This window comes from Micromonospora sp. NPDC005161 (assembly GCF_053599855.1).
The window spans coordinates 1-115343 of record NZ_JBSFYQ010000005.1; the positions used below are offsets into that span (position 1 = coordinate 1).

Annotated in this window: 96 protein-coding genes, 1 tRNA gene and 2 pseudogenes (1 of these 99 running past the window's edge); 38 read left to right on the forward strand and 61 right to left on the reverse strand. The window is 73.0% G+C overall.

Annotation, left to right across the window (positions count from 1 at the left end; translation table 11 throughout):
• Nucleotides 1-886: 886 nt before the first annotated feature.
• The 4 genes from uvrC to rsgA form a co-directional block, all read right to left on the reverse strand.
• Nucleotides 887-2887, reverse strand: coding sequence for an excinuclease ABC subunit UvrC (gene uvrC / locus ACWD5O_RS06665; RefSeq protein WP_450084756.1), 2001 nt, complete (start codon nucleotides 2885-2887; stop codon nucleotides 887-889).
• Nucleotides 2888-3032: 145 nt separating this feature from the next.
• Nucleotides 3033-3515, reverse strand: a complete 483-nt coding sequence (locus ACWD5O_RS06670; RefSeq protein WP_354964890.1) for a Rieske (2Fe-2S) protein — start codon at nucleotides 3513-3515, stop codon at nucleotides 3033-3035.
• Between the two features lie 156 nt (nucleotides 3516-3671).
• Nucleotides 3672-6617, reverse strand: a complete 2946-nt coding sequence (uvrA, locus tag ACWD5O_RS06675; RefSeq protein ID WP_354964891.1) for an excinuclease ABC subunit UvrA — start codon at nucleotides 6615-6617, stop codon at nucleotides 3672-3674.
• A gap of 167 nt (nucleotides 6618-6784) precedes the next feature.
• The gene (gene rsgA, locus ACWD5O_RS06680; RefSeq protein WP_450084757.1) at nucleotides 6785-7855 is read right to left on the reverse strand and encodes a ribosome small subunit-dependent GTPase A; all 1071 of its coding nucleotides are present in this window, start codon (nucleotides 7853-7855) and stop codon (nucleotides 6785-6787) included.
• A gap of 178 nt (nucleotides 7856-8033) precedes the next feature.
• Between rsgA and ACWD5O_RS06685 the strand changes: the two genes are divergently transcribed.
• On the forward strand, nucleotides 8034-8750 hold the full coding sequence (locus tag ACWD5O_RS06685) for a maleylpyruvate isomerase family mycothiol-dependent enzyme (protein WP_450084758.1): 717 nt from the start codon (nucleotides 8034-8036) through the stop codon (nucleotides 8748-8750).
• Between the two features lie 7 nt (nucleotides 8751-8757).
• Nucleotides 8758-9411 (forward strand): MBL fold metallo-hydrolase, encoded by a 654-nt coding sequence (locus ACWD5O_RS06690; RefSeq protein WP_450084759.1) that lies wholly within the window; start codon nucleotides 8758-8760, stop codon nucleotides 9409-9411.
• A gap of 88 nt (nucleotides 9412-9499) precedes the next feature.
• Here ACWD5O_RS06690 and ACWD5O_RS06695 read toward each other — a convergent pair whose 3' ends face one another.
• A complete protein-coding gene (locus ACWD5O_RS06695) occupies nucleotides 9500-10120 on the reverse strand; it encodes a DedA family protein (RefSeq protein WP_354964895.1) in 621 nt (206 codons plus the stop codon).
• A gap of 102 nt (nucleotides 10121-10222) precedes the next feature.
• Nucleotides 10223-10906, reverse strand: coding sequence for a class I SAM-dependent methyltransferase (locus ACWD5O_RS06700; RefSeq protein WP_387323949.1), 684 nt, complete (start codon nucleotides 10904-10906; stop codon nucleotides 10223-10225).
• Nucleotides 10907-11099: 193 nt separating this feature from the next.
• Here ACWD5O_RS06700 and ACWD5O_RS06705 point away from each other — a divergent pair, with 193 nt between their 5' ends.
• Nucleotides 11100-11303, forward strand: a complete 204-nt coding sequence (locus ACWD5O_RS06705) for a cold-shock protein (protein WP_007462771.1) — start codon at nucleotides 11100-11102, stop codon at nucleotides 11301-11303.
• Nucleotides 11304-11351: 48 nt separating this feature from the next.
• Here the strand turns inward: ACWD5O_RS06705 and ACWD5O_RS06710 are convergent, their stop codons facing one another.
• The 5 genes from ACWD5O_RS06710 to ACWD5O_RS06730 form a co-directional block, all read right to left on the reverse strand.
• The gene (locus ACWD5O_RS06710) at nucleotides 11352-12632 is read right to left on the reverse strand and encodes an MFS transporter (RefSeq protein ID WP_450084760.1); all 1281 of its coding nucleotides are present in this window, start codon (nucleotides 12630-12632) and stop codon (nucleotides 11352-11354) included.
• Nucleotides 12629-13204 carry an ArsR/SmtB family transcription factor gene (locus ACWD5O_RS06715; protein ID WP_354964898.1) on the reverse strand — a complete coding sequence of 192 codons (576 nt, stop codon included), beginning with the start codon at nucleotides 13202-13204 and terminating at the stop codon, nucleotides 12629-12631. Before ACWD5O_RS06715 ends, ACWD5O_RS06710 begins: the two co-directional genes overlap by 4 nt.
• 87 nt (nucleotides 13205-13291) lie before the next feature.
• Complete coding sequence (locus ACWD5O_RS06720) at nucleotides 13292-13603, reverse strand: hypothetical protein (protein ID WP_450084761.1); 312 nt, start codon at nucleotides 13601-13603, stop codon at nucleotides 13292-13294.
• A 707-nt stretch (nucleotides 13604-14310) separates the two neighbouring features.
• Nucleotides 14311-15990: a CocE/NonD family hydrolase gene (locus ACWD5O_RS06725; RefSeq protein ID WP_450084762.1), complete on the reverse strand. Its 1680-nt coding sequence runs from the start codon at nucleotides 15988-15990 to the stop codon at nucleotides 14311-14313.
• 3 nt (nucleotides 15991-15993) lie between these two features.
• The gene (locus ACWD5O_RS06730) at nucleotides 15994-16509 is read right to left on the reverse strand and encodes a MarR family winged helix-turn-helix transcriptional regulator (RefSeq protein ID WP_354965115.1); all 516 of its coding nucleotides are present in this window, start codon (nucleotides 16507-16509) and stop codon (nucleotides 15994-15996) included.
• A gap of 125 nt (nucleotides 16510-16634) precedes the next feature.
• Here ACWD5O_RS06730 and ACWD5O_RS06735 point away from each other — a divergent pair, with 125 nt between their 5' ends.
• Nucleotides 16635-18761 (forward strand): MMPL family transporter, encoded by a 2127-nt coding sequence (locus ACWD5O_RS06735; RefSeq protein WP_450084763.1) that lies wholly within the window; start codon nucleotides 16635-16637, stop codon nucleotides 18759-18761.
• A 13-nt stretch (nucleotides 18762-18774) separates the two neighbouring features.
• Here the strand turns inward: ACWD5O_RS06735 and ACWD5O_RS06740 are convergent, their stop codons facing one another.
• The gene (locus ACWD5O_RS06740; RefSeq protein WP_354964902.1) at nucleotides 18775-19665 is read right to left on the reverse strand and encodes a lytic transglycosylase domain-containing protein; all 891 of its coding nucleotides are present in this window, start codon (nucleotides 19663-19665) and stop codon (nucleotides 18775-18777) included.
• A 33-nt stretch (nucleotides 19666-19698) separates the two neighbouring features.
• The gene (locus ACWD5O_RS06745; protein ID WP_450084764.1) at nucleotides 19699-21117 is read right to left on the reverse strand and encodes a DedA family protein; all 1419 of its coding nucleotides are present in this window, start codon (nucleotides 21115-21117) and stop codon (nucleotides 19699-19701) included.
• Nucleotides 21118-21250: 133 nt separating this feature from the next.
• Here ACWD5O_RS06745 and typA point away from each other — a divergent pair, with 133 nt between their 5' ends.
• Nucleotides 21251-23119 carry a translational GTPase TypA gene (gene typA, locus ACWD5O_RS06750; protein WP_354964904.1) on the forward strand — a complete coding sequence of 623 codons (1869 nt, stop codon included), beginning with the start codon at nucleotides 21251-21253 and terminating at the stop codon, nucleotides 23117-23119.
• Nucleotides 23120-23239: 120 nt separating this feature from the next.
• Nucleotides 23240-24100, forward strand: coding sequence for a serine hydrolase (locus ACWD5O_RS06755; RefSeq protein ID WP_450005608.1), 861 nt, complete (start codon nucleotides 23240-23242; stop codon nucleotides 24098-24100).
• 32 nt (nucleotides 24101-24132) lie between these two features.
• Here the strand turns inward: ACWD5O_RS06755 and ACWD5O_RS06760 are convergent, their stop codons facing one another.
• Complete coding sequence (locus ACWD5O_RS06760; protein ID WP_450005610.1) at nucleotides 24133-24930, reverse strand: tyrosine-protein phosphatase; 798 nt, start codon at nucleotides 24928-24930, stop codon at nucleotides 24133-24135.
• Nucleotides 24931-24974: 44 nt separating this feature from the next.
• Here ACWD5O_RS06760 and ACWD5O_RS06765 point away from each other — a divergent pair, with 44 nt between their 5' ends.
• Together ACWD5O_RS06765 and ACWD5O_RS06770 are read left to right on the forward strand one after the other, a co-directional pair.
• A complete protein-coding gene (locus tag ACWD5O_RS06765) occupies nucleotides 24975-26072 on the forward strand; it encodes a mandelate racemase/muconate lactonizing enzyme family protein (protein ID WP_450084765.1) in 1098 nt (365 codons plus the stop codon).
• A gap of 58 nt (nucleotides 26073-26130) precedes the next feature.
• Complete coding sequence (locus tag ACWD5O_RS06770) at nucleotides 26131-27048, forward strand: C40 family peptidase (protein WP_450084766.1); 918 nt, start codon at nucleotides 26131-26133, stop codon at nucleotides 27046-27048.
• A 37-nt stretch (nucleotides 27049-27085) separates the two neighbouring features.
• On the opposite strand, the gene ACWD5O_RS06775 is transcribed toward ACWD5O_RS06770, so the two are convergent.
• The 3 genes from ACWD5O_RS06775 to pnuC form a co-directional block, all read right to left on the reverse strand.
• The gene (locus ACWD5O_RS06775) at nucleotides 27086-28084 is read right to left on the reverse strand and encodes a TerC family protein (protein ID WP_354965116.1); all 999 of its coding nucleotides are present in this window, start codon (nucleotides 28082-28084) and stop codon (nucleotides 27086-27088) included.
• A 325-nt stretch (nucleotides 28085-28409) separates the two neighbouring features.
• Nucleotides 28410-29456, reverse strand: coding sequence for an AAA family ATPase (locus ACWD5O_RS06780; RefSeq protein WP_450084767.1), 1047 nt, complete (start codon nucleotides 29454-29456; stop codon nucleotides 28410-28412).
• A gap of 80 nt (nucleotides 29457-29536) precedes the next feature.
• Nucleotides 29537-30190 carry a nicotinamide riboside transporter PnuC gene (gene pnuC, locus ACWD5O_RS06785; RefSeq protein ID WP_450084768.1) on the reverse strand — a complete coding sequence of 218 codons (654 nt, stop codon included), beginning with the start codon at nucleotides 30188-30190 and terminating at the stop codon, nucleotides 29537-29539.
• Nucleotides 30191-30275: 85 nt separating this feature from the next.
• On the opposite strand from pnuC, the gene ACWD5O_RS06790 reads away from it, so the two are divergent.
• Nucleotides 30276-30569: an antibiotic biosynthesis monooxygenase family protein gene (locus ACWD5O_RS06790; protein ID WP_450084769.1), complete on the forward strand. Its 294-nt coding sequence runs from the start codon at nucleotides 30276-30278 to the stop codon at nucleotides 30567-30569.
• A gap of 100 nt (nucleotides 30570-30669) precedes the next feature.
• Here ACWD5O_RS06790 and ACWD5O_RS06795 read toward each other — a convergent pair whose 3' ends face one another.
• Both ACWD5O_RS06795 and uvrB read right to left on the reverse strand, forming a co-directional pair.
• On the reverse strand, nucleotides 30670-31527 hold the full coding sequence (locus tag ACWD5O_RS06795; RefSeq protein ID WP_450084770.1) for a helix-turn-helix domain-containing protein: 858 nt from the start codon (nucleotides 31525-31527) through the stop codon (nucleotides 30670-30672).
• A 140-nt stretch (nucleotides 31528-31667) separates the two neighbouring features.
• Entirely contained in the window at nucleotides 31668-33776 is a 2109-nt protein-coding gene (gene uvrB / locus ACWD5O_RS06800) for an excinuclease ABC subunit UvrB (protein ID WP_354964912.1), read from the reverse strand.
• A gap of 328 nt (nucleotides 33777-34104) precedes the next feature.
• Here uvrB and ACWD5O_RS06805 point away from each other — a divergent pair, with 328 nt between their 5' ends.
• Nucleotides 34105-35625, forward strand: coding sequence for a hypothetical protein (locus tag ACWD5O_RS06805; RefSeq protein WP_450084771.1), 1521 nt, complete (start codon nucleotides 34105-34107; stop codon nucleotides 35623-35625).
• 12 nt (nucleotides 35626-35637) lie between these two features.
• Here ACWD5O_RS06805 and coaE read toward each other — a convergent pair whose 3' ends face one another.
• On the reverse strand, nucleotides 35638-36819 hold the full coding sequence (gene coaE, locus ACWD5O_RS06810) for a dephospho-CoA kinase (RefSeq protein ID WP_450084772.1): 1182 nt from the start codon (nucleotides 36817-36819) through the stop codon (nucleotides 35638-35640).
• Between the two features lie 300 nt (nucleotides 36820-37119).
• A complete protein-coding gene (gene rpsA / locus ACWD5O_RS06815; RefSeq protein WP_450004974.1) occupies nucleotides 37120-38616 on the reverse strand; it encodes a 30S ribosomal protein S1 in 1497 nt (498 codons plus the stop codon).
• A gap of 394 nt (nucleotides 38617-39010) precedes the next feature.
• Between rpsA and ACWD5O_RS06820 the strand changes: the two genes are divergently transcribed.
• Genes ACWD5O_RS06820 through ACWD5O_RS06835 form a run of 4 tightly spaced genes read left to right on the forward strand, consistent with a single transcriptional unit; the run spans nucleotide 39011 to nucleotide 40794 of the window.
• Entirely contained in the window at nucleotides 39011-39817 is an 807-nt protein-coding gene (locus ACWD5O_RS06820; RefSeq protein WP_354964916.1) for a class I SAM-dependent methyltransferase, read from the forward strand.
• The gene (locus tag ACWD5O_RS06825; protein WP_450084773.1) at nucleotides 39814-40098 is read left to right on the forward strand and encodes a Uma2 family endonuclease; all 285 of its coding nucleotides are present in this window, start codon (nucleotides 39814-39816) and stop codon (nucleotides 40096-40098) included. Before ACWD5O_RS06820 ends, ACWD5O_RS06825 begins: the two co-directional genes overlap by 4 nt.
• A gap of 53 nt (nucleotides 40099-40151) precedes the next feature.
• Nucleotides 40152-40373: a DUF2945 domain-containing protein gene (locus ACWD5O_RS06830; RefSeq protein ID WP_450084774.1), complete on the forward strand. Its 222-nt coding sequence runs from the start codon at nucleotides 40152-40154 to the stop codon at nucleotides 40371-40373.
• A complete protein-coding gene (locus ACWD5O_RS06835; protein WP_450084775.1) occupies nucleotides 40360-40794 on the forward strand; it encodes a DUF3140 domain-containing protein in 435 nt (144 codons plus the stop codon). Before ACWD5O_RS06830 ends, ACWD5O_RS06835 begins: the two co-directional genes overlap by 14 nt.
• Before the next feature lie 96 nt (nucleotides 40795-40890).
• Here the strand turns inward: ACWD5O_RS06835 and polA are convergent, their stop codons facing one another.
• From polA to ACWD5O_RS06875, 8 genes are all read right to left on the reverse strand, one after another.
• Nucleotides 40891-43590, reverse strand: coding sequence for a DNA polymerase I (polA, locus tag ACWD5O_RS06840; protein WP_450084776.1), 2700 nt, complete (start codon nucleotides 43588-43590; stop codon nucleotides 40891-40893).
• Between the two features lie 133 nt (nucleotides 43591-43723).
• On the reverse strand, nucleotides 43724-44437 hold the full coding sequence (locus ACWD5O_RS06845; protein WP_354964921.1) for an ABC transporter ATP-binding protein: 714 nt from the start codon (nucleotides 44435-44437) through the stop codon (nucleotides 43724-43726).
• Nucleotides 44424-45365: an ABC transporter ATP-binding protein gene (locus tag ACWD5O_RS06850; RefSeq protein ID WP_354964922.1), complete on the reverse strand. Its 942-nt coding sequence runs from the start codon at nucleotides 45363-45365 to the stop codon at nucleotides 44424-44426. The genes ACWD5O_RS06845 and ACWD5O_RS06850 overlap by 14 nt, the downstream gene beginning before the upstream one ends.
• Nucleotides 45358-46515, reverse strand: coding sequence for a branched-chain amino acid ABC transporter permease (locus ACWD5O_RS06855; protein ID WP_354964923.1), 1158 nt, complete (start codon nucleotides 46513-46515; stop codon nucleotides 45358-45360). The genes ACWD5O_RS06850 and ACWD5O_RS06855 overlap by 8 nt, the downstream gene beginning before the upstream one ends.
• Complete coding sequence (locus ACWD5O_RS06860; protein WP_354964924.1) at nucleotides 46512-47495, reverse strand: branched-chain amino acid ABC transporter permease; 984 nt, start codon at nucleotides 47493-47495, stop codon at nucleotides 46512-46514. The genes ACWD5O_RS06855 and ACWD5O_RS06860 overlap by 4 nt, the downstream gene beginning before the upstream one ends.
• Before the next feature lie 67 nt (nucleotides 47496-47562).
• Nucleotides 47563-48714 carry a branched-chain amino acid ABC transporter substrate-binding protein gene (locus ACWD5O_RS06865; RefSeq protein WP_354964925.1) on the reverse strand — a complete coding sequence of 384 codons (1152 nt, stop codon included), beginning with the start codon at nucleotides 48712-48714 and terminating at the stop codon, nucleotides 47563-47565.
• Between the two features lie 368 nt (nucleotides 48715-49082).
• A complete protein-coding gene (locus tag ACWD5O_RS06870) occupies nucleotides 49083-50285 on the reverse strand; it encodes a hypothetical protein (protein ID WP_450084777.1) in 1203 nt (400 codons plus the stop codon).
• Nucleotides 50286-50373: 88 nt separating this feature from the next.
• Nucleotides 50374-50994 (reverse strand): ANTAR domain-containing response regulator, encoded by a 621-nt coding sequence (locus ACWD5O_RS06875; RefSeq protein WP_450084887.1) that lies wholly within the window; start codon nucleotides 50992-50994, stop codon nucleotides 50374-50376.
• A gap of 97 nt (nucleotides 50995-51091) precedes the next feature.
• Here ACWD5O_RS06875 and ACWD5O_RS06880 point away from each other — a divergent pair.
• The 3 genes from ACWD5O_RS06880 (at nucleotide 51092) to ACWD5O_RS06890 (ending at nucleotide 52872) form a co-directional block, all read left to right on the forward strand.
• Nucleotides 51092-51169 (forward strand) — tRNA-Leu (locus ACWD5O_RS06880).
• A gap of 15 nt (nucleotides 51170-51184) precedes the next feature.
• The gene (locus ACWD5O_RS06885; RefSeq protein WP_450084778.1) at nucleotides 51185-51952 is read left to right on the forward strand and encodes a terminase gpP N-terminus-related DNA-binding protein; all 768 of its coding nucleotides are present in this window, start codon (nucleotides 51185-51187) and stop codon (nucleotides 51950-51952) included.
• Nucleotides 51953-52221: 269 nt separating this feature from the next.
• Nucleotides 52222-52872: an NAD-dependent epimerase/dehydratase family protein gene (locus ACWD5O_RS06890; RefSeq protein ID WP_450084779.1), complete on the forward strand. Its 651-nt coding sequence runs from the start codon at nucleotides 52222-52224 to the stop codon at nucleotides 52870-52872.
• Nucleotides 52873-52886: 14 nt separating this feature from the next.
• On the opposite strand, the gene ACWD5O_RS06895 is transcribed toward ACWD5O_RS06890, so the two are convergent.
• Nucleotides 52887-54065: a trans-sulfuration enzyme family protein gene (locus ACWD5O_RS06895; protein ID WP_450084780.1), complete on the reverse strand. Its 1179-nt coding sequence runs from the start codon at nucleotides 54063-54065 to the stop codon at nucleotides 52887-52889.
• Nucleotides 54066-54148: 83 nt separating this feature from the next.
• Between ACWD5O_RS06895 and ACWD5O_RS06900 the strand changes: the two genes are divergently transcribed.
• Nucleotides 54149-54628, forward strand: coding sequence for an Lrp/AsnC family transcriptional regulator (locus ACWD5O_RS06900; protein WP_030334356.1), 480 nt, complete (start codon nucleotides 54149-54151; stop codon nucleotides 54626-54628).
• 82 nt (nucleotides 54629-54710) lie between these two features.
• Nucleotides 54711-55718 (forward strand): LLM class flavin-dependent oxidoreductase, encoded by a 1008-nt coding sequence (locus ACWD5O_RS06905; protein WP_450084888.1) that lies wholly within the window; start codon nucleotides 54711-54713, stop codon nucleotides 55716-55718.
• 194 nt (nucleotides 55719-55912) lie between these two features.
• Here ACWD5O_RS06905 and ACWD5O_RS06910 read toward each other — a convergent pair.
• Nucleotides 55913-58138 (reverse strand): annotated as a pseudogene (locus ACWD5O_RS06910) (rhamnogalacturonan lyase family protein).
• Between the two features lie 259 nt (nucleotides 58139-58397).
• Here ACWD5O_RS06910 and ACWD5O_RS06915 point away from each other — a divergent pair.
• Complete coding sequence (locus ACWD5O_RS06915) at nucleotides 58398-59834, forward strand: pyridoxal-dependent decarboxylase (protein WP_450084781.1); 1437 nt, start codon at nucleotides 58398-58400, stop codon at nucleotides 59832-59834.
• Between the two features lie 64 nt (nucleotides 59835-59898).
• On the opposite strand, the gene ACWD5O_RS06920 is transcribed toward ACWD5O_RS06915, so the two are convergent.
• Both ACWD5O_RS06920 and ACWD5O_RS06925 read right to left on the reverse strand, forming a co-directional pair.
• Nucleotides 59899-60879, reverse strand: a complete 981-nt coding sequence (locus tag ACWD5O_RS06920) for a sulfite exporter TauE/SafE family protein (protein WP_450084782.1) — start codon at nucleotides 60877-60879, stop codon at nucleotides 59899-59901.
• Nucleotides 60880-60979: 100 nt separating this feature from the next.
• A complete protein-coding gene (locus ACWD5O_RS06925) occupies nucleotides 60980-61444 on the reverse strand; it encodes an RrF2 family transcriptional regulator (RefSeq protein ID WP_354964933.1) in 465 nt (154 codons plus the stop codon).
• 271 nt (nucleotides 61445-61715) lie between these two features.
• Here ACWD5O_RS06925 and ACWD5O_RS06930 point away from each other — a divergent pair, with 271 nt between their 5' ends.
• A complete protein-coding gene (locus ACWD5O_RS06930; protein WP_354964934.1) occupies nucleotides 61716-62384 on the forward strand; it encodes a YceI family protein in 669 nt (222 codons plus the stop codon).
• A 105-nt stretch (nucleotides 62385-62489) separates the two neighbouring features.
• Here the strand turns inward: ACWD5O_RS06930 and ACWD5O_RS06935 are convergent, their stop codons facing one another.
• The 4 genes from ACWD5O_RS06935 to ACWD5O_RS06950 form a co-directional block, all read right to left on the reverse strand.
• The gene (locus tag ACWD5O_RS06935) at nucleotides 62490-63374 is read right to left on the reverse strand and encodes an acyl-CoA thioesterase (RefSeq protein ID WP_450084783.1); all 885 of its coding nucleotides are present in this window, start codon (nucleotides 63372-63374) and stop codon (nucleotides 62490-62492) included.
• Nucleotides 63371-64819, reverse strand: coding sequence for a pyruvate kinase (pyk, locus tag ACWD5O_RS06940; protein ID WP_354964936.1), 1449 nt, complete (start codon nucleotides 64817-64819; stop codon nucleotides 63371-63373). The genes ACWD5O_RS06935 and pyk overlap by 4 nt, the downstream gene beginning before the upstream one ends.
• 199 nt (nucleotides 64820-65018) lie before the next feature.
• Nucleotides 65019-66401: an FAD-binding oxidoreductase gene (locus ACWD5O_RS06945; protein ID WP_450084784.1), complete on the reverse strand. Its 1383-nt coding sequence runs from the start codon at nucleotides 66399-66401 to the stop codon at nucleotides 65019-65021.
• Nucleotides 66402-66526: 125 nt separating this feature from the next.
• Nucleotides 66527-66892, reverse strand: coding sequence for a YciI family protein (locus ACWD5O_RS06950; protein ID WP_089019800.1), 366 nt, complete (start codon nucleotides 66890-66892; stop codon nucleotides 66527-66529).
• A 243-nt stretch (nucleotides 66893-67135) separates the two neighbouring features.
• Here ACWD5O_RS06950 and ACWD5O_RS06955 point away from each other — a divergent pair, with 243 nt between their 5' ends.
• Nucleotides 67136-67456 (forward strand): hypothetical protein, encoded by a 321-nt coding sequence (locus ACWD5O_RS06955; RefSeq protein ID WP_450084785.1) that lies wholly within the window; start codon nucleotides 67136-67138, stop codon nucleotides 67454-67456.
• Complete coding sequence (locus ACWD5O_RS06960; protein WP_450084786.1) at nucleotides 67453-67947, forward strand: hypothetical protein; 495 nt, start codon at nucleotides 67453-67455, stop codon at nucleotides 67945-67947. The genes ACWD5O_RS06955 and ACWD5O_RS06960 overlap by 4 nt, the downstream gene beginning before the upstream one ends.
• 54 nt (nucleotides 67948-68001) lie before the next feature.
• Here the strand turns inward: ACWD5O_RS06960 and ACWD5O_RS06965 are convergent, their stop codons facing one another.
• Entirely contained in the window at nucleotides 68002-71988 is a 3987-nt protein-coding gene (locus ACWD5O_RS06965) for a CHAT domain-containing protein (RefSeq protein WP_450084787.1), read from the reverse strand.
• Between the two features lie 220 nt (nucleotides 71989-72208).
• Between ACWD5O_RS06965 and ACWD5O_RS06970 the strand changes: the two genes are divergently transcribed.
• The gene (locus tag ACWD5O_RS06970) at nucleotides 72209-73081 is read left to right on the forward strand and encodes an aldo/keto reductase (protein ID WP_450084788.1); all 873 of its coding nucleotides are present in this window, start codon (nucleotides 72209-72211) and stop codon (nucleotides 73079-73081) included.
• 56 nt (nucleotides 73082-73137) lie between these two features.
• On the opposite strand, the gene ACWD5O_RS06975 is transcribed toward ACWD5O_RS06970, so the two are convergent.
• Nucleotides 73138-73917: a lipase family alpha/beta hydrolase gene (locus ACWD5O_RS06975; RefSeq protein ID WP_450084789.1), complete on the reverse strand. Its 780-nt coding sequence runs from the start codon at nucleotides 73915-73917 to the stop codon at nucleotides 73138-73140.
• Between the two features lie 232 nt (nucleotides 73918-74149).
• Between ACWD5O_RS06975 and ACWD5O_RS06980 the strand changes: the two genes are divergently transcribed.
• The gene (locus tag ACWD5O_RS06980) at nucleotides 74150-75508 is read left to right on the forward strand and encodes a pentapeptide repeat-containing protein (protein ID WP_354964942.1); all 1359 of its coding nucleotides are present in this window, start codon (nucleotides 74150-74152) and stop codon (nucleotides 75506-75508) included.
• A 16-nt stretch (nucleotides 75509-75524) separates the two neighbouring features.
• Here ACWD5O_RS06980 and ACWD5O_RS06985 read toward each other — a convergent pair whose 3' ends face one another.
• Nucleotides 75525-76106, reverse strand: coding sequence for a TetR/AcrR family transcriptional regulator (locus ACWD5O_RS06985; protein WP_354964943.1), 582 nt, complete (start codon nucleotides 76104-76106; stop codon nucleotides 75525-75527).
• Between the two features lie 216 nt (nucleotides 76107-76322).
• Between ACWD5O_RS06985 and ACWD5O_RS06990 the strand changes: the two genes are divergently transcribed.
• The 3 genes from ACWD5O_RS06990 (at nucleotide 76323) to ACWD5O_RS07000 (ending at nucleotide 79412) form a co-directional block, all read left to right on the forward strand.
• Entirely contained in the window at nucleotides 76323-77789 is a 1467-nt protein-coding gene (locus ACWD5O_RS06990) for an MFS transporter (RefSeq protein WP_354964944.1), read from the forward strand.
• A 109-nt stretch (nucleotides 77790-77898) separates the two neighbouring features.
• A complete protein-coding gene (locus ACWD5O_RS06995) occupies nucleotides 77899-78891 on the forward strand; it encodes an SEC-C metal-binding domain-containing protein (protein ID WP_450084790.1) in 993 nt (330 codons plus the stop codon).
• Nucleotides 78892-78941: 50 nt separating this feature from the next.
• Nucleotides 78942-79412, forward strand: a complete 471-nt coding sequence (locus ACWD5O_RS07000) for a nitroreductase family deazaflavin-dependent oxidoreductase (protein WP_354964946.1) — start codon at nucleotides 78942-78944, stop codon at nucleotides 79410-79412.
• A 44-nt stretch (nucleotides 79413-79456) separates the two neighbouring features.
• Here the strand turns inward: ACWD5O_RS07000 and ACWD5O_RS07005 are convergent, their stop codons facing one another.
• Together ACWD5O_RS07005 and ACWD5O_RS07010 are read right to left on the reverse strand one after the other, a co-directional pair.
• Nucleotides 79457-79720, reverse strand: coding sequence for a DUF6244 family protein (locus ACWD5O_RS07005; RefSeq protein WP_354964947.1), 264 nt, complete (start codon nucleotides 79718-79720; stop codon nucleotides 79457-79459).
• Between the two features lie 203 nt (nucleotides 79721-79923).
• Entirely contained in the window at nucleotides 79924-80169 is a 246-nt protein-coding gene (locus tag ACWD5O_RS07010; RefSeq protein ID WP_088949319.1) for a winged helix-turn-helix domain-containing protein, read from the reverse strand.
• Nucleotides 80170-80377: 208 nt separating this feature from the next.
• On the opposite strand from ACWD5O_RS07010, the gene ACWD5O_RS07015 reads away from it, so the two are divergent.
• Entirely contained in the window at nucleotides 80378-80638 is a 261-nt protein-coding gene (locus ACWD5O_RS07015; protein WP_354964948.1) for a hypothetical protein, read from the forward strand.
• Between the two features lie 231 nt (nucleotides 80639-80869).
• On the opposite strand, the gene ACWD5O_RS07020 is transcribed toward ACWD5O_RS07015, so the two are convergent.
• The 4 genes from ACWD5O_RS07020 to ACWD5O_RS07035 form a co-directional block, all read right to left on the reverse strand.
• Nucleotides 80870-81454, reverse strand: coding sequence for a hypothetical protein (locus ACWD5O_RS07020; RefSeq protein ID WP_354964949.1), 585 nt, complete (start codon nucleotides 81452-81454; stop codon nucleotides 80870-80872).
• Between the two features lie 354 nt (nucleotides 81455-81808).
• The gene (locus ACWD5O_RS07025) at nucleotides 81809-82618 is read right to left on the reverse strand and encodes a hypothetical protein (RefSeq protein WP_354964950.1); all 810 of its coding nucleotides are present in this window, start codon (nucleotides 82616-82618) and stop codon (nucleotides 81809-81811) included.
• A gap of 2 nt (nucleotides 82619-82620) precedes the next feature.
• Nucleotides 82621-85176, reverse strand: coding sequence for an FtsK/SpoIIIE domain-containing protein (locus ACWD5O_RS07030; RefSeq protein WP_450084791.1), 2556 nt, complete (start codon nucleotides 85174-85176; stop codon nucleotides 82621-82623).
• Nucleotides 85177-85319: 143 nt separating this feature from the next.
• Complete coding sequence (locus tag ACWD5O_RS07035) at nucleotides 85320-86117, reverse strand: SGNH/GDSL hydrolase family protein (protein WP_450084792.1); 798 nt, start codon at nucleotides 86115-86117, stop codon at nucleotides 85320-85322.
• Between the two features lie 201 nt (nucleotides 86118-86318).
• On the opposite strand from ACWD5O_RS07035, the gene ACWD5O_RS07040 reads away from it, so the two are divergent.
• Nucleotides 86319-87854, forward strand: a complete 1536-nt coding sequence (locus ACWD5O_RS07040; RefSeq protein ID WP_450084793.1) for a M1 family metallopeptidase — start codon at nucleotides 86319-86321, stop codon at nucleotides 87852-87854.
• Nucleotides 87855-88149: 295 nt separating this feature from the next.
• On the opposite strand, the gene ACWD5O_RS07045 is transcribed toward ACWD5O_RS07040, so the two are convergent.
• The 3 genes from ACWD5O_RS07045 to gltB all read right to left on the reverse strand — a co-directional run bounded on the left by ACWD5O_RS07045 (nucleotide 88150) and on the right by gltB (nucleotide 95995).
• Complete coding sequence (locus ACWD5O_RS07045; protein ID WP_450084794.1) at nucleotides 88150-89589, reverse strand: MFS transporter; 1440 nt, start codon at nucleotides 89587-89589, stop codon at nucleotides 88150-88152.
• Nucleotides 89590-89772: 183 nt separating this feature from the next.
• A complete protein-coding gene (locus ACWD5O_RS07050) occupies nucleotides 89773-91296 on the reverse strand; it encodes a glutamate synthase subunit beta (RefSeq protein ID WP_450084795.1) in 1524 nt (507 codons plus the stop codon).
• Nucleotides 91289-95995: a glutamate synthase large subunit gene (gene gltB / locus ACWD5O_RS07055; protein ID WP_450084796.1), complete on the reverse strand. Its 4707-nt coding sequence runs from the start codon at nucleotides 95993-95995 to the stop codon at nucleotides 91289-91291. The genes ACWD5O_RS07050 and gltB overlap by 8 nt, the downstream gene beginning before the upstream one ends.
• A gap of 153 nt (nucleotides 95996-96148) precedes the next feature.
• On the opposite strand from gltB, the gene ACWD5O_RS07060 reads away from it, so the two are divergent.
• Entirely contained in the window at nucleotides 96149-96985 is an 837-nt protein-coding gene (locus ACWD5O_RS07060; RefSeq protein ID WP_450084889.1) for a GNAT family N-acetyltransferase, read from the forward strand.
• Nucleotides 96986-96989: 4 nt separating this feature from the next.
• Here the strand turns inward: ACWD5O_RS07060 and ACWD5O_RS07065 are convergent, their stop codons facing one another.
• Complete coding sequence (locus ACWD5O_RS07065; protein ID WP_450084797.1) at nucleotides 96990-98177, reverse strand: FAD-dependent oxidoreductase; 1188 nt, start codon at nucleotides 98175-98177, stop codon at nucleotides 96990-96992.
• A gap of 15 nt (nucleotides 98178-98192) precedes the next feature.
• Entirely contained in the window at nucleotides 98193-99380 is a 1188-nt protein-coding gene (gene lgt / locus ACWD5O_RS07070; protein WP_450084798.1) for a prolipoprotein diacylglyceryl transferase, read from the reverse strand.
• 102 nt (nucleotides 99381-99482) lie between these two features.
• On the opposite strand from lgt, the gene ACWD5O_RS07075 reads away from it, so the two are divergent.
• Complete coding sequence (locus ACWD5O_RS07075; RefSeq protein ID WP_450084799.1) at nucleotides 99483-100022, forward strand: NUDIX hydrolase; 540 nt, start codon at nucleotides 99483-99485, stop codon at nucleotides 100020-100022.
• Between the two features lie 71 nt (nucleotides 100023-100093).
• Here the strand turns inward: ACWD5O_RS07075 and trpA are convergent, their stop codons facing one another.
• From trpA to trpC, 3 genes are read right to left on the reverse strand one after another with little or no spacing between them, the layout of a single operon-like run.
• The gene (trpA, locus tag ACWD5O_RS07080) at nucleotides 100094-100897 is read right to left on the reverse strand and encodes a tryptophan synthase subunit alpha (RefSeq protein WP_450084800.1); all 804 of its coding nucleotides are present in this window, start codon (nucleotides 100895-100897) and stop codon (nucleotides 100094-100096) included.
• Nucleotide 100898: 1 nt separating this feature from the next.
• Nucleotides 100899-102137 (reverse strand): tryptophan synthase subunit beta, encoded by a 1239-nt coding sequence (trpB, locus tag ACWD5O_RS07085; protein WP_450084801.1) that lies wholly within the window; start codon nucleotides 102135-102137, stop codon nucleotides 100899-100901.
• Between the two features lie 38 nt (nucleotides 102138-102175).
• A complete protein-coding gene (gene trpC / locus ACWD5O_RS07090) occupies nucleotides 102176-102979 on the reverse strand; it encodes an indole-3-glycerol phosphate synthase TrpC (protein WP_354965120.1) in 804 nt (267 codons plus the stop codon).
• 428 nt (nucleotides 102980-103407) lie between these two features.
• Between trpC and ACWD5O_RS07095 the strand changes: the two genes are divergently transcribed.
• Entirely contained in the window at nucleotides 103408-103677 is a 270-nt protein-coding gene (locus ACWD5O_RS07095) for a hypothetical protein (RefSeq protein WP_210911902.1), read from the forward strand.
• A 25-nt stretch (nucleotides 103678-103702) separates the two neighbouring features.
• Here ACWD5O_RS07095 and ACWD5O_RS07100 read toward each other — a convergent pair whose 3' ends face one another.
• The 4 genes and pseudogenes from ACWD5O_RS07100 to ACWD5O_RS07115 all read right to left on the reverse strand — a co-directional run.
• Nucleotides 103703-104296, reverse strand: a complete 594-nt coding sequence (locus ACWD5O_RS07100) for a Trp biosynthesis-associated membrane protein (protein WP_450084802.1) — start codon at nucleotides 104294-104296, stop codon at nucleotides 103703-103705.
• 55 nt (nucleotides 104297-104351) lie between these two features.
• Nucleotides 104352-105905: an anthranilate synthase component I gene (locus tag ACWD5O_RS07105; RefSeq protein ID WP_450084803.1), complete on the reverse strand. Its 1554-nt coding sequence runs from the start codon at nucleotides 105903-105905 to the stop codon at nucleotides 104352-104354.
• Nucleotides 105902-106336: a phosphoribosyl-AMP cyclohydrolase gene (gene hisI / locus ACWD5O_RS07110; protein WP_450084890.1), complete on the reverse strand. Its 435-nt coding sequence runs from the start codon at nucleotides 106334-106336 to the stop codon at nucleotides 105902-105904. The genes ACWD5O_RS07105 and hisI overlap by 4 nt, the downstream gene beginning before the upstream one ends.
• Before the next feature lie 180 nt (nucleotides 106337-106516).
• Nucleotides 106517-107203, reverse strand: a pseudogene (locus ACWD5O_RS07115) (phosphoribosyl-AMP cyclohydrolase); the annotation flags it as partial.
• A 185-nt stretch (nucleotides 107204-107388) separates the two neighbouring features.
• Here ACWD5O_RS07115 and ACWD5O_RS07120 point away from each other — a divergent pair.
• From ACWD5O_RS07120 to ACWD5O_RS07130, 3 genes are read left to right on the forward strand one after another with little or no spacing between them, the layout of a single operon-like run.
• A complete protein-coding gene (locus tag ACWD5O_RS07120) occupies nucleotides 107389-108156 on the forward strand; it encodes an ABC transporter ATP-binding protein (protein ID WP_450084804.1) in 768 nt (255 codons plus the stop codon).
• 55 nt (nucleotides 108157-108211) lie between these two features.
• A complete protein-coding gene (locus ACWD5O_RS07125) occupies nucleotides 108212-108967 on the forward strand; it encodes an ABC transporter permease (RefSeq protein WP_450084805.1) in 756 nt (251 codons plus the stop codon).
• A gap of 24 nt (nucleotides 108968-108991) precedes the next feature.
• Nucleotides 108992-109588, forward strand: coding sequence for a TetR/AcrR family transcriptional regulator (locus ACWD5O_RS07130; RefSeq protein ID WP_354964966.1), 597 nt, complete (start codon nucleotides 108992-108994; stop codon nucleotides 109586-109588).
• 24 nt (nucleotides 109589-109612) lie between these two features.
• Here the strand turns inward: ACWD5O_RS07130 and ACWD5O_RS07135 are convergent, their stop codons facing one another.
• The 3 genes from ACWD5O_RS07135 to ACWD5O_RS07145 form a co-directional block, all read right to left on the reverse strand.
• Nucleotides 109613-110362: a DUF2470 domain-containing protein gene (locus ACWD5O_RS07135; RefSeq protein ID WP_450084806.1), complete on the reverse strand. Its 750-nt coding sequence runs from the start codon at nucleotides 110360-110362 to the stop codon at nucleotides 109613-109615.
• A gap of 98 nt (nucleotides 110363-110460) precedes the next feature.
• Nucleotides 110461-112233 carry an ABC transporter ATP-binding protein gene (locus tag ACWD5O_RS07140; protein ID WP_450084807.1) on the reverse strand — a complete coding sequence of 591 codons (1773 nt, stop codon included), beginning with the start codon at nucleotides 112231-112233 and terminating at the stop codon, nucleotides 110461-110463.
• 55 nt (nucleotides 112234-112288) lie between these two features.
• Nucleotides 112289-114172 (reverse strand): ABC transporter ATP-binding protein, encoded by a 1884-nt coding sequence (locus ACWD5O_RS07145; RefSeq protein WP_450084808.1) that lies wholly within the window; start codon nucleotides 114170-114172, stop codon nucleotides 112289-112291.
• 174 nt (nucleotides 114173-114346) lie between these two features.
• Between ACWD5O_RS07145 and ACWD5O_RS07150 the strand changes: the two genes are divergently transcribed.
• Together ACWD5O_RS07150 and ACWD5O_RS07155 are read left to right on the forward strand one after the other, a co-directional pair.
• The gene (locus ACWD5O_RS07150; RefSeq protein WP_450084809.1) at nucleotides 114347-114973 is read left to right on the forward strand and encodes a TIGR03085 family metal-binding protein; all 627 of its coding nucleotides are present in this window, start codon (nucleotides 114347-114349) and stop codon (nucleotides 114971-114973) included.
• Nucleotides 114974-115173: 200 nt separating this feature from the next.
• Nucleotides 115174-115343, forward strand: partial view of a terpene synthase family protein gene (locus ACWD5O_RS07155; RefSeq protein WP_450084810.1) — the 5' end (the start) only. The gene runs 706 nt beyond the window's last position; the window shows 170 of its 876 coding nt (coding positions 1-170); its start codon is at nucleotides 115174-115176; its stop codon lies off the right edge, out of view.

Consider the following 115343-nt stretch of genomic DNA (forward strand, 5'->3'; position numbering starts at 1 on the left):
GACCTGCTCGGGTGTCCGGGGGATGTAACCGTGCCGGCCCGGCGGGTGTTCCCGGCGGTCGGCGGCTACGGGGGATGTAACCGTGGCGGCCTGGCCGGTGTTCCCGGCGGCCTGCGGCTACGGGGGATGTAACCGTGGTGGCCTGGCGGGTGTTCCCGGCGGCCTGTGGCTACCGGGCCCGGGGGCCGCGGTGATCTGCCAGGTATAACCACCCCGACCGGCCGCCGATTCCACCCTGCGGGTGCCCCCGACCACAGGACGCCCACGGCGAAACCGGACAGCGACGCCCAACCGTGCCGGGCCTGAACCAGACATTCTGCCTTCGGGGGTCTCAATCCGGCCGGGTCCACGATCCGCGCGATCCCCGGGACGCGGCCGCCTGCCAACCCGTCGAGGCCACATCCTTTCCGAGATCGCGGACTCGACCACCCCGGCCAGGCACACGAACCGTGCCAGGGGCAGGCGATCCGACGTGGGCGGGTGAATCAGGCGCCAAGCGAGGGGGCAGGCCCGCCGGGCGGGCCGGACAGTCGGCATCGAGCCCGATACCTGTGAGGCATAAGTATGACTCTGAGGTATCACGCTCTTTGGCCGGTGTGGCTCTCGGGCACCTCGGCGACCTCCTCCGGGGGTGCCGGTGGGTGCGGATGCCGCCCGCGCCGCCCGTCCCGGTCACCGGCAGGGTGATCGACTCGATTTCACTGACATCGGGGTATCCCCGATGCCGAGACACCGCGATATCAAGGAGACGGAGTCGATCAAATGGCCTCAACCCGCTGTGGCGGTCGGACGGCGACCAGGTCGTCGCCAGCCCCCGGTCCGGCGGCGACGCGCCCCACATCTGGGGCAGCTCGACAGGGAGCGCCGGGAGGTGCGGCCGGCCGGCTCACGAACTCGGGGTGGCCTCGGCCCCCTCGTCGGCCCTCGTGGTTCCCTTGGTGAGGGCGGCCAGGATCGACTCGGCGGTGCGCCGGCCCACCCCGGGCACCTCGGTGATCTCCTCGACGGTGGCGGCGGAGAGCCGCTTGAGCGAGCCGAAATGCCTCATCAGCGCCTTGCGCCGCACCTCGCCCAGGCCGGGCACATTGTCCAGCGCCGACTCGGTCATCCGCTTGGAGCGGCGCTGCCGGTGGAAGGTGATGGCGAACCGGTGCGCCTCGTCGCGAACCCGTTGCAGCAGGTAGAGCCCTTCCGAGGTGCGCGGCAGGATGACCGGGAACTCGTCGTCGGGGAGCCAGACCTCCTCCAGCCGCTTGGCCAGCCCGCACAGGGCCACGTCGTCAATGCCGAGTTCGGCAAGGGCCTGGGCGGCCGCGGCGACCTGCGGCGCGCCGCCGTCGACGACCACCAGCTGCGGCGGGTACGCGAACTTGCGCGGCCGGCCGGTGGTCGGGTCGACCAGGACGCCGACCTGCGGCTCGTCGATTTCACCAAGGCCACCCGGGGCGGCGGGATCGTCGGCCGGCTCGACCCCCGCCTCGCCCGTCTCCGCCCGCGCGTCAAGGTAGCGGGCAAAGCGGCGGCGCAGCACCTCGGACATCGCGGAGAGGTCGTCGGTCGCGCCCCGCACGATGAACCGCCGGTACTCACTCTTGCGGGGCAGCCCGTCCTCGAAGACCACCATGCTGGCCACCACATCGGTGCCCTGGATCTGCGAGATGTCGAAGCACTCGATGCGCAGAGGCGAGGTGCGCATGTCCAGCGCCTCGCTGATCTCGTTTAGCGCCTTGCCCCGGGTAGTCAGGTCACCGGACCGCTTGAGCTTGTGCCGGGCAAGCGCGTCCTTGGCGTTGCGCTCCACCGTCTCCATCAGTGAGCGCTTGTCGCCACGCTGCGGCACCCGCAGCGAGACGCGGCTGCCACGGTGGGTGGAGAGCCAGTCGGCCAGCGCGTCCGCGTCCGCGGGCAGCTCGGGCACCAGCAGCTCGCGGGGCACGTCGGCCTCGCCGTGCTCGCCGCCGTACACCTGGGTGCAGAAGTGGTGCACCAGGTCGCCGGTGGTCAGCTCCTCGGTCTTCTCCACCACCCAACCGCGCTGGCCCCGGACCCGGCCGTCGCGGACATGGAAGACCTGCACGGCCGCCTCGAGGGGGTCGTCGGCGAACGCGACCACGTCGGCGTCGGTGCCGTCGCCCAACACCACGGTCTGCTTCTCCATCGCCCGGCGCAGGGCGGCCACGTCGTCGCGCAGCCGGGCGGCCCGCTCGAACTCCAGCTGCTCGCTCGCCTCGGTCATCTCGCGTTCGATCTTGCGGACCATGGTGTCGGTGCGCCCGGCCATGAAGTCGCAGAAGCCGTCGACGATGGCCCGGTGCTCGTCGGCGGAGACGCTGCCGACGCAGGGCGCCGAGCACTTGCCGATGTAGCCGAGCAGGCAGGGCCGGCCGACCTGGCCGGCCCGCTTGAACACCCCGGCGGAGCACGTCCGGGCCGGGAACACCCGTAGCAGCAGGTCGAGGGTCTCCCGGATCGCCCAGGCGTGCGAGTACGGCCCGAAGTAGCGCACGCCCTTGCGCTTGGCGCCGCGCATCACCTGGAGCCGCGGGTATTCCTCATCGAGGGTGACGGCCAGATAGGGGTACGACTTGTCGTCGCGGTAGCGGACGTTGAACCGGGGGTCGTACTGCTTGATCCAGGTGAACTCCTGCTGGAGCGCCTCGACCTCGGTGCCGACGGTGATCCAGTCCACCGACTCGGCGGTGGTGACCATCTGCCGGGTGCGCTCGTGCAGGTTCCAGATGTCGCCGAAGTAGGAGTTGAGCCGGCTGCGCAGGTTCTTCGCCTTGCCGACGTAGATCACCCGACCGGTGCCGTCGCGGAAGCGGTAGACCCCCGGGGACTCCGGGATGGTGCCGGGTGCGGGACGGTAGGTCGAGGGGTCAGCCACGCCAGCAAGCCTAGTCCGCGGCACCGACACGCCGCCGAAAGCGCTAGATCGACTCGGGCTCCGCGGAAGTCGGGGCGTCGGCGGGTGCCGGACACCCCGACTTCCCGAAAGGCGAGTCGATCAAGCGTCGGTCGGGGCGCGGATGTCAGGCCAGCGAGATCTGGTCGCCGGTGACCTTGATGTCCTTCGCCGGCAACGGCCGGGTGGCCGGACCGGCCTTCACCGAGCCGTCCTCGATCGAGAACTTGCTGCCGTGGCAGGTGCAGTTGATGGTGCCGCCGTCGACGTTCGTCACCGGGCAGTTCTGGTGCGTGCAGATCGGGCTGAAGCCCTTGAACTGGCCGGCGGTGGGCTGGGTGATGACCACGCCCTCGGCGGCGAGGACCTTGCCGCCGCCGACCGGGATGTCGGCGGTGGTGGCCAGCGACTGGGCGCCCTGCCGATCGCCGCCGCCGGCGTCACCGGTGCTGGGCACCGCCGGGCCGCCGCTGGTCGGGGCGGCTCCGCCGCCGGTGTCGTCACTGCCGCAGGCAGCCAGGACGACGGCCGCGCCCACCGCCCCGACGCCGGTGAGCAGAGCCCGACGGGTCTGCGTACCCGGACCGGTCAGCGCCTGATCGTCACTCATGCCTCGCCTCTCTCTCGGCTGCTGCGCCGGTCCCGATCTCCCGGCCACACAGGTCAACACGGGCAACTGTGCCGGATGGTTCACGGTGACACGGCCTCGACCCAGGAAATGGGAACGCCGGCGATGCCCGATGGGCACCGCCGGCGTCGGGTCGACTCAGCGCGCGGCGGCGGTCGCCTTACGCGGGGCCCGGGTCTTGGCGGTGCCGTTGGCCTTGGCGGCCCGGGTGGTGGCGGCCGCCGCGCCCTTGGCCTCGCCGTCGAGCTTGAGCACCTGACGCAGGAACTGGCCGGTGTGGCTCTCGGGCACCTCGGCGACCTCCTCCGGGGTGCCGGTGGCGAGCACGCTGCCGCCCCGGTGCCCGCCCTCCGGGCCCATGTCGATCAGCCAGTCGGCCGTCTTGATCACGTCGAGGTTGTGCTCGATGGTGATCACCGTGTTGCCCTTGTCGACCAGCCCTTCCAGCACCATCAGCAGCTTGCGGATGTCCTCGAAGTGCAGGCCGGTGGTCGGCTCGTCGAGCACGTAGACCGTCCGCCCCGTGGAGCGCTTCTGCAGCTCGGAGGCGAGCTTGACCCGCTGGGCCTCGCCACCGGAGAGGGTCGGCGCGGGCTGGCCGAGGCGGACGTAACCGAGGCCGACGTCGACCAGCGTCTTGAGGTGACGGTGGATGGCCGGGATGGCGGAGAAGAACTCCGCGGCCTCCTCGATCGGCATCTCCAGCACGTCCGAGACGGTCTTGCCCTTGTAGTGCACCTCGAGGGTCTCCCGGTTGTACCGGGCGCCCTTGCAGACCTCGCAGGGGACGTACACGTCGGGCAGGAAGTTCATCTCGATCTTGATGGTGCCGTCGCCGGAGCACGCCTCGCAGCGCCCGCCCTTGACGTTGAACGAGAACCGGCCCGGACCGTACCCGCGCACCTTGGCTTCCGTGGTCTCGGCGAAGAGCTTGCGGACGTGGTCCCAGACCCCGGTGTAGGTGGCCGGGTTGGAGCGCGGCGTCCGGCCGATCGGCGACTGGTCCACGCCGACGACCTTGTCCACGTGCTCCAGGCCGCCGACCCGGGTGTGCCGGCCGGGCACCAGCCGGGCGCCGTTGATCTGGTTGGCGAGCACCGCGTACAGGATGTCGTTGACCAGCGTCGACTTGCCCGAGCCGCTGACCCCGGTGACCGCGATCAGCTGGCCCAGCGGGAAGGAGACGGTCAGGTTGCGCAGGTTGTGCTCGCGCGCGCCGTGCACCACCAGCTCCCGGTCCCGGTCCTGCGGGCGGCGCTTCGTCGGTGTCGGGATCGACCGGCGGCCGGACAGGTACGCCCCGGTGACCGAGTCCGGGTTCTCCAGCAGCGCCGGCACCGAACCGCTGTGCACGATCTTGCCGCCGTGCTCACCGGCGCCGGGCCCGATGTCGACGATCCAGTCCGCGGTGCGGATGGTGTCCTCGTCGTGCTCCACCACGATCAGCGTGTTGCCCAGGCCACGCAGCCGGATCAGGGTCTCGATCAGCCGGTGGTTGTCGCGCTGGTGCAGCCCGATCGACGGCTCGTCGAGCACGTACAGCACGCCCACGAGCCCGGAGCCGATCTGGGTGGCCAGCCGGATGCGCTGCGCCTCGCCGCCGGAGAGGGTGCCGGCCGGCCGGTCCAGGGAGAGGTAGTCCAGGCCGACGTCGAGCAGGAACCGCAGCCGGGCGTTGATCTCCTTGAGCACCCGCTCGGCGATCATCTTCTGCCGGTCGGTGAGCTCGATGCCCACGAGCAGGTCGGCGCACTCCCCCACGGACAGGTTGCACACCTCGGCGATGCTCTTGCCGGCAAGCGTGACCGCGAGCACCTCGGGCTTGAGCCGGGCGCCGCCGCACGCCGCGCACGGCACATCGCGCATGTAGCCCTCGTACTTGTCGCGGGACCACTCGGACTCGGTGTCGGAGTGCCGGCGCTCGATCCACTGCACCACGCCCTCGAAGCCGGTGTAGTACGAGCGCTCGCGGCCGTACTTGTTGCGGTAGCGCACGTGCACCTGGTCGTCGGAGCCGTGCAGGATCGTCTTCTGCGCCCGCGCCGGCAGCGCCCGCCACGGGGTGTCGACGTCGAAGTGCTGGGCCTCGCCGAGCGCCTCCAGCAGGCGCAGGAAGTATTCCAGGTTGTGGCCCGTGGACCAGGGCTGGATGGCGCCCTCGCGCAGGGTGCGCTCCGGGTCGGGCACCAGCAGCTCCGGGTCGACCTCCTTCTTGGTGCCCAGGCCGGTGCACTCCGGGCAGGCGCCGTACGGCGCGTTGAAGGAGAAGACCCGGGGCTCGAGGTCCTCGATGGCGAGCGGGTGGTCGTTGGGGCAGGCCAGGTGCTCGGAGTAGCGACGCTCCCGGTCCGGGTCGTCCTCGGGCAGGTCGACGAAGTCGAGCAGCACCAGGCCGCTGGAGAGGCCCAGGGCGGCCTCGATCGAGTCGGTCAGCCGCTGCTTGGCGCTCGGCTTGACGGTGAGCCGGTCGATCACCACCTCGATGGTGTGCTTCTCCTGCTTCTTGAGCTTCGGCGGCTCGGTCAGCGGGTGCACCACGCCGTCGACGCGGGCCCGGGCGTAGCCCTTGGCCTGCAGCTCGGCGAAGAGGTCGACGTACTCGCCCTTGCGGCCGCGGATGACCGGGGCGAGCACCATGAACTTGGTGCCCTCGGCCATGGCGAGGACCCGGTCGACGATCTGCTGCGGGCTCTGGCGGGAGATCCGCTCGCCGCAGACCGGGCAGTGCGGCTCACCGATGCGGGCGTACAGCAGCCGCAGGTAGTCGTAGACCTCGGTGATGGTGCCGACGGTCGAGCGCGGGTTGCGCGAGGTCGACTTCTGGTCGATCGAGACGGCGGGGCTCAACCCCTCGATGAAGTCGACGTCGGGCTTGTCCATCTGGCCGAGGAACTGCCGGGCGTACGACGAGAGCGACTCGACGTAGCGCCGCTGCCCCTCGGCGAAGATCGTGTCGAAGGCCAGGCTCGACTTGCCCGACCCGGACAGCCCGGTGAACACGATGAGTGCGTCCCGGGGCAGGTCGAGACTGACGTCACGCAGGTTGTGCTCGCGCGCGCCACGGATGATCAGTCGGTCGGCCACGGTCCGTGTACTCCCGGGTGAAGACGAAGCGAAGGATGTGTCCCGCTCTGGCATGTTCTGAGCGGTCGTGCGGGCGCGGAAAAGACGCCTCGGCAACTCTAGCCCCGAGGTATGACAGTTTCCCCCGCCCGCACATTCCCCCAGCTCAGCCCGGTCGGCCGGGCCGGTCAGTAGCCCCCGGGCGACGGCGGTCGGGCCGCCCGGCGCCGGCCGGAACGCCACCCGCCACGCCGCTCCGCGGCCAGCCGCGCCTCGCGCCGCCGGCTCTCCTGGGCCACCTCCCCCTGCAGCCGCCGCCAGCTCTCCCAGCGGCGGGTGGAGAGTTCCCCGGTGTGCAGCGCGTCGCGGACCGCGCAGGCGGGCTCGCCGTCGTGCCCGCAGTCGGCGTACCGGCAACCCTCGGCCAGCCCGGCGATGTCGGCGAACGCCCGGTCGAGCCCGGCCGCACCGTCCAGCAGGCCGACCGCCCGCACGCCGGGCGTGTCGATCACCGCGCCGCCGCCGGGGATCGGCACCAGTGCCCGCCAGGTGGTGGTGTGCCGGCCCTTGCCGTCGACCCGCCGGATCGCCTGGGTCGGCATCAGCACCGCGCCGGCCAGCGCGTTGACCAGGCTCGACTTGCCGGCGCCAGAGGGCCCGATCAGGCCGAGCGTGCGGCCCGGCGCCACCTCGGCGCGCAGTGGTTCCAGGCCCAGGCCACCCTCGGCGCTGACCGGCAGCACCGGCACGCCGGGGGCGACCGCGGCCAGCTGGCGGGCCAGCGCGTCCGGGTCGGCCGCGAGGTCGGCCTTGGTCAGCACGACCAGCGGCCGGGCACCGGACTCGTGGGCCAGGGAGAGCAGCCGCTCGATCCGACCGACGTCCGGCTCCGGGTGCACCGGCTCCACCACGGCGGCGGCGTCGAGGTTGGCGGCCAGCACCTGGCCGCTGGCGTCCTTGCCGGCGGTACGGCGGATCAGCGCGGCCCGCCGGGGCAGCACCGCCTCCACGGTGGTGCGGCGGTCCGGCCAGTGCGCGAGCAGCACCCAGTCGCCCGCACAGGGCAGCGCGGAGGGGTCCCGAACGGCGCCGGCCAGCACCGCCCCACCCAGACTGGCCCGCACCGGGCCGGCCTCGGTGAGCACGGTGCAGACCCCCCGGTCCACCCGGGCCACGCGGCCCGGGTGCTGATCGCCGCGTCGCCCGGCGTACGCCGCCCGCTCGGCGTCCCAGCCGAGGGCGGTCAGATCGATCGTCATGGCATCCTCATCGGTGTCGAAGCTGGTGATGGCGGAACACTCGTGCCACGTCCGGCATGGTCATCACCTCCGTCCGACGTCCCGGTGCCGCGTATGCCGCTGACGGTAGGGCGCGCGCCGACGCGCCGAAAGCGATTTCCCCGGCGACGCCGCGACGGCGGACCGCTAGGGTCGACGCGTGACCACCGATCCGCTGCTGCTGATGGGCGAGGTGGACGACGCCACGAGTCGACTCCTGCGTACCGCGGCCTCCTTCGACGGCGCGGGCCTGGCGGCCGCGTCGCTACTGCCGGGCTGGACGCGCGGCCACGTGCTGGCGCACCTGGCGCGCAACGCCGACGGCTTCGTCAACCTGCTCACCGCGGCCCGCACCGGCGAGCCGCTGCCGATGTACGCCTCGCCGGAGGCCCGCACGATGGACATCGAGGCCGGCGCGGGCCGCCCACCGGTCGAGCATCTGGACGACCTGCGGCGTACCGCGGACCGATTCACCGAGGCGGTCGCGGCCATGCCGGTCGAGGCGTGGGCGGCGACGGTGCAGACCCGCCGTGGCCCATGGCCCGCGGCGCTGCTCGTCTGGGGCCGGTTGCGCGAGATCGAGGTGCACCACCTCGACCTGGCCGCCGACTACCGGCCCGCCGACTGGTCGGAGGCGTTCGCCCACCGGCTGCTGCACGAGGTGGCCGCGCACCACGGCGACCGGCCGGCGCTGCCGTCGATGGTGCTGCGCTTCGACGGCAGCCGACACGAACTGGTGATCGGGGAACGCGCGGGCGCACCGATCATCGCCGGTCCCGCCCCCGACCTCGCCGCCTGGCTGATCGGCCGTGACGGCGGCGGCGCGCTCGCCGTCACTCCCGACGGCCCCCTGCCCACTCCACCGGAATGGATATAGACACCTCATGACCTACAGCGGAGACGTCACCCCCGGCGAGGCGCCGGCGGTGCGGGAGCTGAGCGGGCTCACCATCAGCAAGTTGTCGGTGGGCCCGATGGACAACAACGCCTACCTGCTGCGCTGCACGGCCACCGGCGAGCAGGTGCTGATCGACGCCGCCAACGAGGCGCCCCGCCTGCTGGACCTGATCGGCGACGGTGGGCTGACCGCCGTGGTGACCACCCACCAGCACATGGACCACTGGGTGGCGCTGGAGGAGGTGGTCGCCAAGACCGGCGCCCGCCCGCTGGTGCACGCCGACGACGCGGCCGGGCTGCCGATCGAGGCGGAGCGGCTCGCGGACGGCGACACCGTCCCGGTCGGCGACTGCGCGCTGGAGGTCATCCACATCAAGGGGCACACCCCGGGCTCGATCGCGCTGCTCTACCGCGACCCGGCCGGCACCCCGCACCTCTTCACCGGTGACAGCCTTTTTCCCGGCGGCGTGGGCAACACGGACAAGGACCCGGCGCGCTTCGCCGCGCTGATCGACGACGTCGAGCACAAGCTGTTCGACCGGCTCCCGGACGAGACCTGGTTCTATCCCGGTCACGGCAAGGACAGCACGCTCGGCGCGGAACGACCGGCCCTGCCGCAGTGGCGTGCCCGCGGCTGGTGACCCGCGCGGGGCCGGCCCCCCGGCCGGCCCCGCACCACCTACCCGACCGCGTGGGCGCACCCCCGCACCCACCGCCGGGCCGAACCGGTCAGGGCGTCGGAGCCCCGGTCACCGCACGCAGCCGGCGCCGGGTGCCCAGCAGCACCACGGCGGCCAGCACCAGCCCGACACCCATGGTGACCAGCAGCGGGCTGGCCTCTCCCGGAAGCAACCCGGCCAGTGAGCGGGACGCCGTGCCCAGCGCGAGGTAGAGACCGGCCCAGGCCGCCGCGCCGAGCGCCGCGCAGCCGAGGAACCGCCGGTACGACATCCGCAGCCCACCGGCGGCCAGCGGCAGCAGCGCGTTGAACACCGGCAGGAATGGCGCGACGACCACCATCCGGCCCCCACCTCGACGCAGCAGCCCCTCCGCCGCCGTCCATCGCGCCTCGCCGATCCAGTCGCCGATCCGACTGCGCCGCAGCCGCTCCCCGTACCGACGGCCGACCAGGAAGCTCAACGACCAACCGGCCAGGCAGCCGACCAGCACGGCGGTGAAGGTGGCGAGCCCGGTGGCCGGGCGGCCCACCCCGACCGCGGCCAGGATCGCCACGTCGCCGGGGACCAGAACCCCCAGCAGCGGTACGGCGTCGAAGAGCATGACCAGCCCGAGCGTGCCCATCAGCAGCAGGATGGGTAGTTCCCCGACCTGAGCCAGCCATTGCGTCATGCCCCGTACGCTATGGCCGCGGCACCACCGTGGACATCCGGTCGCATCCCCCACCGACCCCTGGTATCCGCCTCGGGGTCGCCCCTGAGACGGTCCCCGGCCTCAGGCGGGTCGCAGCACCTGCACCCGGCGCAGCGACGAGTCGACCGAGGGTTCGGTGGTGGGCACCGGATAGTCGGCCAGCACCATCAACCGGTCCGCCGGCAGGTGCCCCCGGCCGGGATCGCCCACCAGCACCTCGGCGCCGCCAGCGGCGGCCCGCTGGAGGAACGGCAGCATCCGGTCGGCCATCGCCCTGCTGTAGAACACGTCGCCGGCGAGGACCAGGTCCGCCTCCGCGTCGACGCTGTCGAGCAGATCATCGCCCGTGGCGTCGACGGCGACCCGGTTGGCTCGCGCGTTGACGGTGACGGCGGCGACGGCGTACGGGTCGATGTCGTTCGCGACCACCGTCGACGCGCCGGCCAGCGCGGCGGCGATGGCCACCAGCCCCGATCCGGCTGCGAGGTCGAGCACCCGCTGGCCGGCGACCAGCTCCGGATGGTCCAGCAGGTGACGGGCGAGAGCCTGCCCCCCGGCCCAGGCGGAGGCCCAGTACGGCGGCGGCAGGGCGTGCCCGACGGCCGCCTCCATCCGGGCCCACCAGACGATCGCGTCCTCGGCCAGGTGCAGCCGCACCTCCGGCACGAACGGGGTGGGTACGAGTCGGAGCCGGTCCAGGCCGGCGCCGGGCGCGTCGATCTCGCGCTCCAGCTCGGACAGCGCGGCGGCTGCGGCACCCCTCATCGGCGCTAGCATGCCGCAGCGGGGGGCTGCCGGGGCGGGTTTCACGTGCCGGCGCGCAGAGTTCACCCGACTTCACTCGAAGACCTACGGCACTTCGGCCGGCGGATCGGCGTTTCGCCCGTTACTGTCGGACAGGTACGGGCGATCATCGGCCACAGGTCGAGGGTCAGCCGCTTTGAACAGGGAGAGATGCATGGCAACCGGCACGGTTAAGTGGTTCAACTCGGAAAAGGGCTTCGGTTTCATCGAGCAGGACGGTGGAGGGCCGGACGTGTTCGTCCACTACTCCGCCATTGCCTCGAGCGGCTACCGGGAGCTCAACGAGGGCCAGAAGGTCGAGTTCGAGGTGACCCAGGGGCAGAAGGGTCCGCAGGCGGACAACGTCCGCCCGATGTAGCTCCGTGCCGGTGACGGCGGCCGGTCTCCGGCCGCCGTCGCAGCGCACTCAAGACGCCGCCGGGGCGGCGGGCAGGTCCCGCCGCCTCCGGAGCGGCCCGATCAACAGAATCAACGGGGTGAGCGCCAACCAGGCGGTCATCACTCCGATCGCGGTCGCGACTCCGTAGCGCGCACCGAGGGCACCGGCCAGCACGGCCGCCAGCGGGATGGTGCCGTAGTTGAGCAGTTGCATGCTCACCGTCACCCGGCCGAGCAGGTGGTGCGGGGTGTACGTCTGCCGGAAGCTGCCCTTGAGCACGTTGCCGATCGCCACTCCGAGGCCGATCAGGATCCCGCCGAGGGCCGGCCAGATCAGTCCCACACCGGGCGTGGCCAGCGGGATGAGCAGGGCGGGCGGCCCGGTGAGGGCCGCACCGAGCAGCATGGCGCGCGCGGTGCCGCAGCGCCGGGCCAGCGCGGTGGCCAGCAGCGCGCCGATGATCCCCCCGGCGCTCATCACCGCGACCAGGACGCCCACCAGGCCGGGCGCGAGCCGTAGCTCGCGGACCAGGAACACCACAAGGACGGCCTGGTAGCCGATCAGCCCGATGTTGCTGGCGGCGCCGAAGAGCGTGAGCACCCGCAGGTACGGGTCACGGACGACGAAGCGCAGTCCCTCGGCGATGTCCCGGCGCAGCGACGGGGACCGGTCGGTCCGCGGGGTACGGGGTTCGGCGGTGCGGATCCGCAGCAGGCAGGCCGCGGAGAGCAGGAACGTGGCCGCGTCCAGCACCAGCGCGGCGACCGCCCCGGTGAGCTGGGCGATGAGGCCGGCGAGGCCGGGCCCGACGACGTAGCTCACGGTCTGGGTGGCCTGCAGCTTCGCGTTGCCCTCGGGCAGTTGCTCGGGGCGGAGCAGCACCGGCAGGTACACCTGGTCGGCGGTCTCGAAGAAGACCCGCGCGGTGCCGGCCCCGAGCGCGACCAGCAGCAGGTGCCAGACGGTGAGCCGGTCCAGTGCGGCGGCCAGCGGAACGGTGAGGAAGGCCACCGCGCAGAGCAGGTCGCAGGCGACCATCACCGGCCGGCGCGGCAGCCGGTCGACCCACGCGCCGGCCGGCAGGCCGATCAGCAGCCACGGCAGCCAGGCCGCGGCGGTGAGCACCGCCACCTGGAAGGTGCCGGCGTCGAGCACGGCCACCGCGACCAGTGGCAGCGCGACAGTGGTGACGTTGCTGCCGACGCTGCTGATCGCCTGGCCGGCCCAGAGCAGCCGGAAGTCCCGGTGCCGCAGCAGCCCGCCGGTCTCCCGGACCGGGCTCGGATCGGTGTGCGTGGCCACGGTCACGGACGGGCCGGGACGCCGTGGGCGAACACGAAGACCGGCTGGCGCTCGCGCCCGTCGTCGGGCGCCTTCCGGTCGGCCCAGCGGGCCAGCAGGTCGATCACCTCGCGGTTCAACTCGGCCAGTTCGTCGGGTGTGAGATGCAGCCAGCGGTCGGTGGAGAACGGCGCGTCGTTCCATGCTGCCTGCGCCGGCTCGTCGGCGGCGTGCCACGCCCGGGCCAGGGCGACGTGCCGGTCCAGGTTGAGTGAGGTGGCGGCGTCGGCGACCGCGCGGGCGGCCGGGTCGGCGTCGAAGTCGGTGTTGGACCAGCGCACCGACCGGGTGGCCAGCCGCCACCACCGCTCGCGCCGGTCCCGGGCGAGCTCGGGCGCCTCGGCGACCAGTTCACCGGCGGCGAGCACCTTGAGGTGGTGGCTGACGTTCGCTGGCGCCTGGTCGGTGTGCTCGGCGAGCATGCCGACGGTCGAGGGGCCGTGCACCTTGAGCACGTCCATCAGTCGGCGGCGCAGCGGGTGGGCCATGGCGGCCAGCACCCGTGAGTCGGTGACCTGACGTACGTCGGGGTTCTCCATGCCGCCCAACCTGCCATCCGCAACAGTGGTTGCGCAACACCTATTACGTAACCACTGTTGTGGAACAGGGACGGTCGGCCCGGAGGCTCAGGCGACCAGCCGGCGGGCCAACTCGTCGGCGACCTGCTCGGCCACGCTGGGCGGGATGGCCGCGGCGATCTTCTCCGGGGTCAGCCCGGCCAGCACGCCCTGGATGATCGCGGGCTCGTCGGTGAAGTCCCGGCCGGCGAGCGCCTGCAACTGGGCGGGCAACCCGTTCAGCACGATGGCGTGCGCGGACGTCTTCCCGCCGTGGTCGGCGGGTAGGAACTCCCACGGCGCCCGCCGCAGGACCTCGCGGATGACCGGGTCGCTGGTGACGCCCTTCCGCAGCGCGGCGATGATTTCGGCTTCGGTCATGTCGTTCTCCTCCAGGAGTTCCGATGGAGCTGAGATAGCGGCGGAACATCGGCCGCTGGTCGCGGCCCGCCTTGATGGCGTCACGAAAGAAGCTGAAGTGGCTGTGCCAGCGGTGCGAGCTGTCGCCGCTGCTGCGCTTGCCCAGCCGGTCCCACCGCCGCACCGTGCTTCCGTCGGGGCTGTAGATGATCTCGCGGATGTCCCGGGTGTCGGCCGCGTTCGCGACGCACTGCCCGACGCACCAGAGCGAGAAGCTGGGCAACGTGTGCGTTCGGCCACCGGCACGGACCTCGAAGCCGCCGACGTCCAACGCGGCCGCGTCCAGGGTCAGGCCGGCCCGGTCCCGAGGTGACTCCACCACCGAGTAGTCGTTGGTGACCACCCGGTCCGATCCACAGTGGTAGCCGCCGCGGTGCGCCGGATCGCCAACGATGCCGACCTCCGCCGGCTCCAGATCGTCCGGCCCGGGGGCGTTTTCGAGGTGGGTCAGCAGCAGGGTGCGCACGGCCAACAGGTTCGCCGGGGCCCGGGTCATGGGGTCCCCCTTCCGATGAGCGGGGGCCGGGCACGACGTCACACCGCGTACGCGGTGCGGGGCTACGGACGAGCCCGGCCTACTGGTGCACAGCGCCGGGCGTTGACCCAACGATAGCCCGCATCAACCACAAATGCCCAGCTCAGGGGCGATCTGCTCACCTTGGAGATCGCTAGGAGCCAGAGTGGACGATCGGAAGACGCAGCGCCGAGGGGTACCCGGGGTCGTGCAGAACCTGCCGCCATCCGGCACGCAGAGTCACCGCCGTACCGAGTGGTTCGCCGGTGCCCGGGTTGCGCGCCCAGCGGGGATGGGCGCCACCGGCGACCTGCAACCGCAGCCGGTGCCCGGCGGCGAACCGGTACGCCGTCGGCCAGAGCGGCACCGCGACCCGGCGCACCCCGGACGGGTCGGCCGGGAAGCGCCCGGGTGCCACCCGGACCAGACCGTCGCACACGTTCCACGAACGACCACGACGGTCCACATCACACAGTCGGACGAAGACGTCCAGGTACGCGAGTTCACTGCGGACGTGGATCTCGGCCCGCACCGGGCCGATCACCTCGATCGGCCCGCTCAGCGCGGCGCTGGTGTACGTCAGCACGTCGGGGCGGGCCTCGACGCTCCGGTTGTCCACCGGGCCGGCCCGCTGCGCCACCAGCAGTGGCCCGCCGAGCGACGGGGTGGGGTCGGCTGGGTCGTACCGGAACTCGTCCGCCGGCGAGGGGACCGGCGGGCGCACCGCCAGCTCGCCACCGGGGTGCAGGTGCCAGGCGGTGTCGACGGCCGGCGGCGGCCAGTCCGGCAGGTCCCGCCAGCCACCGCCGGCGCCCCCCACGTACAGCCGCACCGGGCCCGGCGTGGACCGCCCGGCGCGGCGAGGCCGCTCGCCCGCCGGAGCCAGCCCGGTCAGGTGCTCGTCGAGCCAGGCCAACCCCTCCCGCAGGGCGGCCACGAACAGGCCGGGGCTGCCGTGCGTCCAGGGGCCGATCACCAGGCGCGGACGGGCACCGTCGGCGCGCAGGGTGGCGTAGTCGTCGAGCTGAGCGGGCAGGAAGATGTCGTGCCAGCCACTGACCATGATCACCGGCGCCCGCACCCTGGCCACCCGGTCGGCGAAGACCCGGGTCCGCCAGTACTCGGCGTCCGGGGTGTGGTGGCGCAGCCACTCCTGGAAGAACGGGATCGTCACACCGGTGGCCACCAGGTCCGCCCCGGCCAGTGGCAGGTGCTCCAGCGCGGCGGCCAACCGGGGCTGCCCGCGCTTGAGCTCCCGCTGCCGGGCCAGCCACGGCACGGTCTGCGCGTGCAGCAGCTCCGCCCAGGTCAGCACGGTGTCCAGGGCGAACGACTCCCCCGCGTACGTCGAGTCCCGGGTCGCCGAGGCGGTCACCACGGCGACCATCGCGCGCAGCTCGTCGCCGGCGTCGGCGGCCAGCGCCCACTGCGCGAAGCCCTGGTAGCTGACCCCGAACATGCCGAGCGCCCCGGACCACCAGGGCTGGCGCCGCAGCCAGTCCAGGGTGTCCACTCCGTCGTCCCGCTCGTGCACCAGCGGAGCGAACGTCCCGCCGGAGCCGCCGGTGCCCCGGCAGGACTGGATCACGGCGTGCCGCCCGCGGGCGGCGAGCAGCCGGCCGAGCAGCCGCAGCGGTCCACCCCGCCCGTACGGGGTGCGGATCAGGACGGTGGGCGCGTCCCGGACGCCCGGGGCGTAGTGGTCGGTGCGCAGCACCACGCCGTCGCGGACCCGGACCGGGATGTCGCGGGTGATCCGCACCGGGCCGGGGCGGGTCGTCGCGGGAAGCCGCAGCGCGGCACCGGCGAGGCGGGCGAGGAGCCGGTCCGGCACCGGTCAGCCTGTCGGGCGGCGGGTCGGCTCGGGCCGGGCGGCGCGCACGGCGTCGCGGTGCGCGCGCAGCGAGTCGCTCATCCGCGCCATGAACCGGTGCACCACCTCCAGCTCGTCCTCGTCGAACTCGGCCATCACCGAGTCGGTGCGGGCGCCCAGCGGCTGGAAGAACTCCATGGCCAGCGCGGCCCCCTGGTCGGCGTAGTGCAGCAGCACCTTGCGCCGGTCGACGGTGTCCCGGTCCCGGCGGATGTGGCCGGCTCGTTCCAGCCGGTCGATCAGGGCGGTGACCGAGCCGGAGGAGAGGTTGAGTTGCTCACCGAGGCGGCCGGGGGTGATCGGGTCGCCGAGGATCTCGGCGTCCATCACCGCGAGCAGCGCGTTCAGGTCGGTCGGGTTGAGCCCGTGCAGGTTGGCGAAGGCGTGGCCGACCTGCTGGGCGTCCGCCGCGTACCGCCGCAGGTTGTTGGTGATCTCCGCGACCAGCTGCTCCCGGCGCGTGTCGCGCCGCCGGTACATGCCGTGAGTCACCACGTCGCGCCGCTTCTTCCCGTCGTCGGTCCCTCGGGTTGCAGCATAGAACAGCCGTCGATAATCTCGTTAATCAAGATACTCTCCGATCGAGATGCTCCGAGGTCACCCTGATGTCTGCCTTCACCAGAGTCGCCCGCGGCCGGTTGGCCGCCTGGCTCACCGTGGCCGCCGCGATCGTCGTCGGCGCGGCCGTCTTCGGGCTGCCCCAGCCGGACAACCCGGCGCCGGTCTCCGCCACCGGCCTGTCCGCGCAGTGGCAGTCGACTCAGGTGCAGCGCTTGCAGGACCAGCTGCCCGCCAGCGAGGTCCAGCCGGCCATCGTAGTGGTCAGCCGCGGTGACGGCGGCGCGCTGAGCGAAGCCGACCGGGCCGCCGTCGCCGGCCGCTCCGCAGACCTGGGCCGCTTCGCGGTGGGCGGGCGGGTCAGCCCCCCGCAGCTCTCCCCGGACGGGACGGTTGCGCTGGTCGCCGTGCCGCTCAGCACCGTCGGCGGACAGGACGAGGTCACCGAGACGATCGCCCAGCTCCGCGCCGCGCTGACCAACCTGCCCGACGGGCTCGCCGTCGAGGTCACCGGCGCACCCGCCTTCACCGCCGATCTCGCCTCGGTCTTCGAGGGCGCCGACGTCACCCTGCTCGCGGTGACCGCCGCCGTGGTCGCGCTGCTGCTGCTGATCACCTACCGCAGCCCGTTCCTGTGGATCGTGCCGCTGGTCGTCGTCGCGGCGACCGAGCAGCTAACCCTGCGCGCGGTGGACACGATCGTGCCGGCCGTCGGCATCAACCTCCAGCAGGGCCAGGTCACCGGCATCGCCAGCGTGCTGGTCTTCGGCGCCGCCACCGACTACGCGCTGCTGCTCATCGCCCGCTACCGGGAGGAGCTGCGCCGCGAGGAGGACCGGTACGCGGCGATGCGCGCCGCGCTGCGCCGTACGGCCGAGCCCATCCTGGCCAGCGGCGGCACGGTGGTGCTCGGCGTCCTCACCCTGCTCCTCAGCGAGCAGGAGACCAACCGGGCACTGGCCGTGGCCTGCGCCACCGGGGTGGTCTTCGCGGTGCTCTCGGCGCTGTTCGTGCTCCCCGCCGTGCTGGTGCTCTTCGGCCGCGGCCTGTTCTGGCCGTTCGTACCCCGGGTCGGCGGCAAGATCCGCGAGGGCCGGCTCTGGGGCCGGCTCGGCGCCGCCGTGCAACGCCGTCCGGTACCGGTCGCGGTGCTGGCCACGCTGCTGCTCGCCGCCCTGGCGCTGGGCGGGCTCGGGATCCGCACCGGCCTGTCCGAGACCGAGCAGTTCCGGGCCCAGCCCGAGGCGGTGACCGGCGCGCAGACCCTGGCCCGGGCCTTCCCCGCCGGGACCACGCAGCCGGTCGCCGTGCTCACCACCCCGGCGGCGGTGCGGACGGTCACCGACGTCGCCGCCGCCGTTCCCGGGGTCGCCTCGGCCCGCCCCGGGGAGGCGGGCCAGGGCATCGCACAGGTCGACGTGGTGCTGGAGGCCGAACCGGGGACGACCGCGTCCGACCGCACGATCGAGGCGCTGCGCGACGCGGTCGCCGCGGTCCCGGACTCCGCTCCGCCAGCGGTCGACGGCGCCGACGCGCCGTCCGGGGCGATCGTCGGCGGCACGGTGGCCGGCACCTACGACTCGGAGGAGGCCAACGACCGGGATCTGTGGCTGATCCTGCCGATCATCCTGTTGCTGGTCGGCGCGGTGCTCGTCCTGCTGCTGCGGGGTCTGGTCGCGCCGGTGCTGCTGGTGCTCACCGTGATCGCGTCGTTCTTCGCCAGCCTCGGTGCGGCGTGGCTGCTCTTCGACCACGTGCTGGGTTTCCCGGCACTGGACAGCGGTGTGCTGCTGCTCGCCTTCGTGTTCCTGGTGGCGCTGGGTGTGGACTACAACATCTTCCTGGTCACCCGTGCCCGCGAGGACGCCCGCAGCGCCGGCACCCGGGAGGGGATGCTCTCCGCGCTCCGGGTCACCGGCGGCGTGATCACGAGCGCCGGCGTGCTGCTCGCCGCGGTCTTCGCCGTGCTCGGGGTGCTGCCCCTGATCACGCTGACCCAGATCGGCATCATCGTGTGCATCGGCGTCCTGCTGGACACATTGCTGGTCCGCACGGTCCTGGTGCCGGCGCTGGCGTTCATGCTCGGCGACCGCTTCTGGTGGCCCGGCCGGATAGCCCGCGAGAGCGCGGCGGACACGCCCGTGCCGCCCGAGCCGGTGGCCGCCCGCGGCTGACCGATCGGCTCGCTCAGTACCCCAGGCAGACGCATTCGGTCATCAGCGCGCGCACGTTGCGCACGTAGGACGGGTTGGGGATGGCCAGCGGCTCCCCCTCCTGCGCCACCGCCCCGTGCCCGAAGTTGTACGCGGCGATCACCGCGTTGAGCAGGCAGGAGTTCAGCTCGGAGGTGCACAGGCCGGCGTCGAGCCGGAAGTCGGACTCGAAGTACATGTCGCCGATGTACTTGGTCAGCCAGGCCAGGTAGTTGGCGCCCAGGAACGCGTTGTCCCGGTAGTCGTCGATCTTGTAGCTCTGCTCGAACCGCTGGTTCATCCAGGTCGCGGTGCCCGGCATCACCTGCATCAGCCCGACGCCGCCATCGCAGGCGTAGATGTTGGACTGCCAACCGCTCTCCTGCCAGGCGGTGGCCTTGACCAGGTCGAGTGGGATCTTGATGTCCGGTGCGGAGGTCGGCCAGTAGACGCGGGCGGCCGCGTCGGCCAGCGCCGCCTTCGTCTCGGCCCGGGTCGCCTGGGTGCCCTTGTAGCTGGGCTTACAGGAGGTCGGTGCCGGCTTCGGGGGCGCCGGCGGGACCTTGGTCTCGGTGGGCGGCTTCGCCACCGGGCGCGGCTTCGTCGCCGGGCCGGACGGTCGGGTCGGCTTCTTCGTCGGCTTCGGGGTCGGGGTCGGGGTCGCGCTGCGACTCGGCGCGGCGCCCATCGCCGCCACCCCGCTCGCCGACGGGCTCGGCTCTGCGGCGGCCTCGTCGACCGGGGCGTCCGTCGGCGCATCGGTGACCGCGACCGGCTCGGCCTGGCCCTGCGGGCGCTCACCGCGGTCGGCGCAGCCGACCATCGTGCCCGTCAGCAGAAGCCCGGCGAGCACCACGGCACCCACCCGACCGGTCCGTCCACGCATGCCGTTCCTCCCCCGTGTGACCGTCGCCGCACCCTAGCAAGGTTCGACCGGGCGGCGAGGCCCCTGCGAGCGCGGCAGGACCGGGTCCTCCGGCTGCTCCCGCTCCCCCATCGCGCGGTCCCGGGTGGCCCAGGCGACCATGAACACGACCGTCCAGAGCACCCCGAGCAGCACGGCCGCCGCGGTCCCGCTCGCCGTGTCCAACCCGAGGTAGAGCCGGGCGCCGCCGACCCCGAGCACCCCTGCCGCGGCGGCCGTCCAGGCGGCCACCGCCACCGGCCAGCGGGCGCCCCGGGACACCAGCCAGGCCAGGGTGCAGAAGCTCGCCGCGACCACCGCGTTCTGCGTCGGGAACGGGACCCCCTCGCCGCCGCCCGGCCCCGCTCCCGGCGACCCGGTCAGCTCGGCCACCACGGCTAGCACCAGCAGCGGCACGAACGCGCCCACCGTGCCGACCACGCTGAGCAGGTCCGCCCGCCACGGCCGATTCCGCCAGGCCAGCACCGCGGCCACCAGGGCCACCAGAACGATCAGCACCCACCCCCGCACCACCGACACCAGTGCCAGGGTGGCATCGGCGGCGTCCGGGGTCCGCCGGGCGGCGAACCAGCCCCCAATCGCCCCGTCCAGCGCGGACAGCCCGCTGTTGCGCACCACCACGGCGAGCAGGCCGGCGATGGCGAGCCCGGCGGCGAAGAGCAGCAACAGCCCGGCGGCGAGGTTGAGCAGCAGCGTCCACGCCGGCCCGATCCGTATCGCCACCAGGAAGAACAGCACCCCGTAGCGGGCGCTGAGCCAGCGCACCGGCGGAAGCGCGCCGGCCCGCGAGAGCAGAGCCCGGACCGGGTCGGGGTTACGGCCCAACCACCGGCCGGTGAGCACCACCCCCAGCAGGCCGGCCAGCAGCACCAGCGCCGCCCCGGTGGCCCGGCCGAGCAGCCGGGAGACCGTGTCGTACGACTCACCGGCGACGTGACCGAGCAGCACCGAACCGCCCACCCAGGTCACCACGCCGGCCAGGTTCCACGGCGCGAACCGCCGGTACGGCATGCCGGCCGCGCCGGCCAGCCGGGGCACCAGAGTGCGGGCGAAGGCCACCCAGCGCGCGGCGAACACACCCCGCCCGCCCAGCCGGGCAAGCATCGCGTCGGCCCGACCCCACCGCTCGGGCCCGACCCGGTGGCCCAGCCGGGTACGCAGCCGCGAGCCGTACCGCCGCCCGGCGCGGTACGCCAGGGCGTCACCGGCGACCGCGGCGACGATCATCGCCAGCAACGACGGGCCCAGCCGCAAGGTACCGTTGTAGGTGAGGAAGCCGACGAGCAGCAGGGTAGCCTCACCCGGCACGAGCAGGCCGAAGATCACCGCGGTCTCGCCCGCCACAATCAGCGCGGCGACCAGGTAGATCCACAGGGTGGGCAGACCCTGCACCAAGGTCAGCAGGTCATGCACTCAGGCCCCCGGGACACGGGAGCCAGCATGCCAGCCGGGAGAACCACCCGGACAGCAGTTTCACCAGAGATCAGGGGCACCTGGGGGTGACCCCGACGCGGCCTGCGCGAGCGCAGGCGGAAGGATAGAGGGTATGCAGCTTCGCACCGACCTCCGCAACGTCGCCATCATCGCTCACGTCGACCATGGCAAAACCACCCTGGTCGACGCCATGTTGCGGCAGGCCGGCGCGTACGGCGCCCGCGGTGAGACGACCGAGCGGGTGATGGACTCGGGGGACCTTGAGCGGGAGAAGGGCATCACCATCCTGGCCAAGAACACCGGCGTGCGTTACCTGCCGGCGGATGGCTCCGACCCGGTCACCATCAACATCATCGACACCCCCGGCCACGCCGACTTCGGTGGTGAGGTGGAGCGCGGCCTGACCATGGTCGACGGGGTGGTGCTGCTGGTCGACGCCAGCGAGGGCCCCCTGCCGCAGACCCGCTTCGTGCTGCGCAAGGCGCTGCGCGCCCGGATGCCGATCATCCTGGTGATCAACAAGGTGGACCGCCCCGACGCCCGGATCAAGGAGGTCGTGGACGACACCTACGAGCTCTTCCTCGACCTGGACGCCGACGAGGAGCAGATCGACTTCCCGATCGTCTACGCCTGCGCCCGCGACGGCATCGCCTCGCTGACCCAGCCCGCCGACGGCTCGGTGCCCGACGACAGCACCTCCCTGGAGCCGCTGTTCCGCGCCCTGCTGGACACCATCCCGCCGCCCGCGTACGACGAGGACGCGCCGCTGCAGGCGCACGTCACCAACCTCGACGCCTCGCCGTTCCTGGGCCGGCTGGCGCTGTGCCGGGTCCGGCAGGGCACCATCAACAAGGGTCAGACGGTGACCTGGTGCCGCACCGACGGCAGCACCCAGCGGGTCCGCATCTCCGAGATGCTGATGACCGAGGGCCTGGAGCGCAAGCCGGCCGAGTCCGCCGGCCCGGGCGACATCATCGCGGTCGCCGGCATCTCCGAGATCATGATCGGTGAGACCCTCGCGGACGCGGAGAACCCCGTGCCGCTGCCGCTGATCACCGTCGACGAGCCGGCCATCTCGATGACCATCGGCACCAACACCTCGCCGCACGTCGGCCGGGTCAAGGGTTCCAAGGTCACCGCACGGATGGTCAAGGACCGGCTCGACAAGGAGCTGGTCGGCAACGTGTCGCTGCGGGTGCTGCCCACCGAGCGGCCGGACGCCTGGGAGGTGCAGGGGCGTGGTGAGCTGGCGCTGGCCATCCTCGTCGAGCAGATGCGCCGGGAGAGCTACGAGCTGACCGTCGGCAAGCCGCAGGTCGTCACCCGCGAGATCGACGGCAAGACCTGCGAGCCGGTCGAGCGGCTGACCATCGACGCGCCCGAGGAGTACCTGGGCGCGATCACCCAGCTGCTGGCCACCCGCAAGGGCCGGATGGAGCAGCTGGTCAACCACGGCACCGGCTGGATCCGGATGGAGTGGCTGGTCCCGGCGCGCGGCCTGATCGGCTTCCGCACCGAGTTCCTCACCGACACCCGGGGCACCGGCATCCTGCACCACGTCTTCGAGTCGTACGAGCCGTGGTTCGGCGAGCTGCGGACCCGCAACAACGGCTCCCTGGTCGCCGACCGGGCCGGCGCGGTCACCGCCTTCGCGATGATCAACCTGCAGGAGCGCGGTCAGCTCTTCGTCGACCCGACCACCGAGGTGTACGAGGGCATGATCGTCGGGGAGAACTCCCGCTCCGACGACATGGACGTCAACATCACCAAGGAGAAGAAGCTCACCAACATGCGGGCGTCGACCTCCGACGAGACCGAGAAGCTGATCCCGCCGCGCAAGCTGTCGCTGGAGCAGGCGCTCGAGTTCTGCCGCGAGGACGAGTGCGTCGAGGTCACCCCGACCGCGGTGCGCATCCGCAAGGTCGTGCTCGACCAGCAGCTGCGTGGCCGGGCCGCCGCCCGCCGCAAGCACGCCGGCTGACCCCACCAGCACCCGGCACCGGGCGCGTCGACCGCTTGCGGTCGGCGCGCCCGTCCGCGTTCCGGCGGGGTACGCGGGCCCGCCCGGCCGACCCGCCGGTGATCCGCTACGGTCACCGGCATGACCTGGGATGATCTCGACGCCCACCTGGACAAGGTGCCCGGCACCGTCTCGGCGTACGTGGGCCGCCTCGACGCGCCGCCCACCTGGACCCGCCACGCTGACGCCGCCCACTACGCCGCCAGCACCATGAAGGCGGCGGTGCTCGCCGCGCTGCACCGCGCCGCCGAGGCCGGCACGCTGGAGCTGGACGCCCCGGTCCCGGTGATCAACGAGTTCGGCTCGGCCCAGCCCGGCGCACCCCGGTTCTCCTGCGCGCAGCACTACGACAACGACGACGCGGTCTGGGACCGGGTGGGCGGCACCGCGCCGCTGCGCTGGCTCGCCGACCGGATGATCGTGCGGTCCAGCAACCTGGCCACCAACCTGATCATCGGCCACGTTGGCCTGCCCGCGGTGGCCGAGGTGTGGGCGCTGGCCGGAGCCCGGCACAGCGTCACCGGCCGCGGCATCGAGGACTTCGCCGCCCGCGAGGCCGGCATCACCAACCTGGTCACCGCCCACGACCTGGCCGCCCTGCTCGGCGCGGTCGCCACCGGGGGCACCAGCCCCGGCCGGCTCGCCTCGCCGGCCGGTTGCGCGGCCATGCTGGACGTGCTGCTCGCCCAGGAGCACCGCGAGGACCTGGCCGCCGGCCTGCCCGAGGGCACCCGGATCGCGCACAAGAACGGCTGGGTACGCGGCGTCCGGCACGGCGCCGGGGTGGTCCTGCCCGACGACGCCCCGCCGTACGTGATCGCCGTCTGCACGACGACCGACCTGGCCGACGGCGGCCCCAGCGGCGACGAGGTCGAGGATGACGCCTGCCGGCTGATCGCCCACGTCTCGGCGCAGGTCTGGGCGGCCCGCCACCAGCTCTGACCCCGACACCCGCGGGCCGGCCGGCGCACCGGTCACTCCAGCAGGTTCTCCCGCAGCGCCGTCAGGACCTCGTCGGGCAGCCCGAGGCCGTCGCGGAGGTAGCCGTCGAACGAGCCGTGCACTCGGCGTACCTCCTGGTAGCCGGCGTCGAGGTACTCGGGGCGAACCTCCAGCACCGGCAGCACCGCCTCGACGTCCAGCTCGGGCTGGCGGCGCCGCATCGCCTCGACGATCACCGCGCGCAGGCTGTCGGTCAGCGCGTTGTTGCGCAGGTATTCGGCGCGGACCGTCGCCTCGTCCACCCCGAGGGCGGTCAGCAGGATGACGGTGAGCCAGCCGGTGCGGTCCTTGCCGGCCGAGCAGTGGTAGATCAGCGGCAGGTTCTCCGGCTGGGTGGCCAGCCGCACGGCCTCGGCGAAGCCGACCCGCGCCGACTCGCCGGTGACGAACCACCGGTAGATCGCGGCCATCGCCGCCGCCGTGCCCTGCCGGGCCAGCTCCGCGTACGCGTCGAGGTCGTGGCCGAGCAGCACCGCCGAGACGTACGTGAAGACCGGGTGCTCCGGGTCGTGCACGGGCAGGTGCACCACCTGCGGCTCGCCCACCAGCCGGTCCGTCGGGGCCACCGCGATCTCCGAGCCGTCACGCAGGTCGACCACGCAGGCCGGGCCGAGTTTCGCGAGCACCGGCAGGTCCTCGTCGGTGAGCCGGCCGAGCGCCGGAGTCCGGATCAGCCGCCCGGGGCGCACCCGCCGGCCGTCGGCGCCGACGATGCCGCCCAGGTCACGCGCGTTCGGTGCGCCCACCATCTCCCAGTCCCGCCCGGTCATCCGGTCTCCCCTCCCGCCGCGCGCCTGCGTATAGGGTGCCCCACATGACGATCTCGGCGGTACGCACCCACCGGGTTTCCGCCCCCTTACACACCCCGTTCGTCACCGCGCTGCGCCGTACCACCACTGTGGAAACGCTGGTCGTCGAACTGGTCGACGCCGACGGCCGCTCCGGTTTCGGCGAGGCGCCGCAGGTCTGGCAGGTCACCGGCGCGTCGGTCGCTGGCGCCGAGGCGTGCGTACGGGAGCTGCTCGGACCCCTGCTCACCGGGCGCAACCCGGACGACCTGGTGGCCCGCTGCGCCGAGGTGCAGCGCGCGGTGGTCGGCAACGAGGCGGCCAAGGCAGCGGTCGACGTCGCCCTGCACGACCTGGCCGCCCGACGGTTGGGCGTACCCCTGGTGCGGTTGCTCGGCGGCACCACGCTGCGGGTTCCCACGGACGTCACGCTGGCCGCGGGCGACGCGGCGGACCTGGCGTCGGCCGCGCGGCAGCGACGGGCCGACGGCTTCGGCGTGCTCAAGCTCAAGGTCGGCACCGACGCGGCCGGCGACCTGGACCGGGTCCGGGCGGTCCGCTCGGCGGTCGGCGCCGGGGTCCGGATCCGGCTCGACGCCAACCAGGGCTGGACGCCCCGGGAGGCGGTACGGGTCATCCGCGGGATCGAGGACGCCGGGCTCGACGTGGAGCTGGTGGAGCAGCCGGTGGCCCGCTGGGACCTGGACGGGCTGGCGTGGGTCAGCGACCGGGTGTCCGTGCCGATCCTGGCCGACGAGGCGGTCTTCGGGGTCCATGACCTGGTGGAGGTGATCCGTCGACGGGCCGCCGACCTGGTCAACGTCAAGCTGGCCAAGGCCGGCGGGCTGCAACCGGCGCGCACCCTGCTGGAGCTGGCCGCCGCGCACGGGCTCGGCACGGTGGTCGGGTCGATGATGGAGACCCAGGTCGGCATCGGGGCGGCCGCGAGCCTGGTCGGCGCGTACGGCACCACCGCCGTCGCCGACCTGGACGCCGCCTGGTGGCTGGCCTGGTCACCGGTGCATGGCGGCCTCCGCTACGAGGGCGCCACGGTGGTGCTGCCGGACGCTCCCGGCCTGGGCATCTCGGGCCTGGCTGAAGTAAAGATGCAGCCCCGCAGTTGATGATCGTTGGTTTCTTTCATAGGGTTCCAGAGACAGCGCACACGAGCTGGGGGTTGACGTGGAGCTGCAGCCGGGCCGCGAGGCCGTCGTCCGGGTCGCGGTGGCGACGCTGTGGACCTCCCCCGAGGCGGTCCGCCTGGTGGATCAGCCGGCGCTGACCGCGCGCGCCGACATCCCGACCTGGGTCTCCGGCCTGGACACCGACCAGCAGGTCGGCGACTGCGTGCTGAGCCAGCTGCTGCTGGGCGAGCGGGTGCTCATCAGCGAGCTGCGCCCGGACGGCTGGGCGCGGGTGGTCGCCGTCGAGCAACCCGCCGCCAAGTTGGATCCGCGCGGCTACCCGGGCTGGTTGCCCGTCGATCAACTGGCCCCCGTCGACCCGACCGTCACCGGCCGCCCCCTGGTGGTGGACGCCACGGTCACCGGGCTGCGCGCCGCGCCGAACGGGCCGGTGGTGCTGCCCGGCGTGGTCGTCGGCACCCGCCTCGTCCCGGCCGGCCCGGTGCGCGACGGCTGGCAGCCGGTGCACCTCCCCGGCCAGGCCGCGCCGCTCTGGCTGCCCGACGGTCAGCTCACCTCCGCGCCGGCCACGCCGCCCAGCGCCGCCGACGCGCTCGCGGTGGCGCAGCGGCTGCTGCACGTCGTCTACGTCTGGGGTGGGCTCTCCGCGTACGGCATCGACTGCTCAGGGCTGGTGCATCTGGCCTGGCGCCGCTTCGGGGTGCTGCTGCCCCGCGACGCCGACGACCAGGCCCAGGCGACCACACCACTGCCGCTGGGCGAGGAGCGCCCCGGCGACCTCTACTTCTTCGCCCGACCCGGCCGCAAGATCCATCACATCGGCATCGTCACCGCCGTCCCCGGCGACCACGAGAACCGGCGGATGCTGCACGCCTGCTACCGGCGGCGGCGAGTGGTGGAGGAGCCGCTGCCGGCCGATCGGACCGCCACCCTGGTCGGCGCGCACCGGGTCTGACCGGCCGGGCGCGTCCCCGCACCCGGCCGGCGGCGGGTCAGCGTCGAGCCTCGGCCAGTTCGCGGCGTCGGTCCCGGGCGGACTTCATCAGGCTGGCGATCGTGGCGACCAGCAGGGTGCCGAGGATGACCAGCAGGGAGAGCCAGATCGGGATGTGCGGCGCCCACCCCACGTGCTCCCCGCCGTTGATGAACGGCAGGTTGTTGTCGGCCAGCGCCTCCAGCACCAGCTTGACCCCGATGAAGCCGAGCACCACGGCCAGCCCGTAGCTCAGGTAGATCAGCCGGTCGAGCAGGCCGCCGAGCAGGAAGTAGAGCTGACGCAGGCCCATCAGCGCGAAGACGTTCGCGGTGAAGACCAGGTACGGCTCCTGGGTGATGCCGAAGATCGCCGGGATGGAGTCCAGAGCGAAGATCAGGTCGGTGGTACCGATCGCGATCATGACGATCAGCATCGGCGTGAAGAGCCGCCGGCCGTTCTCGTGGGTGGTCAGCTTCGCGTCGTCGTAGCTCTTGGAGATCGGCAGCGCCCGACGGCTCCACCGGATCAGCAGGTTCTCCGAGAACTCGTCCTCGTCCGGCTCGCCCTGCCGGGCCAGGTTGACCGCCGTGTAGATCAGGAAGGCGCCGAAGATGTAGAAGACCCAGGAGAACTGCGAGATCAGGGCGGCGCCGGCGGCGATGAACCCACCGCGCATCACCAGCGCCAGCACGATGCCGACCAGCAGCACCTTCTGCTGGTACTGCCGGGGCACCCCGAAGCGGGCCATGATGATCACGAAGACGAAGAGGTTGTCCACCGAGAGGCTGTATTCGGTGAGCCAGCCGGTGTAGAACTGCCCGGCCGCGCTCGCCCCGGAGGTCAGCCAGAGACCGGCGCCGAAGAGCAGGGCCAGGCCGACGTAGAAGGCGACCCAGAGGCTCGACTCGCGCACACTCGGCTCGTGTGGACGCCGACCGATGATCAACAGGTCGACGAGTAGAACCGCAGTCAGTGCGACGAGAGTCCCCGCCCACACCAATCCGGACACGTCCAACTTCATTCCTCCGGCAGACACGCGGCGTCGGGCACACCGTACGCCCCCGAAGGGGCCGGTGTGCCGCTGACGCTCACTCTGGTGACTGTCGGAGGTCTCTTCCGCCGCCTCCCGCGAGCGGGCGGCGACCGACGGGGCCGGGTCGGGGGCCGCCGACGTTCCGGCGATCGACCGTGCTGACGACTCCGTCGCGAGGGAATACTCCCCTCCTCGATGGCCATTCTCCCCCACCACGCCGTGTGATCGCACCCCGGGCATTCGGTGTCACCGCCCACTCGCCGAACGGGAATAGCGTCCGACACGTCCCCTCGGGCGTCCTAGGAGGCTAGTGCGTGTCGGGTGCGACAAGGGGGTCGGTGAGCGACCAGCCGGTGGCGAGCAGGGCGTCGCAGGCCGCCACCGCACGGGCCAGCCGCTCGGCGTGCGGTCCGGTCAGCTCCACCACCGGCACGCCGCACCCCGCCAGCTCGGTGCGGAACCGCTCGGTCATCCAGCCCCGCAGGTGTTCCCCGTCGCGCAGACCGTCGTCGGCGAACGGCACGTCCCGGTGGTCGGTCAGCAGATACAGCGCCGGCCGGCGCGCCGCGGCCCGGACCTGCGGGGACGCGTTGCCGAGGTAGCGCTCCTCCCAGACGGCGGTGGCCCGCGCATCCGTGTCGCAGAACAACAGCGGCCCGGACGATCGGGCCGCCGCGTCCTCGGCCGCCTGCTGCTCGCGGACCACCGTGCGGAAGTCGCCCCGGTCCCAACGGACGTCGAACACACTCGCCCCGGGCGAGCGTTCGCGGAGCCGGGCGAGCTTGCGGGCGGTCAACTCCCGGCCGTACTCCGGCACCCAGTCGGTGCGGTAGTGCGCGGCCAGCGCCGCTGCCATCGTGGTGGTGCCCGTCGACTCGGCGCCGACCACCACGACCCGCCGGACGAACCAGGCGCGCACCGGCGGGCTCAGCCATCGCCAGTGACCCGCGGGGTCCGCGCGCACCGCGGTGCCGGAGACCGGCACGGTCCGCCGGTCCAGATCCACCGACACGGGTACGGCGTCGAAGCGCCGCGCCAGCTCCACGCCGTACGCCTCGGAGGAGAAGACCGCGTCCACCGCCTCCGGTCCGACCGCCGCACGGAACACCGTGCAGTGCGCGTCCCAGACCGCCGGGTCGGCGTAGTCCACCGGGTGGTCGTCGTACCGACCCACGAACCGGACCCACGGGGTGTGGGCGTGCGCCTCCCGCAGCCATTCCAGCCGCGCCTCGAGCGGGATGGACTCGCGGCGCGACGGCGCCACCACCACGGTGACCGCGGCACAGCGGGCGGCGGCGGCCTCGATCAGCGCGTGGTGCCCGGCGTGCGGCGGATAGAACTTTCCCACCACCATCCCGTGCCCGAACTCCGGGTTCGACGCCCGTCCGGGCGACCTCGGTGTCGGTGCCGACGGGTGGCCCGGTGCCCGCCCGGTCACGCGCTGACCGGCGCCGGCCCGGACGGCACCGTGGTCGGCCCGGCGGCCCGGCGCAGGTCGGCCCGCCAGGCGCGCAGCCCGAGCACGCAGAGGGCCAGGAAGACCAGGTACAGGACGGCGGTCAGGTGCAGGCCCTTGTACGCGTAGAGCGGGATGTAGATCAGGTCGGCGGCGATCCACAGCCACCAGCTCTCCACCCGCTTGCGGGTCTGGCCGTACGTCGCCAGCAGGGACAGGGCCGTGGTCAGCGCGTCCGGCAGCGGCACGGTGGAGTCGGTGGCCCGGTCCAGCAGCGCCCAGAGCGCCCCGGTGAGCAGCACCCCGACGACGGCCAGCGCCAGCCACTCCCGCCGCCCGGTCCAGCTCACCGTGAGCCGGGTCCGCCGCTCGCCACCGAACAGCCACTGCCACCAGCCGTAGCAGCCGAGCGCGACGTAGACGACCTGGAGCCCGGCGTCGGCGTACAGGCCGGCAGTCCAGAACAGCAGCATGAGCAGCAGCACGTTGGCGATGCCGATCGGCCAGTTCGAGATCCGCTGCCGGGCCACCAACCAGACGTTCAGCACGCCGGTGGCGAACCCCAACAGCTCCGCCCAGGTGGTGCCGGTGCCGGCCACCCGGAACGCGGTGCCGGTCAGCCAGTCGATCATCACAGTGCCACCCTAGGGTCTGTGCCGACACCGGAACAGACCCCACGACACCACTCGGCCGACCCGTCGTGGGAGGCTCTCCACCATGGTGCTTGAGGTCGCGCTGATCGACGTACTGCCCGGAAACGAGGACGCGTTTGCCGCCGCGTACGCCCAGGGTCACCCGGTGCTCGCCGGGACGCCCGGCTGCCGGTCGGTGCGGATGACCCGGGGGATCGAGTCCCCGACGCGATTCGTGCTACTGGTCGAATGGGACTCGGTCGAGGCGCACGAGGAGAACTTCCGGGCCACCGAGCGGTTCGAGCGGTGGCGCGAGCTGATCGGGCCGTACTTCGCCGGGCCGGCCCTGGTCGAACACTTCATCGACGTGCCGGCCTGAGCGGAGCTGTCGTACCTCGCGGCTATCGTGCCCACCGCACGCGCCGGCCGCCGGTCCCGACGGGCTCGGGGGCGCCGGGCCCGGTGGTCGCGCCGTGCCCTCACTCGCCGACGCGGCGGGCCAGCGCGGTGACCGTCTCCTGCGGTGACAGCGCGGCGGCCAGCAGAGCCTCGGTCATCCGCTCGTACCGGTCGACGTCGAGCGGGGTGGTCAACCGGACGTCGGTGGCCAACGCCTCCAGCATCACCGTCCGCGGATCCGCCGGGTCGGGAAAGGCATAGCAGGAGTACGGGGTGAGCGGGTGCAGCCCGTCGCCGGCCACGCCGCGGGGCAGCAGCCGCACCGTCACGTGCGCCAGCCCGCTCACGGCGACCAGGTGCCGCAGCTGCTCGCGCCAGACCGGAACCGCCAGCTCAGCCGGGTCGCAGACGGCCTCGGCCAGCACCGCCGTGTAGCGCGGCGGGTCCGCTCGGCGCAGCACCTCCTGTCGCAGCGCCCGGGCGCGCACCTCGGCCTCCACGTCGATCTCCGGCGTAAGCAGGGCACCGGCGGCGACCCGCAACCGGGCGTACGCCGGCGTCTGGAGCAGCCCCGGCACGACCGCCGGCTGGTACTCGACGATCTGGGCGGCACCCGCCTCCAGCTCGGCGTAGGTGCGCTGCCGCTCGCTCATCTCGCCGAGCGTCTTCCACCAGCCGCGGCTGGTGGCCGCGTCCCGGGCGATCACGATCAGCGCGTCCCGGGCGGGCGCCGGCACCTGGTAGACGTCGAGCAGGTCCAGGACGTCGGCGAGGTCCGGGCGGCTCTGGCCCAGCTCGATGCGGGACAGTTTCGACGTCGACGCCCAGCCCAGCCGGTCGCAGACCTGCTCCAGGGTCAGCGCCTCGCGCCGGCGTAACTGGCGCAGCTCGGCGCCGAGCCGCACACGTCGAATGACAGGACTTGTTGGCACCGGCATCCCCGCCTCCCCACCGAGGGAGAGTACGCAGGACGATCACCCAGTGCAATACCACGCTCGCGCACCGCAACCGCCGGATCGCCCACGGTGGACCGGTCGGACCGGCCCGTACCTGCCGTTTCGGCCCGCTGGCGTGGTCGTCACTTCACGCCGGCGGCGTCCATGCCGCGCAGCTCCTTCTTCAGGTCGGCGACCTCGTCGCGGATCCGGGCCGCCAGCTCGAACTGCAGCTCGCGTGCGGCGGCCAGCATCTGGTCGTTGAGCTCCTGAATGAGTTGGGCGAGGTCGGCACGGGCCATCCCCTCCCGGGACGGGGTGGTGGCGGCGGCCCGACTGCGGCTGCGGGTCTCCTTGACCGGCGCCTTGCCCCGGGAGAGCTGGCGCACCGCGCCCCCGACCCGGGAGTTCTCGGTGTCCTCCGCCTCGCGGTAGATGTCGTCCAGAATGTCATGGATCTTCTTGCGCAGGGGCTCCGGGCTGATCCCGTGCGCCTCGTTGTGCGCGATCTGCTTGGCCCGACGCCGATCGGTCTCGTCGATCGCGGCCGCCATCGACGGGGTGATCTTGTCGGCGTACATGTGCACCTGGCCGGAGACGTTACGGGCGGCCCGGCCGATGGTCTGGATGAGTGACCGACCGCTGCGCAGGAAGCCCTCCTTGTCGGCGTCGAGGATCGCCACCAGCGACACCTCGGGCAGGTCCAGACCCTCGCGGAGCAGGTTGATGCCGACCAGCACGTCGTACTCGCCCTTGCGCAGCTCGCGCAGCAGCTCCACCCGGCGCAGGGTGTCGACCTCCGAGTGCAGGTAGCGCACCCGGATGCCGTTCTCCAGCAGGTAGTCCGACAGATCCTCGGCCATCTTCTTGGTCAGCGTGGTGACCAGCACCCGCTCATCCCGCTCGGTGCGCAGCTTGATCTCGTGCATCAGGTCGTCGATCTGGCCCTTGGTCGGCTTGATCACGACCTCCGGGTCGATCAGCCCGGTGGGGCGGATGACCTGTTCGACGAACTCGCCCTGGGCCTGCTCCAGCTCCCACGGGCCCGGAGTCGCCGAGAGGTAGACCGTCTGGCCGACCCGCTCCAGGAACTCGTCGAAACGCAGCGGCCGGTTGTCGGCCGCGCTGGGCAGCCGGAAACCGTGGTCGATGAGCATCCGCTTACGCGAGGCGTCGCCCTCGTACATGCTGCCGATCTGCGGGATCGTCACGTGCGACTCGTCGATGACGGTGAGGAAGTCGTCCGGGAAGTAGTCGAGCAGGCAGTGTGGCGGGCTGCCGGGCAGCCGCCCGTCCATGTGCATCGAGTAGTTCTCGATGCCGGAGCAGAAGCCCACCTGCCGCATCATCTCGATGTCGTAGGTGGTGCGCATCCGCAGTCGCTGCGCCTCCAGCAGCTTGCCCTGCCGCTCCAGCTCGGCCAGCCGCTCGGCCAGCTCCACCTCGATGTCGCGGATGGCCCGCTCCATCCGCTCCGGGCCGGCCGCGTAGTGCGTCGCCGGGAAGATCACCAGCTGGTCGACCTCCCGGACCACGTCACCGGTCAACGGGTTGAGGTAGTAGAGCTTCTCCACCTCGTCGCCGAACATCTCGACGCGGACAGCCAGCTCCTCGTACGCCGGGATGATCTCCAACGTGTCGCCGCGGACCCGGAAGGTGCCGCGGTTGAAGGCCATGTCGTTGCGGGTGTACTGGATGTCGACCAGCCGGCGCAGCAGCTTGTCGCGGTCGAGCTCCTGGCCCACCTCGACCCGGACCGCCCGGTCGAGGTATTCCTCCGGGGTGCCCAGGCCGTAGATCGCCGACACGGTCGCCACCACGATCACGTCGCGGCGGGTCAGCAGCGACATCGTCGCCGAGTGCCGCAGCCGCTCGACCTCCTCGTTGATCGAGGAGTCCTTCTCGATGTAGGTGTCGGTCTGCGGAATGTACGCCTCGGGCTGGTAGTAGTCGTAGTACGAGACGAAGTATTCGACCGCGTTGTGCGGCAGCAGCTCGCTGAACTCCTTGGCCAGCTGCGCGCAGAGCGTCTTGTTCGGGGCGAGCACCAGCGTCGGGCGCTGCAGCCGCTCGATGAGCCACGCGGTGGTGGCGCTCTTGCCGGTGCCGGTCGCGCCGAGCAGCACCGTGTTGCGGTCGCCACGCCGAACGCGACGCTCAAGGTCGTCGATGGCGGCGGGCTGGTCGCCGGCCGGCTGGAAGTCACTGACGACCTGGAAGCGGCTGTCCAGCCGGGGAATGTCGAGCGCCATGACCTCAACGGTACGCCGGAGGTCCGACAGGAACGGCCGTCACGGCGGTTACGTGATCAGCTTCAATATTCCCATTGTGTGGCACATGTCACCGGCGCTAGGCTCTCGCTGTAGGCCGCTCGCGGCGGCCGACCGGGCCGGTGGCCCAGGCCGTCATCTCGGCCGGCCACCCCCGGCACAGCGGTCGCAGCACCCGGCGCGTCCGGCGTGCGCACCGGTGTGGTCGCGCTCGAGGCGCTGACCGGCCGCCGCGAGCGCCCCTGCTCGTTCCGGCGACGCCACCCTACCGTGCTCGTCACCCCGCCGCCGCTCGGCCCGTTTCACATCCGTGGACACCTCTCCGAACCCGACGCGCGACACCGGCAGCACGCCCCGCCCCGGCGGCGCCACCGACCCGGTCGCCGACACCACCGGCCCGGCCCGAGCCGGCCGCCGCCGCCGGACGGTGCTCCTGCTGCTCGGCCTGACCGCGGTCACGTCCGCGACCGCGCTGGTGATCGGGTTGTTGAGCTGGGCGCCCGACCCACCCGAGCCCGCCCGGCCGCTGACCGTGGCCGAAGGCGAGCGACTGGCCGCGATGCGGGTCACCAACCTGCGGGACCTGCGCGCCGGGGTCCGCGTCACGGTCGGCGCCGGTGCCGCCCGTACCGAACTCGTGGGGTGGGTGGACTGGTCGCGGCCGCTGCTCTACCTCGACGTGGGTGGGCCGGGCGCGGGCGTCGAGCGGGGCCTGTTGCAGAGCGTCGGCCCGTTGCTGGTGATCCGGCCGGACCCGTCGGCGGTGCCCACTCCCGCCGTGCCGCCACTGGTGCCGCCGGCGGACCACTGGCGGCTGCACCACCTGGCACCCGGCGCGGGCCTGGCTCCCGTGCTCGACCTGCTCCTCGGCCTCGCCGCCGACCGCCCGGACCCGGCTCAGGCACTGCGCGACGGCGGTGCCCGCTGGGTGGCCCGGGACACCGTCGCCGCCGGCCCAGTGGACATCCTGCAGGCGCCGCTGCCGGGCGGCGCACCCGCCAGCGGGAACCCGGCACCGGGCAGCGCGGCGGCCGGCCCGCCGGGCGTCGAGGCCGACCTGGACGGGCAGACCCGCTACTGGCTCGACCAGGACAGCCGGTTGCACAAGCTGGTCGCCCAGCTGCCCGGCGTCGGGCCGGTCACCGTGATCCTCAACCGGGCGGACCGGCCGACGCTGCGGCCGGTGGACGCGCTCGGTGGCCGGCCGGGGCTGCCCCGCGCGCTGACCGACGCCGAACGGGACCGGCTCGGCCGCCTGCCGGCCCGGCTACGCGCGCAGGGCGGGGCCACGCTGACGCTGACCGCCCCGGTGGGCACGGACACCAACCTGCGGGGCGCCGGCTGGTTGAGCTGGACCGCGCGCACCGCCTACCTGGCGGTGGCCGATCTGGGCGTACCGGATCGCCGGACCCTGCTCCGGCGGGACACCGCCGGCCTGGCCCGGGCGGACGTACCGGCCGCGGCCGGTGGCGGTGGCACTGCGGAGACGCCGGGTCGGCCGCCGCTGCCGCCCCCGGCCGGGGCGTGGCGGTTCACCCGGAGCGGTACGGACGACCTCAGCCTGCTGGTTGGCGCGGCGGTGGCCGCCGCCGGGTCGGCCGGGCAGCGCGGCGCGGCCGTACGGGTACGCGAGGACGTCGCCGCCGGGCGGACCGTGGACGTCGTCGAGCTGCGCACGGCGGACGCGCTCCTGCGCTACTGGATCGACCGGAACGGGTCGCTGCGCCGGCTGGAGCTGCGCACCGCCCCCGGCACGTGGGCACAACTCGACCTCAATCCCGCCTCGGTACCCCGGCTCGCTCCGGTGCCCCGCTCCGCGGCCACCACCTGACCGAAACAGTCCCTACGGCCGCCAGCCGGTCTGCGCGGCCCACTGCTCGGCGCGCAGGTACTCCTCGTCGAACCAGGGGTCGCCGGCCGTACCGGGACCGCCGACAACCGGCGCCGCGTCGACCAACTCCCGCTTGAGCAGCAGGTACACGGCCCGCTGGCCCGGATCGGCGCGCAGGTGGTCGCGCATCAGCAGCGCGTACCGCCAGCCCGGCGATCCGGCCACCCGCACGTGCAGGCGCACCGGGCGGGCCGGGTCGGCGCCGCCGTGCAGCCGCTTCTCCCACCGGCCGCTGCCGGCCGGGCGCGGATCGTCCCACCACTGCCCCGGCACCCGCGGGAACCCGGCGTTCGCCAACCGGTCGGCCAGCGTCCCGTCGGCGTCGGCGAGACTGGGCACGGCCACCTGCACGTCCATGACGTCCTCGGTGGCGACGCCGGGCACCGCGGTCGCGCCGACGTGGTCGATCCGCAGGTCGGCCGGGGCGAGCGCGTGCCGGATCCGCGCGGCCAGCCGCTCGTACTGCTCGGGCCAGGTCGGGTCGGCCTCGGCCCGGTCGACCCGGCCCGGCGGGACCACCCGCCGCTCACGCAGGTTGCGCTCGTAGGGCAGCAGCCGCTGGTGCCAGAGCCTGTCCACCTCGGCGTGCAGCGCCGCGAGGCTGCCGTCATTAATCAGCACCACATCCGCCACCGCGCGGCGACGGGCGTCGTCGGCCTGCGCGGCGATCCGCCGCTCGGCCTCCGCGCGGTCCATCCCCCGGTCGCGCGCCAGCCGTTCCAGTCGGGTCGACACGGCCGTCTGCACCACGACCACCAGGTGGTACGTGGGTGCCAGACCGACCTCCACCAGCAGCGGTACGTCGTTGACGACGATCGCGTCGGGTGCGGCCGCGGCGACCAGCTCGGCGGTGCGGGCCCGGACCCGGGGATGGGTGATCGCCTCCAACCGGCGGCGGGCGGTCTCGTCGGCGAACACCACCGCACCCAGTGCGGCGCGGTCCAGCGCGCCCTCAGCGTCCAGCACCCGCTCGGAGAAGGCGGCGACGATCTCGGCCAGCCCCTCGGTGCCCGGCGCGACGACCTCCCGGGCCACCCGGTCGGCGTCGACGAGCACGGCACCCCGCTCGACCAGCCGCGCGGCCACCGCGCTCTTGCCCGACCCGATCCCGCCGGTCAATCCCACTCTCAGCACCGGACCAGTCAACCGGATCGCGGATCCCGCCGCCAAACCCACCCCGCGCACGGCGGGCGGCGGCGAGATCGTGCTCGATCCTGGATGTAGTGGTCACCTGGCCACCGGGAGGCCCCTCTTTCCAGGATCGAGCACGATCTTGCGGGCCGGGCGCGGGACCAGCGGCACGGTGGCCCGGCCGGGGTGCCCTTCGCTCAGCGCGACCCGATCGTGTACCGGACCGGCGGGCGGGATACGGCGAAGGCCCCGCCCCCGACGATCCGAAGATCGCGGGGACGGGGCCCGTCGTCGTTCAGCGGGTCACTTACCGCCGGCGAGCTTCTCCCGCAGAGCGGCGAGCGCCTCGTCGGTGGCCAGCGTGCCGGCCGGCTCCTCGGCCTGCCGGCTCGGAGCCGGGCTGGACGAGGAGGTGGTGCCGCCAGCGGCCGGGACGGCCGGAGTCGGGTTGGCAGCGGCCTCGGCGTCGGCGGCCCGGGAGGTCTGCACCTGCTTGGTGTGGGCCTCCCAGCGCAGACGGGCCTCGGCGTACTGGCTCTCCCAGGTCTCGCGCTGCTTGTCGTACCCCTCGAGCCACTCGCCCGTCTCCGGGTCGAAGCCCTCCGGGTAGATGTAGTTGCCCTCGGCGTCGTACGTCGCGGCCATGCCGTAGAGGGTCGGGTCGAAGTGCTCCTCGCCCTCGACGAAGCCCTCGTTGGCTTGCTTGAGCGACAGCGAGATCCGGCGGCGCTCCAGGTCGATGTCGATGACCTTGACCATGACCTCGGAGCCGACCTGGACGACCTGCTCCGGGATCTCCACGTGGCGCTCGGCCAGCTCGGAGATGTGGACCAGACCCTCGATGCCGTCGTCCACCCGGACGAACGCACCGAACGGCACCAGCTTGGTGACCTTACCCGGCACGATCTGCTGGATCGCGTGGGTGCGGGCGAACTGCCGCCACGGGTCCTCCTGCGTCGCCTTCAGCGACAGCGAGACCCGCTCGCGGTCCAGGTCGACGTCCAGGACCTCGACCTCGACCTCCTGGCCCACCTCGACGACCTCGGACGGGTGGTCGATGTGCTTCCAGGACAGCTCGGAGACGTGCACCAGACCGTCGACGCCGCCAAGGTCCACGAACGCGCCGAAGTTGACGATCGAGGACACGACGCCCTTGCGGACCTGGCCCTTCTGCAGCTTGTTGAGGAACTCGGTGCGCACCTCGGACTGCGTCTGCTCCAGCCAGGCCCGGCGGGACAGAACCACGTTGTTGCGGTTCTTGTCCAGCTCGATGATCTTGGCCTCGAGCTCCCGCCCGACGTACGGCTGCAGGTCGCGCACGCGCCGCATCTCGACCAGGGACGCGGGCAGGAAGCCGCGCAGCCCGATGTCGAGGATGAGGCCACCCTTGACCACCTCGATGACCGAACCGCGGACGACGCCGTCCTCGTCCTTGATCTTCTCGATCGTGCCCCAGGCCCGCTCGTACTGCGCCCGCTTCTTGGAGAGGATCAGACGACCCTCCTTGTCCTCCTTCTGGAGGACCAGGGCCTCGATGTGGTCACCAACCGTCACAACCTCGGCGGGGTCCACGTCGTGCTTGATCGACAACTCCCGAGAGGGGATGACACCCTCGGTCTTGTAGCCGATGTCGAGCAGGACCTCGTCCCGATCGACCTTGACGACGGTGCCTTCGACAATGTCGCCGTCGTTGAAGTACTTGATGGTCTCGTCGATCGCGGCGAGGAAAGCCTCCTCGGAACCGAGATCGTCGTGGGTGACCCGGGTGGCGCTCGAGGGGGCCTCGATGCTGCTCGTCATGTGGGCGGTTGCTCCGGTCGGATGGGTTGTCACAGCAGGCTGGTGTCGCGGTGACCTGTTCGCGCCAGCGGATCCGTCGCCGGGCACACCGAACGATCGCCTAGTGAGATCATGATGTGGCTCCGTCGACCGCGCACCTGCTCCCTGCCGAGGCAACGCGATCCGCGAGCGCATCGTCTAGCCTACCGTGCGCATTACCACAGCGTGCAAGCCCTCCCGGCTTCTCGCCCTGCGATGACCTGCGAAAGCCGAACAATCGCCCGGAAACCGCCCCTGCTGTCTCGTCCGTCACACCTGACCCGACAGCACCACCGAACGGGCGTCCGGCCGGCGACGTCGGCGGGTCGGCCGGCCCATCGCCCTCCACAGCCGCGACGGGGCCTAGCGTGAGCGGGTGGATGACGACAGCCGGGTGACCCGGCGCCGGGTGGGTGACGCCGAGGCCCGGCGGGCCAACCGCGGCTGGTGGGACACCGACGCCGACGACTACCAGGCCGAGCACGGCGCGTTCCTCGGCGACGTGGACTTCGTCTGGTGCCCCGAGGGGCTGCGCGAGGCCGACGCCCGGCTGCTCGGTGACCTGCCCGGGCGCCGGGTGCTGGAGGTGGGCTGCGGCGCCGCGGCCGCCGCCCGCTGGCTGGCCACCCAGGGCGCCCGGCCGGTCGCCTTCGACCTGTCCGCCGGCATGTTGCGGCACGCCGCGGAAGCCGCCGACCGCACCGGGGTACGCGTACCGCTGGTGCAGGCCGACGCGCTCGCCCTGCCGTTCGCCGACCGGTCGTTCGACGTCGCCTGCACCGCGTTCGGCGCGATCCCGTTCGTGGACGACTCGGCGACCCTGCTCGCCGAGGTGCACCGGGTGCTGCGCCCCGGCGGCCGGTGGGTCTTCTCGGTCACCCACCCGATGCGCTGGATCTTCCTCGACGACCCGGGTGAGGGTGGGCTGACCGCCGTGCACTCGTACTTCGACCGCTCCCCCTATGTGGAACAGGACGAATCCGGTGTGGCCACCTACGTCGAGCAGCACCGCACCCTCGGCGACCGGATCCGGGAGCTGGTCGGCGCCGGGTTCCGGCTGCTGGACCTGGTGGAGCCGGAGTGGCCGGCGGGGCACGAGGGGATCTGGGGGCAGTGGAGCCCGCTGCGCGGTCGGCTCTTCCCCGGCACCGCCATCTTCGTCACCGAGAAGCCCACCGCATGACCGCGTCGCACGCGCGGTGCGACCCCCACCCCGTGGAGATCGTCTCGCCGGGCACCCGGCGGATCGACCTGTTCGCCAAGCCGGGTGAGTACGCCGCCGCCGGCATCCCCTTCTACTGGCGGATCGAGCCGAACCCGGTGCACGTCTACGCGTACCGGATCGGCGACCGGGTGGGGCCCGGCGGTGAGCGGCAGTACGAGCTGGTCGCCGACGGCGCCGACGTGATCGAGCTGACCGAGCCGTTCGACATCAAGCTGCCGATCGCCGAGATCACGCCGTAGTCGGCCGCTTCGGCTGGCCGTTTCGCCCCGTCGGTGCCGGGTAGCCGGAGCGTATGGCCGAGCAGAGGGAATTCCGCGAGGGCGACCACGTCTCCTGGGCCAGTCACAGCGGCCGGGCGCACGGCGTGGTCAAGGAGAAGCTGACCGACCGGACGCACGTACGCGGCCACGCCGTGAACGCGACCGAGGACGAGCCGCAGTACCGGATCCGCAACGACGACTCGGGCCGCGACGTCGCCCACCGACCGGAGGTGCTGCGCCGTGAGCGGGAGTGACGACGCCCGGGACACCTACCGCGAGTTCACCGACGCGGTGAACATGAAGCCGGGCGAGCTGTCGAAGTGGCTCGAGAGCGACGAGTCGAAGCAGGTCGGCTGGCACAAGGGCGGCCGCTCCGGCGGCGGTGAGTCGGTGGGGCACGAGTCCGGTCGGAAGATCATCGACCTGTTGCGGCGCAAGCGCGGCGACCTGTCGGAGGGCGACTACAAGCACATGCGCAAGGTGGTCGGCTACGTCCGCCGGCACATGGCCCAGCGCCCCTCCGGCAATGTCCGCGACACCAAGTGGCGTTGGTCGCTCATGAACTGGGGTCACGACCCCCTCAAGGGTCCTCTTCCGCCCCCGGGCGGCCCGTCCCGGCGGGCCCTCGATCGGCACGGCACACCCCCGAAGGAGCGCCGAGGCCCCGGCCGCTGACCCACCACTCCGACGCCACCACTCCGACGCACCACTTTGATTCACAACGCAGAACAGCACCGACCACCGGAACCCCCACCACCGCAACGACAGAGATCAGTGGTCAGCGCTGTTCCAGTCCCGGCCTTCGCCGACCGACACCTCCAGCGGCACCGACAGCGGGTACGCCTCGCCCATCTCCCGCCGGACCAGCGCCTCCAACGCCTCACGCTCACCCGGCGCGACCTCAAAGACCAACTCGTCGTGCACCTGCAACAGCATCCGGGAGCGCAGCCCGGCCTCGCTCAGCGCGGTGTCGACGTGCAACATCGCCAGCTTGATGATGTCGGCCGCCGAGCCCTGGATCGGGGCGTTGAGCGCCATCCGCTCGGCGATGTCGCGGCGCTGCCGGTTGTCACTGCCCAGGTCCGGCAGGTAGCGGCGGCGACCCAGAATGGTCGAGGTGTAGCCGTCCTGCCGGGCCCGGGCGACCACCTGGTACAGGTAGTCACGCACCCCGCCGAAACCGGCGAAGTAGTTCTCCATCAGCCCGCGCGCCTCTTCGGTGCCGATGTTGAGCTGCTGGGACAGCCCGAACGCGCTCAGCCCGTACGCCAGGCCGTAGTTCATCGCCTTGATCTTGCGGCGCTGGTCCGGGGTGACCTCGTCGACCGGCGTTCCGAAGACCGACGAGGCGGTGGCCGCGTGGAAGTCGGCGCCGGAGTTGAACGCCTCGATCAGCGCGTCGTCCGACGACAGGTGCGCCATGATGCGCATCTCGATCTGGCTGTAGTCGGCGGTCAGCAGGCAGTCGTAGCCCTCGCCCACCACGAACGCCCGGCGGATCCGCCGGCCCTCCTCGGTGCGGATCGGGATGTTCTGCAGGTTGGGCTCGGTGGAGGAGAGCCGACCGGTCGCCGCGACCGTCTGGTTGAAGGTGGTGTGGATCCGGCCGTCGTCGGAGACCGACTTGAGCAGACCGTCGACGGTGGACTTGAGCTTGGCCACGTCCCGGTGGCGCAGCAGGTGGGCGAGCACCGGATGCGGATTCTGCGCGTAGAGCCACTGCAGGGCGTCCGCGTCGGTGGTGTATCCGGTCTTGATCTTCTTGGTCTTGGGCAGGCCCAGCTCGGTGAAGAGGATCTCCTGCAACTGCTTGGGCGAGCCGAGGTTGAACTCCCGGCCCACCGCCTCGTACGCGCCCTGCGCGGCGGCCTTCACCTCGGCGGCGAAATGCGCCTCCAGCTCGGACAGGTAGTGCGTGTCGGCGGCGATGCCGGTGCTCTCCATGTCGGCCAGCACCCGCATCAGCGGCAGCTCCACCCCGGCCATCAGCCGGGCGGACTGCTCACCGTCGCGGGACAGCTCGGCGTCGATCGCGTCGGCCAGGTCGAGGGTGGCCCGGGCCTGGAGCATGAGGTTCTGCTCGGCCACGCCCTCGTCGCCCAGCCCGTCGAGGGTGAGCTGGCCGGTCTCCGGCGCGTCCACCCGCAGCTCACGGTGCAGGTAACGCAGCGCCAGGTCGCTCAGGTCGTACGACCGCTGGTCGGGGCGGGCCAGGTATGCGGCGATCTGGGTGTCCCGGACGACGCCGGCCAGCTCCCAGCCGTGCGCGGCGCAGGCCAGCACGGCCGGCTTGCTGTCGTGCAGGACCTTGGGCCGCTGCGCGTCGGCCAGCCAGCCGGCCAGTGCGCCCTCGTCGGCCGGGTCGAGGCCCGCCGGGTCGACCCAGGCCGCCGCGCCGCCGGCGGTGGCCAGCGCCAAACCGCCGATGGAGGCGGTGTGCCGGCGGTTGGGGCCGGTGTCGAGCTTGACCGCCATCCCGACCGGAGTGCCGGTCGGGACGTGCGCGGCCAGCCAGCCGGACAGCGCGCCGGGCGCGGTGAGCACCTCGCCGGTCAGGTCGAAGCCGGACTCAGCCTCCGGCTCGACGGCCTCCAGGTACTGGTAGAGCCGGTCACGCAGGATGCGGAACTCCAGGGTGTCGAAGACCTGGTGCACCGCCTCCCGGTCCCAGCCGGCCCAGCGGGTGTCCTCCGGGCGCAGCGGCAGCTCCAGATCGGAGACGAGGCGGTTGATCTCGTAGTTGCGGATCACGTCGGCGAGCCGCTCCCGCAGGCTGTCGCCGGCCTTGCCCTTGATCTCGTCGGCGCGGGCGATCACGCCCTCCACCCCGCCGTACGTGGTGATCCACTTGGCGGCGGTCTTCGGGCCGACGCCCGGGACGCCGGGCAGGTTGTCACTGGTCTCGCCGACCAGCGCGGCCAGGTCCCGGTACTGCTGCGGCCCGACGCCGTACTTCGCCTCGATCGCCGCCGGGTCCATCCGGGCCAGGTCGGAGACGCCCTTGCGCGGGTAGAGCACGGTGACCTGGTCGTCGACCAGCTGGAACGCGTCCCGGTCACCGCTGCTGATCAGCACCGTCATGCCCTGGTCGCGGGCCTGGCAGGCGAGCGTGGCGATGACGTCGTCGGCCTCGAAGCCCTCCATCTCGACCACCGGGATCTGCAGCGCGGCCAGGACCTCCTTGACCAGGCTGACCTGGCCCTTGAAGTCGGTCGGGGTCTCGCTGCGGCCGGCCTTGTACTCCGCGTACTTGTCGTTGCGGAAGGAGCGGCGGGAGACGTCGAAGGCGACGACGATGTGCGTCGGCTGCTCGTCACGCAGCACGTTGATCAGCATCGAGGTGAAGCCGTAGACCGCGTTGGTCGGCTGACCCGTCGTGGTGGAGAAGTTTTCCACCGGCAGGGCGAAGAAGGCCCGGTATGCCAGGGAGTGTCCGTCGACGAGAAGCAGGCGCGGCGTCGTAGCTGTCACGGCAGCGACTCTAGTCCGTCGCACCGACACCGCCGGGTGGCGGCACCGCGCGTCCGACGGCGGGACCGACCGCCGGCCCGAAAGCCGGCGGCCGGCCACCCCGCGAGGGATGGCCGGCCGCCGGTCGGATGGCTCAGGCAACGCCGAGGTACGCCTCCTTGACCGACGGATCGTGCAGCAGGTCCTGACCGGACCCCTCCTTCACGATCTGACCGGTCTCCAGCACGTAGCCGCGGTGCGCCCGCGACAGCGCCTGCTGGGCGTTCTGCTCCACCAGCAGGATCGTGGTGCCCTGCTGGTTGATCTCCGTGATGATGTCGAAGATCTGCCGGATCACCAACGGGGCAAGACCCATCGACGGCTCGTCGAGCAGCAGCAGCTTCGGCCGGCTCATCAGCGCCCGGCCGACCGCGAGCATCTGCTGCTCGCCGCCGGAGAGCGTGCCACCGGCCTGCTTGCGCCGCTCGGCCAGCCGCGGGAACAGGGTCAGCACCCGGTCCAGGTCGGAGGCGATGCCGGCGGAGTCCCGCCGGGTGTACGCCCCCATGTCCAGGTTCTCCATCACCGTCATGCCGGGGAAGATCTGCCGGCCCTCGGGTGACTGGCACAGGCCCCGGACCACCCGCAGGTCGGCCCGGAGCTTGCTGATGTCCTCGCCGTTGAACGTGATCTTTCCGCTGGCGAGCGACCGGGTTCCGGAGATGGCCCGCATGGTGGTGGTCTTACCGGCGCCGTTCGCGCCGATCAGGGCCACCACCTCACCCTCGTTGACGCTCAGGCTGATGCCGTGCAGCGCCTCGATCCGGCCGTACGCGACGGCGACGTTCTCAAGCTCAAGCAGCGTCATCGGCGGGCTCCCCCAGGTACGCGGCGATCACCTTCGGATCGCGGCTGACCTCCGCGGGCGCACCCTCGGCGATCTTGCGGCCGAACTCCAGCACCACGATCCGGTCGGTGACCCCCATGACCAGCCGCATGTCGTGCTCGATGAGCAGGACGGTCAGGCCCATGTCACGGATCTTGCGAATCAGGGTGAGGAGCTCCTCCTTCTCCGCCGGGTTGAAGCCGGCGGCCGGCTCGTCCAGGCAGATCAGCTTCGGCTCAGTGGCCAGCGCCCGGGCGATCTCCAAGCGGCGCTGGTAGCCGTACGGCAGGTTGCGCGCCTCGTCGTTGGCCCGGTCGGCGATCCCGACGAACCGCAGCAGCTCGAGTGCCTTGGCCTCGGCGGCCCGCTCCTCCAGGACGTACCGGGACAGCCCGAACGTCCGGGCACAGGTCCGGCGGATCTCCTGCCACGTCCGGGCGAACCCGGACGTGGCCGTGACCTGCGGCAACTCGTGCGGCTTGGCCTTCAACCGGGGCACTCGGAACAGCGCACCCGGCACGCTCGTCTTGTGCCGGGAGTCCGTGCCGACCATGACGTTCTCCATCGCCGTCATCTCCGGGAAGAGACGGATGTTCTGGAACGTCCGCGAGATGCCGAGCTGGCTGATCTGGTGCGGCTTGCGGCCGGTCACCTTCTGGCCGCGGAACCGGACCGCCCCGGAGGTCGGCTTGTAGACGCCGGTCATCACGTTGAAGCTGGTGGTCTTGCCGGCACCGTTCGGGCCGATCAGACCGAGGATCTCGCCCTCGTAGATCTGGAAATTGATCTTGTCGAGGGCGACCACGCCGCCGAAGCGGAGCGTGACGTCGTCGACCTCGAGCAGCACCGAGCGCGGGCCCGGCTGGGTCGGGATCTTCGGCGTCGCCGTGCTGGTGGTCTGGTCAGACATGAGCGGGCACCTCCTCTGCCTCCGCCGCGCGGTCCTTCAACTCGCGGGCCCGTCGCCGGCTGGGGATCAGGCCCTGCGGACGCAGGATCATCACCAGCACCATGGCCAGACCGAACACCAGCCACCGGTAGTCGGCGAAGTCGCGGAACCGCTCCGGCAGATACGCGAGCAGCACCGCGCCGAGCGAGACGCCGATCATGTTGCCGGAACCGCCGACCACGACCATCGCCACGAAGAGGATGGACAGGTTCGCGTTGAACTGGGTCGGGTCGATGAACGCGTTCCGGCTGCCGAAGAGGAAGCCCGACAGGCCGCCGAGCGCCGCACCGATGGCGAACGCCCAGAGCTTGAACTTGAACGGGTACACACCCATCACCGCGGCGGCGTCCTCGTCCTCCCGAACTGCGAGCCACGCCCGGCCGACCCGGCTGCGCTCCAACCGGCGGACCAGGAACACCATGACCAGCACGAAGGTGATCGCCAGCCAGTACCAGGGCTTCGCGTCGATCAGACCGAAGTACTTGTTGTCCGCCGACGGCGCACCCTCCGGACCGGGGATGGCCGAGATGCCCACCGGGCCGTTGGTCAGCCCGGTGGCGTTGCGGGCCACGATCCGGATGATCTCGCCGAAGCCCAGCGTCACGATGGCCAGGTAGTCACCGCGCAGCCGCAGCGTCGGCCAGCCCAGCAAAACCCCGGAGATCATCGTCAGCACGATCGCGATGAACAGGCAGATCGCCCAGGTCACCGCCCAGGTCGCCGGCAGGTTGAACTCCTGCTGGATCCACTTCACCACCGGCGAGTTCACCGAACCGAACAGCGCCACGCTGTACGCCCCGATGGCGAAGAAGCCGATGTAGCCCAGGTCGAGCAGGCCGGCGAGACCGACCACCACGTTCAGGCCGATCGCGACCAGCACGTAGATGGCGCAGATGAAGAGCACACCCGCCCAGTTGTTGCCGCCCTCGATCGAGTCGGTACGCAACCAGGTCAGGCCCGGAATGCCGAGCAACGGCAGGTAGTAGAGGATCGCCACGAAGGCGGCCAGTCCGAGTGCCTGCTGCCACTTCGTCAGCGCCCGCCAGCGGTCGCCGACCGTGGTCAGCATGTTCACCCGGCGGCGGTCAGCGGAGCGGATTTTGTCGATCATGCGCGGGCCCTCCCGAGCGACTCGCCCAACAGACCGGTCGGCCGGAACATCAGCACCACGATCAGCACCACGAAGGCGATGACGTCCTCCCAGTTGGACGCGAAGAGCGTGGCGCCGTAGACCTCGACGATGCCGAGGAAGAGGCCACCCAGCAGCGCGCCGCGCAGGTTACCGATGCCGCCCAGGACCGCGGCGGTGAACGCCTTGAGGCCGAGCACGAAGCCGATGCTGTTCTGGGTGAAGCCGAACCGCATGCTCCACAACAGAGCGGCGGCACCGGCCATGATCCCACCGAGCACGAAGATCAGCATGATCACGCGCTCCTGGTTGACGCCCATCAGCGCGGCGGTCTCCGGGTTCTGGGCCACCGCCCGCACACCCCGGCCGTACCGGGTGCGGTTGATGAACCAGTCCAGCATCGCCATCATCACCACGGCCGCGACGAAGACGATCAGCTGGATGTTCGTGATCGCGGTGTTGCCGATGGTGAACAGGGTCTCCTGCTGGATGATCGTCGGCATACCGACGATCTGCCGGGGCCGGCCGAACGCCGCCGGCAGCACGCCACCGAGCAGCTTGGGCAGCACCTGCCCGAAGAGCTCCACGAAGACCAGCGACAGACCGATCGCGGTGATCAGGAAGATCAGCGGCGGCGCGTTCTTACGCCGCAACGGCCGGTACGCGATCCGCTCAAGGGCCAGAGCCGTACCGCCCGAGGCGGCCGCCGCGACGAGCAGACCGAGCACCAGGAACAGGATCGCCTGGCCGACCGGCGGGTTATTTTCCACCCCGAGCTGGTTCCAGAGGATCAGCACCGCGAAGGTACCGACCATGAACACCTCGGAGTGCGCAAAGTTGATCAGGCGAAGGACGCCGTAGACGAGGGTGTAGCCGAGGGCGATCAGGGCGTAGATGGCGCCCTTGGACAGGCCGTCGACCGTGTGCTGGCCGAGATGGCCGATCAGTTCATCGAAATGCACCGGGGGTCTCCTTGAATCGAGTGCGGCCGGGGTGAAACACCCCGGCCGCACTCCAATGCCTGCGGCGTCAGCTGAGCTTGAGCTCCTGCAGCGCCTCGATAGCCGTGCCCTTGATCTGGTAGGCCCAGATGACGACCTTCGACGGGTCGACGTCACCCTTGGCATCGAACTTGATGTACTTCGACACGCCCTGCTTGTCGTACGCCTTCACGTACGCCAGGATGTCCGCCCGGCTCTTCTTGCCGTCCTTGAAGGCGTCCAGGTAGATCTTGGCGCCGTCGAAGCCCTCAGCACCGTAGGAGCCCGGCGGGATGCCGTACTCCTTCTGGTAGTCGGCGGAGAAGGTGCCGCCGGCCTTGTCAGCCGGGAGGCAGGGGCAGGTGATGATCGCGCCCTCGGCACCGCCGGAGGCACCCGCCGGGAACGCCGGGTCGTAGAGACCGTCCGGGCCGACGAACTTGGCCTGGACACCGGCGGCACGCATCTGCTTCACCAGCGGAGCGGCCTCACGGGTGTAACCGCCGTAGAAGACGAAGTCCGCCTGCGCGGACTTGATCTTGGAGATGGTGGCGTCGAACTGCGCCTGCCGCTCCTGGATCTTGTCCTTGTTCACGATCAGCGGGCCGAGCTGCTTGCCCAGCTCCTCGGTGATGCCCGCGCCGTACGCGCTGGCGTCATCGACCAGGAAGACCTTCTTCGCGTTCTGGGTCTTCAGGTAGCTCGCCACCGCGCCGGCCTGCGTGCCGTCGTTGCCGACCACCCGGTAGAAGGACGTGTTGCCCTTCTGGGTCAGGTCCGTCCGGGTCGCCGACGGGCTGACCATCGCCAGGCCAGCGGCCTGGTAGATCGGCATCGTGGCGTCCGACTCACCAGAGAAGTGACCACCGATGACACCGAGGAACGAGTTGTCCCCGGCGATCTGGTTCGCGAACGGGGTCGCCACCGCGGGGTCACCCTGGGTGTCGAACTCCTGCATGGTGACCTTGCAGTCCGGGTTCGCCGCGTTGAACTGCTTCACCGCGAGCTTCGCGCCGTTCAGCGACGGGATCACCAGACCCGCGTTGTCACCCGTGAACGCGCCGAAGATCGCAATCTTGCCACCGCAGTCACCGGACGCGGTCCCACCATCGCCGCCACCGGAATCCTGGCAACCAGCCGCGACCACCAGGGTCGCGGCGAGCGCAACGGTGCCCAGCGCCCGTACATAGCTTCGCCTCACGGCTTCCTGACCTCCTCCAGATGCGGACGCGGCTGACCCGAAGCGACGGCGACAGCAGCAAACCCGCAATTCCACCCACCCCGCAGGGACTCCCCCTGCGTTACGGCTCGTGATGGCGGAGCGTACCGACACCGCACACCCTCCCGGAAGGCCTGAACGGGGGGTCTGCGAAACCGTTACGAAGACGTGGGCAATCCTGTCGATGTCCGTAACAGGTGAATCCGTCGGTCGGTCCTTAACCGCGCGGCCGGTCGGAGCTCACCCGCATCGACCCGGACCATCCGCACCTGGACGAAAGGCCCCTTGACCTGCGAAAACAGCTCGACACGCCGCAACCCGAGGCCGAGGCGCTGCGCAACCCCCGGCACTCAGGCACCCAGGCCGCCCGCCCACCACAGCGCGGACCGCGAACCGTCGTCCGCCGCCAACCACCACCTGTCACCCACCGCCACAAGTGCCACGTCCCGGTCGACCCCCGCCGGCACATCGAGCGGCATCGCGACCTCCCGCCACGACCCACCCCGATCCGCCGAGGCCCACACCGAGTACCGCTCACCGTCGGCGACCGCGGCGACCAGCCGGTCCCCGGCGACGACCAGCGAAGCCACCGCCGGCACCCCGGCCCCGGCCCGCCGACCGAACGCCCCGGCGGCCACCCAGCCCGCCCCCTCCTGCCGCCACGCGCCGAACGTCGACCCGCGCAACCCGACCGCCACCGGCACCCCACCGACGAGCGCCACGCGCTGCAACTCCTCGTACTCCGGACCGCCCGGCAGCACGGTGCGCCGCCACGACCGCCCGTCCGGCGACGACCACACTGCCGGGTCCCGGTCGATCCGGCCGGCCGGCAGCAGGCCACCCACCGCCAGCCAGCCCGGCGGCGCCGCCACCGCATCGAACGCCCAGGTCACCCCGACCGCATCGCTGGCCAGCTCCGGCGCGCCCTCCACCAGCTCGAACTCCGCCGCCGCCGGCGACGACACCCAGGAGGCCGCGCCCGCCGAGCGGTTGCCGACGATCAGCCAGCCCGACGCGCCGGCCGCCAACCGGGACACGTTCACCGCCGTCGGCCCGCCGTACGTCTCGAACGACGCCTGCACCTCGCCCAGCGCGCCGTCCGGCAGCTGCCGCCAGGTGCTGATCCGCGGATAGCCGTGCGCCCCACCGGTCTTGGCGCCGATCACCGCCGCCTTCCCGTCGCGGCAGGCCACCGACGAGAGCACGTTCTGCCTGCCGTAGAAGGAATCCGCACGCACCGGCACGACCGTCCAGGCCGTACCGTCCACGCTGGTCCAGGCCGCCGGACGGGTGCCGCCACCGGCGTCGGCGACACCACCGACCACGAACCAGCGACCCGCGCAGGCCGCCGCGTCGCGGAGCAACAGACGGCCCGCACCACCGGGCGGCGCCGGCAACGTCAGCGGCTGCCACCCCGGCCGGAGCGCCGCCGCGGCGGCGGTCGTCGGCCCAGTGCCGGTCGAGGCGCCGCCAGACGGCTCGACCGGACCGTCGCAGCCGGAGACCAGCAGCGCGAAGAGGCCGAACACCGCGATCACCCGTCGGACGGTCACGGGTCGATGCTAATCCCCGCGGGCCCCGCGCGGTGGTCCCCGATCGCGGACACCGAGGCGTCCGCCGCGACCAGGAGGCAGGCGGCGATCAGACGGTTGGCTGCGCCACTTCGCCGCCGGCGGTCTCGGCGAGGATCCGCTCGGCGACCTCCTTCATGGTCATCCGGTGGTCCATCGCCGTGCGCTGTATCCACTTGAACGCCTGCGGCTCGGTCATCCCGTACGTGGTCATCAGCGCGCCCTTGGCGCGCTCCACCGTCTTACGGATCTCCAAGCGGTCGGTCAGGCCGGCGACCTCCGCCTCCAGCGCGGCGACCTCGGAGTAGCGCGACAGCGCGATCTCCACCGCCGGGACCAGGTCGCTCTTCTGGAAGGGCTTCACCAGGTACGCCATGGCGCCGGCCGCCCGGGCCCGTTCCACCAGGTCACGCTGGCTGAACGCGGTCAGGATGATCACCGGGGCAATCCGGGCGCCGGCGATGCGCTCGGCGGCGGCCAACCCATCCATGATCGGCATCTTGATGTCGAGGATGACCAGGTCAGGCTTCAACTCCTCGGCGAGGCGGACGGCGGTCTCGCCGTCGCCGGCCTGCCCCACCACCTCGTAGCCCTCTTCGACCAGCATCTCGGCCAGGTCCAGCCGGATCAGCGCCTCGTCCTCGGCGATCAGCACCCGCCTGCGCTCGGCATCCGTCGGCGTCTCGGCCACCAGCCCTACCCCCACCAGTCAGAACCCGACACCCGCCCAGCCGGGTGTCACCGCCCTCAGCGTAGTGGGTATCCTGTCAGGGCCGAATCAGGGAAGCGCCCTCGTAGCCCAACTGGCAGTAGGCAATGCACTCAAACTGCATACAGTGTGGGTTCGAATCCCACCGAGGGCACCAAAAATCGTCGTACGGATGTTCGAAGCTGTTTTCGTGCATCCACCTGAGATCCGCTCCCGTGCACGCCGGCTCTTCCTCGCCGGCAGCACCGTTGCAGACACCGCTCGCGAAATGGGCCTGCCCTATCGGACTGTCTGGCACTGGTGCAACGACCGCCCCGAGGCGAAGCAGCAGGGCACGCAACTGCGGTGTTTTCGTTGCCGCGAGGGTGTCGACAGTCCGACAGACCCCGAGGCCTACGCCTACCTTCTCGGCCTCTACCTGGGCGACGGCCATCTGGTGACGTCGGCTCGGGTGCCGGTGCTCCGGATCTACTGCTCAAACGCCTGGCCGAATCTCATCAAGCTGTGCGACCAGGCGATGCGCGACGTGCTTGCCAGTTCGGTGCAACTGGTGCAGAAGCAGGGCTGCGTCGGCGTACAGAGTTACGGCAGCCACTGGCCGTGCTTGCTGCCCCAGCACGGTCCCGGCAAGAAACACGAACGCCCGATCGTCCTCGCCGACTGGCAGCGGGCAATCATTGAACGCCATCCCGGCGACTTCGTGCGCGGCCTGTTCCACTCCGACGGCTGCCGGTTCGCCAACCGAGTCACCGTCCGCGGCAAGGAGTACGTCTACCCGCGGTACATGTTCACCAACGAGTCGGCCGACATCATCGGCCTCTGCCAGTGGGCGCTCAATCTGCTCGGCATCGCCTGGCGGATGAATCGGCGCAACTCGCTGTCGGTGGCCCGGCGGGATGCGGTCGCCGCGCTGGACCGGCACGTCGGCCCGAAGTCCTGACCTCCCTCAGCCCAGGCAACGGCCGGCGCCCGGTCGTCCCGGGCAAGGTGGCCCACCATCGCCGTCGCCGAGCGCGCCGGCCGGGTCAGCGACCGGTTACCCTGCCGACGAGCTGCTGCTACTGGCGGCCGGTTCGGCCGCGCTGACACCCGCTGCGGGCACGGGGCGCTGACCAGCCGCCGACGCACGGCGACCGACATGGTGGCGAGGCTGACCCGCCGCGGCCCGGACCAGACGCATGACGGGATCGACGACAGGGGTGGGAACTGATGCGGGTGGTCATTTTCGGCGCGACCGGCATGGTCGGCCAGGGCGTGCTGCGCGAGTGCCTGCTCGCCGAGGACGTGCGGGAGGTGTTGACCGTCGGCCGGAGGCCGACCGGGCAGCGGCATCCGAAGCTGCGCGAGCTCACCGTCGGGGATGTCGGTGAGCTGGAGGAATTGCGCGCCGAGCTGGCCGGCGTCGACGCCTGCTTCTACTGCCTTGGTGTCTCCTCGCTGGGCCTCGACGAGGCCGCCTACACCCGGATCAGCTACGACTACCCCCTCGCGGCGGCGCGGCTGCTGGCCGAGGTGAGCCCGAGCGTGACATTCATCTACGTCTCCGGCGTGGGCACCGACTCCACCGGGCGGGGGCGGGTGATGTGGGCACGGGTCAAGGGTCGTACCGAGAACGCGGTCCTCGACCTGCTGCCCAACGGCTACGCGGCCCGGCCTGGCTTCATCCAGCCGACCCACGGGGCGGTGTCGAAGACCCGGGCGTACCGGATCGGGTACGCGGTCACCCGCCCACTCTTTCCGGTGTTGCGCCGGCTGCTGCCGAACCAGGTCACCACCACCGACGGGCTGGGCCGGGCGATGCTGCGGGTGGCCCGGCAGGGCTCTCCCCGCCGGGTGCTGGGGAACCGCGATCTGAGCTGAGGCGGCCGGGGCGGTCAGCCGAGGATGGCGAGCGCCTGGGCGAGGTCGACGCGCAGGTCCTCGGGGTCCTCCAGCCCGACCGAGAGGCGCAGCAGCGCGGCGGCGGGCTTCGCGTCGCCCTCGACCGGCCGGTGGGTGAGCGAGGCGGGGTGCTGGATGAGGGTGTCGACGCCCCCGAGGGACACCGCGTGGGTGATCAGCTGGCAGGCGCCGGCGACGGCGGCCGCGGCGGGTGCGCCGCCGCGTACCTCGAAGGCCAGCAGGCTGCCGGGCCCGGCCATCTGCCGACCGACCAGCGCCGCCGGGTCGTGCACCGACGGGTGGTGCACGCGGTGTACGGCCGGGTGGTCGGCGAGCCAGCCGGCGAGCTTCTCGGCGGTGGCCTGTTGGGCGCGGACGCGCAGCGGGAGGGTCTGCAGGCCACGGTGCAGCAGGTAGCCGCCGAGCGGGTGCAGGATCGCGCCGGTGACCGCGCGGACCTGGCGCAGCCGGGCGGCCCAGTCGGCGTCGCAGGCGACGACGCCGGCGAGGACGTCGCCGTGCCCGCCGATGCTCTTGGTGGCGCTGTGCAGGACGAGTGCGGCGCCGTGCCGGGCCGGCTGTTGCAGCACGGGGGTGGCGACGGTGTTGTCGACCAGTAGTGGGATGTCGCCGGCGGCGGTGGCGAGGGCGGCGATGTCGACCAGGTCGAGGGTGGGGTTGGCCGGCGTCTCGATGATGACCAGCGCGGTGTCCGGGCGGATGGCGGCGGCGACCTCGTCGGGGCGGGCCCAGCTGACGGTGGTGCCGAGCAGCCCGGTGGCGAGCACGTGGTCGGTGCCGCCGTAGAGCGGACGGACGGCGACGATGTGCCGGTGGCCGTCCCGGGTGGCGGCGAGCAGGGTGGCGGTGAGCGCGGCCATGCCGCTGGCGAAGGCGACGGCCTGGGCGGTGCCTTCCAGTTCGGCGAGGGCGGTCTCGAAGCGGGCGACGGTCGGGTTCCACAGCCGTTGGTAGACGGCGCTGCCGTCGGCGGGAAGGAGGCCGCCGGTGGCGAGCTGCTCGTAGGCGTCCCCGCCGCCGTCCACGGAGGGCAGCGGGTTGGTGGTGGACAGGTCGATCGGCGGTACGTGGACGCCGAGCGCCCGCAGGTCGTCGCGGCCGGCGTGTACGGCTGTCGTGTCCACCATCGTCATGGCGGTAGCGTCGAACATCCTCCACCAACGGGGCAATGCCTTGGAAGATAATTCTGTCATTTGACCTAGCTTCGTTGAGGCATTCGGACGAGGATGGCTGGATGCCCCCTGAGCCGAACGATGTGCGGCCGTACCCGGCCCTGGACGAGGTGGACCGCGCGATCCTGACCGAGCTGGCCGCGGACGGCCGGTTACCGAACAACGCGCTCGCCGAGCGGGTGGGGGTGGCGCCCTCGACCTGCCTGACCCGCACCCGGGCGCTGCGCGAGCGGGGCGCGATCCGCGGGTTCCACGCCGAGGTCGACCCGGCCGCGCTCGGCCTGCCGTTGCAGGCGTTGGTGTCGGTGCGGCTCACGGCGCACGAGCGGGCGGCGGTGGACGCGTTCCGGGCCCGCTCGGTGCGGCTGCCCGGGGTGGTGTCGGTGTTCCACGTCGCCGGCGCGGAGGACTACGTGCTGCACGTGCGGGCGGCGTCCGGGGACGCGCTTCGCGATTTCGTGCTGGACCACCTCGCCGTCGATCCGGTGGTGCAGCACACCCAGACCAGCCTGATCTTCGAACAGGCCCGCGGGATGGGCTGAGCGGCGACGGGGTGGGCGGGCGGGTCCGATCGAATGCCGGCCAAGCGGAACAAAAGCGTCCGGGAGCGGGTTGGCCAACCGTGTGATCACCGTACCGTTGTCTGTTCTTGATCTTGCTCCGGTCGCCAAGGGCACCACCGCCGGCGCGGCACTGCGGGCCACCACCGAGCTGGCCCGACGCACCGAGGAGCTGGGCTATCACCGTTTCTGGGTGGCCGAGCACCACAACATGCCGGCGATCGCCAGCTCCGCTCCCGCCGTGCTGCTCGCCCACCTGGCCGCGAACACCTCGACGATCCGGCTCGGGTCGGGTGGGGTGATGCTGCCCAACCACGCGCCGCTGGTGGTGGCCGAGCAGTTCGGCACCCTGGAGGCGTTGCACCCCGGCCGGATCGACCTGGGCATCGGCCGCGCGCCGGGCACCGACCAGATAACCGCGCTGGCGTTGCGCCGCACGATGGAGGGGCTCTCGGCCGAGGGCTTCCCGAACGAGCTGGCCGACCTGATGAACTACTTCAGCGGGGAGCGGCCCGGGCAGATCATCGCCAGCCCGGGGCGGGGTGAGCAGCCGGCCGTGTGGCTGCTCGGCTCCAGCGGCTTCAGCGCCCAGCTGGCCGGTCTGCTCGGTCTGCCGTTCTCCTTCGCGCACCACTTCAGCTCGGCGAACACCCTGCCCGCGCTGGCGCTGTACCGGCAGAACTTCCGGCCGTCGCAGTGGCTGGACAAGCCGTACGCGATGGTCGCGGTCAACGCGGTCTGCGCGGAGACCGACGAGCGGGCCGAGTGGCTGGCCGGACCGAGCGGGCTGTCGTTCCTGAAGCTGCGCTCCGGCCGGCCGGAGCCCCTCTCCACGCCCGAGGAGGCGGCGGCGTACCCGTACACCGAGATCGAGCGGGAGTTCGTGGAGCAGCGCCGCGACGGTCAGGCGATGGGTTCGCCGGAGACGGTGCGTCGGCAGTTGACCGAGCTGGTGGAGCGCACCGGCGCGGACGAGCTGATGCTGACCACGCTGGTCTACGACGTGCGGGACCGGGTGCGCTCGTACGAGCTGATCGCCGAGCAGGTGGTGGGCGGCCTGCACCGGACGTGAAACACGATCTTCACGTCGGCGTCACCCGCGCGACCAGGACGGTGCCTAACGTAGGTGCCGGTGGTGGTACGGCATCCCCGGTCGGGACGGGTCGGGAATGCCGCGGTGTGGCGCACCGGGCCGCAGCTGAGCGGATTCCGCGGCTGCGGCCCGGTGCCTGCCGCCCCGGCGACCCCGCTCGGGGCCGTCAGGGGTCAGCGTAGGTAGATGTTCGGGGTGGGCGGGTTCGCCATTCCGTCGCCGATGAAGAACCCCGGGTGCGGGGGCTGGTTGTAGGCGGTGTTCTGCCAGGCGATCGCCACCCGGTACTGCGGGTCGTGCATCAGGGTGTGGATCCGGGTGCCGGTCGGGGTTGGCGTGCTGTAGATGCGCAGCGCCCGGCTGTCGGTGGTCCGCCAGATCACCTCCTCGCGCCAGTCGCCGAGGATGTCGCCGGAGAGCGCCGGTGTGGACTTCGTGCCGTTGTTGGCCGCCACCCCGCTGCCGGTGAGCAGCCGGGTGTCACCGCCGGTGCCGTACTTGTCGATCTTCGTCCCGTCGACCAGCTCCCGCACCGGGTCGCCGTCCCACCAGGCGAGGAAGTTCGCCGACGACGGCTTGCGGCCGACGTTGCGCCCCCTGGTGTCGGCCAGCCCGGCGACCGCAGACGACCACGACTCCGCGCCGGGGCTGCCCGCCCAGATGTCCGCGGAGACACCCCGGCTGTTGTCGCCGGAGGCCGGCGTGGACCAGAGGACCTGGCCGGTACGGGCGTCGGCGAACCAGGAGCTGGGCTTGCTGCCGTCCTCGTCGACCTTGAACACCTCCAGCCCGGAGCGGCTCGGGTCGAGGTCGCCGACGTGCAGGGCGTCGCCGTGCCCGTTGCCCGTCGAGTAGAGCAGGCGACCGTTGTCGTCGGCGCCGTAGACGATCTCCTGGCGGCCGTCGCCGTCGACGTCGGCGACCGAGAGCTGGTGGTTGCCCTGACCGGCGGCGGCGCCGTTGCCCGAGGCGTTGGAGTCGAACGTCCAGCGCCTGCGCAGCGTGCCGTCGCGGAAGTCCCAGGCGGCGATCACCGCGCGGGTGTAGTAGCCCCGAGCCATGATCAGCGAGGGGCGCTGCCCGTCCAGGTAGGCGGTGCCGGCGAGGAACCGGTCCACCCGGTTGCCGTACGAGTCGCCTCAGGACGACACGGTGCCGCGCGGCGGGTCGTAGGTGACGGTGGAGAGGACGGCGCCGGTCTGTCCGTCGAACATGGTCAGGTACTCCGGGCCGGCCAGCACGTAGCCGCTGGAGTTGCGGTGGTCGGCCGACCCGGAGCCGATGACCTGTCCGGTGCCGGAGCGGGTGCCGTCGGCGGTCTTCATGGCCACCTCGGCGCGCCCGTCGCCGTCGTAGTCGTACACCTGGAACTGGGTGTAGTGGGCGCCGGCGCGGATGTTGCGGCCCAGGTCGACGCGCCACAACCGGACGCCGGCCAGGGTGTACGCGTCGACGTACACGCTGCCGGTGTAGCCGGACTGGGAGTTGTCCTTGGCGTTCGACGGCTCCCACTTGAGGACGATCTCGTAGCTGCCGTCACCGTCGAGGTCACCGACGGAGGCGTCGCTGGCGCTGTACGTGTAGGTCTCGCCGGTGGGGGTGCTGCCACCGGCCGGGACCTGCAACGGCACGTCCAGGTAGCCGTCGCGGAACTGCAGCGCCGGCGCGGAGGCCGCCTGCTCGGCGCCGCCCACGACCGCGCGCACGGTGTACGCCGAGCCGGCCGCCGCACCGCTGTCGAGGTAGGTGGTGGCGCCGGTGATCGGGCTGGCGTTGACCCTGGTGGAGCCCCGGTAGAGGTTGAACGCCACGCCGGAGGTCTCGGTGCCGAGCAACCGCCAGGAGACCAGGTTGCCGCTGCCGGAGCGGACGCTGACCAACCCCCGGTTCAGGTCCTCCATCTGCACCGCCCCGGCCGATGGCGGCGGCGCGGTGGTGGGGGGTGGGGTGCTCGGCGGTGTGGTGGTCGGGCCGGCGGTGGGTACGGCGCCGGTGCAGGTGGCGCCGTTGAGCGCGAAGCTGGCCGGCGCCGGATTGCCGCTGGTCCACGAGCCGTTGAAGCCGAAGGCGACGGTGCCGTTGGTGGCGATGGCGGCGTTGTGGTCGACGTTGCGCGCGGTGACCTGGGCGCCGGCCTGCGTGACGGCCGCGTTCCACGCCTGGGTGACCTGCTGGCCGGCGGCGTACGACCAGGTGAGGGTCCACCCGGTGACGGGGTCGCCGAGGTTGGTGACGGTGACGTTGGCGCCGAAGCCACCCTGCCACTGGTTGGTGACCTGGTAGTCGACCCGACAGCCGGCGGCGGCGGCCGAGGCGACGACCGTGCCGAGGGTGCCGGCCGCGACGACGGCGGCGGTCGCGCCGGCGAGCAGGATCAGCCGATGTCTGGACGGGTGCATGAACTGCCTCCGGGGATCCGGTGATGACCGCTGCGGTCCACGGGCCTGCCCGAAAGGCGCGGTGGACGGTTCGCCACGACGGCGGCGGACAGCGATCTGATCGGGGGTGAACGCCCTGGGTACGCACGGATCCGGCTCAAGACGCATCGTAGGGCAAGCGCTTTCCGAACCGCAACATCGATGCCTCTCGCTGGATCGACCATCCGTCGACCACGCCCGGCCCTTGCCCCGGCGAACGATGCCTGATCAACTCGTCCGGGTGAGCGCCCCACACATGGACCCCGACGAGTTCCGCCGCGCCGGCCACGCCGTCATCGACTGGATCGCCGACTACTGGGCCACGCTGGAGCAGCGTCCGGTTGCTCCGGCCGACCCGCCGGGCACCGTCGCGGCCGCCCTGCCGGCCACCCCGCCCACCGCCAGCGAGCCGGTCGGGGCGGTCCTCGCCGACCTGGACGCGATCGTCGTACCGGGGCTGACCCACTGGCAGCACCCAAGCTTCTTCGGCTACTTCCCGGCCAACACCTCCGGCCCGAGCCTGCTCGGCGACCTGGTCAGCTCCGGGCTCGGCGTGCAGGGCATGCTCTGGGCCAGCAGCCCGGCCTGCACCGAGCTGGAGACCGTGATGATGGACTGGCTGGCCCAGTTGCTGGACCTGCCGCAGCGGTTCCGCTCGACCGGCAGCGGCGGCGGGGTGATCCAGGACTCGGCCTCCTCGGCGACCCTGGTGGCCACCCTCGCCGCGCTGCACCGCGCCAGCGGCGGCCGCTGGCGCGACGCCGGCATCGACCGGCGCTACCGGGCGTACACCTCCGTCCACGGGCACTCCTCCATCGAGAAGGCGGCGCGGATCGCCGGGCTGGGCAGCGACGGGGTCCGCCCGATCGAGGCGGACCCGGAGACCCTGGCGCTACGGCCGGCCGCGCTGCGCGCCGCGATCGAGGCCGACCTGGCCGCCGGGGACATCCCCGCCATCGTGGTCGCCACCATCGGCACCACCTCCACCACCGCCATCGACCCCCTGCCGGAGATCGGGGCGATCTGCGCCGAGTACGGGATCTGGTTGCACGTGGACGCCGCGTACGCGGGCGCCGCTGCCGTCTGCCCGGAGCTGCGCTGGTCGCACGCCGGCCTGCAGTACGCCGACTCGTACTGCTTCGACCCGCACAAGTGGCTGCTCACCGGCTTCGACTGCGACGCGTTCTGGGTGGCCGACCGCGGCGAGCTGGTCGAGGCGCTGACCGTGCTGCCGGAGTTCCTGCGCAACGCGGCCAGCGAATCCGGTGCCGTGATCGACTATCGGGACTGGCAGGTGCCGTTGGGCCGCCGGTTCCGGGCCCTGAAGCTGTGGTTCGTGCTGCGCTGGTACGGCGTCGAGGGGCTGCGCGCGCACATCCGCTCCGGGGTGGCGCTGGCCGCCCGGTTCGCCGACCGGGTACACGCCGACGACCGGTTCGAGCTGGCCGCGGCGCACCCGTTCTCGCTGGTCTGCTTCCGGCTGCACGCCGACGACGACACCAACGCCGAGTTGCTGGCCCGGCTGAACGCCACCGGGCGGGTGCACCTGACGCACACCCGGGTCGCCGGCCGGTACACGCTGCGGCTGGCGATCGGCTCGCCGCAGACCACCGAACGGCACGTCGACGAGGCATGGGGCTTGCTGACCGCCACCGCCGACGACCTGCTCCGCCCGTGAAAGGAAGGGCCCCTTCTTAACGCCTCGTGTAGAGGAAGGGTCCCTTCCTAACCGCTTGCCGCGGTCAGCGGGCCGCTGGCGTACCCGTGCCGGCGAGCTCGGTCGGCACGGCGCCGGTGGCCGCCGGGACGGGAGGAACGACGGCGGCGCTCACGGCGGTGGCGGGCGCGGCGGCGATTGCGCGGGCTCGGCGGGTGCGGCGCAGGGTCCGCACGGCCAGCACCAGCGCGGCCAGCCAGCCCGCCGCCAGGAGGGCGTAGACCGCGGGGCGGACCGGACCGTCCAGCTCGGCGGACCGGAGCAGGGTGCGGGCGTTGGTCAGCACGATCACGCCACCGACCGCCGCGCCAAGCAGTTGGGCCGGCACGATGCGCACCAGCCACGCGGCCAGCGGGGCCGCGACGAGCCCACCGATGAGCAGCGCGGCGACCGTGGGCAGCAGGAACCCCTCGCTGCCCAGCCCGATCAGGAAGCCGACGCTGGCCGCGCCCGCCACCACGAACTCGGCGGTGTCCACCGAGCCGATCACCTTGCGCGGCTCCATCCGGCCGGAGACCAGCAGCGCCGGAGTGGCCACCGGACCCCAGCCACCGCCGCCGGTGGCGTCGACGAAGCCGGCGACCAGGCCGAGCGGACCGAGGAAGCGACCGCGCAGCCGCCCGCCGACCCGGTCGGTACGCAGCGGCCGGGCGAAGCGGACCAGCAGGTACGCGCCGAGCGTGAAGAGGATGCCGGCCATCCACGGCGCGGCCGACTCGGTGGAGATCGAGCTGAGCAGGGTGGCGCCGGCGAACGCGCCGATCGCGCCGGGCAGCGCGATGCGGGTCACCACCCGCCAGTCCACGTTGCCGAACCGCCAGTGCGCCACCCCGGCGGCGAGCGTGGTGCCGATCTCGGCCAGGTGCACCGACGCCGACGCGGCGGCCGGGGCGACCCCGGCGACCAGCAGCAGGGTGGACGACGTCAGCCCGTACGCCATGCCGAGCGAGCCGTCGATCAGCTGCGCGGCGAGCCCGACCAGAGCGAGGACCAGCAGCTTGCGCACGAGCGCCCCCTGACTTTTCGGCATCTCCTATCGACTTAGTCGACAATGCGCCACGGGCGACCCGGGTCAAGTGCCCGATCGGTGGATGAGACGCCGGCGGTCAGATCCAGGCGCGCGGGTCGGCGGCCAGCTCGGTGACCCGGGCGGGCAGCGTGTTCGCGGCCACGTCGCCGACGCTGACCAGCTCCAGGATCTCCCGCTCGCTGGCCCGCAGCGCGATCCAGACCTCCTGGAGCGCGCTGGCCGGGCCGTGATAGCCGAGCGTTTCCGGGCGCTGTCCGCGTACGTGCGCGAGCGGCCCGTCGATCACCCGGATCACCTCCGCGAGGGAGATCTCCTCGGCCGGACGGGCCAGCCAGTAGCCGCCCTCCGGGCCACGCTGGGCGTGCACGATGCCGCCCCTGCGCAGCTGGAGCAGGATGCTCTCCAGAAACTTCGGCGGAATCTCCTGGGCCCGGGCGATCTGGTCGGCCGTGACCGGCCGGCCCCGCCCGGGGCCGCTGGCCGTCGCGGCGAGCTCGGCGGCCGCGCGGAGGGCGTAGTCGACCCGGGCGGAGAGGCGCATGTCGGCAAGGTTAGCCCTCGGGTCAGCCGGCCGGACGGGCGACCCTCGGCCGATCGGCCACGCATCGACGAAAAGCCGGCCCGCTCGGGTCGCTCACCGGAGGCATTCGAGGACGCGTGAAGTGCGTCATGATTCACCGTGCGGTGGGCCCCGAAAAGCTGCTCGGAAGCGTCCTTATGCTGGGCGGGGAGTACGACTGTCTGACCGTTTGCCTGGGCTCCATCAGCACATTGATAAACACCCGGGGTCCACCTCGGGGGGAAGGCACACGATGACCGATATCGCGACACGCACCTGGGATGGCATGACCATCCCGGTCGCCGGCACCTATCGTCTCGATCAGGCGCACAAGCGGATCGGTTTCCTGTCCCGGCACATGATGGTCAGCCCGGTGCGGGGTGAATTCGCCGAGGCGACCGCGCAGATCTTCGTGGCGGAGGACCCACTGCTCTCCTCGGTCACCGCCACCATCGAGACGGCGAGCATCACCACCGGGAGCGTCGACCGGGACACACATTTGAAGAGTGCCGATTTCCTCGACGTGGATCGTTATCCCACTCTTGAATATCGAAGCACGGGTATCAGTTGGCAGGGCAACGAGGATCCCATCTTCTACTGGGCGCGTCTGCGAAGGAATCGACTCGGTGGACGAGGCAGAAGTCACAATCTCCCACCGCAGTCGGATCCGGCACCCGGACGATTCGTGCTCACCGGTGAGTTGACGGTGAAGGGGATCACCCGGGTGGTCGACCTGCAGGTGAATTTCGGCGGCGCTCGGCGCGATCCCTATGGGCAGAACATCTTCGGATTCAGCGCGACGGCGGAAATCAACCGCGAGGACTACGGCCTGCTCTGGAATGTCGCGCTCGAAAGTGGCGGAGTTCTGGTCGGCAAGACCGTGCAGATCGAGATCGCCGGCGAGGGCATCCACCAGCCCTGACCCGCCCCGCGCGCGTCAGGGCTGACGGCGCTCGGCCAGAGACAGTCGTCCCCGCCCGGACGCGACCTGTGAACAGGTGCGTGCCTGGCGGGGATGACGGCAGCCTCAGGCGCCGACGCGGCGCAGCAGGCCCTCCTGCACGGCGCTGGCGATCTGCCGGCCGTCGGTGGTGAACATCCGGCCGGTGGCCAGCCCGCGAGCGCCGGACGCCGACGGGCTCCAGCAGTCGTAGAGGAACCACTCGTCGGCCCGGAACGGCCGGTGGAACCAGAGCGCGTGATCGAGGCTCGCGCCGACCACCCCGCCCGGCCCCCACACCTCGCCGTGCACCGAGAGCACCGAATCCAGCAGGGTGAGGTCCGAGGCGTAGGTGAGCGCGCAGGCGTGCAGCAGCGGATCGTCCGGCAGCTTGCCGTCGATGCGCATCCAGACCCGCTGGTGCGGGTCGGCGGGCCGGTCGCCGGGACGGACCCAGCCGGACTCGCCGACGTAGCGCACGTCGATCGGGCGCGGGATCTGACCCCAGATGCCCAGCCGCTCCGGGTAGCGGGAGAGCCGGTCCGTCATCGTCGGCACGTCCTGCGGGGCGGGCACGTCCGGCGGGGCCGGCGCCTGGTGGTCCAGCCCCTCCTCGGCCCGCTGGAAGGACGCCGACATGAAGAAGATCGGCTTGTCGTGCTGCAGAGCCACCGCCCGGCGGACCGAGAAGGACCGGCCGTCGCGGATGTTCTCCACCTGGTACTCGATCGGCTCGACCGGGTCGCCCGGGCGGACGAAGTAGCCGTGCAGGGAGTGCACGAACCGCTCCGGGTCGACCGTGCGGCCGGCCGCGACCAGCGCCTGGCCGGCGACCTGGCCGCCGTACACCCGCTGCGGGCCGACCGGGGGGCTCATCCCCCGGAAGGTCATCTCCCCGGCCGGTTCGAGGTCCAGGACCTCCAGCAGCTGGTCCACCGCGGCCTGGCCGACCGCGGCCTGGCCGTCGCTCACTGCAGCGCCCGCGCCGACGCCGCGTCGACGAGCGACCCGAGCTGGTGGACGCGAAGGGTGTTGGTCGAGCCGGGGGTGCCAGGCGGGCTGCCCGCCACGATCACCACGTAGTCGCCCGGGTTGGCCCGGTTGAGGCCGAGCAGCGCCTCGTCGACCTGGCGGAACATGTCGTCGGTGTGCTGCACGAACGGCATCAGGAAGGTCTCCACGCCCCAGCTCAAGGCGAGCTGGCTGCGCACCTCGGGGACCGGCGTGAAGGCCAGCAGCGGGAGGTCGCAGTGCAGCCGGGAGAGCCGCCGGACGGTGTCGCCGGTCTGCGAGAAGGCGACGAGCGCCTTGGCGTTGATGGCCCGGGCGATCGACGAGGCGGCCACGGTGAGCGCGCCGCCGTGCGTACGGGGGTCGTGCTGCAACCGGGGCACCCCGATCGAGCCGGCCTCGGTGGTCGTCACGATCTTGGCCATGGTGCTGACGGTCAGCACCGGGTACTTGCCGACGCTGGTCTCGCCGGAGAGCATCACCGCGTCCGCGCCGTCGAGCACCGCGTTGGCCACGTCGGAGGCCTCCGCCCGGGTGGGGCGGGAATTCTCGATCATGGAGTCGAGCATCTGGGTGGCCACGATGACCGGCTTGGCGTTCTCCCGGCACAGCTGCACGGCCCGCTTCTGCACCAGCGGGACCTCATCCAGCGGCATCTCCACGCCGAGGTCGCCGCGGGCCACCATGACACCGTCGAAGGCCAGCACGATGGCCTCCAGGTGGTCCACCGCCTCCGGCTTCTCGACCTTGGCCAGCACCGGGCGGAACACGCCCTCCTCGGCCATGATGCCGTGGACGAGCTTGATGTCCTCCGCCGAGCGGACGAACGAGAGTGCGACCAGGTCGACCCCGAGCCCGAGGGAGAAGCGCAGGTCCTCGGCGTCCTTGTCCGACATGGCGGGCACGCTGACCGCCACGTTGGGCAGCGAGACACCCTTGTTGTTGGAGACCGGCCCGCCCTCGGTGACCAGGCAGCGGATGTCGTTGCCGGTGACGTCGGTGACCTCGACGGCGACGCGACCGTCGTCGATCAGCAGCCGGTCACCGGGCTTCACCTCCTGCGGCAGCTTGCGGTAGGTGCAGGAGACCCGGTCCTTGGTGCCGATGATGTCGTCGCCGGTGATCACGACCGAGTCGCCGGTGCGCCACTCGTGCGGGCCGTCGGCGAACCGGCCGAGCCGGATCTTGGGGCCCTGCAGGTCGGCGAGGACGGCCACCGGCTTGCCAGCCGCCTCGGACGCCTCCCGGACCAGGCGATAGACCGCCTCATGGTCGGCGTGGCTGCCGTGGCTGAAGTTGAGCCTCGCCACGTTCATGCCGGCCTCGACGAGACCCCGGATGCGCTCCGGGGACGAGGTGGCGGGTCCAAGAGTGCAGACGATCTTCGCGCGGCGTGTCACGCCCATCAGGCTAGTCTCTCCTTCAGGTCGGACTCGGGGCCGACCCCTTGCAGGCAGCGGAACAATTGTCCAACGACGCGCGGTGCGCGTCGGGCCGGCGGGCGGAACCGCACCGGGAACGTTGTGGCGACGGGCAACGGCGACCGCGCGCCGGGAATCGTACGCCTCCGCTGGCAGGCGCCGTCCGGGTGCTCCCGGCGGCGGCTCACCCGGAGTGCTCCGGCGGCGGCAGGGTGGGCACGGCGGTGAGCAGGCCACGGGGGTCGTAGCGCCGCTTGGCCCGGAGCAGCCGCGCCCAGTTCGCGCCGTAGGCCAGCCGGAGGCGGTCGGTCTCCTCGGGGGCGAGCAGGTTCGGGTAGCCACCGGGCAGGGCGTGCGGGGCGAGCGCCGTCGAGGTGCGCTCGGCCCACTCCCGGTGCGGCTCGGACACCCCGCCCGGCGCCCAGACGGCGATCACCTCGGTCAACAGGTGATCGGCCCGCAGGCCGAACGCCGTGTCGTCGCGCCGCACCCGGCTGGCCGCGCCGTGGAAGTGGTGCAGGGCCAGCGCGGAGAACGGCGAGCTGACCTGCCGGGCGGCGTCGACCAGCGCGTCCACCGCGGCACCGGTGAGCGCGGGCAGCCAGCGGGTCCGCAGCAGGTAGTGGTTGCCGTCGACCATCCCGCCGTCGAACATCCGCAACGCGTCCGCGTACGGCAGCGGGCCGACCTGGTCGACCAGCGGGACGCCCAGCGCCCGCAGCCGGTCCACCCACGGCCACCCGGCGTCCAGGTCCGGGCCGCTGTAGAACGGGCAGACGAAGATCACCGGCTCGCCGGCGGGACCGGGCAGGAAGCCGGCCATCACGGTGAGCTCGTCCGGGGCCTCGGCGAGCACCGCCGCGTAGCCGCGCAGCACGGCCGGCGCCTCGGCCAGCGCGAACATGATCATGCCGGCGAGCACGGCGGGCAGCCGGTGCGCGCGGTACCGCAGCTCGGTGACCACGCCGAAGTTGCCGCCGCCACCACGCAGCGCCCAGTACAGCTCGGCGTCGTGCCGGGGGTCGGCGGTGACCCGGCGACCGTCGGCCAGCACCACCTCCGCGCCGAGCAGGTTGTCCAGGGCCAGGCCGAACCGGCCGCAGAGCGGACCGTACCCGCCCGCGAGGGTGAGCCCGGCCATGCCCACGTCCCGGACCACGCCGGTGGGCACCACCAGGTCGTACGGGCGGGCGGCGGCGAGCAGGTCAGCGGCGGTGGCGCCGCCGGCCACGGTCACCGTGGCCGCGTCCGGGTCGACGCGGACCGCGCGCAGGCCGGTCAGGTCGAGCACCAGGCCGCCGTCGCGCAGCGCCCGACCGGCCCAGTCGTGCCCGCCGGAACGGACCGAGAGCGGCAGGTGGCACCGGGCGGCGATGCGGACCACGCCGGCCACCTCGTCGGCGTCCAGGCATCGGGCGACCAGCGCGGGCGCGCGGTCCACGGCGGCGTTCCACAGGCGGGTGGCGGTGACGAAAGCGGGATCGCCGGGCTCGTGGAGGCGGTCACCGAGCAGGGCGCGCAGCCGGGTGATGGCGGACGCGACATCGGGGGTGGCGGCGGAGCTCACGGCGACTCCTCGACCGGGGCCGGCCGCTGGCGCCGGGTGCGCCCCGACGGCGGTCCTCGCTGGGCGCGACCGTAGCACCGGGGGGCGGCCGACCGCCGTCAGCATCACGACAGCCGTCGATCCGGTCAGCTCTCGGTCTTGGCCAGCGGAAACTCCAACGACCCGGCCGGGCAGAGGAACGTCAGCACGTCCACCCGGTAGAGCCCGGCCTGCACCGCCGGGTCGGCCTCCAGCACGCTGCGCACGTCGTCGACACTGCCGGTGCGGGCCAGCCCGAAGCCGATCGGCGGCTCCGGGTTGCGGGCCGGCCCGTCCACCGAGCCGGCGACCAGGATGATGCCGCGTTGCTGCAACGCCTGCATGTGCTCGGTGTGCTCGGCCTGCAACCGCTGCACGGTCTCGTTGGGCAGGGCCCGTCCGGCCGCGCCGGGATAGATCACGATGCACTCGTACGTGTCGAGCGCGAAGTCGACCTGCGGCACTCCCGCCATGGGTGCTCCCTCCGCCGTCGCGCCGGGTACGGACCCGGCCCGGCTGCCCGAGCCGGTGTCGCGGCACGCGCCCAGCGTCGCACGCCGACGGCGGTCGTACCGCTCGCTCCGGCCAACTGGCCCCGGTCCGGCCCGTCACGATCGGCGTACCGGCGGTGGTGCTGGTGGTCATCCGACACGTCGACCGGCCGGGCGCCGCGACCGGCTACGGTGGACGGTCCGGGTGGGCGGCGGGAGGTCGGGATGCGCGACGACGAACCGGCGGCCGGCCCGCTGCCGTACGTCGAGGTGACCGACGAGGCGTACGCGGCGCAGGCCGCGGCGGGCTTCACGGTGCGGGAGTTCGAGTTCGCGGTGCTGCTCAGCGGACGATGCCCGCGGTGCGACCACTCGACCACCAGCACGGTGGTCGACGATCTGTACCGGCGGGAGGCCTCGCCGGCCGCCCCGGACCCGGGCTACCGGACGGTGCTCTGTGAGTGCGAGGCCGACCACCCGTCGCGCCCCGCCGGGCTGCACGGCTGCGGCGCGTACTGGACGCTGCGGCTGGAGGTCGAGGCGTGATCCGGCTGCGCCCCGGGCCGCCCGCGACCGTCGCCGACCTGCACCGGGCGCAGCAGGTGGCCGGGCTGCTGCGCGGTGAGCTCGAGCGGGTCCGCGCGGCGGCGGTGGCGTGGCGCAACGGCCTCGGCGGTCTGCTGGTGGCACTGGTCGGGTTCAGCCTGATCCGGGGCCGCACCGACGTCAGCACGCTGGCGCCGCGCTGGGGCGCGCTGGTCGGCGTCCTGCTGCTCGCCGCGCTGACCGCGGGGGTGGGTGGGGCGCTGGCGCTGCTGCGCGCGGCGCACGGCAGGTTGGCGGTGACCCCGGTGGAGGCGCTCCCACCGGCCCCGCTCGGCGACCACCTGGAGGCGATGGCGGCGGTCCGGTCGCTGCGGACCGGGGTACGGCTGGTGCTGCTCTGCACCGCGCTGCTGGTCGCCGCGGTCGGGGTGACCTGGTACGCACCGGCCCGACCCGACCCGCCAGCCGCCGTCTCCGCCGCTGAGCGGTAAGGAAGGGCCCCTTGTTAACGCCTGATGTTGTACAAGGGGCCCTTCCTAACAGGTTCAGAGGCCGAGGTGGGCGTAGCCGGCCCAGGTGTCGGGGCGGTCGGGCAGGGCGGAGCGGAGCTGGCGGACCGACTGGTGCAGGGCGACCGCCGCCCGGTCCGGTGCGATCCCCCCGGGCACCGCCAGGCCGGCGTACAGGTCGGCGCAGAGCCGTACGGTCAGCGCGTCCGAGATGGACCAGAGCGCGCCGATGACGTGCCGGAACCCGGCGAGCTGGAACGCGGTGCCGAGGGTGAGCGCCTCGTCGGGCAGGGCGGCCCCGCCGCGCACCGTCTCGCAGGCGGACAGGACGGCCAGCGCGGCCGGGCTGCCGGCGGGCCGCCACAGGTCCCGGACGTGCAGCGGGCCGCCGGCCAGGGTGAGGCGCCCCCAGGCCGGGGCGCGCAGGTCCTGGGTGCCGTGGCAGGACAGGTGGGCGACCGGCTGGGCGGGCAGCGCGGCGAGCACGGCCGCCGGGGTGGCCGCCGGGCCGAGGAGCGCACGGACCCGTGGCAGGTGCCGACGGACGATCTCCTCCTCCCGCGCGACACCGGGCAGGTCGGCCAGGCCGGGGGTCTGGGGCATGCCGACGACGAGCGCCGCGTCGACCGGCTCGGGCCGGGCCGGCACGCCGCGTCGGGCGTGCGCCAGCGTCCGCAGCGAGGCGGTGTACGACGGCACGACCCGGTCCAGCACCCCGTCGCCGCCGTCGAGCGGGCCGGCCGCGTGCAACGGCAGCAGGGTGAGCAGCCCGGTCGGGCACCACCACAGCCGTGGCCAGTCCGCCCCGGCGGCGGGTACGGCACCCGACGGCGCCCGGGCGGGCGCGGCCGCGTCGAGCACCGGTGCGGCGACGACCCGCCACAACCAGTCCAGCGTCTGACCGACCTCGGTCCGGGCCATCAGCCGGCGGCGCTGCGCCGCCGGCTCCGGGCCGTCCGGCGCCGCCGCCCCGGTGAGCACCGCGATCGCGGTCAGGAAGCGCGCCGTCCGGGTCACCAGCTCGGCCAGGGTCAGCCCGGGCAGCGGGACCGCGGTGACCTGGCCGTCGGCGACGACCAGCGCGTCGCAGCGCCGCGCGGCCACGTTGACCAGCACCACCGGGCCACCGGCAGCCGCCCGGGCCAGGGTGGCGAACGGTGGCGGACGGAGGAAGTCGGCGAACCCGGGCCGGGCGCGGATCTCCGCGAGCAGGTCGCGGCGCCGGACGGCGAGGTCGTACCGCTGCTCGACACGGCCGCTCGGATCGTCCGGGCCGGCGGGCGACAGCGCGGTGAAGCCGTCGAGAGCGGCCTGGAGGTCGGTGAGCCGGGCTGCCAGCCGAGGGGACCGCGCGCGCAGTGCGGCCAGGTCGGCGCCCGCGTCGTGGGTTCGGGTCAGCAGGACGCCGCGGCCGTACTCGAGCAGCTCGACGGCGCGTTCCGGGCGGTCGAGGGCGATGGCGACCGCCGCCGCGGCGCTGGCCAGCCCGGGGAACAACCCGAGCAGACGCGCCTGGTCGTCGGGGTCCATGCCGTGCCAGGCCACCAGGTCGATCAGCTCGATCGCGGTGGCGTAACCGTCGAGCGCGGCCGGCAGGTCGCCGGCCGCGGCGGCGTGGTCCGCGTACCGGTTCGCCGCCGACGCCCGCAGCAGCGACGGCGCGGACTCCACCGCGGCGGCGGCGCGCAGCACGGCGGTCGCCTCGGCCAGCGCGGCGGGGGTGGCGACCGCTTCCAGGGCGGTGGCCAGGTTGCTCAGGCACATGGTGCGGGCGGGATGCTCGACGGGCAGCGCGTCGACCGCGGCCCGGTTGGCCGCCAGCATGGCGGTGGCGTCAGCCTCGTCGCGGCCGGCCCGGTAGCGCAGCAGCAGCGCGTTGCCGAGGTTGGTGTGGATCCGGTGCCGCTCTGCGCCGGCCAACGGCTGGCGCTCGCCCAGCAGCTGGAGGAGCCGGACCGCCTCGTCCAGCCCCGCCGGGTCGTCGTGCAGACGGTGTCGCAGCAGGTAGGCCAGGGCGAGGGTGCCGTGCGTCTGCACGTACTCGGTGGGCTCGGCCTCCCGTTCGGCCAGTTCGGCCGCCTCGCGCAGCACGGTCACCGCGGCGTCGGCGTCCCGGGAGGCGCCGGCCCTGACGTGCTCGGCGGGCTGGCCGCCGGCGGGCAACGCGCCGTCCAGGGCGAGCTCCACGCGACGGTTCAGCGCGGAGCCGTAGTTGATGAGCGCCGACTGTCGGTCCGGGTGCCCGGACGGCGTGGTCTCGGTCACCTGGGCCAGCACCTGAATCGCCTCGGTCAGGGTGGCCAGATCCTGGGTCGAGGCGAACAGGGCCTGCAACACCAGGCCCAGGTTCGAGCGGTACGCGGGCAGCCCGGCGGCATCCGGTGCGGCGGCAACCGCGGCCCGCAGCGCCACGGCGGCCGGCTCCAGCAGCTCCGGCTCCCCCGCCTGGTCGGACAGTTCGCGCAGGGTGTTACCCAGGTTGTTGAGCACCTGATGGCGCAGCGGGTCGGCGCGGGGAAGCAGCGACTCCGCCTCGGTCAGCGCGTCCCGGGCGGCCCGCAGAGCGCGCACCCCGCCCAGGTCGGCGTGCCCCCGGCCCAGCGCGTAGCCGAGCTCGGCGAGCCAGCGGGCCCGGTGGACCGGTTCGCCAGCGGCGTCGGCGCCCTCGCGCAGCAGCCGCACCGCCTCGGTGATGTCGTCGATCCGCCGCCGCCGCTCGTACCGGGTCACCAGCAGGCCGCCGACCACGTGTCGTATCTCGTCCGGGTCCAGCCCACCGTGCGCCGATCCGGACCCGGCCGCCGCCCGGTACGCCTCGATCGCCGCGTCGAGGTCGGCCGGGGCGGCGTCGGCCTGGTGCCGCTCGGCGAGCAGGGTCGCCAGACCGGCCTGGGCGATGCCGGCCAGCTCCGGGTCGAGACCGCCGAACCCGGTCAGCGCCAACCGGTACGCGTCGATCGCGGCATCCCGGTCGGCGGTCGCCCGGTCGCGCAGGAACCGTTCGGCGAGCGCCGTGCCGTGCAGGGCGGCGACCCGGGGGTCACCGCCGGCTCGGGCGGCGACGAACGAGCCGATCGCCTCGTCGAGATCGGCCGGCCGGCCCAGCAGACGCCACCGGTCACGCAGCCGCTGCCCGAGGTTGGCCCGGGCCATGGCGCGCACCGAGGCGCTGGCGCCGGTGGCTCGGGCGGCGTCGCGCAGCAGCGTGATCGACTCGTCCAGGTCCGCCGGGGCGCCGTCGACCTCGTACCGGTCGCCGAGCACGTTGCCGAGGTTGAACAGCCGGGCCGGACGTTCCGGGTCGCCGGCCGGGGTGGACTCCAGGCTCTCCCGGTGCGCCTCGATCGCCGACGGCAGGGCGCGGCGCCGCCCGAGGTACTGGAACTGGGCACGGTGCACCCTGCCGAGGGCGGACAGGTAGTGCAACCGCTCCGACTCGCCCGCGGGCGTGCCGTCCACCGCCTGTCGCAGCAGCGCCGCCGCCCGGTCGGCGCCCCGGTAGTCACGGTTGTTCTCCGCGGCGGCCATCAGCATGACGGCCTCGAGGAACAGCGCGCCGGCCTCGCCGTCGGCCAGGCCCGCCGTACGCCCGTGGCGAGCGGAACCGGAGCCGGTGGGCGCGGACGCCGGACCACCGGGACCCCGTTGACCGGGGACCCGACCGGACTCCGGTGGCGGCCGGTGCGCGTGCAGCACGGCCAGCAGCGACGGTGGCACCCGTTCCGGGGCGAAGCGCAGCAGGAACTCGGTGAGCCTGACCGCCTGGCCGAGGTCGTCGGCGTCCTCGCCCGGGGGCAGCAGCTGGTAGCGGTACCAGTGCAGGCAGGCGAGGAGGAAGAAGCCCTCGGCGACCGGCTCCGGCAGTGGCCCGTCCGTGGGCGTGGCCGTCACGAACTCGACGACCGCCTCGGCGTCGCGGATCGCGCCCGAGTCGAGCACCGCGCGAGGGTCCGTGGTGGCGGCGAAACCGTCCAGCCGCTCCCGCAGCCGGCTCACCGGATCGGACCTGAACCGCCGCCACATCGCGCCTCCCCCGACCGGCCGGACCGGCTGCGATCAGGCGTAGCAGACCGGACAGCCCGGGCGCTACCGGAAACGCGACCCGAATCCCGGCGCGGCCTGTGCCACCGTGTCGACCCCCACAGTCGGCACGCCGGGGATACGACGACCGGATTGGGGCATCATCAGCGGGGTGGCGAGCTGATCTCCTGCCCGCCACGACGACATGATTGGGGAACCGCGTATGGCGACCGACGTCAGCAAGCAACCCGCGAAGGCTTCCGGCAGCTACCGGATCGGCGGCGACCTCGCCGTCGACCGTCTCGGCTACGGGGCGATGCAGCTCACCGGGCCGGGCGTCTGGGGTGACCCGAAGGACCCCGCCGAGGCGGTCCGGGTGCTGCGCCGGGCGGTCGAGCTGGGCGTGACGTTCATCGACACCGCCGACTCGTACGGCCCGTTCGTCTCCGAGCTGCTGATCCGCGAGGCCCTGCACCCGTACGCCGACGACCTGGTCGTAGCGACGAAGGGTGGGTTCACCCGGGCCGGGCCGGGCGACTGGCGTGTGGTGGGCCGCCCGGAGTACCTGCGCCAGCAGTGTGAGCTGAGCCTGCGCCACCTCGGCCTGGACACGATTCCGCTCTACCAGCTGCACCGGATCGACCCGCAGGTGCCGCTCGCCGACCAGCTGGGCGAGCTGGCGCTGTTGCAGCAGGAGGGAAAGATCCGGCACATCGGGCTGTCCGAGGTGACCGTCTCGCAGATCGAGGAGTCCCGCGCGATCACCTCGATCGTCTCGGTGCAGAACCTGTACAACCTCGCCAACCGCAGCGCCGAGGACGTGCTGGAGTACTGCGAACGCAACGACCTCGCGTTCATCCCGTGGTTCCCGATCGCCACCGGTGAGCTGGCGCGCCCGGGCGGGCCGCTGGACACGATCGCCGCCGCGCACAGCGCGTCGCCCGCGCAGCTCGCGCTGGCCTGGCTGCTGCGCCGGTCGCCGGTGATGCTGCCGATCCCCGGTACGTCCTCGGTGGCGCACCTGGAGGAGAACGTGGCCGCCGCGGAGGTGCAGCTCACCGACGACGAGTTCGAGGCGCTGGCCAAGGCGGCCTGACCCCGTCGACGGCGCGCCGCGCGGGTGGTCCGTGCCCGGACCACCCGCGCGGCCGGTCAGAGGGCGAGGCAGTTGGGTCGCACCGGGCCGTCGACGAGGGCGCCCCGCACGATGGCGTACGCGGTGCCGTCGAGCACCAGGCCGAGGTGCCCGACCACCCGCAGGGGGCAGTACGCCTGGATCAGCACGTTGGTCGCACCGTCGTTGACGGCGGCGTTCCCGGTCGGCCGGACCAGCTCGTCCTGGAGGGTGCGGACGGTGGTGTAGCGCACCGCGCCCGGGGTGTCGTCGCCGGCGTTGAGGTCGGCGAGGAAGGCGGAGCCGATGGTCATCTGCTGGCAGGCCACGATGCCGGCGCAGCTGCCCAGGCCCAGGAACGCCAGGATGTTCGCCACGTAGGTGCCGTACTGCGGCGAGCCGAGGCTGACGTACCGGCCGACGGTGGCGGTGCCGCCGAGCCGCTTGAGGTAGTAGCGGGCGACGAGGCCACCCTCGGAGTGGGCGACCACGTCCACGGTCGCTGCTCCGGTGCTGGCGCGCACCTGGTTGACGTACCCGGCGAAGGCGCGGGCCGAGGTGGGGATGTCCCCGAGGCCCAGCCCGGGCAGCTGGTAGATGAAGGTCCGGTAGCCGTCGCCGCGCAGTCGGGCGGCGATCGGCTCGTACGCGACGGCGATGCCGCTGAGCCCGCCGACCACGATGACCGGGTTGGCCGCCGCGGCGGCGTTCACCGGCGCGGCCACGGGTGCGGCGGGGGCGGCGGTCGCCGTGGCGGTGGACGCGACCAGGGCGGCGGTGGCGAGGGACAGGACGAGGACGGTCTTTCGGAGCAGCATGGCGGAACCTCCGGGGGGAGGCACCCGGCGAGCCGGGCAGGTGGGTGGGGGTGTCCGGTCGACCGTGCGACGATGATGCGCGCAACAATTTGGAAACGTCAATGACTTGTTACGCGCCGGTAACCCGTTGTTCCGACGGAGGCGCAAACCGGCATATCGGCGTCTCTCCACATCGGACGCCCACCCGACCGCGCGCACCCCGCAGCGGCACGGCGGATGGCATGCTGTGGCCGTGGCCGCCGACGAACCCACCGAGCGTCAGCTGCGGGTGATGCCGTGGTGGTTGGTCCTGGTCGGCCTGCTGGTCGCCGCCGCCCTCGGTTGGCTGGTGCTGGACCTGCTGCTCACCGAGGCCGACCGGGCCAGCCAACCGGACACCCGCGCCACGCTGCGCATCGACGCGATCCGCACCGGCCTGACCGTGGTCGCCGGCACCGGCGGCGCGCTGGCGCTCCTGCTCGCCGCCCGCCGGCAGTGGATCACCGAACGCGCGCAGCGGCACCAGGAGAGCGTCGCCGCCCGGGACCAGGCGCACCGCGACCGGGTGCAGGCCCACGCCGAGTCGGTGACCGAAACCGCGCAGCGGCACCAGGACCGGCAGGCCGGGGCGGCCGAGCACGACGCGGCCGAGCGCCGCCTGACCGAGCTCTACACCCGGGCGGTCGAGCTGCTCGGCAACGACAGCGCGGCGGTACGCCTCGGTGGGCTGCACGCGTTGGAGCGTCTCGGTCAGGACCATCCGGCGCAGCGCCCGACGATCGTGGCGGTGCTCTGCGCGTACCTGCGGATGCCGGCGCCGGACGACGAGCCGCGCGAGACGGAGGTCCGGCGCAGCGCGCAACGGGTGCTCACCCGGCACCTGCGCGCGGCCGACCCGGCCTACTGGCCGGAGGTCCGGCTGGACCTGACCGGGGCCCGGCTGCTCGACTTCGACGCCACCGGGTGCACTCTCATCGACGCGGACTTCACCGGGGCGGTGTTCACCGGCGCCACCAGCTTCGCCGGGGTGATCGCCCGGGGGCGGCTCGCTCTCGGGGCGGCCTTCGGGGACATGGTCCTCGACGATCTCGCGGCCGGCGACGCGGAGGTCGTGCTGGACGACGCCCGCGTCGGCGGGGAGGCGAGCTTCGAGGGGGCCGAGTTCGGCGGCGGGCTGTCCTGCCGGCGGGCGGCCTTCGACGGCCCGGTCTCCTTCCGCCGGGCGAGCTTCGGCCAACCGGCCAGCTTCGACGCGACCCGCTTCGGCGACGGGGCCACCTTCCGCGAGGCCACGTTCCTCGGCGGCCTGTCGATGGAGCACACCGAGTTCGCCGGGCACGCCGGTTTCCGCTCGACCCGGTTCGCGGACATGGCGCTGTTCCGCTGGACCGTGTTCGGCCGGGACGCGCTGTTCGAGCAGGCCCGGTTCGAGGGGCCGGCGAACTTCGGGCGGGCCCGGTTCCACGGCCCGGCCAGCTTCGACGGCGCGTGGCTGAGCCAGCCACCGCAGGTCGACCAGGCCCGGGCGGCGGTCGACGGCGGGCATGCCTGGCCCGCCGGCACCACCGTGCGGCGACTCGACGACGAGTGGCTGCTGCTGGTCGACCGGTAACCGGCGGGGGCGGGGGTCAGCGCAGCGAGGCTGGCGGGCGCAGCCCGTCCAGGGCGACGCCGAGCACCCGGTCGCGCTGCTCGGGTGACGGGAACTGGGCCATCGTGAGCCCGCTGATCAGCCGCACCACGTCGTCGAAGCCGACGTCGTCGCGGACCACGCCGGCCGCCTGGGCGCGGCTCATCAGCGGCTCACCCGCGGCGTAGATCTCCGTCCGGCAGGTTCGGAAGATCTCGGAGTCGTGCAGCAACTGCTCGGCGAGCGCCCGCTTGGTGGCGACGTACGCGACGAAGCGGTGCAGCCAGGCGACCAGGGCGTCCCACGGGGGCAGCTCGGCCAGGTCCGCGGCGGACCGGCTCAGCGCCCGGACCTCCTCGACGTAGACGGCCTCGAACAGGTGCCGCCGACTGGGGAAGTTGCGGTAGAGCGTGCCGATGCCCACCCCGGCTCGCCGGGCCACGTCCTCCAGCGAGGCGGCGGCGCCGTGCTCGGCGAACGCGTCGCGGGCGGCGGCGATGAGCGCGTCGTAGTTGCGTCGCGCGTCGGCCCGCTTCGGCCGCCGGGCGAAAACCTCGGGCGCCTGCCCCGGGCTGGTCATGACGTGCGTCACCTCACCTTGGTTGCATCCGGAGGCAAGCCTCCGCTAGCTTTGTGGAGGCACCCCTCCGGAATCCCGGAGGCCTGCCTCCGGTTAGCTTACCTCGGGACCGCCCGATCCGCCTGGCCACCCGATCGCCCGGGCCCGACAGCCCGCCCGCCTCCGCACGGCGGGTGACAAACCTCCTTCCGTACCGCAATCAGGGAGTTCTCTCTCGTGGCAGTGACATCCCGACGCAGCTCGCGTCGGCTCACCTTCACCGTGCTCGCGGCCGGTGCCGGGTTCTTCGCGATGCTCCAGTCGCTGATCACCCCGGTGCTGCCGACCATCCAGCAGGACCTGCACACCTCGCAGAACACCGTGACCTGGGTACTGACCGCGTACCTGCTCTCCGCCTCGATCTTCACGCCGATCCTCGGCCGGGTCGGGGACATCGTCGGCAAGGAGCGGATGCTGGTCGTCTCGCTCGCCGCACTCGCCCTCGGCTGCCTGCTGGCGGCCATCGCGCCGAGCATCGGCGTCCTCATCATCGCCCGGATCGTGCAGGGCATCGGCGGCGCGGTCTTCCCGCTGTCGTTCGGCATCATCCGCGACGAGTTCCCCGCCGCGCGGGTCTCCGGCGCCGTCGCCGCCATCTCGGCGATCGTCGCCGCCGGCGGTGGCCTCGGCGTCGTGCTGGCCGGCCCGATCGTCAGCACCCTCGACTACCGCTGGCTGTTCTGGATCCCGATGGTCGTGGTCGGGCTGACCGCCCTCGCCGCGTACCTGTTCGTGCCCGAGTCGCCGGTGCGTACCCCCGGACGGATCGACTGGCGGGCCACCCTGCTGCTCTCCGGCTGGCTGGTCGCGCTGCTGCTGCCGATCAGCCAGGGCGCGGCCTGGGGCTGGACCTCTCCCCGGGTGCTCGGCCTGCTGGCGCTCGCCGTGGTGCTCCTGGTCGGCTGGCTGGTCGCCGAGGTGCGCTCCGCCAACCCGCTGATCGACATGCGGATGATGCGGCTGCCCGGCGTCTGGACCACCAACCTGGTCGCCCTGCTCTACGGCGCGTCGATGTTCTCCGTGTACGCGTTCCTCCCGCAGTTCGTGCAGACCCCCACCGCCGCCGGCTACGGCTTCGGCGCCAGCATCAGCCAGGCGGGCCTGCTCATGCTGCCGATGCTGGTCGCGATGTTCGTCGCGGGCCTGGTCGCCGGCCGGCTCCAGTCCGTCTTCAGCGCCAAGGCGCAGCTCGCCACCGGCGCCACGTTCAACGTGGCCGCCTCCGCGATGCTGGCCGCCGCGCACGACACCCGCTGGGAGGTCGCGATCGCCGGCGGCCTGGTCGGCCTCGGCATCGGCCTGGCCTTCGCCTCGATGGCGAACCTGATCGTGGGCAGCGTGCCCGCCAGCCAGACCGGCGTGGCCACCGGCATGAACGCCAACATCCGCACCATCGGCGGCGCGATCGGCGCCGCCGTGGTCAGCGGCGTGATCACCGCCCACCCGCAGGCCAACGGACTGCCCCGGGAGGCCGGCTTCACGACGGGGTTTCTCGTCCTCACCGCGATCGCCCTCGCCGCCGCGCTCGCGGCCCTGGCCGTCCCGTCCGCCCGGCGCGCGTCGTCCGGTCGCCGGCCGTCCACCGCGACGATCGTCGAGTCGGAGCTAGCCGGCGAGTTCGCCACCATGCCGGCGACCCGCTGACACACCACCGGAGCCCGGGGCGGTCCGCCGTCCCGGGCTCCGGTGTTTCCGTCGAATGCGGGAGTACGCTGGCCGCTTCCCGCCCGTTCCCCGTCCTCAGGATGAGCCCATGCCCACGTCCGAGTTGCTGACCGCCGACCGCATCGACGAGATCGGTGCCCTGGGAGCGAAGAGCCCGGACCCGGCCGCACTGGTCGCCGAGTTGGTCGGCGCCGTCGACGAGGGGCGGGTCGCCGACCCCGACGACACCGGGTACGCGCTGCTGGTCGCCGCGGACATCCTGGTGCAGGCGGGTGACCTGGCCGACGCTTTGGCGCTGACCACCCGCGCCATCGCCGAGCAGCCGGAGGACGACGCGTACGCGCGATCGATGCGCGGTGGCCTGCTGCTGCGCCTCGGCCGCGAGGACGAGGGCCTGGCCGAGCTGACCGCCCTGCGTCCACTGCTGGAAACCGATCCCGACGCCACGTACCTGGTCGACGACTTGGCGGAGGCCGGCCACGCCGAGACGGCGTTGGAGTGGCTCACCGGCGCGCTGGACGCGATCATGGAGCGAACCCGGACCCAGCAGCATGAGTCCGAGGATGCGCAAGACGAGGCCGCCGCCATGATCTACGGGCTGACCCAGCGGCGGCACGACCTGCGCGAGGAGATGGGCCTCCCCCACGACGAGTACGACAACCTCGCCGACCGGCTGCGCGCCGCGAGCGACCACGCGCTCGACGCGTTGGACGACGGCCCGGCGACGCTGCTGTTCTGGCCGCGGGCGGAGTTCGACGCGCTGCTGGTGCACTGGCCCGCGCTGGCCGACAGCTACCCCGCCACCTGGGACGAGCACCGCGCCCAGGTCGAACGCGCGCTGGCCAACGCCGCCGAGCTGGGTGCGAGCGACCTGGGCGTGGTCGCCGGCTCCATCGCGGGGCTGGCCTCCTTCGCCGAGCAGGAGGGCAGCGACCCCACCGACGAGGAGACCCTCGACGAGTACGCGGACAGCCTCGACGAGGTGGGTCCGGTCACCTGGCCGCCCGGCCGCAACGACGCGTGCTGGTGCGGCTCGGGTGGCAAGTACAAGAAGTGCTGCCTGCCGCGCTCACGCGGCTGATCGCGCTCGTGGGGCCACCCGCGCAGCCCCTGCACGGCTAGGCTCGTCCGGTGACCGCGGCGGAGCAGCACGAGACCATCGAGGACAGTCCGGTCGGCTGGGTCGCCAGCCACATCCGGCGATACGTGGAGAGCGACGGCGCCGACGGTGGCAGGTACCACGGCTACCCCGCGCTGCTGCTCACCACGCGGGGCCGCCGGTCGGGCAAGCTACGGCGTACCGCGCTGATCTACGGCCGGGACGGCGACAGCTACCTGCTGGTGGCGTCGAACGGCGGCGCGACAACGCATCCCGCCTGGTACCTGAACCTGAGTGCCGACCCGACGGTGGAGATCCAGGTCGGCGCGGACCGGTTCGCCGGGCGGGCGCACACCGCGACGGCCGAGGAACGGGCCCGGCTGTGGCCGGTCATGACGGCGGTCTTTCCGACGTACGCCCGCTACCAGAAGGACACCGACCGCGAGATCCCCGTCGTCGTCGTCGAACGCGCTTCGAGTGCCGCGAAGGATCCTGCGCCGTGATTGACCGACCAGGCGGGTAGCGCATTCGGCGCCGCCACCCGTGGTCAGTTTCCCAGCGCCCGGACCTTGGCGATCGTCTCCTGAACGTGCTGCTTGGCGGGGTCGCCGCCCTGAGACGCCTGCGCGAGGGCCTGGCGGTACGTGTCGATCATGCCGATCAGCGGGCCGGCGGCAACACCCTCCAGCGCTCCGGCGACGAGCGCCCGCGCCTCGGCCGCGTCCTGCGCTGCCGCTGCCGTCTTTGCCTTCGCCTCGTCCAGCTTCTGCGACGCCGCCGCCAACCTCGCGATGATCTGTGCTGCGCTCACGCGCATCCTCCCCCTGGTCGACCATCGCCTCCACCACCCGCACCGGCGAAGACCACAAGGGAGCGTACGAGATCCCCGCACCCAGCGCGACCGGGTGATCGCTCACTCGCGCCGGCAGGAGTAGTGAATCTTGGACGGAAACCCGCCCCTCAAAGGGCCATTTCCTTCCAAGATCTCACGCGGTGCGCGGGGATCGGGTGCACTCAGCGCTCAGCGACGAACACTCCGACGCCACCGACACCCTCCACCAAGCCCTCGATCTTGAGCGCGTTGATGGCCTGGCGAACGACGATGGCCGAGACGTCATGCTGACGACACAACTCGGAGGTCGAGGGCAGCTTGTCGCCCGGCGCGAGTTCGCCGGACTTTATCTGAGCGCGGATGCCATCGGCGATCAGCGCCCACTTGGCTTTGGCGGGCATTGGTGTCTCCCAGGTCTGCCCCGCCATTCGATCACGAGCAACTTTGTATAGCAAGCAATGTGCGGCCGGTGCTTGCGCGTACATGACCTGTTATATACGCTTCCCATCGACCGGCTCCCAGGTCTGCAACCCCGGAGTTGGTTCTTTCCCACCGCAGAGAGCGCCCGGCCGGTCGGTCCCCCCGTCCGGCCGGGCGTGCCGGGGCGTGCCCACACGCCACCCCGACGCAAGTGCCATGAGCAGCAAAGAGACCGACCCGGCGGGAGGCCCCGGAATGCCCGACCAACCCGACGAACACCCGAGCGCCCCTCCGACCCGGCCCGAACAACGCCACCGCCTCGTGTCCGATCAGGACGTCGAGGACGCGGACGACATCCTCTTCGCCCACCCACCCCGCGTGGTGCGACGTTGGCTCTGCGGATGCGGCGCGGACTACCCCTGCCCCGACGTGCGCTTCGCCCTCCTGGTCAAGTCCAATGCCGAGGCGGGCGAATGAACCCTGAAACTGTGGACGACCTGCGCGACGCGTGGCTGGCGACGATTGCCGCCGCCGACCGGGCCGGAGCCCAGTTGCACGGGGCAGGACCACCCGGCCGGCGGCTGCCCTGGCAGGACGCGGTCACGGAGTGCTGGCGAGCGTTGAGCCCCGTTTACGCCGGCCTGGCCGCGCTGGCGGTTGGGTGCGAGGGCCGTTGCCCCAACAGGCGACAGGACGCCGGGCGGCGCTTTAGGGAGACGGCGTCCCGTTCTGCGCCCGGTTGATCAGATCGTGGAGTGGTTTGGTGCCGCTGCCGACCATCACACCGGTCACGATCGCATCGACCCAGACCGCCACCCCGTTCCAGTCGGACCCCGCGACCGCGTGCAGAACGTAGAACCCGCCGGCGCTGGACGCCACGGTGGCCAACCCGCTCGCGAGACCCCACGCGACGATCGTGCGGTTCGCCTTCGCCCGCGCCACCGCGGCCGTGGCCACGGCGACCGCCTCCCGGTCGGCCTCCGTCGGGCTGTCGACGCGGCCGTTCACCTCGGCCACCGTCCGCGTCAACGCGGCCTCGGCGGCACGTCCCGGCAGCCATCGCGAGAACGGTTCCAGGATCCGCTCGACCGCCGCGGCGAAGACCAACAGGGTGAGGAAGACGGCGGTGGTGTCCTTGGGCTGGATCTTCGCCGCGGCGGCGCCGCTACGCCAGATCATCCAGCCGGCGACAGAGCCGACGGCGATCAGCCCGAAACCCGCGACGACCGCGCCGGGGCCGGCCTGCTGCGACGCCGCGACAACCGTCAGCTCCGCCTCCCGATCGGTCCCCACGGCGGCGTCGGCTTCCACCGGCGTCGTGAGCGCCCTGTCCCGTGCCGAATCCGGCTCAACGTTGGTGGACGTCTGTCCTTGCAATTCCCTGACCAACCTTTCGACCTGCCATGTGCGAGACGTCGAGGCGTGACGAGCCAGAGCCTCGGTCTGCCACGCGGATTGCGTACCGATAGCGCTCGGGGCGCGAGACTACGGCACCCGGGCGAACACAGTGGATGGCCGGGGAGGTACAGCGTCCTGTCCCCTCTGCGAGGCGGCGATGTCGGGGTATCCCAACGGCTCGGATACCCCGATGTCGGCGATATTGAGTGGATCACGCCCGGGCTGGACTGGGCTGGACCCGCCGACGGCTCAGCGCAGGGTGCGGAACACCAGCAGGTAGCCGCAGTAGGCCATCGGCACCAGCAGGAAGCAGATCAGGAACCCGAGCGGCAGGTAGCGCGGCGGGGTGCCGGCGACCATGGCGGGCCGGCCCCATCGGCCGAGCACCAGGTAACCCCCGAAGAACGCCAGCGCGGGCAGCCCGGCACAGATCCACGCGCCGAGGGTGAACCCGTCGACCAGGCCGACCCCGGAGGCGAGCACCAGGGCCAGCATGAGCACCCCGGCGGCGGCACCGCACCCGGCGTAGACGGCGACCGCGCGGGCCAGCGGCGACCAGGTGGGCAGCAGCTCCGGCCGCTGGGCCAGCAGCTCCGCCTGCTGCCCGTGCCGGTCGGCCTCGTCGGCCATCCGCCGGGCCAGCTCCAACTCAACTGCCGGGTCGACCGCCGCCGCGCGCTGCGCCGGCACCCCGGCGCCCGCCGGGCTCACCGCCGTCGGCAGCGCCAGCCGCGCCGGCACCGCCGGCACCTCGGGGTACGCCCCGACATCCGCCCGCCCCGGCGCGTCGGCTGCGCCGGCGGGTCCCCCGTCCCCCGATCCGGGTGTGGGATCCGGGTGCCTCGGCGCGGGCGGTGGGGCGGCGGCCGGCTCGTCGACGCCGATCGCCCGGCCGAGCTGGTCGAGGCGGTGCCCCTGGGCGGTCAGCCTTTGGTGCAGGTAGTCGGCGGCGGCGTGCAGGTCGCGGCGGCGCTCGGACTCGACCGCGGCGTCCCGCTCGCCGGCGCGGCGCTGCTCGGCGAGCTGGCGGGCCAGCGCCGCGTACTCCTCGAAGGACACCGTCACTGCTCCCCGTCCGGCTCGTGCCCGTCGCGGGCGAACGGCACGATCAGCCTCGTCCGGTGGTCGTGCCGGTCGACCAGCAACGCGCGGTCGGCGCGGGGCGTGTAGGCGAGGTCGTGTACCCCGAGGTGCAGGGCCAGGTCGGTGCCGGGCACGTTGAGCGCGACCAGGCACGCGATGTCGTCGCGGTTCTGCGTGCCGCCGAGGTCGTCGGCGAGCCGGCGCAGGCCGCGCCACCAGCCCAGCAGATGCACCCCTTGGGCGGGGCCCTGTCGCAGTACGGTGCGCAGGTCGTCCAGGCCGGAGCGGAAGGTGACCGGGTCGGCCGCGCCCAGCACCGGTGCGGCGGCGTCCATGCCGAACACCACCAGGTATTCGCGCGCGGCGGGCGCGTCGGCCAGCGCGGCGATCCGGTCGCGCAGCCCGGCCGCGTCGACGCGCTGCACCGGGTGGCCCGCCGTGCGCAGCGCGGTTTCGGTCTCGTCGGCGACCGGGTCGGCGGCGGTGACCAGGGAGGCCAGCAGGAACCGGGCGTCGTCGGCGGCGTGTTGGCGGGCCAGGCTCAGTGTCGCGGCGCGCAGCACGTCCGCGCCGGCCGGTGCGGTGCCCACCACGGCGAGGTGCCGGCCGGGGGTGGCGTCCATCAGGAACAGCGCGGTGGTGCCGTGCACGTCGACCGTCCGGCCGACCAGGGCCATCGGGCGCCGGCCACCGGGGCGCAACCCGGCGAAGGTGGGGTCGTCCTCGACCCGCGCAGCCTCGTACCCCTTGAAGACCGCGGGCGCCCGCGCGCCCGGCGGGCGGGCCTCCCACAGCTCGTGGCGCAGCGCGGCGAGGTCGGCCGCGGCGGCGTGCGCGTCGGGGAAGCGCAGCACGGTGTCGGCGCCGACCGCGCCGGCGGCGGTGTTGACCACGGCCGATCCGATCGGCAGGGCCGAGGCGGCGTCGTTGAGCGGGTCGAGCACCCCGCCACCACCGGGCAGCGCCACCCGCAGCGCGAACTGTCCGAAGATCGCCTCGGCCCGCCCGTAGAGCGCCTCGATGCCGGTCATGCTCTGGCTGGCCAGCACCAGGTGTACGCCGTAGGAGCGACCCTTGCGCGCCAGCTCCTCCAGCAGGTCGACGGACTCCCGGGCCAGCGCGTCGTTGCCGGCGAGCAGCACGTGGAACTCGTCGACGACCGCCACGATGCGCGGCAGCGCATTGTCCCGGGGCAGGTCGGCGAGCTTGGTGACGCCGTGCCGCTTCAGTGCGGTGGCCCGGCGCTGGGCCTCCCGACGCAGCTCACGCAGCACGGCGAGGCCGTACTCCCGGTCGGATTCGATGCCGACGGCACGGGCGTGCGGCAGCCAGGACGGGTCACGCCCGGTGGGCACGAACTCGGTGAAGCTCACGCCCTCCTTGAAGTCGAGCAGGTAGAGCTGGAGCTCGGCCGGGGAGTAGCGGGCCGCCAGCCCGTAGAGGACGTCCAGCAGGAAGACGGTCTTGCCGGCGCCGGTACGCCCGCCGACCAGCCAGTGCGGTGTTGCGTCGTCGAAGGCGACCGTCAGTGGAGTGTCGAAGGCGACGGTCAGCGGGGCGCGGGCGGCCCGGCCGATCACGGTCCGCAGACCGTTGGCGGCGGACTCGGCCCAGCGCCGCTCGGGCAGCAGCTCGGCGAAGTGCAGCGCGTCGGTGCGGCGGGCGGCGGCGCCGAGGTGCTCGGCGAGCGCGCGCACCGAGGCCGGCGGGGGGTCGCCGTCGAGCAGCACCGGCGCGGCGAGACCGCCGCCGTCGGCGCTGAGCGGGGCGTTCGGCGGGTCGCCGACCTGCGCGTACCGCTCGCTGAGCCGGACCGCCGTGGTGCCGCCCAGCGGCGGCGAGGTCTCGCCCGGCAGCCGGGACGGGTGGCCGGCGAGCAGCACGCAGACGGCGGCGGCCGGGCCGGCGTGGGTGAGCGCGGCGAGCCGGGCCAGCTCGCGCGGCGGCGGCGCGGCGGTGGCGACCACCACCAGCAGTTGCCGGGCATCGGGGTCGGCGTGCTGCGCGGCGCGGGCGTGCTGTTCGGCGGCGTCCAGCAGGGCGGCCACCTCGGCCTCCCCGGTGGCCGGCGGGTCGAGCACCCCGGCGTCGAGCAGCGGCCGCAACGGGCCGAAGGTGGCGCCCAGCGCGGCGGTGTCGATGCCGACCACCCGGACCTGACCGGCCGGGGCGGTGGCGACCAGCCGCAGCACCAGCGCCCGCAACAGCCCGGCGACCCGGGGGTCCCGGGCGTCGGTGTCCAGCGCCAGGTGGTGGCCGCCGCCGAGCGGCAGCAGCACCGGGAAACCGCCGTCCGGAGTGGACGTCTCGCCGATCCGGACCGGGGCCGGCGCGTCGGTCAGCGGGGTCGCGCCGGGGGTGGGGGTGGCCAACGCGCCGCCGACCCGGGCCAGTCGGGCCACCAGCTCGCCGGCGCCGACCGGCGCGGCGGAAGCCCCTGCCGTGCCGAGCGCGCCTCGTGCGGCGTCCAGGTGCGCCCGGGCCGCTCGGTGGGCGGTGACCGCCTGCCCGTACGCCGACGCGAGCCTGCCCACGCTCTGCCTCCCACGCCACGGCTGTCCGGTTCGCCGAAACCCTAACGGACGGCGGTGACACCGGGACAGTACCGACGCGGCGCGACGCGTGGCGGCCGACGGTCCGGGGTGGACCGTCGGCCGCCACGCGAGGGGTGTACGGGTCAGCCGGTGACCGCGTTCAGTGCGGGCAGGTAGCCGTAGCGGTAGCCGTCGGTGTCCGGGTGGTACGCCTCGATGATCCCGGAGATGTCGTTGATCCACGGGTCGCCGGCGCAGACACCGTGCCCGGCGAAGTAGGGCCGGGTGTCGGCGAAGGTGGCGCCGGCGGCGTTGGCCCGACCGGAGATGACCGAGGCGAGCACGTCGGCGGCCTCGTTGAGGATCGTGCGCTTGTAGGTGCTCATCGCGAACCAACCGCAGGAGCCGGTCTCGAACAGCCTCGGGTAGCCGAGGACGATCAGCCGGGCGTTCGGTGCCCGGTTGCGGATGGCGGTGTAGGTGGCGTCCAGCCGGCCGGGAAGCGTCGAGGTGGCGAAGGACTTCGCGGTGTTGACGGCGTTGGTGCAGGACGAGGTGCTGCCGAACCGGCAGCTGGTGATGACGTTGACGAAGCCGGCGTCGTTGCCACCGATGGTGATGGTGACCAGGGTGGTGGCGCTGCTGAGCGCGTTGACCTGGCTGTTGAGCACGTCGGCGGTGACCGCGCCGCCGCAGGCCGGGAAGCTGAAGCTGGTCACGCCGTGGGCGGCGGCCCAGAGCGGGGCGTACGACTTCTGGCTGCGCAGGCAGCTGGACGAGTCGTACGGGCCGGCGCCGACGCCGGAGGAGTACGAGTCGCCGAGCGCGACGTAGTTGACGGCGGCGGCCTGTGCGGTGCCGGGGACGAGCACGGCGCCGAGGGCGGCGGTGAACGCGGCGACCAGCGCGGCCAGGGCGCGGGCCAGCGGGCGGTGGGGCATGACGGACCTCCACAGGAAGGGGTGGTGGGATCCTGCGACCGCGCGCGTGGCCAGGGGTGGAACGGTTGTTACCAGGCGGTAATGCTATCGAAATACGTAGATCGATGGAATAGCCGGTCGACCCGCGCGCCGGGCCCACGGCGTTCACAGTTGTCGATTAGGTTGGCGGGGCGAACCACCCCGATGGAGGGAGTCCACCTCGTGCGACGAGTCCTCACGGCGGCCACCGCCGCCCTGACCCTCACCACCGCCGGCACCATGCTCGCCGGCGCTCCCGGCCAGGCCGCCCCGACGGCCTGGGGCCGGCCCACCGTCACGCTCGCGCCGCAACCCGGCGCCCCCGGGCTGGGCGACAGCTACTTCCCCGACTACGGCAACGGCGGCTACGACGTCTCCCACTACGACGTCCGGCTGCGCTACGACCCGGCCACCGACCTGCTCACCGGCACCACCACGATCCTCGCCACCGCGACCGAGGATCTCTCCCGGTTCAACCTGGACTTCCTGCTCGACGTCGAGTCGGTACGGGTCAACGGCTGGGTGGCGACCACCAGCACCGCGGGCGCGCACGAGCTGGTGGTCACGCCGTCCCGCACGGTGACCCGGGGCCAGCAGCTCACCATCGTGGTGCGCTACGCCGGCATCCCGTCCGAGACACTGGTCGGCGGCTACACCGGCTGGACGCGTACCGACGACGGGGCCCTCGCCGTCAACGAGCCGGAGTCCGCGTGGTGGTGGTTCCCGAGCAACGACCACCCACTGGACAAGGCGACCTTCGACATCTCCGTGTCGGTGCCCACCGGCGTCGAGGTGATCAGCAACGGCGTGCAGCCGCGACCGCCGCTGGCCGAAGCCGGCAACCGCACCCGGTGGAGCTGGCGGACCACCTCCCCCACCGCCACCTACCTGGCCTTCATGGCCATCGGCCAGTACGACATCGTCACCGACACCACGCCGAGCGGCCAGCCGGTGGTGAACGCGTACAGCACCTCGCTGGGCGCGCTCGGCCCGGCCGCCCGGGCCAGCATCGAGCGGACCGCCGAGATCGTCGACTGGGAGAGCGGGATCTTCGGGCCGTACCCGTTCGAGGCGCAGGGCGGCGTGGCCGGGCCGGTGGACGGCATCGGCTTCGCACTGGAGACGCAGACCCGACCGGTGTACGGCCCGGGCTTCTGGCGGCGCGGCGCCAACACGTACGTGGTGGCACACGAAAACGCCCACCAGTGGTTCGGCGACTCGGTCTCGGTGGCCGAGTGGCGCCACATCTGGCTCAACGAGGGCTTCGCCTCGTACGCCGAGTGGCTCTGGTCGGAGGAGCAGGGCGAGGGCACCGCCCAGGAGCTCTTCGACTTCACCTACGCCAGCTACCCGTCGGACTCGGAGTTCTGGCAGGTGCTACCGGGTGACCCAGGCGCCGACCGGGTCTTCGACGACGCCGTCTACGACCGGGGCGCGATGACGCTGCACCAGCTGCGGCTGGCCGTCGGCGACGACGCGTTCTTCGAGATCCTGCCGGCCTGGACCGCCGAGCGCCGGTACGGCAACGGCACCGTCGCGCAGTTCCAGGCCCTGGCCGAGGAGATCTCCGGGCTCGACCTGGACGAGCTCTTCACCACCTGGCTGTTCACCGCCGGTCGGCCCGACGTGGCCTCGGCCGCGCGCAAGGCCGCCGCCCCACCGGCCGAGCCGAAGTCCTGGGCCAAGATCCAGGAGGCGCATCGACTGCTGGCGCACTGAGCCCCGACGTCGGCCGGGAGGCCCGAGGCCCGTTCGGGCGAGCCTCCCGGCCGGCCCGGGTCATGGGGCGCGACAGCCTCGGCCCTGACCAGCCTGCACGGCGCCTGTCGAGCTGCCCCACAAACGGGGCGCGGCTGAAACCGGCACGAGCGCCGGCACGGTCACGCGGGGCTGAGCCGCCTGTGCCGGGTTCGGCATCCGGACGGACGACGCCGGTCCAGATCTGGGGCAGCTCGACAGGCACGCACCAGTGCCGCCCGGACAGCCTCGGCGGCACCCGGATCGGGCCGCTGTCTCAGCGGCAGGTGGGTGCAAGAGCCGGATCGGTCAGATCGCCCGAGCACACCCCGACGGCTTGCCGATTGTCGCCGGCCGGTGTCGGGACCGGACGCGGCGTCAACGGGCTGCCGCCGACCGCTACGGCGGGCCGGGCGATGCGGGCCGCCGTCCGCGCCACCCGCCGTACCGGCCGCCCCAGCGGCGGCACGACCATGGTGAGGGTGAGCCCTCGGCCCAGCCGGCGACCGCGCTGCTGGTCCAAAGCGACCGCCGCCGCCACGGTGGCGATCGCAGCGACCGATCCGGCCAGGACGAGCGTCTGCCGGGGCCCGGCGTGTTCGGAGAGCCAGCCGAGCAGGGGCGCGCCGACCGCGGCGGAGACCGAGCCGGTGACCGCTAGCGCGGCGAGTACCCGACCCCGCATCGCGCCGTCGGTGTCGAGTTGGGCGCGGGTGCCGACGGTGGTGTCGATGACCACCGCGGCGGCGGCGATCGGCAGGATCACCGCCGCGAAGCTCCAGGTGCCCGGAGCGAGACCGGCGACGATCTGCAGCGTGCTGGCCAGCAGGCCCGCGGTGACCAGGGTCCGGTAGCCCAGGTCACGCCGGCGGGCCGCGGCGAGCGCACCCAGGACCGTCCCGACCGCGAACACGGTCGACAGGAGGCCGTAGCCGGACGCCCCGGCGTCGAGGGGGCCTTCGCTCATCGCCGCCATCGTCACCTGGTAGTTGCGTCCCAGGCTGCCGAGCACGAACGCCAGGGCGAGGGCGAGCAGCAGCACCGGCTGCCCGCGCAGGTAGGCGAACCCGGCGCGGACGCCGCCGTGGCTCCGGCCGCCGTCCGGCGCCGCCACCTGGTGGCCGTGCAACGCCCCCTGGCGTACGCCGAAGAGCGCCACCACCACGGCGAGGAAGCTCACCGCGTTGATGCCGAAGAGCAGCGCGGGGCCGACGGCGGCCACCACGACGGCGCCGAGACTCATGCCAAGGATGCGGCCGGCGGAGTTGGTGAGCGAGCCGAGCGCCAGCGCGTTGCCGAGCGTCTCCCGGTCCACCAGCGTGGAGGACCAACGTCCCATCACCGGGCCCTCGATCGCCGAGACGGCGCCGGTGAGCAGGGAGATGGTGAAGATCAGCGGCAGGCCGCCGACACCGGTCAGGGCGACCGCCGCCAACCCCGCGGCGAGCGTCGCGTGGGCCACCTGGGCGGCGATCAGCAGAGGGCGGGCGGGGAGCCGATCGGCCAGCACACCGCCCCAGAGGCTGAGCAGCAACGTGGGCGCGGCCTGGAGCAGCACGGCGAAACCCATGGATGTCGCCGAGCCGGTCTCCTTCAGCACGTACCAGTTGACTCCGAGGACCTGCATCCACGTGCCGATGACGGAGACGAACCCGGCGAGCGCCCAGATCCGGTAGTTCCGGTGGCGCAGCGCGGCGAAGGTGGCACCTTTGGCCACGACGAACCCTCCCGTGCGATCGAGCATGATGATCACGCCCGATCGCGGCGCGGCCCGGCAGCCGACAAGTCTTGCGGCAGTTAAACCGATCTGCCCATATTCGTGACCGGCCTCACCGACCCACCCCGACCGGCCGGCGCGGTAGACACCCGCGCCGGCCAGATATTCCGGTTACGCCCTCGGTCAGCGCGCGGCGAGCGGCTGCGCGGCCGGGGCGACCGGAGCCGGCAGCGGGCCGGGACCGCCGAGGTAGCCGTGGATGGCGGCGGCGGCCGCACGCCCCTCGGCGATGGCCCAGACGATCAGCGAAGCACCGCGGTGCATGTCGCCGGCGACGAACACCCCGTCGGCGCCGGTCTGCCAGTCGTCCCGCGCGTCGACGGCGCCCCGGGGATTACGGGTGACCCCGAACTGGGCCAGCAGTGGCTGCTGCTCGGTGCCCTCGAAGCCGATCGCCAGCAGCACCAGGTCCGCCGGCAGCTCCCGCTCCGAGCCGGGCACCACGGTGACCACCCGCCGGCCGTCGCGCTTCTCCACGGTCACCTCGGCAATCCGCACCCCCCGCACCTGACCGGTGCCGTCGTCGACGAACTCCTGCACCGCCACGGCGAAGACCCGCTCGCCGCCCTCCTCGTGCGCCGGATAGCTGCGCAGGATCCACGGCCAGGTCGGCCACGGGTCCCGCGCCTCGTCGCGCTCTCGCGGCGGCTGCGGGTACAGGTCGAGCTGGTGCACGCCGGCCGCGCCCTGCCGGTGCGCGACGCCGAGGCAGTCGGCCGCGGTGTCACCACCGCCGATGATCACGACGTGCTTGCCGGCCGCGTCGATCGGGGTGCCGTCCGGCAGCACCGCGACGGACGGGCGGTCCGCACCGGCCGCGGCCGCGGCGGCGACCACACGGTTCGCGGCGACCAGGTGCGCCATCGCCTGGTGTACGCCACGCAGCGCCCGGCCCGGGGTCTCCGGGGTGTCCCGGCCCTGCAAGGCGCCGCAGGCCAGCAGCACCGCGTCGTGCTCGGCGCGCAACTGCTCGGCGGTGACGTCCACCCCGACGTTCACCCCGGTGCGGAAGCGCACCCCCTCGGCGGCGAGCTGGGCCAGCCGGGCGTCGATGTGCCGCTTCTCCAGCTTGAAGTCGGGGATGCCGTACCGGAGCAGGCCGCCGATCGCGTCGTCGCGCTCGTACACCGTCACCGCGTGACCGGCGCGGGCCAGCTGCTGGGCGGCGGCCAGGCCGGCAGGCCCGGAACCGACCACGGCGACCGACCGGCCGGACGGCGCCGGCACAGGGCGAGGCGCGAACCCGCGCGCCGCCGCGGCGTCGGCGATCTCCACCTCGACCTGCTTGATGGTCACCGGCTGGCCGCCGGCGATGCCGAGCACGCAGGCCGCCTCGCAGGGCGCCGGGCAGAGCCGGCCGGTGAACTCCGGGAAGTTGTTGGTGGCGTGCAGCGACTCCACCGCGGCGTCCCAGTTGCCGGTGCGGACCAGGTCGTTCCAGTCCGGGATCCGGTTGCCCAGCGGGCAGCCGGCAGTGTCGCTGTGGCAGAACGGGATGCCGCAGTCCATGCAGCGGGTGGCCTGCTCGCGTACGAGGTCCTCGCCGGCCGGCGGGTACACCTCACGCCAGTCGCCGATCCGCACCGGCACCGGGCGGCGGGCCGGCAGTCGCCGGTCGTAACGCAGGAAACCGTTCGGGTCAGGCACGAGCCACCTCCTGGGCCGCCACCCGGGGAGAGGGCGGTACCGGTGCGGATGACGGCGCGCTGAGCGCGCTCATCACCGCGTCGTCGACGTCGCGGCCGGCGGCTTCGGCGGCCCTCATGATCTCCAGTACCCGGCGGTAGTCGCGGGGCACCACCGCGGTGAACTCCGCCACCGCCTCCGGCCAGCGCTTGAGCAGTTCCTCGGCGACCGCCGAGCCGGTCTCGGCCACGTGCCGCTGGATCAACTCGTGCAGCAGCGCCTGCTCCTGCTCGCCCAGCGGCGCCAGGTCGACCAGCTCCACGTTGACCCGGGCCCGGTCCAACTGGTGCACGAACGCCGTGCCGCCGGACATCCCGGCGGCGAAGTTGCGGCCGGTCGCTCCGAGCACCACCACCGTCCCACCGGTCATGTACTCGCAGCCGTGGTCGCCGACGCCCTCGACCACGGCGACCGCGCCGGAGTTGCGCACCGCGAAGCGCTCCCCCACCCGGCCGCGCAGGAAGATCTCGCCCGCGGTGGCCCCGTACAGGATGGTGTTGCCCGCGATGATCTGGTCCTCGGCCCGCGCCCCCGGTTCGGCGTCGGCGTCGAGGAACGGCGCGGCGGCGTCCGGACGGACGATGATCCGTCCGCCGGAGAGGCCCTTGGCCACGTAGTCGTTGGCGTCGCCGTGCAGCCGCAAGGTCACCCCACGCGGCAGGAACGCGCCGAACGACTGCCCGGCGGTGCCGTGCAGCACGAACTCGATGGTGTCGTCGGGCAGGCCGGCGCCGCCGAAGCGGCGGGTCACCTCGCCGCCGAGCATGGCGCCGACGCTGCGGTGCTCGTTGCGCACCGCCACCTCGACCCGCACCGGCGCGCCCTCGGACAGCGCCGGACGGGCCAGCGCGATGAGCTCGTTGTCGAGGGCGTGCTCCAGGCCGTGGTCCTGGGCGCGCACCCCTCGCCGGGCGGCGCCGGCGGGCAGCTCCGGCAGGTGCAGTACGGGTGCCAGGTTCAGCCCGTGCGCCTTCCAGTGCGTCACCGCCGGGGCCACGTCGAGCAGCTCGGTCTGGCCGATCGCCTCCTCGATCGAGCGGAAACCCAGCTCGGCGAGGTAGCCGCGGACCTCCTCGGCGAGGAACAGGAAGAAGTTCTCCACGAACTCCGGGGTGCCGGTGAACCGCTCCCGCAGCACCGGGTTCTGCGTGGCGATGCCGACCGGGCAGGTGTCCAGGTGGCAGACCCGCATCATCACGCAGCCGGCGACGATCAGCGGCGCGGTGGCGAAGCCGAACTCCTCCGCGCCGAGCAGCGCCGCGACCAGGACGTCCCGGCCGGTCTTGAGCTGGCCGTCGACCTGCACGGTGACCCGGTCGCGCAGCTTGTTGAGCAGCAGCGTCTGCTGCGCCTCGGCCAACCCCAGCTCCCAGGGGGTGCCGGCGTGCTTGAGCGAGTTCATCGGGGACGCCCCGGTGCCCCCGTCGTGGCCGGAGATCAGGATGACGTCCGCCTTGAGCTTGGCCACCCCGGCGGCGACGGTGCCGACGCCGACCTCGCTGACCAGCTTGACGTGCACCCGGGCGGCCGGGTTGACGCACTTCAGGTCGTGCACCAGCTGGGCGAGGTCCTCGATGGAGTAGATGTCGTGGTGCGGCGGCGGGGAGATCAGACCGACGCCCGGGGTGGCGTGCCGGGTCCGGGCGATCCACGGCCAGACCTTGTTGCCGGGCAGCTGCCCGCCCTCGCCGGGCTTGGCGCCCTGGGCCATCTTGATCTGGAGGTCGTCGGCGTTGACCAGGTACTCGCTGGTGACGCCGAAACGGCCGCTCGCGATCTGCTTCACCGCGGAGCGGCGGGCCGGGTCGTGCAGCCGCTCGACGTCCTCGCCGCCCTCGCCGGTGTTGGACTTGCCGCCCAGCCGGTTCATCGCGATGGCGAGCGTCTCGTGCGCCTCGGCGGAGATCGACCCGTATGACATGGCGCCGGTGGCGAACCGCTTGACGATCTCGGTGGCCGGCTCGACCTCCTCGATCGGCACCGCCGGTCGAACGCCGGTACGCAGGGTGAACAGCCCGCGCAGCGAGCCCGCCCGCGCGGCGAGTTCGTCGACCTTCGCGGTGTACTGCCGGAAGATGTCGTACTGCCGGCTGCGGGTGGCGTGCTGGAGCAGGAAGACCGTCTCCGGGTTGAACAGGTGCAGCTCACCCTCGCGGCGCCACTGGTACTCGCCGCCGACCTCGAGCCGGTCGGAGGCCGGAGTGCCCGCCGGCGGCCAGGCCAGCGCGTGCCGGGCGGCCACCTCGGCGTGGACGCCGGCCAGCCCCACCCCGCCGATCCGGCTGGGGGTGCCCCGGAAGTAGCGCTGGATCAGCCGGGTGTCCAGGCCGACCGCCTCGAAGACCTGCGCCCCGCAGTACGAGGAGACCGTCGAGATGCCCATCTTCGACATGATCTTCAGTACGCCCTTGCCGAGCGCCTTGGCGTAGTTGCTTACGGCGGCGGCCGGTTCCACGTTGACTAGCGCGCCGGTGGCGATCATGTCCTCCACCGACTCGAAGGCCAGGTACGGGTTGACCGCCGCCGCGCCGTAGCCGATCAGCACCGCCGCGTGGTGCACCTCCCGGCAGTCGCCGGACTCCACGATCAGTGCCGCCTGGGTGCGGGTCTGCTCGCGGACCAGGTGCTGGTGCACGGCGGCGGTGAGCAGCAGCGACGGGATGGGCGCCAGGTCGGCGTTGGAGTCCCGGTCGGAGAGCACCAGGATGCGGACGCCGTCCTCGATCGCCTCGGAGACGTGCCGGCAGATCTCGGTCAGTCGCGCCTTGATCCCGGCGGCGCCCTCCCGGATGCGGTACAGCCCGGAGACCCGGACCGCCTTGAAGCCGGGCAGGTCGCCGTCGTCGTCGATGGAGAGGATCTTCGCCAGCTCGTCGTTGTCGATGATCGGGTGCGGCAGCACGATCTGCCGGCAGCTCGCCGCGCCCGGGTCGAGCAGGTTGCCCTCCGGCCCGATCGTCGACGCCAGGCTGGTCACCAACTCCTCCCGGATGGCGTCCAGCGGAGGGTTGGTGACCTGGGCGAAGAGCTGGTGGAAGTAGTCGTAGAGCAGCCGCGGCCGGGTGGACAGCGGCGAGATCGGGGTGTCCGTGCCCATCGAGCCGAGCGGCTCGGCGCCGGTGCGGGCCATCGGCGCGAGGAGGATCTTCAGCTCCTCCTGCGTGTAGCCGAAGGTCTGCTGGCGGCGACGGACCGAGTCGTGGGTGTAGACGGTGTGCTCGCGGGCGGGCAGGTCGTCCAGCTCGATCAGCCCGGCGTGCAGCCACTCGCCGTACGGCTGCGCGGCGGCCAACTCGGACTTGATCTCCTCGTCGTGCACGATCCGACCGGCGACGGTGTCGACCAGGAACATCTTCCCGGGCTGGAGCCGTCCCTTGGCGACCACCCGGGCCGGGTCGAGGTCGAGCACGCCCGCCTCGGAGCCGAGCACCACCAGCCCGTCGTCCGTACGCCACCAGCGCCCCGGGCGCAGCCCGTTGCGGTCGAGCACCGCGCCGACGATCTCGCCGTCGGTGAAGGCCACCGACGCCGGGCCGTCCCACGGCTCCATGAGGCTCGCGTGGAAGCGGTAGAAGGCGCGCTTGTCCGGCTGCATGCCGGGGTCGTTCTCCCAGGCTTCGGGGATCATCATGAGTACCGCGTGCGGCAGGCTCCGCCCGGCCAGGTGCAGCAGCTCCAGGACCTCGTCGAAGTTCGCCGAGTCGGAGGCGCCGGGGGTGCAGACCGGGAAGACCCGTCGGATGTTGCCGGGCACGTTCGGCGAACGCAGCAGCGCCTCGCGGGCCTGCATCCAGTTGCGGTTGCCGCGGATCGTGTTGATCTCGCCGTTGTGCGCGATGAACCGGTACGGGTGCGCCAGCGGCCAGGACGGGAACGTGTTGGTGGAGAACCGGGAGTGCACCAGCGCGATCGCGCTGTGCACCCGATCGTCCCGCAGGTCCGGGTAGAACGCCGGCAACTGGTCGGGGGTGAGCATCCCCTTGTAGATCATGGTCCGGCTGGACAGCGACGGGAAGTACGCCGGCACGCCCCGCTCGGCGGTCTCCCGCTCGGCCTGCTTGCGCAGGCAGAACGCCACCCGGTCCAGCTCGACGTCGCGCAGCGCGGAACCGGCCGGCCCGGCAGGCGAGCCGGTGAGCCGGCGCGCGGCCAGGAAGAGCTGCCGGACCCGGGGCATCGCCGCCAGGGCGGTCTCGCCGAGCCCGGTCGGGTCGGTCGGCACGTCCCGCCAGCCGAGCACGTCGGCGCCCTCGACGAGCGCGTACTTCTCGACCACCCGGCGGGCGCGGGCCTCCGCCGCGTCATCGTCGGGGAGGAAGACCAGGCCGGTGGCGTACTCGCCGGCCGGTGGCAGCGCGACGTCCGCCACGGCGCGCAGGAACGCGTCCGGGACCTGGATCATGATGCCCGCGCCGTCGCCGGTGTTGGGTTCCGCGCCGCGGGCGCCCCGATGGTCCAGCCGGCAGAGCGCGCCGAGCCCGTTCGCGACGACCGCGTGTGAACGCCGGCCGTGCAGGTCCGCCACGAAGGCCACGCCGCAGGCGTCGTGTTCCTGCGCCGGGTCGTACAGGCCCTGGGCGGACGGGCGGGGGCCGGGCGTCGGGGACGCCTGCGGGCTGTCTGGGTACGGCTGTGACTTGTGCGGGTACGGCTGAGCCACCGGGCCTCCTGTCGTCACTCAGGTTGGAGCATGGTGGGGACGACGTCGGCCCGTGGGTCTATTGAGTCTACGTTAGGGCGGGGGCCGCAAGGCCACTCAAGATTGATCACACCGTCCAGAGTCTGGGACGTGTAGTCTCGCGCGGTGGATCCGCTGCACAAGGACATCTTCGGCCGGTTGGAACGCTTCTACGACGCGGTGCCCCGCGACGTCGCGGCTGTGCAGGAGCATGGCGGTCTGGCGTTGTTCGTCCGCGACGGCGCCGGTTGGCCGTTCTACGCCCGGCCCCGGCTCGACGCGACCGAGCCGCCGTCGCTGGCCGACATCACCTCGGTCCGTGGACGGCAGCGGGAGCTGGGCCTGCCGGAAGCGTTCGAGTGGGTGCACGAGACGACCCCGGAGCTGCTGGCGGTGGCCCGCTCGGCGGGGCTGAGCGTGCTGGAGGCGCCGTTGATGGTGCTCGACCCGGCCGTGCTGCCCGACCCGGCGACGCTCTCCGACGTACCGGTGCGGGTGCTGGCGGCGGACTCACCCGGCTTCGCCGCCGACGTGGCCGCCCGGCGGGCGGTCGCCGCGGTGTCGTTCGCCGCCGCCGGCACCGCGCGGGGCGATGCCGGCCCGGCCGAGCGGGACGCCGCGATCAGTGAGCTGGAGCTGGCCGCACTGGACGTGGAACGGACCAGGGTCGCGGACGGCCGGCGGATCTCCGCGCTGGCCGGCACGCCGACCGAGGGCGCTCTGGCCAGCGGCATGGCGATGCGGGTGGACGACGTCGCCGAGATCGCCGGGGTGGCCACCCTGCCGGCCGCCCGGCGGCGCGGGCTGGGCGCCGCGCTGACCGCCACCATCGCCCGGGAGCTGCTCGCGGCGGGCTCCGACCTGGTCTTCCTCTCCGCCGGCAGCGAGGAGATCGCCCGGGTCTACCTGCGGGTCGGCTTCCGTCGAATCGGCACCGCCTGCATCGCCGAGCCCACCGCGCTCATCCCCTGACGGATCAGGCGGGTGGCCGCCACTGGGCGGCGGAGGCCGCGGCGCTGGAGAGCAACCGCGAGTTGATCGTGCCGAGGGCGGCGTCCCGGGCGCGCAGCGCCAGCCGGCCCCGGGTCTGGAGCACCGCCGACATCCGCCGGGTCTGCCGGACCACGGTCGCCGTCCGGGGGCGGCGCACCCGGTCGTACGCCTGAACGGCGTCGGGCAGCCGTGCCTCGCGCAGCAGGGAGGCGAGCGTGGCGGCGTCCTCGAAGGCGAGGCAGGCGCCCTGGCCGAGGTGCGGCGGCATGGCGTGCGCCGCGTCGCCGAGCAGGACCACCCCGCCCGGCCCGACCGGGAAGCCGTACGCGCGGGGCAGCGGGCGCAGCTCGCGGACCTCCTGCTGGACGACGTCCGCCGGGTCGGTGGCGTCGAGCAACGCGCCGATCGGCTCCGGCCAGCCGGCGTACCAGCGGCGCAGCAGGGCGAGCTGGGTCTCCGGCGGCTCGGGGCGGGGCGCGCCGGCGGCGGTGGCCACCCAGTAGATGCCGCCCCGGGTGGATCCGCCCGAGGAGCCGCGCTCACCGAGCGAGGTGGCCACGAACCGGTAGCCCGCGCCGAGAACCTCGCCGGCGAGCGGCTGGTCGGCGGGCAGGCGGGGTGCCCGGTACCAGGGAATGACGGCCCGCCAGGCGGCGCAGCCGGAGCTGACGACTCGGGATTCGGGGGCGAGTTGGCGGCGGATGCCGCTGTCCGTGCCGTCGGCGGCGATGACCAGGTCCGCCTCGATGGTGTGCCGTCCGTCGCCGACGGCCGGCCGCTCGCCCGGCTCGGCCCGGACGTGGCGCACGGTCACGCCGGTGCGGAGTTCGACCCGGTCGCCGAGCCCGGCGATCAACGCGTCGTGCAGGTCTTCGCGGTGCACCACCACCGGCATCCGGTCGGCCGGGATGGGCCGGGGCTGCACCAGCCAGTGCCCGTCCGGGCGCCGGACCCCACCGTCGGGCAGCGGCGTGGCGATCGCGGCCAGGCCGGCGCCGAGGCCGAGGGCCTGCAGGGCGCGGACACCGTTGGGCCAGAGCACCACGGCGGTCGGCTCGGGGCGGACGCGCTCGGCGCGTTCCAGCAGGGTGACCTGCCAGCCGGAGCGGGCCAGCGCGCCGGAGACCGCGAGGCCACCGACCCCGGCGCCGACGACCACCGCGCTTCGCATCGGTGCCGCCCCCGCTCAGCTGTCCCGGTCGGCGGGGCGCGCGCCCGCGGCGTCGGCCCGGTCGTCGCGGGGTTCCGGCGTACCGTCCGCCGTCTGGTCGTCGGCCGGCGGCTCATCGCCGGGCACCGCCCCGCCGAGCGGCTCGCCGTCGTCGGGCCGGTCGTCGCCCTCGGCGGCCGGCTCGGGCGGCACCACGCCGCTGTCCCGCCAGGCCTGGTACTGCTCCTCGCTGACCACGCGGTAACCCTCCGGCGCGGCAGCGCGGGCCGCCGTCTCCCGCTCGGAGAGGTCGACCTGGGACAGGTCGGACGTGGTGGGCGGGGTCGGCGTCGCCGCCGCGCCGAGCGGGATCAGGTACTCCCGGGGGCCGCGGACCCGCACGAAGTAGATCAACGCGCCGAGGAAGACCAGGGCGGCGGTCCACACGTTGAGCCGTACGCCGAGGATCTGGTTCGCCTCGTCGGTGCGCATCAGCTCGATCCAGAACCGGCCCGCGGTGTAACCCATCACGTAGAGCGCGAACGCCCGGCCCCGGCCGAGCTTCAGCCGCCGGTCGAGGACGAGGACCAGAGCGACCACGCCGAGGTTCCACAGCGCCTCGTAGAGGAAGGTCGGCTGGTACAGGCCCGGTTCGAGGATCGGTTGGCCGGCGTCGTCGCGCAGCGCGTGCCCCGGGTTGTCCGGGTCCATCCGGTGGATCTTCAGGCCCCATGGCAGGGTGGTCCGGGCGCCGAACAGCTCGTTGTTGAACCAGTTGCCGAACCGGCCGACCGCCTGGGCCAGTGGCAGCCCGGGGGCCAGCGCGTCGGCCACCACGCCGAACGGGATCCCGAGCTGCCGGGCCGCGATCCAGGCGCCGATGGCGCCACCGGCGACCGCGCCCCAGATGCCGAGACCGCCCTCCCAGATGGCGAACGCCTTCATCGGGTCACCGCCGGCCCCGAAGTATTTCTCGGGGGAGGTGATCACGTGGTAGATCCGGGCGCCGATGATGCCCGTTGGCACCGCCCAGACGGCGATGTCGAGCACCGCTCCCGGCGCGACACCGCGCTGACGCAGGCGACGCTCGGTCACCCAGCAGGCCAGCACGATGCCGAGGATGATGCACAGTGCGTACGCCCGGATCGGCACCGGCCCGAGCTGCCAGACCGCGGTGCTGGGACTGGGCAGGGCCGCCTGGGGGGACAGCGAGGCGAGGGTCACGGGTGCACACGCTACCGCTGCGCACCCCCGAAGCGGCACCCCGGGCCGGCTGCGCCCGCATCTCGGTGACTTCTGGTTTGCACCGCCGTACGCTCTTTGTCCATGAGTACGCTCACCTGGGCGGTCGCCGCGGTCGTCACCGACGACGCCGGCCGGGTGCTGCTTTGCCGGCGGGGCCGGGGCGAGCGCCGGTACGCGCTGCCCGGTGGGCGGTTGCGCCCGGCGGAGAGCCCGGTCCAGGCGGCGCTGCGGGACATTCGCGCGGAGACCGGCTGGGAGATCGAGCTGCTCGACCTCGTCGGCGTCTACCACCTGACCAGTCCCGCGGCGAGCACACCGGCCGGGGGCGCCGGGCCGCTGCCGGACGTCCTGGTGCACGTGTTCCGGGCCCGCGCGGCCGAGGTCCGACCGGTCGCCGACCCGCCGCCGGGTTGCCGGCTGTCCTGGCACGCCCCCGCCGCGCTGCCCGAGTCGGTCACCCCACTCACCCGGGCCGCCGTCACCGACGCGGCCGCCGGCCGCTCCGGCGTGCTGCGCGGCCACGACGGCCAGCCAGGGCCCGGCCACGACGGATGGCCGGTCGTGGGGCAGCCACCGGAGCAACGTGGCGAGGCGGCGACAGATGCGTCACTTCGGCCCTGACCGCTCCGGAGCGCGAGGTAACCCGTGGTCACCTGCCCGGGAGGCGTCACTCATGTGAGGCCGCCCAGCGGTCAGCGGGTGGGTGTGCGGACGCCCTCGGCGAGCTCGGCGCTCAGGGTGCGCAGGGCGGTCAGTCCGTCGGCCTCGGAGGGCGCATCGAGCACGCAGCGGACCAGCGCGCTGCCGACGATCACTCCGTCGGCGTACCCGGCGACGGTGCCGGCCTGCGCACCGGTGCCCACGCCCAGACCGACACCGACTGGCAGGTCGGTGACCGCGCGCACCCGGGAGACGAGCGTCGGGGCGGCGTCGGAGGTCTGCGCCCGAGCCCCGGTCACACCCATCACAGCGGTGGCGTAGACGAAGCCCCGGCAGTGCCGCACGGTCATCTCCAGGCGGGCGTCGGTGGACGACGGCGAGACCAGGAAGGTGCGGTCCAACCCGTGTGCGTCCGAGGCGGCCAGCCACTCGTCCGCCTCGTCGGGGATGAGGTCCGGGGTGATCAGGCCCGTCCCGCCGGCGGCGGCGAGATCGCGGGCGAACGCTTCCACGCCGTAGCGCTCGACCGGGTTCCAGTAGGTCATCGTGACCACCGGGGCGCCGGTGGCCGCGACCGCCTCGATGATCCGCAGCGTGTCCGCGGTGCGTACCCCACCGGCCAGCGCGATGTCACTGGCCTTCTGGATGACCGGCCCGTCGATCACCGGGTCGGAGTATGGAATCTCCACCTCGATGACGTCGACGCCGGCCTCGACCATGGCGGTCATCGCCGCGATGCTGCCCTCGACGGTCGGAAACCCGGCCGGCATGCAGCCGACCAGCAGGGCCCGCCCGTCGGCTCGTGCCTTGTCGAAGGCCACCCCGATCCGGCTCATCTCACCGCTCCTTGTCGAGGATGCCGAAGTAGTCACCGGCGGTGTGCACGTCCTTGTCGCCCCGCCCGGAGAGGTTGACCACGATGGTGGGCTCCTTGCCCAGCTCGGCGGCGAGCTTCGGGGCCAGGGTGACGGTGCCGGCGAGCGCGTGTGCGCTCTCGATCGCCGGGATGATCCCCTCGGTGCGGCAGAGCAGCTCGAACGCGGCCATCGCCTCGTCGTCCGTGACCGGCTGGTAGCTGGCCCGGCCGGTGTCGTGCAGCCAGGCGTGCTCGGGCCCGACGCCCGGGTAGTCCAGCCCGGCGGAGATCGAGTGCGACTCCTGCGTCTGCCCGTCGGCGTCCTGCAGCACGTAGGTGCGGGTGCCGTGCAGCACGCCCGCCGAGCCGCCGGTGATGCTGGCCGCGTGGCGGCCGGTGGCCACCCCGTCGCCGCCGGCCTCGAAGCCGTACAGCCGCACGTCCTCATCGCCCACGAAGGCGTGGAAGATGCCCAGGGCGTTGGAACCGCCGCCGACGCAGGCGGTGACCGCGTCCGGCAGGGCGCCGGTGAGGTCCAGGCACTGCTGGCGGGCCTCGTCGCCGATGCCGCGGACGAAGTCGCGGACCATCGCCGGGAACGGGTGCGGCCCGGCGGCCGTGCCGATCAGGTAGTGCGTCTCGTCGACGTTGGCCACCCAGTCGCGCATCGCCTCGTTCATCGCGTCCTTGAGGGTGCGCGAGCCGGTGGTGACCGGGATGACGGTGGCGCCCAGCATTCGCATCCGGGCCACGTTGAGCGCCTGCCGCTCGGTGTCGACCTGGCCCATGTAGACCACGCACTCCAGGTCGAACAGGGCGGCGGCCGTCGCGGTGGCCACGCCGTGCTGGCCCGCGCCGGTCTCCGCGATCACCCGGGTCTTGCCCATCCGCTTGGTGAGCAGCGCCTGGCCGAGCACGTTGCGCACCTTGTGCGCCCCGGTGTGGTTGAGGTCCTCGCGCTTGAGCAGCACCCGCGCACCGACCTTCGCGGAGAACCGCCGGGCCTCGTAGAGCAGCGACGGGGTACCGGCGTAGTCGCGCAGCAGCGCGCCGAACTCGGCCCGGAAGGACTCGTCCGCCATCGCCGTGCGCCACGCCTCGTTGAGCTCGTCCAGCGCGGCCACCAGGGCCTCAGGCACGAATCGACCGCCGAAGCGGCCGAAGTGGCCGGCGGAGTCGGGCTGCGTACCGGCCGCCGGGGCCAGCGCGTCGGCGCTCATCGGACATCCTCTCGGTGGGGCGTCAGACCGGTGCGAGGTCAGCGCACCGGCCGGGGCGTTGCCGGGTGATTGCCGGCGTTGACCAGCTCGGCCACCGCCTCCCGGGGGCTCTTCTGCGTGACCAGGCCCTCACCGACCAGGACCGCGTCGGCGCCCGCGGAGGCGTACCGGATCAGGTCGTGCGGGCCGCGGACGCCAGATTCGGCGATCTTGACGACGCTGCTGGGCAGGCCGGGCGCGATCCGCTCGAACACCGACCGGTCGACCTCCAGGGTACGCAGGTCACGGGCGTTGACCCCGATCACCTGCGCGCCGGCCTCCAGGGCCCGGTCGGCCTCCTCCTCGTCGTGCACCTCGACCAGCGCCGTCATGCCCAGCGACTCGATCCGCTCCAGCAGGCCCATCAGCACGTTCTGCTCGAGCGCGGCGACGATCAGCAGGACCAGGTCGGCGCCGTGCGCGCGCGCCTCGTGCACCTGGTAGCTGGAGACCACGAAGTCCTTGCGCAGCACCGGCACGGAGACCGCGGCCCGGACGGCCGCCAGGTCGTCCAGCGAGCCGCCGAACCAGCGGCCCTCGGTGAGCACGCTGATCGCCCGCGCTCCGCCGGAGGCGTAGTCGACGGCGAGGTCGGCCGGATCGGCGATCTCGGCCAGGCGGCCCCTGGACGGCGAGGAGCGCTTCACCTCGGCGATCACCGCGACGCCGGGCTTGCGCAGCGCAGCGTACGCGTCCAGCGGCGGCGGCGCCGCCGCAGCCAGTTCACGGATCCGCTCCAGCGGAACCTGTTCCTGGCGCCGGGCGACGTCCTCGCGTACGCCAGCCAGGATCTCGTCGAGCACGCTTACGGACGCTGCCTGACCGGCGTCGTCCCCCTCCGCGTGCGCATGCTCATCAGTCACCATCGGACTCCCCTCTCCGGGTGTCATGGGCCGATGCTAGGGGCAGCCGACCTGAGCCGGGAGCCGGGGGTATGGCGCTGCTCACGAAAAGGCCTGCGGCATAATGGCCGACTTGCCGTGAAGGGGATGTCACTCAGCGCCACCTCCGGCATTAATCCATCGATCATGCCACCCGACCAGCGACAACAATGATAATTGTCGATGCTGTGAGCAAGCTCAAGGCCGAACGGCCGGTGCCTGGTCACGGCCGGGGCGGGACAGTTGACCGGGCGGTCACTCCGGCGAAACGTCAGCCGGCCAGCATCGTCCTCAGGCAGACTCGATGCCGCGCCTGCCCGACCGTCGCCAACTCCTCGTGCGAGGTGACCATGAGCATTTCCGAGCCGACCCCGAGCATCGGGCTGACCACCCTCTCTCGGACGGTGGCATCGCTCGCCGTGGGGGTGGTGCACACACTTGAGCGGGCCGTGGTCGGCGAGGGGCGGATGCGGACCGCGCGCGGCAACGCCTGGGAGGCGGTCTGCGCCGATCGTGCCCGCGCCGACCAGCGCGCCGAACTGGACCGCCTGGTGGCCGAGCTGACCGCCGCCCGCGCCGCCGCCCGCCGCCAGCAGCGGGAGCGTCAGCCGGTCGGCTGACGCCCCGGCCACACCGGCCGTCAGGTCAGCCGGCCGTGGGGTCCTCGCCCCGGTCCAGCGCGTCCCACGCCTCGGTGGTTCGCCGCCCGGCCATCGGTCCGGCCGGTCCGGCCTCCGGAGGCGGGCCCTGCGTGCTGGTCCGCGCCGGCCGCTCGTACCGGGCGCCCATCGCCGGCCAGCCGCCGCCCCGCAGCGCGGTCCACCCGCCACCCGCCACGGCCAGCAGGCCGCCGAGCAGACAGAGCGCCGGCCACTGCCGGCTCACCACGCCGTCGAGGCCGGTGACCAGCCCGTACCCGCCGCCGGCCGCCACGGCCAGACCGAGCGCGCCGAGCAGAACGCCCAGCAGCCGCCGCGCCCGGCCGCGGGTGGCCAGCACCGCGCCCGCGCCGGCCAGCGTGACCAGGGCCAGCGCCGGCAGCCACGGCAGCAGAGCAGCGCCGCTACGGGCGTCGCGGACCGGCGGCAGCGGCGCCGGGCGGGCGGTCAGCTCAACCGACCAGCTCCGGGTCGACGCCCACAGCGCCAGGCCGGCGCCGGCGAGGCAGAGCAGCACGGCGTACGTCAGCTGACGCCGACCCGCCACGGCCCGGTCCTGCGGTTGCGTCGGGCCGGTCATCGGGCCCACCTTTCGTTCGCGACTGCGGGGCTCCGCTGCGCTGCACTCCTCGCGCTCACCGGGCCGGCCGCAACGTCTCGGCGGCCGCGATCGCGGCCAGCACGGCGGCAGCCTTGTTGCGGGTCTCCTGGTCCTCCGCGGCCGGGTCCGAGTCGGCGACCACCCCCGCGCCGGCCTGCACGTAGGCCCGGCCGTCACGGATCAGCGCGGTCCGGATGGCGATCGCCATGTCCAGGTCGCCGCCGAAGCCGAAGTAGCCGACCGTGCCCCCGTAGAGGCCGCGGCGGACCGGCTCCAGCTCCTCGATGATCTCCATGGCCCGCACCTTCGGCGCACCGGAGAGCGTGCCGGCCGGGAACGTCGCGGCGAGCGCGTCGAACGCGGTGCGATCGTCACGCAGCGTGCCGGTCACGGTGGAGACGATGTGCATCACGTGGCTGTACCGCTCGATGGTGGCGAACTCGGGCACCTCCACGCTGCCCGGCTGGCAGACCCGGCCCAGGTCGTTGCGGCCGAGGTCGACCAGCATCACGTGCTCGGCGCGCTCCTTCGGGTCGGCGAGGAGTTCGGCGGCGAGCCCGGCGTCGGCGGCCGGCGTGCCGCCGCGCGGCCGGGTGCCGGCGATCGGGTGCAGGAGCGCCCGGCGCCGCCCGTCCGCACCGCCGGTGACCTTCAGGTGCGCCTCCGGCGACGAACCGACGATGTCGAAACCGTCGAAGCGCAGCAGGTACATGTACGGGCTGGGGTTGCTGGTGCGTAGCACCCGGTACACGTCCAGCGGATCGGCGTGCGTCGACCGCTCGAAGCGCTGGGAAAGCACGATCTGGAAGCACTCGCCGGCCCGGATCGCCTCCTTGGCCGCCTCCACCGCCTTCGGGTAGCCCCCGTCCGGGGTGCGGCAGAGCACCTCACCGGCCGGCGGGCGCTCGACGGTGGAGATCATCGGCGGGATGGGCCGGGACAGGGCGGTCGTCATCGCGTCCAGCCGGCCCACCGCGTGGTGGTACGCGGCGGTGACCTCCGCGGCGCGGCCCGGAGCGTCCGGCGGCGGCAGCACCGCGTTCGCGACCAGGAGGGCCGAACCGTCGTAGTGGTCGAGCACCACCAGGTCGGTGGCGAGCATCATGCCCAGCTCCGGCACGCCCAGGTCGTCCTCGGTCAGCTCGGGCAGCCGCTCGAAGCGGCGGACGAGGTCGTAGCCGAGGTAGCCGACCATGCCGCCGGTCAGCGGCGGCAGGCCGCTGGACGGGTCGCCGGAAGGGCCGGCCAGAGCCGCGACGGTCTCCCGCAGCACCCGCACCGGATCACCCTCGGTGGGCAGCCCGGCCGGCGGTTGGCCGAGCCAGGTCGCCACGCCGTCCCGCGCGACCAGCGTGGCGCTGCTGCGTACCCCGATGAACGAGTACCGCGACCAGGCCATGCCGGCGGAGCCGACGCCCTGCTCGGCGGATTCGAGCAGGAAGGTGCCGGGCCCGCCGGCCAGCTTGCGGTAGACCCCGACCGGGGTCTCCGCGTCGGCCAGCAGCCGCCGGGTGACCGGCACGACCCGCCAGGGGGCGGCCAGCTCGGTGAAGGTGGCCAGGTCGGGGCTCACCGCGCCGTCGGTCATGCGCGTGCCTCGGAACCGGTGACGGGCAGCTCGGTGAAGAAGCACGTCCGGTGTCCGGTGTGGCAGGCGGCGCCGACCTGGTCCACGCTGACCAGCAGCGCGTCCCCGTCGCAGTCCAGCGCCACCGAGCGGACGTACTGGTGGTGCCCGGAGGTGGCGCCCTTGACCCAGTACTCGCGCCGGCTGCGCGACCAGTAGGTGGCCCGGCCGGTGGTGAGGGTGCGGTGCAGCGCCTCGTCGTCCATCCAGGCGACCATCAGCACCTCGCCGGTGTCGTGCGCGCGGACCACGGCCGCAACCAGGCCGTCGGCGGTGCGGCGCAGGCGGGCCGCGATGGCCGGGTCGAGCTGGGACGGGCGGGCCGGCACGGGCGCCGTCGGGCCGGTCGGATCGCTGGGGACGCCGGTCACCGGCGCGTCAGGTACGGGCACAGTGACCCATTGTCCCGCACGCGGCGCGGGTACCGGCGACGGCTCCCGCCGAGGCTGCGGCGGGTGGCTAGAGGGCCGGGCCAGCTGAGCGACGTAACGGTCCAGCCGGCCGTCGACCAGGGCGTCCGCCAGGTCGCTGCCGGCCGCTTCGGCGATCTGCTCGGCGTACGGGCGGATCAGCGGCAGCGTTCCGGCGACCAGTCGCACGGCGGCCGCCCAGAGCTGCTCGGTGGAGCCCGGACGCAGCCCGAGGCAGAGCAGCATGTCGTCCCGGTAGCGGGGCGGGGCGACCGGCAGCTCCAGGGCCGCCGCGAAGGCCGCCCGGCGGGAGAACACCCGTACCGACGGGTTGGCCGGGCGCAGCACGGAGGGCCAGAGCCGGGCCAGGTCGGCCACGGCGAGCCGGACCCCGAGGCGGTCGTCGGCGGCCCGGGCGGCGGCAGCCTTACCCAGCGTGGCGATCAGCTCCTCCAGCCGGGGCGGTTCGGCGGGCTGGCAGAGCACCGGAAGGTCGATGCGGCGCCGCCAGTACGGGTCGGCCCAGAGCAGTCGCGCCGGTGCGGTGACCGGCAGCCCGAATGCCCAGTCGGCCGGCTCACCCAGCCGGTGCACCCAGGAGCGGACGTCCCGCGCGGCCACCGAGACGTGGGTGAGCCGGCCCGCGGACTCGGCCAGGTACGCCCTGCGGGACTCGTACGGGGCGCCGCCGACCAGCACGTCGAGGTCGACGTCGCTGTGCGCGGTGGCGGCCCGCCGGGCGTGACTTCCGCGCAGGAGGATGCCGACGACGGGTCGCTCGGCCGCCTGCCGCAACCGCGCGGCCCAGTCCTCGAGAAACCCGCTGTCCGGTAACGGAGCGTGATCCACGGCGTCATCGTGCCGTACGCCCCATCGGTACGCAATGCCCGTTACCGGACTTGGTGTCCGGTCCGGGGGCTACTGCCCGTTCTCACACTCGGCGCGGCGATACGCGGGGGTCGATCGTTGCGCCGGCGCCGGTATCTCATCTAGCGTTGAGTTCAACAGATGATGAGTTTCCCCGGAGGTACGTGATGGACGACGCGATAGCGGTCCGCGACCTGGAGGTCGACCGGGGCGGGCGGCGGGTGCTGGACGGCATCAGCTGCACCGTCCCGCGCGGTGCCGTGACCGGGCTGCTCGGCCCCAGTGGCAGCGGCAAGACGACGCTCATGCGCGCGGTCGTCGGGGTGCAGGTGGTCACCGGGGGGACGGTCACCGTGCTGGGCCAGCCGGCCGGCTCGCCCGCGCTGCGGCACCAGGTGGGCTACCTGACCCAGGCGCCGAGCATCTACGCCGACCTGACCGTGCGGGAGAACGCCCGATACTTCGCGGCCCTGCACGGGCGGGGTCGCGCCGAGGCGGACCAGGCGATCAGCGACGTCGGGCTGGCCCGGGCGGCCGGCCAGTTGGTCGGCACCCTGTCCGGCGGCCAGCGCAGCCGGGCGTCCCTGGCCTGCGCCCTCGTCGGCGAGCCCGAGCTGGTCATCCTCGACGAGCCGACCGTCGGTCAGGACCCGGTGCTGCGGGCCGACCTGTGGGCCCGGTTCCACGCGATGGCCGCCGCGGGCACCACCCTGCTGGTGTCCAGCCACGTGATGGACGAAGCGGCCCGCTGCGACCGGCTGCTGCTGATCCGGGAGGGCCGGCTGATCGCCGACGACAGCCCGGCCGCGATCCGCGCCGCCGCTGGCGTGGACGACCTCGACGAGGCGTTCCTGCGGCTGATCCGGGCCGGCGAGCCGGGTCCCGCGGAGGCGGCGGGCCCCGCCGACGCCACGGCCGGACGGGACGCGTCGTGAACGCGAGGAGAGCACCCGGCCCGCGGGTCCCGCGGCCGCGAACTGGAGGCATGTCATGAACCCGCGGATCCTGGCGGCCACCACGGGCCGCATCCTGCGCCAGCTCCGGCACGACCGGCGCACCATCGCGCTGCTCGTGGCGGTGCCGTCCGCCCTGCTCACCCTGGTCTACTTCATGTACGCCGACCAGCCGACCCCGCCCGGGCAGCCGTCGACGTTCGACCGGGTCGCGCTGGTGATGCTCGGCATCTTCCCGTTCGTGATCATGTTCCTGGTGACCAGCATCGCCATGCTCCGCGAGCGCACCTCCGGCACCCTGGAGCGGCTGCTCACCACCCCGCTGGGCAAGCTCGACCTGCTCTTCGGCTACGGCATCGCGTTCGGGTTGGCCGCCGCCGCGCAGGCCGTGGTCGCCGCCGGTGTGGCGTACTGGATCTTCGACCTGGACACCGCCGGCAGCAGCGGGCTGGTGATCGGGATCGCCGTGATCGACGCCGTGCTCGGCGTCGCCCTCGGGCTGTTCTGCAGCGCCTTCGCCCGCACCGAGTTCCAGGCAGTACAGTTCCTGCCGGTCGTGGTGATCCCCCAGCTGCTGCTCTGCGGGCTGTTCGTGGCCCGCGACGAGATGGCCGGCTGGCTCCAGGCGCTCAGCGACGCCTTCCCCCTGTCGTACGCCGTCGAGGCGTTGCAGGAGGTCGGCGCCAACGCCGAGCCGACCGGGACGATGTGGCGGGACGTGGTGGTGGTGCTCGGCGCGGTGGTGCTGGCGCTGGTGCTCGCGGCGGCCACCCTGCGCCGGCGCAGCGGCTGACCGGCGGGCGAACGAAGGGCGGCGATGGCGCGGCGGACCGGCCGGCGACCCGGCAACCAGGGCACCCGCGAGGCTATCCTCGACGCGGCGCGGGCGGCGTTCGCCGAGCGCGGCTTCGACGCCGCCTCGATCCGCGCCATCGCCGGCACCGCCGGGGTGGACCCGGCGCTGGTGCACCACTACTTCGGCAGCAAGGACCAGCTCTTCCTGGCCGCGATGAACTTCCCGGTCGACCCGGGAGAGGTGGTGCCGAAGGTGCTCGCGGGCGGCCAGGACGGCATCGGCGTACGGCTGGTCCGCACCTTCCTCGGCGTCTGGGACTCGCCGGCCGGCAGCGCCGGGGTGGCTCTGCTGCGCTCCGCGGTGAGCAACGAGTGGACGGCCCGGCTGCTGCGTGAGTTCATCACGACGCAGGTGCTGCGCCGGGTGATCGACCAGCTCGACGTCGAGCCGACCGAGCTGCCGCTGCGCGGCTCGCTGGTCGCCACCCAGCTGATCGGGCTGGGCATGATGCGGCACGTGATCCGGCTGGAGCCGGTGGCGTCCGCCGACCCGGAGACGCTGGTCGCGGCCATCGGCCCGACCGTGCAGCGCTACCTGACCGGGCCGCTGCCGAGCTAGACCGTCGGCGCTTCCGGCGAGCGGTCAGCCCGGCGGGCGGGCCTCGGCACGGTGGCGCAGCGGCGGCAGCAGCCGGACGAGATCGTCCGGGTCGGCCACCGGGCACGGGAAGGTGAGCCGGACCCGCCGCCGGGCGCCGGGGCGGCCGAGAGCGACCACCAGCCCGTAGCGGTCGATGCGCACCACCCGGGGCGGCCCGTCCGGGGTCTGCTCGGTCAACCCGAGCTGCCGGCGCAGGTACGCGGCCACCTGGCCGGCGTCGCGCTCCGTGAGGTCGGCCAGCAGCCGCGCCTCGACCGGATGCACCGGGTCCGGCTCGGCCTCGGCGTACTCCCCCGGGTCGATCCGCTGCACGACGCCGGCGCGTTCCCAGCGGACCTCGATCACCTCGAAGCGGAACAGCCGGAACCGGACGCCCAGGTCGAGCAGGTCGCCGGTCGGCTCCACCGCGGCGAAGTCGACCGCCGCGCGGCGGGCCTCGGCGCCGTGCAGCTCGGCTGCCCAGCCGGAGACCCAGGCCCGTCCCAGCCCCGGTGCGCCGGCGGCGGGCGGCAGGTCGAGCACGTCGAGCACCACCGCGACGTCGCTGCCCCCGGCGGCCGGCCGCAGCGCGGCGGCCAGGTGGCTGGCCACCGGGACCAGCAGCAGCACCCGACCGTCCGCGTCGGTCACGTGCCGGGCGTGGTGCGGGCCCGGCCGGTGGGCCAGGTGGACGAGACCGGGCAGCCGGCCGGCGACGAGGGTACGAACGATCTCGGCGGGGCTGGGCCGCATGGCGCGACCTCCTTCAGAGGTTAGGCTTACCTAACCCGGAGCGTAGAGCACCCGGCCGGCGGCGTCCAGCCATCAAGCCGCAGGTGGGTACCGCTCCGTTACCGGGTCTGCTCCAGCCAGGACGCGTAGAGCAGGCCGTAGACCGAGTCGGCGTCGCGGACCAGCTCGTCGTGCGGGCCGCGCTGCACGACCCGCCCCCGATCCACCACGATCACCTCGTCGGCGGCCTGCGCCGTGGAGAGCCGGTGCGCGATGGCCAGGGTGGTCCGACCTCGGGTGACCGCGTCCAGGGTGCGTTGCAGGCGCACCTCGGTCGCCGGGTCCACCGCGCTGGTCGCCTCGTCCAGCACCAGCAGGTCCGGGTCGGCCACGTACGCCCGCGCCAGCGCGACCAGCTGCCGTTCCCCCACGCTGAGCGCCTCCCCGCGCTCGCCGACCGGCGTGTCCAGGCCAGCCGGCAGGCCGTCCAGCCAGTCCGCCAGGCCCAGCTCCGTGAAGGCGACGCTGAGCTGCTCGTCGGTCAACTCCGGCCGGGCGAACCGGACGTTGTCCCCCACCGTCGCGTCGAAGAGGAACCCGTCCTGCGGGACCATCACCACACGCGAGCGCAGCGAGTCGAACCGGACCTCCGCCAGCGGCACCCCGGACAGCAGCACGGCGCCCGCCGACGGATCCATCAACCGGGTCAGCAGCTTGGCGAAGGTGGTCTTGCCGCTGCCGGTCTCGCCGACCACCGCCACCCGGCTCTTCGCCGGGATGTCCAGGTCGATGTCGTGCAGCACGGGAGGACCGCCCGGATAGGCGAACCGCACCCCGGCGAACCTGATGTCCAACGGCCCGCCCGGCAGCTCCCGCCCCTGCTCCCCCGGGTCAGCCACGTCCGGGGCGACGTCCAGCACGTCGAGCACCCGGCGCCAGCCCGCGATCGCGTTCTGCGCCTCGTTGAGCACCTCGGTGGCGATCTGCACCGGCTGGATGAAGAGCGTCACCAGGAAGAGGAACGCGGTCAGCTGGCCGATCGACAGCGTGCCGTCCACCCCCAGCGTCACCCCGAGCACCACCACGCCGGCCAGCGCCACCCCGGCGGCGAGCTCGCCGACCGAGCTGCCCACGATGCTGATCCGGATCGCCCGCTGCTGCGCCAGGCGCTGACTGTCGATCGCGTCGTCCAGCCGCCGCGCGGTGCGCCCCGCGATGCCGTACGCCCGGATCACCGGCGCGCCCACCACGCTCTCGCCGATCGCGCCGAGCAGCGTGCCGGTGCGCTGACGCACCGTCGCGTACGCCGCGCCGAGGCGACGCTGCAACTGCCGGATGATGAACACCGCCGGCAGGAACGCCACCAGCACCACCAGGGTCAACTGCCAGGAGTACGCCAGCATGACGATCGTGGTGACCACCAGCTGGCCGAGGTTGACCAGCAGGATCACCCCACCCCACTGGAGGAACTGGGTGATCTGGTCGACGTCGCTGGTCACCCGCGAGACCAGCGAGCCGCGCCGCTCCGACTGCTGGTGCAGCATCGACAGGTCGTGCACGTGCCGGAACGCCCTCGTCCGCACGTTGGCCAGCGCCGTCTCACTGACCGTGAACAACCGGCGCATCATCAGGTAGCCGCAGAGCGTGGTCACCGTGAGGATCGCGGCGGTGATCACCACCACCGACCAGACCACGTTCAGGTTCAGACCGCCGACGATGCCGCGGTCGATGCCCTGCTGCACGGCGACCGGCACGGCCACCCGGCCCACCATGTAGACCAGCGCCAGGGCCAGAGTGCCCGCCAGCCCGGTCCGCAGCTCCGGCGAGAGCGACAACCCTCGCCGCAGGGTCTGCCAGGTCGTCTCGACCCGCTCGTCAGTCTCAGCGCTCACCGGGCCGGCCTTTCGTTCGCGACTGCGGGGCTCCGCTGCGCTGCACTCCTCGCGCTCACCGGTCCACCTCGATTTCCAGGCCCGAGGGCAGCGGCGCGACCTCGTCCTCGTACGGACGCTCCTGCGCGCGGTCGACCTCCGCCTGCTCGTAGGCGGTGACCAGGTCGGCGTAGCCGGGCACGGTGGCCAAAAGCTCGCTGTGCGTGCCCCGCGCGATCACCCGCCCCTGCTCCACGTAGATGACCTCGTCGGCCAGTGCGATGGTGGCCCGGCGGTACGCCACCACCAGGATCGACGCCGCCGGCACGCCGGGCTCACCCGCCGACGAGCGCAGCCCGGCCAGGATGGCCGCCTCCACCCGGGGGTCCACCGCGCTCGTCGCGTCGTCGAGCACCAGCAGGCGCGGCCGGCCGGCCAGCGCGCGCGCCAGGGTGAGCCGCTGCCGCTGCCCGCCGGAGAGCGAGGTGCCCCGCTCGCCGACCATCGTGTCCAGACCCTCGGGCAGCGCCGCGACGAACCCGTCCGCCTCGGCCAGCCGCAGTGCCGCCCAGACGTCCTCGTCGTCGATGCCCGGCCGGTCGAGGGCGATGTTGGCGCGGACCGTGTCATCGAAGACGAACGGCACCTGGGCGACCAGGGCGACCGTGCCGGCCAGCGACGCGGCGGTCAGCTCGCGCATGTCCACGCCGTCCAGCGTGACGATGCCGGCGTCCGGGTCGACCAGGCGCACCGCCAGCGAGGCGATGGTGGACTTCCCGGCGCCGGTCGGCCCCACCAGGGCCGCCGTCCGTCCGGCGGGCACCGTGAAGCCCACCTCGCCGAGCACCTGCACGCCGGGCTGGTGCGCCTCGGCCGGCGGGTAGGAGAAGTGCACGTCGGTGAAGCTGAGGGTGGCCGGGCCCGAGGTGGCCGGGTCGAGCACCCGCCGCCCGTACGGCATCTCGCCGGTGGCGTCGAGCACCCGGCGGACCCGGTCCCAGCCGGCGACGCTGCGCGGCAGCTCGGCCAGCACCCAGCCGATGGCCCGCACCGGAAAGGCCAGCACGGTGAAGAGGAAGGCCACGCTGACCAGCTCGGTGACGCTGATCGCGCCCTGGCGCAGCCGGAACGCCCCGACCACCAGCACGGCCAGGGTGCCGAGGCTGGGCAGCGTCTCCAGCAGCGGATCGAAGACGCCGCGCAGCCGGCCGACCGAGATCAGCGCGTCGCGCAGCTCACCGGCCCGGCCGGCGAACCGGGCGGTCTCCTGCGCCTCCCGGCCCATCGTCTTGACCACCAGGGCGCCGTCGAAGCTCTCGTGGGCGATGCCGCTGACCTCGGCGCGCAGCCGCTGCGCCCGGGCCTGCCGGGGCGCCATCCGGCGGGAGTAGACCACGTTGAGCGCGAACAGCGCGGGGAAGACCGCGAGGCCGACCAGGGCAAGCGCCCAGTCGGTGGCGAACAGCGAGACGATCGCGCCGACCAGCATCACCAGGGTGCCGACCGCGAAGGGCAGCGGCGCGATCGGATACCAGGCCGCCTCGACGTCCGAGTTGGCGTTGGAGAGCAGGGTGCCGGTGGCGTTGCGGTGGTGCCAGGACAGCGGCAGGTCCAGGTAGCGACGGGTGACCCGGCGGCGGTAGGCGGCCTGGAGGCGGTACTGCATGTAACCGGCGCCGAGCCGGCGGCCGAAGATGCCCACGACCCGCAGCACGCTGATGCCGAACAGGGCGATCGCGGCCAGTGCCAGGCTGCCGGTGGCCACCTCGCCCCGCGCGATGGCCGGCACCACCACGTCGCCGACGACCCCGCCGACCACGTACGCGCTGACGATGACCATCGAGCCGAACAGCACGCTGCCGACCACCGCCACCGTGAAGATCCGTGGCTGCTCCCGGATCGCCTGCCGCAGAACCCCCAGCCCCCGGCCGAGCACATCCCGACTTGTCTTGCTCGCCACGCTCTCCCCCGCCGTAAGCCACCATTATCTCCCTCATCCTTACCGGTCAGGACCACCCCCGCCGACTCGGACCGCATATGTCGACCATCACGTATCCGAGGGCGACGAGATCGGTTCTGCCGACCGGGCGTCCGCCGGCGGGCGCCGACGGGCCCGTGGGCCTACGATCTGGCAATGCGGTACGCCCGAGCCGAGCGCGAGGCGCTGGCGGATCTTCTGCTGGCCCTCGGGCCGGACGCGCCGACGATCAACGAGGGCTGGGCGACCCGCGATCTCGCCGCGCACCTGGTGCTGCGGGAGCGCCGCCCGGACGCGGCCGGCGGGATTTTGCTGGCCCCGCTGCGCGGGTACGCCGAACGGGTCCGGCGCCGTCTTGCCGCCCGGCCCTACGCCGACCTGGTGGCGCAGGTGCGCCGGCCACCGGTGTGGAGCCCGGTCAGCAACCCGCTGACCGACGAACTGGCCAACATGCTGGAGTTCTTCATCCACCACGAGGACGTGCGGCGGGCCGGGTCGGGGTGGCTGCCGCGCGAGCTGCCGCCCGGCCTGCAGGCCGCGCTGTGGAGGCGGGCCGGCCCGCTGGCCCGACTGGCTCTGCGCCGCTTTCCGGCGGACCTCTACGTACAGGCGCCGGGGTACGGCGAGATCTCCGTCGGCCGCGGCGGCGAGCGGCTGCGGGTGGTCGGCGCCCCGGCCGAGTTGACCCTGTTCCTTTCCGGCCGGCAGCGGGTGGCCCGCGTCCAGTTGGACGGCTCGGCGGCGTCCGCGCGACTGCTCCGCAACGCCAGCCTGGGATTGTAACTCTCTGTACCTAAACGGTCACGACCTCGCTCGTGGAAAGCATCGCGCCCAGCGACGCGTAACGATCCCTGCTCCCGTACGCTTCACCGCGCCGTTCCGCGCCGGGGCGGCACGAGTGGGGGCGTATTGTGCGGACTTTCGCGATCTCGGCGCTGCGGGAGCCCCCGTTTCCCGTGGGGCGCCACGAGGCCACGGATCGAGTGGCGGACGAGAGCGTCGAGTGGGCGCGCGCGTTCGGGCTGATCGATTCCAGCCATCGGGTCCATCGGCTACAGCGGGCGGACGCCGCCGGCCTGGCCGAGCGAGCCTCCCCCGACGGGTCGGCGGACGGGCTGCGGCTGCTCACCGACCTGATCTCCTGGCTCTTCGT

Coding starts and splice junctions, on each gene's coding strand:
- ACWD5O_RS06670 (WP_354964890.1), bottom strand. CDS start 3,515: ATGAGTGACGATCAGGCGCTGACCGGTCCGGGTACGCAGACCCGTCGG.
- rsgA (WP_450084757.1), bottom strand. CDS start 7,855: ATGACGATCGATCTGACCGCCCTCGGCTGGGACGCCGAGCGGGCGGCG.
- ACWD5O_RS06690 (WP_450084759.1), top strand. CDS start 8,758: ATGACCTACAGCGGAGACGTCACCCCCGGCGAGGCGCCGGCGGTGCGG.
- ACWD5O_RS06695 (WP_354964895.1), bottom strand. CDS start 10,120: ATGACGCAATGGCTGGCTCAGGTCGGGGAACTACCCATCCTGCTGCTG.
- ACWD5O_RS06700 (WP_387323949.1), bottom strand. CDS start 10,906: ATGAGGGGTGCCGCAGCCGCCGCGCTGTCCGAGCTGGAGCGCGAGATC.
- ACWD5O_RS06705 (WP_007462771.1), top strand. CDS start 11,100: ATGGCAACCGGCACGGTTAAGTGGTTCAACTCGGAAAAGGGCTTCGGT.
- ACWD5O_RS06715 (WP_354964898.1), bottom strand. CDS start 13,204: ATGGAGAACCCCGACGTACGTCAGGTCACCGACTCACGGGTGCTGGCC.
- ACWD5O_RS06720 (WP_450084761.1), bottom strand. CDS start 13,603: ATGACCGAAGCCGAAATCATCGCCGCGCTGCGGAAGGGCGTCACCAGC.
- ACWD5O_RS06730 (WP_354965115.1), bottom strand. CDS start 16,509: ATGTACCGGCGGCGCGACACGCGCCGGGAGCAGCTGGTCGCGGAGATC.
- ACWD5O_RS06735 (WP_450084763.1), top strand. CDS start 16,635: ATGTCTGCCTTCACCAGAGTCGCCCGCGGCCGGTTGGCCGCCTGGCTC.
- ACWD5O_RS06740 (WP_354964902.1), bottom strand. CDS start 19,665: ATGCGTGGACGGACCGGTCGGGTGGGTGCCGTGGTGCTCGCCGGGCTT.
- typA (WP_354964904.1), top strand. CDS start 21,251: ATGCAGCTTCGCACCGACCTCCGCAACGTCGCCATCATCGCTCACGTC.
- ACWD5O_RS06755 (WP_450005608.1), top strand. CDS start 23,240: ATGACCTGGGATGATCTCGACGCCCACCTGGACAAGGTGCCCGGCACC.
- ACWD5O_RS06760 (WP_450005610.1), bottom strand. CDS start 24,930: ATGACCGGGCGGGACTGGGAGATGGTGGGCGCACCGAACGCGCGTGAC.
- ACWD5O_RS06765 (WP_450084765.1), top strand. CDS start 24,975: ATGACGATCTCGGCGGTACGCACCCACCGGGTTTCCGCCCCCTTACAC.
- ACWD5O_RS06780 (WP_450084767.1), bottom strand. CDS start 29,456: ATGGTGGTGGGAAAGTTCTATCCGCCGCACGCCGGGCACCACGCGCTG.
- pnuC (WP_450084768.1), bottom strand. CDS start 30,190: ATGATCGACTGGCTGACCGGCACCGCGTTCCGGGTGGCCGGCACCGGC.
- ACWD5O_RS06790 (WP_450084769.1), top strand. CDS start 30,276: ATGGTGCTTGAGGTCGCGCTGATCGACGTACTGCCCGGAAACGAGGAC.
- ACWD5O_RS06795 (WP_450084770.1), bottom strand. CDS start 31,527: ATGCCGGTGCCAACAAGTCCTGTCATTCGACGTGTGCGGCTCGGCGCC.
- uvrB (WP_354964912.1), bottom strand. CDS start 33,776: ATGGCGCTCGACATTCCCCGGCTGGACAGCCGCTTCCAGGTCGTCAGT.
- rpsA (WP_450004974.1), bottom strand. CDS start 38,616: ATGACGAGCAGCATCGAGGCCCCCTCGAGCGCCACCCGGGTCACCCAC.
- ACWD5O_RS06825 (WP_450084773.1), top strand. CDS start 39,814: ATGACCGCGTCGCACGCGCGGTGCGACCCCCACCCCGTGGAGATCGTC.
- ACWD5O_RS06830 (WP_450084774.1), top strand. CDS start 40,152: ATGGCCGAGCAGAGGGAATTCCGCGAGGGCGACCACGTCTCCTGGGCC.
- ACWD5O_RS06845 (WP_354964921.1), bottom strand. CDS start 44,437: ATGACGCTGCTTGAGCTTGAGAACGTCGCCGTCGCGTACGGCCGGATC.
- ACWD5O_RS06850 (WP_354964922.1), bottom strand. CDS start 45,365: ATGTCTGACCAGACCACCAGCACGGCGACGCCGAAGATCCCGACCCAG.
- ACWD5O_RS06855 (WP_354964923.1), bottom strand. CDS start 46,515: ATGATCGACAAAATCCGCTCCGCTGACCGCCGCCGGGTGAACATGCTG.
- ACWD5O_RS06885 (WP_450084778.1), top strand. CDS start 51,185: ATGTTCGAAGCTGTTTTCGTGCATCCACCTGAGATCCGCTCCCGTGCA.
- ACWD5O_RS06890 (WP_450084779.1), top strand. CDS start 52,222: ATGCGGGTGGTCATTTTCGGCGCGACCGGCATGGTCGGCCAGGGCGTG.
- ACWD5O_RS06895 (WP_450084780.1), bottom strand. CDS start 54,065: ATGTTCGACGCTACCGCCATGACGATGGTGGACACGACAGCCGTACAC.
- ACWD5O_RS06900 (WP_030334356.1), top strand. CDS start 54,149: ATGCCCCCTGAGCCGAACGATGTGCGGCCGTACCCGGCCCTGGACGAG.
- ACWD5O_RS06925 (WP_354964933.1), bottom strand. CDS start 61,444: ATGCGCCTCTCCGCCCGGGTCGACTACGCCCTCCGCGCGGCCGCCGAG.
- ACWD5O_RS06930 (WP_354964934.1), top strand. CDS start 61,716: ATGACCGATATCGCGACACGCACCTGGGATGGCATGACCATCCCGGTC.
- pyk (WP_354964936.1), bottom strand. CDS start 64,819: ATGGGCGTGACACGCCGCGCGAAGATCGTCTGCACTCTTGGACCCGCC.
- ACWD5O_RS06950 (WP_089019800.1), bottom strand. CDS start 66,892: ATGGCGGGAGTGCCGCAGGTCGACTTCGCGCTCGACACGTACGAGTGC.
- ACWD5O_RS06955 (WP_450084785.1), top strand. CDS start 67,136: ATGCGCGACGACGAACCGGCGGCCGGCCCGCTGCCGTACGTCGAGGTG.
- ACWD5O_RS06965 (WP_450084787.1), bottom strand. CDS start 71,988: ATGTGGCGGCGGTTCAGGTCCGATCCGGTGAGCCGGCTGCGGGAGCGG.
- ACWD5O_RS06970 (WP_450084788.1), top strand. CDS start 72,209: ATGGCGACCGACGTCAGCAAGCAACCCGCGAAGGCTTCCGGCAGCTAC.
- ACWD5O_RS06975 (WP_450084789.1), bottom strand. CDS start 73,917: ATGCTGCTCCGAAAGACCGTCCTCGTCCTGTCCCTCGCCACCGCCGCC.
- ACWD5O_RS06985 (WP_354964943.1), bottom strand. CDS start 76,106: ATGACCAGCCCGGGGCAGGCGCCCGAGGTTTTCGCCCGGCGGCCGAAG.
- ACWD5O_RS06995 (WP_450084790.1), top strand. CDS start 77,899: ATGCCCACGTCCGAGTTGCTGACCGCCGACCGCATCGACGAGATCGGT.
- ACWD5O_RS07010 (WP_088949319.1), bottom strand. CDS start 80,169: ATGGCGGGGCAGACCTGGGAGACACCAATGCCCGCCAAAGCCAAGTGG.
- ACWD5O_RS07015 (WP_354964948.1), top strand. CDS start 80,378: ATGAGCAGCAAAGAGACCGACCCGGCGGGAGGCCCCGGAATGCCCGAC.
- ACWD5O_RS07035 (WP_450084792.1), bottom strand. CDS start 86,117: ATGCCCCACCGCCCGCTGGCCCGCGCCCTGGCCGCGCTGGTCGCCGCG.
- ACWD5O_RS07065 (WP_450084797.1), bottom strand. CDS start 98,177: ATGCGAAGCGCGGTGGTCGTCGGCGCCGGGGTCGGTGGCCTCGCGGTC.
- ACWD5O_RS07075 (WP_450084799.1), top strand. CDS start 99,483: ATGAGTACGCTCACCTGGGCGGTCGCCGCGGTCGTCACCGACGACGCC.
- trpA (WP_450084800.1), bottom strand. CDS start 100,897: ATGAGCCGGATCGGGGTGGCCTTCGACAAGGCACGAGCCGACGGGCGG.
- trpB (WP_450084801.1), bottom strand. CDS start 102,137: ATGAGCGCCGACGCGCTGGCCCCGGCGGCCGGTACGCAGCCCGACTCC.
- ACWD5O_RS07095 (WP_210911902.1), top strand. CDS start 103,408: ATGAGCATTTCCGAGCCGACCCCGAGCATCGGGCTGACCACCCTCTCT.
- ACWD5O_RS07100 (WP_450084802.1), bottom strand. CDS start 104,296: ATGACCGGCCCGACGCAACCGCAGGACCGGGCCGTGGCGGGTCGGCGT.
- ACWD5O_RS07105 (WP_450084803.1), bottom strand. CDS start 105,905: ATGACCGACGGCGCGGTGAGCCCCGACCTGGCCACCTTCACCGAGCTG.
- ACWD5O_RS07120 (WP_450084804.1), top strand. CDS start 107,389: ATGGACGACGCGATAGCGGTCCGCGACCTGGAGGTCGACCGGGGCGGG.
- ACWD5O_RS07125 (WP_450084805.1), top strand. CDS start 108,212: ATGAACCCGCGGATCCTGGCGGCCACCACGGGCCGCATCCTGCGCCAG.
- ACWD5O_RS07130 (WP_354964966.1), top strand. CDS start 108,992: ATGGCGCGGCGGACCGGCCGGCGACCCGGCAACCAGGGCACCCGCGAG.
- ACWD5O_RS07135 (WP_450084806.1), bottom strand. CDS start 110,362: ATGCGGCCCAGCCCCGCCGAGATCGTTCGTACCCTCGTCGCCGGCCGG.
- ACWD5O_RS07150 (WP_450084809.1), top strand. CDS start 114,347: ATGCGGTACGCCCGAGCCGAGCGCGAGGCGCTGGCGGATCTTCTGCTG.